Origin of the sequence: Chryseobacterium taichungense, from assembly GCF_900109935.1 — a bacterium.
GTDB lineage: Bacteria > Bacteroidota > Bacteroidia > Flavobacteriales > Weeksellaceae > Chryseobacterium > Chryseobacterium taichungense.
The window spans coordinates 230,685-346,027 of the sequence record NZ_FOBV01000005.1 but is presented as its reverse complement, the minus strand read 5'-3'; the positions used below and the strand labels follow the sequence as shown (position 1 = coordinate 346,027).

Genomic DNA, 115,343 nt, shown 5'->3' with positions numbered 1-115,343 from the left:
AAGAGCTCAAACATACCGCTCAATCAGGGCTAAATAAAATCTATCAAATCCGCTAGATCTCATTAAACTAAAAATCAAAAAGCTCACCAAGCTTTTTCTTCATCTTTTCAGCCCGAAACAACCCCTCATGATAGTCAACCAAATTTCCATTTTTATCTATAATAATCCATAACGGATAAACAGGCTGTTTTTTATTCTTTGATAAAGCCAAAACCAGTTCATGAATCCCGGAACTTCCGTTGGATACATAATTAAATTCCTCTCCCTGAAAACGGATTTTCTCTTTCGTTTTTTCCGCATCAAAATTGACGAAGTAAAAATTTTCATTGATCAATTTTACCAGATCTTTGTCTTTATTCAATTCAAAAGATTCAATCTTACAAACCGGGCACCAGCTTGTATAGATATGAATAATAATAGGCTTTGAGTTTTCCTTCTGAAGAATTTCTAAATCCGCAAAAGTGACTGTCTTTATCTGTGAGAAACAAAAAAAGGGCATACACATTAGAAATAGAAATCGTATTATAATCTTCATTTTACTGTATTTATCTTATTGCCTTAGATTTACGCAAAGTTCTAATTGTATCGTATTTTATTAACGTAAGCAAAGTCTGATCAACAAGTTGATTTGATGAAGCTAACGATTCAAGCTTTGCATGACAATTTATTTACGTTGCTTCTAAAAAATTATTATTAAAAAATAAATTCTTTGCGTCAAAATCTTTGATTACTTAGTCTTTATTTTAAAATGTATCTTATTCCCAAAAAACCTCTGATTTTCTGCATCGGAGCGTATCCGTACGTTGTATCAAAAGTGTAGTGATAAGGATTGCCAACAGGATCATTCAAATATTTATCAAAAGGATCAAACGGTCTCATCAAAGGATCTTTCGGGGTAAAATTGAATACATTTTTGATTCCGCCATACACCTCAAATCCTGATTTAAAAGCCTTCGAAACCTGAATATTGGCCAAAGTGTAAAACGGTGAATATTCCGGGCGGTAATCATCCGGTAAAACCGGAAGTCGCATTGGTCCATAGAATTGTCCTGTAAAGTCAATCGTCAAATTATTTGGAAATTTATAACTTAAATTATACGTCCCACTCCATTTCGGGGCGTGAAGCTGTTGCGACTTCTGCCTTTCATCATCAAACTTCTGATAAACATCAAGATAAGTCACACCCAAACCGACATTTAACGGAAAACTGAAATTGTAATCAACATTTAAAGATAAACCTCTGGAAATACCGTAACCATGAAGATTATCATAAATAATTTTTTCAGGATCTGTATCAAAATCACCGACAATTTTATTACTGAAATACGTATAAAATGCAGACGCATCAAGATTGATCAGATTTTTCCCTGCAGGAATTTTCCAGATGTAATTCAGGTTTCCATTGATTGATTTCTCAGGTTTTAAATTTGTCCGAATAACGACCTCACGTGAGCCCGTCAATGCTGCATGATCTTCCGTAAAAAGATTGACGACCCTAAAACCCGTCCCAAAATTGAATCTGAGCGTATGATAAGGATTCGGAGCAAATTTCCATGCAAAACGCGGAGAATGGATCTCGTGATGAATTTTATCATAATCAAACCTATACCCGACCAGTACTGTATTTTTCTCGTCAATTTCCCATTGATCCTGAATAAATGCTCCTAAAATCGGAGATCTCATTGGCGAATTTGATAACCCATCAGTTGATAATGTTCCGGGAGTATTGTCATCATAAAAAGTCCGCTTGAAAGTAAAACCTGCAATAAGATCATGGTTTCCGAATTTTTTATTCCAATAAGTTTGGGTAAAAAGAACTTTTTGAGTCGCCGTGAAAGGATTGTCTCCATAAAATGAATTCTGATCATGAAAATTATAGGAAAACTGTGTAAAGATATTTTCTTTCAAAGGCCACTGATAAACACCAAAAGCTTCTACCCTGTTTGTATAAATGCTTTCACCATACACTTCATTACTTCCTCTGTACGACTTATTCCTCTGCATTTCTCCTCCGAAACGGTCTTCGTACAGATACCGTAATGCAAAGCTTGCCTGTCGATTTTCCTTACGCCTGAAATTCCATTTATTGAATACGGAAATTCTGTTCTGTAATGCTGCATCCGTAAAATTGTCATTATTTTCATCAAACTTCTTTTCAAAGCTGAAATAATTTAGGCTTAATAAAGAAGCGATATTTTTACCAACGTTAAATTTTGTTGACAAATCGAGATTATTCTCACTCCAGGTGGTTGTCATCACATCAATGCTCAATTTCGTTGCGGTCAGCGCATTTTTGGTGATAATGTTGATCACTCCACCCATCGCTTCAGAACCATAAATAGAAGAAGCCGGGCCTTTCACTACTTCAATTCTGTCTACCAGACTGTTCGGAATTCCGCTCAGTCCGTATACCGTGGAAAGTGAACTAACAATCGGCATTCCATCAATAAGGATCATTGTGTAAGGACCTTCAAGACCATTAATATGAATATCTCCCGTGTTGCAAACTGAGCAGTTCAGCTGCGGCTTTACTCCGTTGACCATTGAAATAGCTTCAAAAATGTTCGGTGTCGGGTTTTTCTGGAAAAATTTCTGACTGTATATTTCTACGGCGACAGGGCTTTTTGATCTGCTCACAGGCTTCAAAGTTCCTGTCATAACTACATCATCAATGTCTTTTGTCTTAATTTCCTTTTTACTTTTAATTGCAATTGAATCTATATTTTGGGAATCATTCATATTCAAACTGTCAGTTTTCTGAGGAAAACAAAACCCGGATAAAAAGACAATAAAAAGCAGTATTCGTTTCATGAAATAAATTTGTTAGACAAAGCTAACAATTATTTTTTAATCACAAAACTAATGCTGGAATATTGTTTAAATTCAATTCATGAAAAAGTATTACATTTGAAAAACTACATATAAAAGTAAAATGCGATATCATCAGTCGGGAAATATTCCCCAAAAAAGACATACGATTTTCAAATCTCCTGAAGATAAATTTTACTATGAACAACTTTTCGGAACGGAAGGTTTTCATGGAATTTCTTCATTATTATACCATATTCACCGTCCGACACAGATCAAATCAATCGGCGAAGCCAAAGATGTAACGCCTAAAATTGCCGTTGACAAAAATGTAACGCCAAGAATGTTTAAGGGAATGAATGTAACTCCTGAAGATGACTTTTTGGACAGCCGAAAGTTTCTGATGGTCAACAATGACCTGAAAATGGGACTTTCCAAACCCCGGAAATCAACGGATTATTTTTATAAAAATGCAGAATGCGACGAGCTTTTATTCGTACACAATGGAAGCGGAACACTTAAAACTTTTGTCGGTGACCTGGATTTTGTTGTTGGCGACTATTTAATCATTCCAAGAGGAACCATTTATCAGGTCGAACTAAAATCGGATGATACTGTTTTCTTCGTACTGGAAAGTCATTCCCCAATCTACACTCCGAAAAGATACAGAAATGAGTTTGGTCAGCTGCTAGAACATTCTCCGTTCTGCGAAAGAGATATTGTCGCTCCCACTTTTGTTGAGCCCAAGGATGAAAAGGGAGAGTTTTTAATTAAAGTAAAAAAGGAAAACCAGATTACCGATTTCATTTATGCAACGCATCCTTTCGACGTTGTTGGCTGGGATGGCTATTTTTATCCTTATAAATTTAATATCAAGAATTTTGAGCCAATTACGGGAAGAATCCACCAACCGCCACCGGTTCACCAGAATTTTGAAGGACACAATTTTGTGGTATGCTCGTTCTGCGCAAGAATGTATGACTATCATCCGATGGCCATCCCCGCACCGTATAACCACTCGAATATTGATTCTGATGAAGTTTTATTCTATACGGAAGGAGATTTCATGAGCCGTAATCACATTGATTTAATGGACTTTACCCTTCATCCGGGAGGAATTGTTCACGGACCGCATCCGGGAGCAATGGAAAGAAGTATCGGAAAAAAATTCACGGAAGAATATGCTGTAATGGTCGACCCTTTCCGTCCATTGAAAATAACGGAAGAAGCACTGAAAGTTGAAGATCCTTCCTATAAAACTTCATGGCTGGAAGAACAGGACAAAACCATGGAAGACCGCTCGCAAGAATAATTTTCAACTAAATATAAAAGAACCGAATCTGACAGATCCGGTTTTTTTTATTGATCATTTCAGCATCAAACATGATAAAAATCTTTGCATATTTGGTCTTAATAAAAACAATATAAACTATCTTTAAGTCAGAGAAAAAATATATAAAAATTTCAGTATGTATAATTATATCAGTGCAGAAGAAGCAATTTATACTATCAAAAGCGGAAACCGCGTTTTTTTTCATGGCAGTGCATGTACGCCCAATCATCTGATCGACGAGCTTGCAAGACAATCTCACCGCCTCGAAAATGTTGAAATGGTTTCCATTACGCAACAGGGAAATGTTGAAATTGCAAAACCTCAGTATAAAGATAAATTTTTCGTCAATTCATTATTTGTTTCTTCTCCTGTAAGAGATGCCGTAAATTCTGACAGAGGAGATTTTGTTCCTGTTTTTTTAAGCGAGATTCCTATTCTCTTCAGGAAAAATATTTTGCCTTTAGATGTAGCTTTAATAACAGTTTCACCTCCAGATAAACATGGTTTCTGTACCTTGGGAACTTCTGTAGATGTTGCGAGAGCTGCTGTAGATACCGCAAAAATCATTGTTGCCATCGTCAATCCTTTAATGCCGAGAACGCATGGAGACGGAATGATTCATATCAGCAAAATTAATAAACTGGTGTGGCATGAAGAAGAGCTTCCAACCGTTGACTACGGCGCAAAAGTAGGCCCTGAAGAAATGGAAGTCGGAAAAAATGTGGCGGAACTGATTGAAGACAGATCTACCTTGCAAATGGGTATCGGAACGATTCCTGATGCCGTGTTAAAATGCTTGGGAAATCATAAAGATCTGGGCGTACACACAGAAATGCTGAGTGACGGTGTTATTGATCTGATTCAAAATGATGTGATCAACAATAAATATAAAGGATACAACGACAATAAGACCATTACCAGCTTCTGCTTCGGCACACGAAGACTTTATGATTATGTAGATGATAATACCGTATTTTCTTTCGATGATGTAGGTACCGTAAACTTTCCTATTAATATTATGCGGAACAAAAAAATGGTAGCAATTAACTCAGCCATTGAAATCGATCTTACCGGACAGGTCTGTGCAGACTCCATCGGAACCATGCAATACAGCGGAATCGGCGGACAAATGGACTTTATGAGAGGAGCAGCACTAAGCGAAGACGGAAAACCGATCATTGCCATCACCTCAAGAACAAAAAAAGGAGTTTCCAGAATCGTACCTTACCTTAAGCCTGGAGCGGGAGTCGTGACAACAAGAGGACATATCCACTGGGTGGTTACGGAGTACGGCACCGCTTATCTGTATGGTAAAAATCTTCGTCAGCGGGCACAGGAACTGATCAGTATCGCTCATCCGGATGATAGGGAAATGCTGGAAAGAGCCGCTTATGAGAGATTTAAACATTAAATGATATTAATTTAAACGCTTTTATAGCTTACCTAACGTTTGTTTGTTAATATTTTTCGTATTTGGGAGAAATTCGTAATTTGCAAGCAATAATATAAAAGTAAAAATTAAAATATGTCAACACTTACATTTGCCGAAAAAATTGCTCAAGCAGAGAATTTCCTGCCGATTAACGGTACCGATTACATTGAGTTTTATGTAGGAAATGCAAAACAGGCTGCCCATTATTATAAGACCGCTTTCGGTTTTCAGTCTGTAGCGTATGCCGGTCCTGAAACCGGAGTGAGAGACCGTGCTTCATACGTTCTTCAGCAGGGAAAAATCAGATTGGTACTTACCACAGGATTAAAATCTGATTCACCGATTAATGAACATGTAAAAAAACATGGAGACGGAGTTAAGATTTTGGCACTTTGGGTTGATGATGCATACAAAGCTTTTGAAGAAACAACCAAAAGAGGTGGAAAGCCCTATCTGGAGCCGGTAACTTTAACTGATGAAAACGGTGAAGTAAGAATGTCCGGAATTTATACCTACGGGGAAACGGTACATATGTTCGTTGAAAGAAAAAATTATACAGGGTCTTTTCTACCAGGTTATGAAAAATGGGAAAGCGACTACAATCCTGAGGAAGCAGGCTTACTTTATGTAGACCACTGTGTGGGAAACGTGGACTGGAACAGAATGATCCCGACTGTAGAATGGTACGAAAAAGTAATGGGATTTGTAAACATCCTTTCTTTTGATGATAAGCAGATCAACACCGAATATTCGGCGCTGATGTCTAAAGTAATGTCAAACGGAAACGGTTATGCAAAATTCCCGATTAATGAGCCGGCAGAAGGTAAAAAGAAATCTCAGGTAGAAGAATATCTTGATTTCTACGAAGGCGAAGGGGTACAGCATATTGCCGTAGCGACAAAAGATATCATCCACACCGTAAGCGAGTTGAAGAAACGTGGTGTTGAATTCTTATCTGCTCCGCCAGAAGCTTATTACGATATGGTTCCGGAGAGAGTGGGACATATTGATGAAGATATTAGAAAACTTCAGGAGTTAGGCATCCTTATTGATCATGATGAAGAAGGGTATTTACTACAGATCTTTACAAAACCTGTGGAAGACCGCCCTACTCTTTTCTTTGAAATTATTGAAAGACACGGTGCACAAAGCTTTGGTGCCGGAAACTTCAAAGCTTTATTTGAAGCATTGGAAAGAGAGCAGGAAAGAAGAGGAAATCTTTAAATTTAATAATAATAGAAAGTTTTGTCAGGATGCACAATCCTGGCAAAACTTTTTTTTAAACACATCGTTATGAGGAAAACATTTTTGGGAATTTTATTTGTCGGAGCAGTATTCGGAGTAAAAGCGCAATATGGAACAATGGACCAGATTCTTACCAGACTGGAAGAGCGATCAGGAGTAAACCAAAACCTTGAATCTGTAAATATTGACAATAAGAAATTTGTTTTCATCAAAGATGAGGCAGACCACACAGAAAGGGATTTTATCGTCATTAAAGGAAACAAGGCTACTTACGTGGAAGTATTTGACGATAAACAAACAGGGCAAAGCAGTTCAAATGTATTCTCAGGAGATATTGTCAGAAAAAAGAATATGATTTCGTTGAGAGCCGATATGCTTGAGAATAAAAAAATTCCAGTCCCTCTTACCAAAAACTTACTTTTAACCAGACAGGACAATATTTTGTACCTGATTGATGTCAATACCAAAGCCAGATGGATTGACGAAGACGCTATCACGAAGGCTAAGGCTAAAGCTAAAAAGTAAATTTTTAGTTTAAATTAAAATCATAAATATTTTCACAATTTAACTGTCCAATATTATATGCTCATCCCATAGATATCGGCTGAATTGTGTTCACATCTTACAAAATTAAATACTAAAATTATGAAATCATTTGTAGAATATTCAGCAGATTCAGATTTTTCTATACATAATATCCCTTTCGGTGTAGCCGTTTTCAACAAAGAATATATCGGTTGTTGTACAAGAATCGGAGACCAGATTGTAGACCTTGCCACACTTTATGACTACGGTTATTTTGAAGAAATCGAAGGTCTTATTGATAATGTGTTTGAAGCGTATACTTTAAACGAATTTATCGAACTGGGAAAACCGGTAACCAATGCTGTCCGATTGAAAATCCAGGAGCTGTTACAGGAGGATTCTATACTTTCCAAAGATGAAAAGACTATTGAAGAAGCCTTTTATGATCTGGATAAAGTAAAAATGATGATGCCGGTACACATCCCGAATTACACAGATTTCTACAGCAGTATTGAACACGCTACCAACGTAGGAAAAATGTTCAGAGATCCTGCCAATGCTTTATTACCAAACTGGAAACATCTTCCTGTCGGCTACCATGGAAGAGCGTCATCGATCGTTGTTTCAGGAACGGAAATCAACCGTCCTAAAGGTCAGATGAAGCCTGCAGATGTAGAAAAACCTGTTTTCGGACCTTGTAAACAACTGGATTTTGAACTGGAAATGGCATTCATCATTAACAAAAATACAGAGATGGGCGAAAGTATTTCCACTAAAGATGCAGAAGATGCCATCTTCGGAATGGTTGTTTTTAATGACTGGTCTGCAAGAGATATCCAATCATGGGAATATGTACCGTTAGGGCCATTTCTCGCTAAAAACTTTGGGTCATCCGTTTCACCATGGGTCGTTACGCTGGAAGCATTAGAGCCGTTCAGAACAGCTTCACCGGCGCAAGATCCTGAAGTGTTGGAATATTTAAAATTCGAAGGGGATAAAAATTATGATATCAACCTCGAAGTTTACATTAAACCTGAAAATGGTGAACAAAACCTTATTTGTGAGAGCAATTACAAGCATATGTATTGGAATATGACCCAACAGCTCGCACATCATACGGTAAACGGATGTAATGTTGAAGTTGGGGATATGTACGCCAGCGGAACCATCTCGGGAAATGATCCTAAGTCTTTTGGCTCTATGCTCGAATTAACCTGGAGAGGCCAAAATCCTATTACCTTAAACAATGGTGAAGAAAGAAAATTCATTGATGACAACGATACCGTAACCATGAAAGCGTGGGCTGAAAAAGACGGAATTCGTGTTGGCTTCGGTGAAGTTTCAGGTAAAATTATTCCAGCAAAATAGTTTAACCACAAAAGTCACAAAAGCTTTAATGATTACACAAGCTTATTTAACCGATTTAACTTACAAGATTAATGGTGCCTGCATAGAAGTTCACAAAATTTTAGGAGCCGGATTATTGGAAAGTGTTTATCATAAATGTCTGGAAGAAGAGCTTAGATTACGAGAAATAAAATTTAAGTCAGAGTTTAAAATTCCTATTATTTATAAAGGTAAAGATCTTGAATGTGACTTCTTTTGTGATTTTTTAATTGAAGATTTAATTGTACTTGAATTAAAAGCAGTTTCAGAGCTGAAAGAAATTCACCGTGCACAAATTTTAAATTATATTAACTTAATGAAAAAACCCAAAGGGATATTGGTAAATTTTAATGTAAAAAATTTATATCATAATGGACATGAAACTTTTGTAAATAAACATTACGATATGCTTTTGTGATCTTGAAAAGATTTAAAATTATTTTCATAAAACTTTTGTGACTTTTGTGGTTGATAGAAAAATGAAAACACTCATCCCATCCGAAATAACTCCCGTCCAGCTGCAGACCGTAATGCAGACCGCGATTTCACCGAGGCCGATTGCATTGGCGTCAACGGTTGATAAAAATGGCAACAGCAATTTATCGCCGTTCAGTTTCTTTAATATGTTCAGCACGGTGCCGCCGATTTTGATTTTTTCACCGTCGAGAAGAGTACGCGACAATACGACAAAACATACCTTAGAAAACATCCTTGAGGTCCCTGAAGTTGTTATAGGAACTGTAAATTTCCCAATTGTACAGCAGATTTCATTAGCTTCTACGGAATATGGCGACGGCGTAAATGAATTCATCAAATCGGGACTGACTATGAAAGAAGCTGATCTGATTCAGCCTAAATTAATTGAAGAATGCCCTGTAAATTTTGAATGTAAAGTTTTAGAAGTAAAACCATTAGGTGATCAGGGCGGTGCAGGAAATCTAGTGATTTGTGAGGTTCAGAAAATTCATATCAGGGAAGAATACCTGAATGAAGAAGGAAATCTTGATCAGGCAAAACTCGATATGGTCGCCCGCCTTGGAAGCAACTGGTATTCAAGAAATAACGAAAACAATCTTTTTGAAGTTCCCAAACCGTTAGTAACCAAGGGCATCGGATTCGATCTTCTTCCTGATCAGATTAAATATAGCAAAGTATTTACAGGAAATGATCTGGGAATGTTGGCCAATATTGAAGTACTGCCTGAAGGAGATTTTTATGCCGACGAAATTGTTCATCAGAGCGCACAAAAATTGCTTCTTGAAAGCAAAATTGATGAAGCCTGGAGGATTTTAATTAAATAAAAGTAAAGGAGCGAAAAATTTCGCTCCTTTTATAATATCAAAGTTTTAATAACAACATTGCCAACGGCCATTAGCATCTTGGCTTTCTGTACCAAAATTAGGTGACGTACATGGAGGTACAATGCATCTGCCTGATCCGTCACTCAGATAATTTCTGTGACAACCAGTTGCACATACTAAAATCAAATCTCCTCCAAGAATTTGTTTTTGAGATTCTCTGCTTAATTTCTGAGCATTTTTTAAATTTGAATTTTTCATAATAATTGATTTTTAGTGGTTTATATTAATCACTAAGTTATGAAAAATATTACAGAAACATCTTTTCTTTAATAAAATCAATACATTTTTCTGTAACCTCTTTAAGATAAATTGGTAATTCGTTGCCTTCCCAAGGTTCTTTTGCGCCAAAAGTATGGTCCGCATTTTCTATTAAATAAAGCTCGGAATTCGGATGCAAAAGATGAAGATGCTCTGCATTTTTCACACTTACGCTTTCATCATGCGTACCATGAATAATGAGAAAATGAGCTTTAGCCATTTCCGTCGCTCTTTCGACATCAAAACGATGAATGTCCTTTTCATAATCTTCATAAAACTGATAGTAGTGGGGCATCTCCTGTTTCGTTCGTCCATTAATAACATAATAGACCCCTTCTCTTTTCCATTGCTCAAAAGCTTCATTTTTAGGAAAACGATCAAGAGAATCAACACTCGCCAGTGTTATCAGGCCATTAATCCTCTCATCTTCGTACGTTTTAATGATAGAAATTCCACCTCCTCTACTGTGTCCGATTACAATGATTTTATGATCATCAACTTTCTCGTGCTGACTAAAATGGTCAATCACTACACCAAGATCAGAAAGCTCTTTTGAATAATTATTGTTTCCAAACGCTTCCAAATCAGCAAAACTATTAGGCTCTGCTATCGTTGTTCCATTGTGTGAAAAATTAAATTTAACAAAGAAGAATCCGGCTTTCGCAATTTTCTCTGCCATAAGATTCCATGCTCCCCAGTCCTTATATCCTTTATAACCGTGAACGAAAATAACAAGCGGCAGTTTTTCTACTTCTTCAGGATAAAAAGCATCGGCAAGAAAATTTTTGGTTTCTGGGTTTGGGATGATAATATTTTGTTTTCTGATGATATTCATATTTACTTTTATTTAAAATCAAATCGATTTTTACTTAAAAATATCAAAAATAGAAATAAACACAAAGTAAAAATCTTATTTTTGCTCTATGTTGGATTTAAGAACGGTAACCGTAATGCGTTACATACTGCCACTTCGTGAGGGAGGTTCTCTTCCTGCGCTGGCAGAGGCTGATGATGATTTTAAATATGTTTTAAAATTCCGTGGTGCCGGTCATGGAGTTAAAATGCTGATTTCAGAACTTTTGGGTGGAAAAATCGCCGAAGCTTTAGGATTAAAAATTCCTGAGCTGGTTTTTGTAAATCTTGATGTTGATTTCGGGAGAACTGAGGCCGACGAAGAAATACAAGACCTGCTGAAATTTTCAGAAGGTTTGAATCTAGGGTTGCATTACCTTTCCGGATCAATTGCTTATGATCCGAGTGTAAAGATTGATCCGCTACTGGCATCAAAAATTGTATGGCTGGATGCGTTTATCACCAATATTGACCGTACTTTTAAAAATACCAATCTTCTCATGTGGCACAAAGAATTGTGGGTCATTGACAATGGAGCTTCCTTCTACTTCCATCATTCGTGGCAAAATTTTTACACTGCTGCAAAAACACCTTTCCAATATGTAAAAGACCATGTTCTTCTTCCACAGGCTGCAAAGTTGGATGAAGCCGATCAATTTGCAAAAGAAGTTTTGAATGAAAATATTTTCAGGGAAATCGTTAACCTGATTCCCGAAGACTGGTTGCACTGGAACGATGCTGATGAAAACCCGGAAGAAATTCGCGACATCTATTTTAATTTCCTGAAAACAAGACTGGAAAATTCTGAAATCTTTTTAAACGAAGCCAAAAATGCAAGAGGATAAAATTTACGAATACGCTGTGATACGCTTGGTACCAAAGGTGGAAAGAGAAGAGTTCTTCAACATCGGGCTGGTGATGTTTTCAAAGAAGGAAAAATTTATCAAAGTAGCTTTTTATTTGTGTCCTGATAAATTTAAGCTCATGAGGAGCAAGCTCGATTACGATGACATCATCCAGAATCTTGAAAGCTTTCAGAAAATTGCAAATGGCGATAAAGATGGTGGTCCCATTGCTCAGCTTGAAATTCCAGAACGTTTCCGTTGGCTTACTGCAGTCAGAAGCTCTGTGGTACAGACTTCCAGACCTCATCCGGGAAAATCGAAAGATCTGGAGAAAACTTTTAATAAGCTCTTTGAAGAGCTTATTCTTTAACCAATATACAATGATCTGGGTTTGGTAAAGTTTTTGAGGGGTTTGAAAATGAAACTCAGCAAAAATTTATTTTATGAAATTTTCTACGAACAATAAATTAATGGACAGGTTTATGATAAACCTGTTTTTTGTTTTCTTTTTAAGCATTTATCATTCTGGATATTCACAGGAATTACCGGAGATGAAACTTCCCGCCAGTACACTGCTTCCAGAAAAAACTGCTTTCTCTGAAAACATCATCTACAAAACAAATTCAGCTGGCAGTCCGGTAAGGCTGGATGTTTATAAACCTAAAAATTCCGTTGACGGAAAACTGCCGGTTGTAATTTATGTACATGGCGGAGCATGGGCTAAAGGTGATAAAACAGTAGGAGCCAATAATTATATTGAAAGTTTCATATTAAAATTAGTTGAAAAAAACTTCGCCGTCATCAGTATTGACTATACATTGGTCAGCGATAAAATTCATTTTCCCTTACCGATTGAAGATACCAAAGATGCCGTACGATGGATACGTAAAAATGCAGAAAAATATAATTTTGATCCCAATAATATTGGATATTTCGGTGTTTCATCGGGTGCCCACCTTTCACTACTTGCTGCCTATACGGGCGATAGCGAATATAAAGGAAGTCAGGAGCTTGCAGCATATTCGGCTAAAGTAAACTATGTGGTAGATAATTTTGGACCGACAGATCTTAATAAACTTCTGCATACCAGACTAGGAAAAGTTCCGGTAGCAGTTGTAGGATTATTTTTTAAGCCTATTGTCGAAATCAGAGAAAAGCTGGTTTTCGGAATTTCAGGCTACAGCATCAAAACAGAGAAAAGAAAAGCGATTAATTATCTTGAAACAGTTTCTCCCATCAATGATGTGGAAAATGGTGTTCCTACTTTTATTCTGCATGGAAATAAGGATAAAGTTGCGCCTTTAAAACATTCAAAAAAACTGGCAAGAAAACTCAAAAAAGAAAATGTAGAAGCAACATTAGTCGTTGTAAAAGACGGCACACATGGCTTCGGCACGACAGATAAGGCTTATCTAGATCAGCTGACTGATGAAATGGTAAATTTCATTATCTCAAAAAAGAAATAATCTATAATTATAAAAGCCGATTCTATAATATAGAATCGGCTTTTATGGTAAATAATTTTTATTAAAATTTATTTTTTTACTCTTTTAATTTCATTGAGCAGCAAAGGAAATGCGGGTTGTGCCATTCCCACATGATCAAATCCCTGAAGTTCATATAAAGTTGTTTCTTTATGACCTTTCAGCTTCATCATTCGGGCCATATAGGCATTTTCTTCGTATCGTCCCAAAAGCTCTTTTTCGCGATCACCGGTAATTAATAACAATGGCGGAGCGTCTGCTCTTATAAAATGAAGAGGTGCCATATCATCGATTCTTGCATCCAGCTCATCAATTCCTTTTTCCTTTCTTGCTGTAAAATGAGAGATCATCTGCCCGCTGAAAGGTACAATACCAGCCAATTGATTGGCATCGATTCCGTATTTTTTAAGGTACATTTTATTCAAACCAACCATAATGGCAAGATAACCTCCCGCAGAATGGCCTGAAATAAAAATCTTATTTTCATCTCCGCCGTATTTTTTAATATTGTTAAAAGCCCAGGCTGTCGCTGCTGCTGCATCTTCAATATATTTCGGGGCGTTTACTTTTGGTGAAAGTCTGTAATTAACGCCAATCACTGCAACACCTTTATTTTTTAGAGCTTCGGGAATTTCTTTTTGTCCACCCGTCAGGCCGCCGCCATGAAACCAGATCACCGTCGGAAAATTCTTACCATTTTTTGGAACATACATATCCAAAACACATCTTTCGTTGATATAAGCATCTGAAGCATTTGTCTTGTTGTCATAATAGTGAATATTTTGGATCGTATTATATTCCTGAGAAAATAATGGTAGTGAAAATACGGTGATAATTAAAAATACGAGAATCTTTTTCATTATAAACTTTTTATGGTTTAAAGATACAAATTGCCAGTCAGTAAAATAAAAAATGAATCCGGAATATCCGGATTCATTATATTGTCAGTATAAAAACAATGCTTAAAAATTGAAATTAAGTCTGGTAAACACAAACCTTCCGTTCTGCCCAAACTGAGAGGTGGAGCGAGAATAAACAAACTGATCATTGTTACTGGATGCAGGAAGATTCTTTGTCGGATAAATATCGAACAGATTATTCACCCCTGCCGTAAGTCCTATATTCTTTGTAAACTGATATGCTAAAGACACATCGGTAATAATTTTAGCTGTAATTTCCTGATGTTCATTTGTTGAAATAACACCGTCTCCATTGGCATCAATGATATCAGGACTTGTTACTTTACCAAAATAGGTATTTCGAAGATAGAAAATTGCTTTCCCCCAGCTAAGCTGATTAGATAAACTTGCTTTTACTCTTGGTACGGCTTCTTCCAGGTAAATTCTCGAAGCTTCAGAAAAATAGATATTCTCTAAACTAGGAGACTGCAATGATCCTGAAGAATGGATATCTCCTACTTTTTTGGTTCTGTTGAGATTAATGGCAAAATTATTATCCAGTTTAGCACCGGAAAATTTTATATTGTGGCTTATGACCACATCCAGTCCTTTAGTTTCGGTATCTATTGCATTGGTAAAAAACTGCGCTGCATTTACATCTGCAGCATCGAAAGCAGCCTGAGCTTGTGGAGAAACGGCAGCTCTTGTGAACTGTCCCGTAAGAAGAATCCTGTTATCGATTCTTGTGAAATATCCGTCTGCCGTAAAACTTAGATTTGCAGCAGGAATTCTATAGGTAAATCCTACACTTGCAGATTTTGAGGTTTCCTGTTTTAGACTTGGTATTCCCAATAAATTGGCGATTCTGGAATCGTTGCTAAAGGTTCCCACTTCCAGGAGCTGTCCGTTGGTAAATAAAGTGGAAGTTACATTATAATAGATCTGATGGATGGAAGGCGCCCTGAATCCGGTAGAACCCGCAAATCTGAAATTAAGGTCTTTGTTTAGTTTAATTCTGGAAGCCAGTTTGTAATTAAATGTAGACCCGAAATCTGAATAATTTTCATACCTCACGGCCGCATCAGCTAAAAGCCAGTCTGTAAAGTTTAACTCAAAATCTGCATATCCTGCAATAGCCTGTCTGTTTTTATTAACAGCATTCTCCGGCTTAAATCCACTGAATACCTGTGAACCTCCAGGAAGAGCAGCACCGAAAAAATCGGTTGGGCGAACCGAATTTCCGTTCCATAGATTTCCGGAAACATCATAGGTAGAATAAGAAGCTTCCTCTCCTGCCGTTATTTTAAAGTTTTCATAACGGTGTTCTGCTCCAAAGGCAATGTTGATACCGCTCCAAACATTATATTTTTTTGAAAAATCCAGGTTGATGGTATTTTGGGAAAACCTTAATCCTCCTGCATCAAATTCATTTGGAGAATTAAATCTTAAAGAAGTATTTCCTGTATTTTTAATGTCGTAATTAAAAGAATTCTGTCCGAATGTATTGCTGAAATCAATATTCCAGCCTTTCCAGTCTCCTTTGATTCCTGCAGAAAGAGAGAGGTCCTGAATATCGGTTCCTATCTGTGGCAAATATCCGCTTGGATATAATCCTGTAAAGGTTCTGCTTTGGTTAGGCCTTCTGTAGAAACCTCCGGAGGTACCGTGTCTGAAGCTGTATCCTCCAAAAGTATATAGCTTCCAGTTGTCATTCAGCGGAACTTCGATATTTGCGAAAAGCTGGTGGTTATTCAGTTTCGAATGTCCGACCTGCATATTAAAATCTTTTCTCGTAAGCCCACGGTACGCAAGTTCCTGATCAGTTACATTGTCACCCAAAATTCCCTGCAAAGCAGATATTGTATTTGCCGACTGGATCTGATCCTGAAAAGTCTGGGAAAAATAGTTTACCTCTTGCGCATATTGATGGATATAATTAATAATCTGCTGTGAGTTTGGTGTAGTATTAATATTGCTGAACAATGAGGAAAGATTGACTCCATTATTTAAAGCACGCTGTTCAATTGCATTGTAAGCATTGAAAATATTTCCGCTCTCAGTGCCCGCTCTGAAAGTAGGATTTCTAAACTGTGACGTCCAGGTTATATTGTAAAATCCTCCTCTTTTTCCGATTTTGTTTCCATAATTTAGATCAACCTGAATATTCTGTCCGTCAAAATCTCCAGTGTGATCATTTGCGGCAGATGTAAGATTTCCGCCATAGCTTAATTGCCCGGTAAGTTTCCCGGTGTCTCTTTTGAGGCCTAAATTAATGACCCCGGCAATGGCATCAGAACCATATTGTGCGGAAGCTCCATCTCTTAATACCTCAATTCTGTTGATCGCAAAAGACGGAATCGCATTTAAGTCTGTTCCTACAGTTCCTCTTCCCGGTGATCCGTTTACATTTACCAGTGCAGATGTATGCCTCCTTTTTCCGTTTACCAAAACCAGTACCTGATCCGGACCAAGCCCTCTCAGCTGCGCAGGATCCAGATGATCGGTCCCGTCTGCATTAGTTTGTATGGTTGAGGTAAATGATGGTGCAATGGCATTGAGGATTTGTGCTACATTGGTCTGTGGTAAGATCACCGAAGATTCTTTAATATTGAAAACATCCACCGGAACCGGGCTGTCTGCTTTTGATCTTGCTCCGCTTCTGGATCCTAAGATGACAACTTCCTCTAAATTATTGGTTTTTACAGTATCTTTTTCCTGTGCGAATGCAAATGTTCCCAGAAAAAACAATACTGAAGTCGAAAAAATAGCTTTTTTGTTTTTCATACATTTCTCTTTTTTAATATTTGAAGGAGCAAATGTAAATCATATTTATTAGTCCACAAAATTTATAGACTAATTAAATACGGAAAATTAAAGACGCTATATATGTTTTTTAAATCTTAGTTAATTTAGCATATTTAAGAATGAGATTCTTCTCCCCTTCATGCTGGAAAACCACTTTCGCTTTGATATTCTGTGGATCGGTACCATCCAGAAAAGTCACTTCACCGACACCGAAACGGTCGTGTCTCACTTTATCACCGACTTCAATATCCTGGGAAGAAGCGCCGCTTGGATTAATAATTTTTGCCGTACTTACCGGTTTTAGCTTTCTCGGTTCGGCAATAGGTTTAGAATCTGAACCTCTTTCAATGGTTTTCTTTTCAACCTTTTTAAAGCTTCTCATTTCAGACGGATGTTCGTCGAAAATATTTGACTTTAATCCTGCATTATTAATAAAACGCTTTTCGATTGCCGGGTTTACAAATTCGATATATTGATCATCGATTTCACTTAAGAATCTTGATGGCTCTGCATCGGTAATTTTCCCCCACTGAAATCGTGAAATCGCATAGGAGAAAAATGCCTGCTTCTCAGCTCTGGTCAGTGCTACATAGAATAATCGTCTTTCTTCTTCAAGATCTTCTCTTGTGGCAGAACTCATAAAACTTGGGAAAAGATTTTCTTCAAGTCCAACAAGATGTACAACCGGAAATTCAAGTCCTTTTGAAAGGTGAATGGTCATCAACGAAACCATATCTTCTTCATTATTCTTGTCCTGTGTATCAGCCGAAAGCGCAATATTTTCCAGGAAGTTCGGTAAACTCGGATCTCCGTCTTCCAGCTGCATTTGTTCTTCGATGAATCCCTGCATCGAGTTCATTAATTCCTGAACATTCTCTACACGGGAAATCCCCTCCGGAGTCTGATCGTCTTTTAAAAATTTAATCAACCCGCTTCTTTTTGCTACTTCCATGGCGACATTATAAGCAGTTTCCGTTTTCAGCAATACCTGGAATGCCTTGATCATCGACCAGAAGTCGTTCAGCTTGTTTAAAACTCCATTGTTAAAGCCTAAATGAGGCGAATACATCGGAAGATTGTCTAATACTTTTGATACAGAAACATTCTGAGCGTCGGCAAATACCACCAGTTTGTTCTGAGTCGTCTCACCGATTCCCCTTGCAGGATAATTGATAATCCGCATCAGAGCCTCCGAATCATTTTCATTCACCAAAAGTCTCAGATAGGCGATCAAATCCTTTACTTCTTTCCTTTGATAGAAAGATAAACCTCCGTAAACTTTATACGGAATATTTTTTCTTCTTAATGCGTCTTCAAAGGCACGTGTCTGCGAGTTAGTTCGGTAAAGAATCGCGAAATCACTGTATTTTCTCTGTTCACGGTTTCTGGTTTCCCAAATATTTCCGGCGACAAAGTTGGCTTCATCTGCATCAGAAAGAGAACGGTAGACTTTAATCTTGTCCCCTTCTTCATTTTCACTGAAAACATTTTTCTTAAACTGCTGAAGGTTTTTTGCGATCACCACATTGGCCGCATTCACGATATTCTGTGTAGAACGGTAGTTTTGTTCCAACGAAACCGTTACTGCATCAGGATAATCTTTTTTGAAATTTAAGATATTATAAATATTTGCGCCACGGAAAGAGTAAATCGATTGTGCATCGTCTCCCACCACACATATATTTTCAAATTTTGAAGCTAAAGCTTTTACAATAAGGTACTGCGAATGGTTGGTATCTTGGTACTCATCCACCAGAATATATCTGAATCGATCCTGATATTTAGCCAGCACTTCAGGAAATCTAGTTAATAATTCATTGGTTTTCAAAAGCAAATCATCGAAATCCATAGATCCGTTTTTGAAACATTGTTCAACATATCGCTGGTAGATCTGCCCGATGAATTTCATATTGGCTTTTTCGTCGGCCTCCATAAGTTCCGGATTGGCATAATATGCCTTTACGGTAATGAGATTATTTTTATAGGTGGAAATTCTTGCCTGAACTTTTTTGGGCTTATAAAGGTCGGCATCGATATTCATATCTTTCAGCACCTTTTTAATAACGTTTAGAGCATCCTGCTGATCGTAAATCGTAAAATTGGAAGGATACCCCAGATAATGGGCCTCGCTTCTGAGAATCCTTGCAAAAACCGAGTGAAAAGTTCCCATCCAAAGGCTTTTTGCATTGCTTTGCCCCACTACTTTAGCGATACGTTCCTTCATTTCTTTTGCCGCCTTGTTGGTAAAGGTTAAAGCTAAAATATTAAAAGGATCCACACCGTTTGTAATGAGGTGCGCGATACGCATGGTAAGTACACGTGTCTTCCCGGAACCCGCTCCTGCAAGAACCATTAATGGCCCCTGTAATGTGGTAACGGCTTCAAATTGTGATTCATTCAGTCCTTTCAAATAATCCTCCATGCTGCAAAAATTTTTGGGAACACAAAATTAGTGTATTATATGGAGAATTCAAACTTTGGTTTTGCGTTGTTTGTTATAAAACAGTTTGTAGCTTTCCAGAAAGCTTCTCGCACCCTTGCAAGGAGTTTTCTGGTAGCACAGAAAAGCCGTCGCACCTCTGCAACAAACTTTCTGGTGTTCCGGAAAGTTGGTTGCACCCTAGTAAATAAGTTTCCGGAAAATATCTTACTATATATTCTTAAAATAAAACAACCGGCAGAAAACTACCGGTTTATGTAAGATTATTTCAAATAATGCCTGATTCGGTCTACCATATGCCCCAGATCAAAGGGTTTGGCAATAAACTCATTTGCTCCGGCATCGAGTGCTGATTGCTCCAGTCCGCGACTCGCCGACATGATCAGTACAGGAATATCCTGAAAGTTTTCGTGCGCTTTGATGAGTTTGCAGAAATCTCTGCCGTCTTCACCGGAAAGCCACATATCCATTAATATAACATCAGGTTTCATATTGGGGTCTAGTGCACTATACATTTCTGAACCTTTATAAAATTTGGCAACTTCAAATCCCTCAAAATCCAACATCATTTCAATAGAATCAACAATCGCGGGACTGTCATCCACTACCATAATTTTTGCAGCATTAGACATGGTAAACTAATTATTTTTTATTCTTGGGGATTCTGAAGCAAAAATCAGACCCTTCTCCTTCTACAGACGTAACAAAAATTTTCCCGCCTGTTCTTTTTATGATTTCGGACGAGATATACAAACCCAGACCGAGTCCCGGAAAAGTATAGTCTCTGGATGCACTGATACGGTAATACTGATCAAAAACTTTCGATTGCTGATCTTCCGGAATTCCAATGCCAAAATCTTTTACATTGAACCGGGCGTCATTCCCATCCAGACAGGTAGAAATATGTACCTGATCTGCTTCCGGTGAATATTTGATCGCATTGCTGATAAGATTTGCCATGACCTGTGAAATCCTGTGACGGTCTGCAAACACTTCTCCTACTTTATTAATTCTGCTTACAAAAAGTTTGTGCCTCGCTGTCATCTGCTGCTCTTCAACCACTTCATCTACCAGCTTATCAAAATCAAAGTACGATTCATTCAGCTGAATCTGGCCTTTCTGTATTTTGGTAACATCCAGCAGCTCGCTGATAAGACCTGTAAGAAGATCAATCTGGTAATCCATTCTTCTGGCAACTTCTGCATTTTTAGGGTCACCTGCCTTCTCAAGATTTGTTTTAATGAACTGTGTATATAACTTAAGGCTGGTTAGTGGTGTTTTTAATTCATGGCTGGCAATTCCAAGGAAATTATCCTTTTGGGCTTCAAGCTGCTTGAATTCGTCGATATCGGTAAAAGTTCCTGTCCATTGTTTCACTTCTCCGTTTTCTGAAAAATTTGGCACGGCTCTTCCGAGAAACCAGCGATAATTTCCTTTGTGATGAGGATCTTCAAGCTCATATTCCATCACAAAAGGATTGTTTGTTCTGATACATTCATTCCACATGCTGTTAACGTTTTCTACAGCTTCCGGTCGCATCATCTTTTTAATAATTTTGGTTTGATTTTCACCTGCTGTTGAGCCTGTGTATCTGTACCAGCTGTCGTTCATATAGGTGATTTCTCCTTTATCATCACAAGTCCAGACAAACTGAGGCATTGAATTTGCGAGGTCACGAAATTTCTTTTCTCTTTCCTGGATTTCTTTCCGTGCGATCACAAGATCTGTAACGTCCACAGCCATATTGAGGATAGCATATACCTGACCATCAGAATTTTTAAGGGGTTTGTATGAAAAATTATAGTAGAAGGTCTGAAGCTTTCCGTCTACAACAAGATCTGCTCTATCTTCTTTTGCAGCATAAGTTTCACCGGTTTTAAAAATATTTTTAAGAATACCTATAAACGGCTGTCCCTCCAACTCAGGAAGCGCATCTTCAAGTTTCATATTGATTACTGAAGCATTTTTCCCCCATGTTTTCAGCATCTTTTCATTGGCAAATTCTATATAAAGATCTTCTGTGCGATATATTGCAATAGAGTAGTCTGATTTTTTAATAAGATCTTCAAAACGGTATTCACTGTCTTTCCATTTTCTTTCAGACAAGACCTGATCTGTGACTTCCGTAGCCACAGCACTTACTCCGATGATCTTTTTATCGTCATTGTAAACAGGGGCATAAATAAAATTAAAGAAGTGCTCTTCATATTTACCATATTTTTCAAGAAATACAGACCATTTATTTCCTTTAAAAATTTCTCCTTCTTGATAAACCTTTTTAAAAATATCTAAAAAACCCTGAGAAGTTATTTCAGGAATCACCTCAAACAGAGGTTTTCCGATAATGGAAGCATCTTTTCCCCAAAGTTCAAGCATTTGTGGATTGGCACTGTGAATGCGGTAATCGTCGCCAATAAGCAAAGAAACAGCTATAGGTGCCTGGCTAAAAAGCGTGATAAGAGAATCGTGGGAAATGTTTTGCTCTAAAAAGCTTTTCATTCTTTATTGTTTTATCATGTAAAAATAATTCATATTTCTAACAGAATAAAATTAAACAATACCACACAAACGACATTTTCAATTAAATGTATGACTTTTCATTTCAAAAAAAATTATGTTGAAGATTGTAACAATTAAAGTAAATTTGGCACTAATTGACAAAACAATTTCTACTTTATGAAAAAGCGACTTCTTTCTGTTGCTGCAGCAGCTTTCTTCGGAATGGCACTGAATGCGCAACAAATTAAATTTGAAGAGTATGACTTACCAAACGGTCTTCACGTAATCCTTCATCAGGATAATTCAGCACCGGTTGTAACGACAGGGGTAATGTACCACGTTGGTGCAAAGGATGAGGTAAAGGGCAGAACAGGTTTCGCCCACTTCTTCGAACACCTTTTATTTGAAGGAACACCGAACATTAAAAGAGGTGATTGGTTCAAGATAGTTTCTTCAAACGGAGGACAAAATAATGCTAACACTACAAACGACAGAACGTATTATTATGAAACTTTCCCTTCTAATAATGAGCAACTGGGACTTTGGATGGAAGCTGAAAGAATGCGTCATGCAGTAATCAATCAAGTTGGGGTTGATACTCAGAGAGAGGTTGTAAAAGAGGAGAAAAGATTAAGAATGGACAACCAGCCTTACGGAAATCTTTTCACTACTATTCAAAAGAATTTATTCACCAATCACCCGTACAACTGGCCTACGATCGGTTCTATGGAAGATCTGAACTCTGCAAAATTAGAAGAGTTTCAAGCTTTTTATAAAAAATATTATGTTCCGAACAACGCTACATTAGTGGTAGCAGGAGACATCAAACCCGAGCAGACTAAGAAATGGATCCAGGAATATTATGGAGGAATTCCAAAAGGAACAGTATATCCTAAAAATTTCCCGAAAGATGCTCCTATCACTCAGGAAAAAGAAGTAACGGCAACAGATCCGAACATCCAGCTTCCTGCTTATGTTTTTGCGTACAGAACTCCGGGTAATAAAGAGAAAGACGCTTATATTTTAGATATGCTTTCTTCTTACCTGAGCAACGGAAAATCTTCTGTTTTATACAAAAAATTAGTAGATCAGGAGAAAAAAGCATTGCAGGTAGCAGCTTTCAACCAAGGTCTTGAAGATTACGGAATTTTTGCATTCTTTGCTATTCCGATGGGACAGACTACAAAAGCAACTCTACAGGCTGACATCGATGCTGAGATCAAGAAACTTCAGACTACTCTGATTTCTGAAGAAGATTATCAGAAACTTCAAAACCAGTTTGAAAATCAGTTTGTAAACTCGAATTCAAGCATCCAGGGAATCGCCGCTTCATTGGCAACTAACCACGTATTGATGGGAAATACAAATCTTATCAACAAGGAAATCGACATTTACAGATCTATCACAAGACAGGATCTTCAGAATGCTGCTAAAAAGTATCTTAATTCCAACCAAAGAATAATCATCAATTACGTACCTGAAAAAAAGTAAATAGCTGATCTTAGGTTATCATATTGATTATTAAAATTAAATTTTTACAAATGAAAAAGCAATTAACATATATAGCTGCAGCGTTTTTATTCGCAGGAACGATTTCAGCACAAAAAATTGACCTTAATGCAATGCCGAAACCGGGACCTACTCCGGCTATCAACATTGCGAAGCCAAAAACTTTCCAACTGAGCAACGGCCTTACCGTAATGGTTGTAGAAAACAACAAATTGCCAAGAGTGAGTGCCAGCCTTACCATGGACAGACCTCCTTACTATGAAGGGCCTGTAGCAGGGGTAAGTGAAATTATGGCAGAACAGTTTGAAAATGGAACGACCACCATGAGCAAAGATGAATTCAACAAAAAAGTGGATTATCTTGGAGCTAATCTTGGTTTCTCTTCAAACGGTGCTTCTGCAAACACCCTTTCGAAATACTTTCCTCAGGTTTTAAATCTAATGGCCGATGCTATTATCAATCCTAAATTTTCCGCTAAAGAAATTGAAGATTCCAAGGAAAGAGCAATCGAAGGTTTAAAGTCTGAAGAAAAAAATGCATCTGCTATCGCATCAAGAGTTTCCAACGCTTTGATGTATGGTAAAAATACATCAAGAGGAGAATTTGAAACGGTGGAATCGATCAGCAAAATCCAATTAGCTGATGTTCAAAATACGTATAAAAAATACTACGCTCCGGACAATGCTTATCTGGTAATCGTAGGAGACGTAAAATTCGATAAGGTAAAACCTATGATCGAAAAAGCATTCGGAGGCTGGAAAAAAGCCAACACACCGATTACTCCTCTTGAGCCTGCTAACAATGTAGCTGCTACAGAAATTGACGTGGTAGACGTGCCTTCAGCTGTACAATCTGTCGTTTCCGTAAACAACCTGAATACTCTGAAAATGAAGGATCCGAACTACTTCCCTGCAACAATTGCCAACTACATCCTTGGAGGTGGAGGTGAAGCCAGACTTTTCATGAATCTTCGTGAGAAAAACGGATTTACCTACGGAGCTTATTCCAGCATGGTAGCAAGCAAATATTCTCCGCAGTTCTCTGCAAGTGCAAGCGTAAGAAATGAGGTAACGGATAAAGCGGTTAAAGAATTTATGAACGAGCTTAACTCCATTTCTACCGTAAAACCTGAAGAACTGGAAAATGCTAAAGCAAAACTGAAAGGATCTTTCATTATGTCTCTTGAGCAGCCTGCAACGATTGCAAGATTTGCATTAAACCAGAAAGTTCAGGATCTTCCGGATGATTTCTATACCAATTATCTTAAATCGATCGATAAAGTAACGGCTGCTGATGTTTCAAGTGCTGTAAGCTCTACCATTTATCCTACCAAGAGCAGAATTTTCATCGCCGGTAAAGCGTCTGACATTTCTGAAGGCTTGGAGAAATTAGGCTATCCTGTAAAATATTACGATAAAGATGCAAATCCGGTAGCAAAACCAACGGCTCAGAAAGTAGATGCCAGTGTAACCGTAGCTTCTATTGCAGATAAATACATCAATGCTATCGGAGGAAAAGCCAATGTTGACAAGATCTCTTCTTACACAATGACAGCTTCAATGTCAATGCAGGGGCAGAATATCGATTTTAAAATCATAAAAGCTCAGGGTGGAAAGGAATTAACTACCGTTACCGCTATGGGACAAGTGGTTCAGAAGCAGGTATTTGATGGAAAAACAGGATATTCTGAACAAATGGGGCAAAAAGTACCTATGAAAGCAGAAGAGATTGCTGAAAAACAAAAAAATACACAGCTTTTTGAAGAATTAGGTTTTGCCAAGTCACCAGAATATAAACTTGCTGGAATTGAAAAAGTAGGTGGTGAAGATTCTTATGTGATAAAAGGAGGAGATACAACCTACTATTACAGTGTAAAAACAGGATTGAAAACCGGAGAAACAGAAACAATTAAGGCTCAGGGACAGGAAATGACGGTTCCTACCATCTACTCTGATTATAAAGATGTGGCAGGTGTGAAAATGCCTTACACCATCTCTGTAAACCAGATGGGAATGGATATGACCATGAAAGTGAAATCTTACGAAGTAAATCAGGCTAAAGATGCTGATTTTAAATAAGAATTTCATGTTTAATAAAAAAAACGGCAACAAATGTTGCCGTTTTTTATTCTTATCAAATATTTGATGATGTCTTTCTTTGCCGTTCGGTAAAAAAAGATTAAATTTGCCCATTCAAAAAGATATCAAATTAATGGATTCTATATTTATACTATTGATGGTTCTTATTATGATCGCCAGTATCCTTCTGGTAATCATCGTTATGGCTCAAAATCCAAAAGGAGGAGGCCTTTCCAGTACATTTGGAGGCGCGTCTTCTGCTCAGTTTGGGGTACAGAGAACCAACGACTTCATGGAAAAAGCAACCTGGACTCTAGGAGCGACGATTATCGTTCTTATTCTGATCAGCGTTGTGATCACAGGTAAACCTTCTGCAGCACCGGTACCGGTTCCTGCATCTAAGGAGGCACCGGCTAAGCAATCTGCAACGCCTGCCAATACAACAGTGCCAGCTACTAATACACCGGTTCAGACTCCTGCGACAACAAAATAAGCAAATAATATTTTTACATAATGAAAGCAGCTCAACATTGAGTTGCTTTTTTATTTTTTCTACTTGTAAATGATGACTTGAATTTTATTGTTATTTTTTTCTGAATGAATTCCAGTACTCATCCTGTGCATCGACGAAAAGACATTCTATAAAAGAATCCAGGGACATTTTATACAAAACATCCTGATCTATTTCCTTAATATCTGTTTTAAAAAAATCAGGATTCAGCTGTATATTTTCCCGGTCGATAACTAAGACATTCTCCGGAGAATAAAAAGGATAATTAATAATATCTGAATTTGTAGTAATAAGCTTCCTTCCTGAAGCCAAAACCTCAAAGGTCCTGATCGTAAGTCCGTTCTGGAAGGGTTTATTGATATCAATAACTGATTTTGTTTTTCTATAAAAATCGATGATCTGCTGATGATTCAGTTTCTCGAAACTTACCTTAGCAAGATCAAACTGTTTCAGATTTTTATCAATAATCTTTTTTAATCTGAAAGCTATTTTACCCATTGCATAATAATAAAAATAGGATCTCAGCGTAAGCTTATCTGCAACAGCACGGATCTTCTCCCCCACGATATACCGATCTGTATGAGCACTTCCGATAAATACCATATCGTAGACCGTTGGTTCTGAGTTGTTATTCAGATTTTTATACTCATCAAGATAAAACAAAGGCCGAAAGCCAATATTATAAGCAACAGAGTCATTATATTCAAAAGTAAATTTTCTGTTAAAATATTTAAGATGCTCTACTAAGCAGGGATATTCCGCCAGAGGATCAAAATTGTAATAGATCATCTCAATTTCCGGATTAGTTTTTCTGATACTTTCCAGAAAAAAAGAAGGAGTAGCCTCACCTTTGATCAGGAAAAAATAATCATATCTTTTATTCCCGATTTCTTGTAAAATACTTTTGTAATAAGTATTTATTTTAAAATGATAAAACTTTTTATTGAGGCGCACGATACCTTTTGAAAGATTGGAATTGGAAGGCCTTTCATCATAAAAATCAACCTCAGCACCGAAATCAGAAAGTCTTTTTGCTATGGCTTTTTCATAATTAAAAAAACTTACTGATAGGAAAAGTATTTTTTTACCATTTAAATCGATCATTTTAAAAGTCCTTTTACTTTCATTTCATCCAGAGATTCTTTGAACTTCACATCCTGAATATTCTGCTGTAGTACCCAATTGGTGAATTTTGACATTCCTTCTTCAAAAGATATCCTCGGTCTGAAGTTCAGTTTTGATTTAATCTTACTGATATCCGCAAAATTATGCCTGATATCTCCCAGACGAAACTGCCCTGAGACATTGATCTCAAAATCTATATTATAAAACTTTTTCAGATTTTCTGCTACCGTAGTTACCGATGTCGAAACACCTGTTCCTACATTGAAAATTTCTCCGTTTGCAGCATCACTTTCAATACACTTCACCGTTGCTTCCACCGCATCATCGACGTGAATAAAATCCCTTGATTCATTTCCGTCCTCGAAAACATTGATATCATTTCCGTTAAGAATCTGCGAGGAAAAAATTGACAAAATACCGGTGTAAGGATTTAATAATGATTGTCCCTCACCGTAGACATTCTGAAATCTCACAGCAACCGGTGCAACGCCCATAGAAGAGCAGGCCGTCATCACCATTTGCTCCTGTGCATATTTTGTAATTCCATAGATTGACGTAGGGTGTATTTTTGATTCTTCATCGGTCGGCAAAGCACGAAGCATCTGCCCGTCGGGATAAATGATCTCGAAAATACCATTGCGCATTTCTTCTACATTTCTTGGTTTAGGATAAATAAGTCCCAATTCCGGATGAAGATATTTCCCTTCACCATACACAGCCCGAGAAGAGGCAATCACCACTTTTTTCACGCTGTGCGGCTTATTTACGAGAAGATCAAGCATCATCGCCGTTCCGGAAACATTCACTTCTGTGTACTTTTCGATTTGGTACATCGATTGTCCGGTTCCCGTTTCGGCAGCAAGATGTACGATCACTTCCTGTCCATCAATCGCTTTTTCCCAATCCTGGAAATTGACAACATCACCTTTGATAAAATTTACCTTACCTAAAATACTTTTGTACAACGGAGAGTCTTCTTCAGGGTTGTCGCCGTGAATCTGGCAAGAGAGATTGTCCATGACCGTAACTTCATATCCTTTTCTTTTCAGTTCCAAAGACAATTTACTGCCGATAAACCCGGCTCCTCCCGTGATAAGTATTTTCATTTGATTTGTGGAAAATTATTTTTTTGTTGTGTACAAATTATGATAAAAAGTTCGGAAAAGCAAAAGTAAATATTTTGCTTTGTAAAAAAGCCTAAATAAAATATATTGGGGTAAATTTATTCTTCCGGCATCATACATTTCTTTGAGACTTTTTTTAAATCCTTTTGCCATTTCAGGAAGGTTGGAAGAAAGGCCTGATACTCCGAAACTTCTTTTGCCCTGTCCCATTATAATAAGACTTTCGTTGAGAATATACATTTTATTTTGCAGTGAGACTTTCATCCAATAATTTACATCTTCTGCATACCGCTGGCTACTATCGAAGTACCCAGTGTTCTCAATTACTTTCCTTCTGAACATTACTGTGGAAGGCTGAGCCTCGTTTCTGATCAACAGCTTGGAAAAGGTAATTTCTGCAAGCCCGTTTTTTATTTTATAAGGATAAAGAATTTTGTTATTATTTCTTGCTGTTGCCAGAAAGTCGATCTGTAGATTTCTGTTTTCAAAATATTGCATTTGCCGTTCGATCTTTTCCTGAGACCATTCATCATCAGCATCAAGGAGAGCAATAAACTCTCCCTTTGCAATTTTCATCCCTGCATTTCGGGCAGCTGAAACGCCACCGTTATTCTGATGGATAAGCGTGATATTCATTTCAGGATTTACCTTTATATAATTTTCCGTAACCTCTGCACTTCTATCCGAAGAACCATCGTTCACGATGATAATTTCAAAATTTTCGAGGGGAAAAGTTTGCAACTTTACAGAGTCTAATGTTGAAACAATAGACTCTTCTGCATTATACATAGGAATAATTACTGAAATCATTGCCTCAAATGATTATTTTTAAAAAAGCCATATCCAATACTTATCAATAAAAAAGGTATGCTCATATTGAAAAAGCTAAGATCAAAAAATGAATTTATAACTGTATTCGTATATCCGTATTTGGCAATGTAAATTAGAAATGCAACAAAAACACAGACAAACAATAACATTCCTGACCAACAGATTACTTCATAAAACGATTTTACCTTAAAGGACAAAAATACAGCAATTACAATATACAAAATACTCAGAAATAAAGGTTGTTTCGCGCCTTGTATCATAAAAGGATTATGTTTTATGAAAGTATTTAAATCCGGAACGTTTTGAAAGAAAATATAAATAACCACACCTGCTGTAAGAATAAATAATAAAGCAAAACGTATTTTCTCTTTTGCATTAAAGTCGTAAAATTTCCTTAACAATGCAATAATAAGCGGAATGACTGATGAAAGACGCGTTAACATCACTAAGGCTGCCAGAAAAGAAACCAAATCCGGTTTACTTATCTTTTTTACGTTAAGCTTTCCCCAGACCAGATAAGTAAAACCTGCTATAATGATAAAATTGGAAAACAGATCGCTTTTTACATACACCTCCCATAAATAAGCAGGCGAAAATAAGAGCAACAGCAATACTGCCAATCGTTCTTTGTAGGTATTAAAAATCTTAAAAACCAAATACGAAAACAATAGAAAACAGAAAGACTGGAGATAGCCGACACTTCCAAAAAGGAGATAAAAAGGCATACCGATGATAATAAGCACCGGAAGATTAGACGACTCTCTCCCCATATGATCCGGAATATTATAAGGATATTCTCCGTTTAAGATTGCTTTGATCCCAACTTCAAGGGCAGACCAGCGGTCCACATTCAGTGAGTTTCCGTCCGTAATATAATTCAGATATATGCTGATAAAGAAAAAACAGAAAATTCCGCTAAAGAATAATGATTTGTAAACAACAGTCCTTAGGTTTATCTTAAAGTAAAGAAGCCCAAATACGGGAAATGCAACCACATAAAAAACCAGAAGCGGAATATTATAGTTTTCACCATACTTTATAATAAATAAAGAATTGATAACGATATATATAAAGAGTACGATGTAGTCTTTGACGCCCTGTATATCTTTATCTGATTTTGTGATTTCCATGCAATTACATTAATGATGAGTTAATTCCCTTCATTATAAGGCAGTCTGTTTACAATTGATCTTCCCAGAGATATTTCGTCCGCATATTCCAGTTCATCTCCTACGGAAATTCCTCTTGCGATGCTGGAAAAGCTGATATCAAAGTTTTTAAATTTCTTGTAAATATAATACGCCGTTGTATCCCCTTCCATTGTAGCACTTAGGGCAAAGATGAATTCCTTCACCCTCCCGTCATTAATCTTCTTTTCAATACTTGGGATATTGAGTTGGGCAGGACCAATACCTTCCATTGGGGAAATTTTACCACCTAAAATCAGGTATTTTCCGGTATATTTTCCGGTATTTTCGATGGCGATCACGTCACGGACATCTTCTACGATACAGATCAGTTCATCATGTCTTTTCGGATTACTGCAGATCTCGCAGACCTCAAAGTCTGAAAAATTATGACATTCTTTACAGTATTTAATATCATTCACGAGGCTGATCAGGGAATTTCCAAGGCTCACAGCTCTGGAGGCCGGCTGCTTCAATAAATGCAATGCTAATCGCAACGCCGTTTTTCTTCCTATTCCCGGCAATCCAGAAATTTCATCTACCGCTTTTGCCAAAACTTTACTTGGGTAATCCATAACACAAAAATAAACAAAAAGATGGGGATTCAGAATATTTTTAAGAAGCTCCCAAAAGTTGAGATACCGATGAATATCTTTTCCGGAAAGTTTGTCGCACGGGTGTGAGAGACTTTCCTGACTCCGGGAAAAGTTGTTACTAGGGTGCATGAAGCTTTCAGGTGACCGGGAAAGCTTGTTGCAAGGGTGCAGGAGACTTTCCCGCTATCGGGAAAACTTGTTGCGGGGGTGTAAGGAACTTTCTCTGTGTTGAAATAATTTAATTCTTAAATGTTCATAAAAACCTTACTTTTAGCTTAAATTGAAGTTAAGACACCCTGCATTTAAAACAAATAATATTATCTTTGAACCACTAAATATTAACTTGAAAATAAACTAAAAATGGTACTTAACAATTTAAATTATCCTCTGGATTTTAAATTTAAGATTACAACATTAGCCAGTGATTTCAATATCACGGACAAAAACGGTAACTATGTGGCGTACGTGCGTCAGAAAATGTTTAAGCTGAAGGAAGACGTTATTGTTTTTAACGATGAGAGCAAATCCAAAGAACTTTTCAGAATCAAAGCCAATCAGTGGATCGATTTCAACGCTTCTTATTCTTTAACCGAGATTGCTACGGGCAGAAATTTCGGAAGGATGGCCAGAAAAGGCATGCGTTCGATCTGGAAGGCCAGTTATGAGGTATTGGATGCCAATGACCAGCCCAAATTCAAAATTCAGGAAGACAGTGCCTGGGTACGATTCTTTGACCATTTAGTAACTGAAATCCCGCTCATCGGAGCATTTACAGGATATTTCCTAAATCCGTCTTACACCGTCACCGGATTAGATGGAAAAGAATATTTTAAACTAAAAAAAATGCCGTCATTCTTCGGAAGAAGATTTCAGCTTGACCGCCTGATCGATATTGATGATGAAGAGGAGAGCCTTGTAATCCTTTCGCTACTAATGATGACGCTTCTTGAAAGAGCAAGAGGATAAACCCTTTAACAAACCATAACCCATGAGATACCTAATCATTTTCTTTTCTGCTTTTCTGTTGGTCGCCTGTAAAAAGGAACAACAGACCGCTCATACTTCTACTCCGGCAGATTCTGTCAAGAATGTTCAGGATACTTTAGCAGCAACCGATAGTCCTTCAGGAAAAATTGCCGTTGATACATTTCCCTTTCCGACAGAAATCAAGGAATGTTCGTGCTATTTTGCCAAAACTAAAGCAGACTTCCTTGCTGAGAAATATATTTATGCTGACGATGCGGGTAAAACTGCTTATATGAAACTCGACGGAAAAAGAATGGCTTTAAACCTGATTTCTTCCAGTGATATGGAAGCCGATGAAGAGCTGAGCAAAGAAATAGAAAATGATAATTATAAAATTTCCGTAAAAGGTAAAAAAATAAAAGGCGAAGAAGCCCTGTTGTTTGAAGGTACTTTAACGATCGAAAAGCCCGACGGAAGTATCGTAAAAATGCCAATCTACGGCGAATGTGGCTGTTAAACGGTTACTGGCTACTGCCAAAATTACTGCTTCCGGATTATCGGAAGCATTTTTTATTTTGTAATTTTGAGAAAAATAAATTTCAATGGAACTATCTAATATAGAACCGCAGATTATCTGGAAGAATTTTTCCAGGCTGAATGCTGTTCCGAGACCATCAAAAAAGGAAGAAAAAGTCATTGCATTCATTAAAGAATTCGGTGAAAATCTAGGATTGGAAACAACGGTTGATGAAGTCGGCAATGTCATCATCAAAAAACCGGCAACACCGGGAATGGAAAACCGTAAATCGGTGGTGCTTCAGTCGCATCTTGATATGGTGTGTCAGAAGAACAACGATGTTAATTTCGATTTTGATACGGAAGGAATCAAAATGGAGGTAGATGGCGAATGGGTAAAGGCGAAAGGCACAACGCTGGGGGCAGACAATGGCCTTGGAGTGGCGACGATCATGTCAATTTTAGAAAGTACAGATATTCCGCATCCTGATCTGGAAGCACTTTTCACCATCGATGAAGAAACGGGAATGACGGGTGCATTAGGTTTAAAACCAGGACAGCTTACAGGCCAGATTCTTCTCAACCTGGATACGGAAGAGGATGATGAAATCGATATCGGTTGTGCCGGCGGGATTGATGTAACCATTTCGCAGGATTATAATACGGAAGTGGCGAAAGGACAGATCATCAGGATTGAAGTTAAAGGCCTGCAGGGTGGTCATTCGGGAATGGATATCCATAAAGGCTTCGGAAATGCCAATGTGATTTTAGGAAGAATCCTTTATAAAGGTTTGGAAAAGGAAAATATTCAGTTGATTTCTATCGATGGTGGCGGATTGAGAAATGCCATTCCAAGAGAAGGAGTTGCTGTAGTTTCTGTACGAAACGCTCAGGAATTCATTGACGAGGTAACAAACGGACTTAAAAAAGATATCCTTGAAGAGTTTGCAACAATAGAGCCTAATCTTCATATCAATATTGAAAGTTCTACCACTTCAGAGAAAGCACTTTCCGAAGAAGATTCAAGAAAAATCATTCTTACACTGAAATCTCTTCATAATGGTGTTTACAGAATGAGTCCTGATGTAAAAGATCTTGTGGAATCTTCCAATAATGTTGCAAGAGTAGAATTAAAAGAGGGGGAATTAAAAATTTTAAATCTTTCAAGATCGTCCGTAGAATCGTCAAAAGATTCTGTAGCAGAGCAATTAAAATCCGTAGCAGAATTAGCAGGAATGAAAACAGTTTTCAGTGGTTCTTACCCTGGCTGGAAACCAAAACCCGGTTCTGAGATTGTAAAGCTGATGGAAAATCTTTATACGGAAAAATTTGGTGATAAGCCTCACGTTGTTGCCTGCCATGCAGGTCTGGAATGCGGAATTATCGGAGCAAACTATCCGGAAATGGAAATGGTTAGCTTTGGACCAACGATCAGAGGAGCGCACTCTCCTGATGAAAAGGCCAATATTCCTTCTACGCAAAAGTTCTGGAGCTTTACGAAGGATATTTTAGCGAATATTCCTTTGAAATAAAATTGTAAAATCAATTAATTGAGTATCCAAAATCGTTTTGATTTTGGATATTTTTTGTTTTTGAATCTTTGCACATTGTTATATAAAATTATAAATTTGAATAAATAATACAAGTTATGAATACACAGACTCTCAATGAAAAACTTGAATTAATTCAATGGTTATCCACATTGGAGGATGCTTCTACTATTAAAAAACTGATCCAATTCAGAAAAGAGGAAACTAAAGACTGGTGGGATTCAATTTCTGAAGAAGAAAAAAAATCGATTGAAAAGGGAATATCACAAGCGGATAATGAAGAACTAAAACCTCATTCCGAAGCCAGGCAGTTATATGGAAAGTGGTTATAAAATTTTTTGGACTCCAAATGCTTTAGAGGAGCTAGAACAGACCATAGACTATCTTCAAAATAATTTTACAGATAAAGAGATCAGAAAACTTGTTCATAAAATTGAAAGTTCAATAGAAATTATTTCTCAAAATCCTTTTATATTTCCTGTATCCGAAAGCAAAGATGTTCACAAGGCAATTATTCTGCAATTTAACACTATGTATTATCGTGTAAATGATTGCAATGTTGAAATTTTATCTTTCTTTTCAAACAGACAATCCCCTCAAAAAAGAAAAATTTAATTCTAATTTAATCGTGAAAAGTATTACCGTATTCTGCGGATCGAGTTTCGGTTCGGAAGACATTTATAAAGAACAGGCAATACTGCTTGGTCAAACATTGGCAAAAAATAATATACAATTGATTTATGGCGGCGCAGATGTTGGTTTAATGGGAGCTGTAGCAGATGGAGCCTTACATGCAGGTGGAAAAGTAATTGGTGTCCTTCCCTACTTTTTACAGTCAAAAGAGATTGCCCATAAGCAACTGACTGAATTAATTCTGGTGGAAACCATGCATGAAAGAAAAACCAAAATGAATGAGCTCTGCGATGGTGTCATCGTACTTCCGGGAGGTTATGGAACACTGGAAGAATTCTTCGAAATGATCACATGGGCTCAACTCGGACTTCATCAAAAACCGATTGGCATTCTGAATATTGACGGATTTTATGATGATTTGATTAAACTGGTTCAAACAATGGTTGACAAAGGCTTTTTAAAACAGATTAACCGTGATATGTTGTTGATAAGTAATGATATTGATGATCTTCTGGAGATGATGAAAAATTATGAAGCTCCGACGGTTGGGAAATGGATTTCGAAGGATAAGACATAGATTGATTATAGATATAAATTCTTTAAATAAAAAACACCCAAAGGAAGTCTTCGGGTGTTTTGTTTTATTATAATTAAAATTTTCTCTAAGGATAAGGAGCAATTTCCACTTCAAGTCCTTCCATTTCAGGGACGATATGCAACTGGCATCCCAATCTGCTGTTATCCTGTACATGGAAAGCTTCTCCAAGCATCGCATCTTCTTCAGCACCCATTTCTTCAAGTCCGGGATCATTAACCACGTAAACCTGACAGGAAGCGCACATTGCCATTCCTCCACAAACCCCGATTGTACCTTCCTCTGCCAGCTCATATGATCTAATGATTTCCATTAAGTTCATAGACATATCCGTTGGTGCTACAACATCATGGGTTACACCTTCTCTGTCGGTGATTTTTATATTTATATCGCTCATTTGCTGATGGTTGATTATTATATGATATGAAAAGTCAGTTATTGCTTGCCTGCAATTTGAAACGTCAGCAAATTTAATCAATTTTTTTCACAACCGCTTTCTCAGCTTCTTTTCTGCTTCCGTCGAATCCGTCTACTCCACTTACTGTTGTGTATTTTAAGACATATTTTTTTCCAGGATTCAATCGGTTGTAAACGCTTTGACACATAAGCGTTGCTTCGTGGAATCCACAAAGGATAAGCTTAAGTTTTCCAGGATATGTATTGATATCTCCGATGGCGTAAATTCCTTCGATATTGGTCTGATAATCCAGCGCGTTGTTTACCACAATTGCATTTTTCTCGATATTCAGTCCCCAGTTTCCAATTTCTCCCAGTTTTGGCGTCAATCCGAATAAAGGAATAAAATAATCTGTTTCAATATCATAAGGATCTTCACCGTCTACAGCTACTGTAATGGCCTCCACCTTTCCGTCACCTTTGATAGCGGTAACTTCAGCAGGGGTAATTAGTTTAATTTTCCCTTCGTTTTTAAGATCCTGAACTTTCTCTACAGAATCCAAAGCGCCACGGAATTCATTTCTTCTGTGGATCAACGTTACCTCACTTGCGACATTAGAAAGAAAAATACTCCAGTCCAGCGCAGAATCTCCACCCCCAGCTATGATCACTTTTTTATTTCTGAAATGCTCAGGCTCTTTTACAAAATACTCAAGACCTTTTTCTTCATAATCAGCAACGTTTTCAATGGTAGGTTTTCTTGGCTCAAAAGTTCCAAGACCTCCCGCAATTGCGATGGCTTTGGCTCTGTGAACAGTTCCTTTATTGGTAATTACCTCAAACCATTCGTCATCAACTTTGGTGTATGAAACGGCGGTTTCTCCCAACGTAAAGCCAGGCTGAAACTGTTTGATCTGCTCCATAAGGTTATCGATAAGCTCTCCGGCATTTACAGACGGATAACCCGGAATATCGAAAATAGGTTTTTTAGGATAAAGCTCAGCCAATTGTCCTCCCGGTTGAGGAAGTGCATCAATAATATGACACTTCATTTTTAATAAACCTGCTTCAAATACAGCAAAAAGCCCGGTTGGCCCGGCTCCTATGATCAATATATCGGTCGTTATCATAATAATAAGATAATTTAATTATACTTGTGGCTGCAAATTTACTAATTTTAATGCGAAGCATATTTAATTCAGTCTAAATAAAAAACTGAGATTTATCAAATATCCCCAAAAAATTGAAGTTATTATATTTGGCAACGTTTTTGTAAAATTTTGATTATGAAGAAATTTTTAAGTTCATTTCTGCTGTTTCTGTTTACGTTAAGTTTCAGTCAGATTACCAATATTTCAGATGGTGAGTCTATTACATTAAGAATTCATTATGGGTTTCTTAATGCCGGGACAGCCAATTTAACAGCAAAAAAAACAACGTACAAAGGCGTTCCTCATTTATATGTAAAAGGAACCGGACAAACTACAGGGGCTGTAAGAGCATTTTTTAAAGTTGATGATCTTTATGAAAGCTATATCAATATGAATACTGAGCTTCCCAGCTTTTATGTAAGGAATGTAAAAGAAGGAAGTTATCGACAGCATCTTGAAACAGTCTTTAATCACGACAATAATACATTAGTTCTGACAGATAAAAAAACTCCTGCTAATGGATCCAAGACAATAAAATCAGTAAAAGGTGTACAGGATATGCTTTCGTGCTTTTATTATTTAAGAAGTAAAAGTCCGGCAGAGCTGCGGATAGGGACTGTGATCAATATGAATGTCTGGATTGATGACGAAATGTTTCCTTTTCAGCTTAAAGTCACCGGAACGGAAAATCTCAAGACAAAATTTGGCACAATAAATTGCCTTAAAATAATTCCATCTGTAAAAAGCGGAAGAGTTTTTAAAGAAAAGGAAGGCGTTACGATGTGGGTATCCAATGATGCCAATCATGTGCCGATGCTTTTGAAAGCAGAACTGGCAGTAGGATCATTAAAAGCCAGTATCGATGGATATCAAAATGTGAAATATCCTTTGAAATTTTCAAAATAAATGTTATTAATAATAGAAAGTCTGTAGGTTTACAGACTTTTTGCTTTTTATGTAATGAAAGGATAACTTTAATTGTCTTTTACATAAATGCTGAAAGAGAACCGTTATAAATTTATATCATCGTTTTTAATTACGTTTTGTTTCTAGGTCAGTAATTAAAAACAAAAAACCTCCGAAAAATTTTCGGAGGTTTAATTTTGCAATCTCAGATCTTTTGTAAGTAGATTCTGCTTCCCCAGTATGCCCCCTTACTTATAATATCGTCGATTGCGTTTTTTTTGATCTTTGACTCTTTTTTTATTCATCATTTGTGTTCTTAGAATCAAAGATCGTTTTTTAATCGGGGCTATAATAACTAATTATTATGATACAAAGATATTATTCTATGGATATAAAATCATCAAGAATATTGTAGATATATATCGACAAAGTTGTAGATATTTATCTACAAGAATTGCGAATTATTTTTAAGTAATTCAACCAATTCTAATAAATTATCAATTTTCAGCTTTTTAAATACTCTTTTTTTTATGGTGCTGATTGTGTTTTGCTTAACATTTAAAACATTGGCAATTTCCAGATTTCCATAACCTTCAGCATACATTTGGGCAATCTCAAGTTCCCTTTCTGTCAAAGAAAACAATGGATTAAGGAGATCTCTGTTTTTCAAAGAATTCATTAATAAACTTTTGGTTACTGAAGAAGTATATTCTCCTTCTTTTATAATGGAATAGAGCGCTTTTTGTATCTCTTCTTCTTCATTAAGTTTGCTTAAGAAACCGTCAGCTCCTGCATTCAGGAACTTTAAAGAATGTATATTTTCATCAATTCCGGAAAAAATAAGAATTTTAATTTCTGGCTGGCAATTTTTGATATCAGGTATAAGCTGCAGGCTGCTTCCATCGGGAAAATAAGCATCTACAATGGCAATATCTATAGGATGGGAATTTATACATTCCATGATCTGCTGAAAATTTGATGCATGAAAAGCTTGATAATTAATTCCCATATCATCCAAGATAAAAATCATTCCCTGACGGATAAGGCTATGATCATCTGCCAATAAAAAATAAAACTGCTCGTCGTCTTTATACTTCATTATTAATTTTTAAGTTAAGATAAAAATTAACTGTTGTTCCTTTTCTTATCTCGCTCTGTACAGATATTTCTCCGTCATATAACGCTATCAGCTCTTTACATAAACTAAGGCCCAACCCTGCACCAATATTTTCTACATCTTCTGATAAAACACCCTGATAATAAGGCTCAAAAATCTTTTTAAGATCTGATTCTTTGATACCAACCCCAGTATCATCGATCTCAGTAATTAACGTAATTGTTTCGGAATCTTTTTTTTCTGTTTTGATTTTGACTGTTATTTGTCCATTTTCCGTGAATTTATTAGCATTCCCCAAAATATTCATAAAAATCTGATTGATTTTTGCATTATCCGAAAAAACTATCAAATCTGAATCTATTTCAATGTCAACAATCAATTTATTATTTCTTGTTTTTATATAAGTTTCAATAGAATTCAGTATGGAATTAATCTGATTATTAAGATTAAAACTGACAGGAATTAATTTATTTTTAACTTTTTGATTTTTGGCATATTCTAATATTTGATTAGACTGTATCAGTAAAGCGTTACTTGTAAAATCAAATGATTTCAGATATTCTTTTATTTCGTCATCATTAGTTTTTTCCTTGATTCTATTAATAAGTATACCCATAATTTTTAATGGAGATCTCATTTCATGGCTTAACATACCTAAAATCCTGTTTTTAAATTCCAGGTTGGCAATAATCTGAGTATTGGCCGTTTTCAGTTTCTTTTCATATAAAAAAGCTATTCTTGTGAGCATCATGATTAATATGGATATAATAAGCATAAGGATCATTGCCCAAAAAATAAGATTCATCCTAATTCTGTTGTTGATTGAATTTTGCTTGTAATACTCTTTTTCAAGATCGGATCGCGATTCTTTGATTGCATATTCATAAATATTCAAAACACTGTTTCCGTACATCAACAGATTACTGAAAATCTTGTAGAATGAAGTTTTGTCATTCTGTCTTTGAGTAACATTAACCTGTATTTTCTTTATTTGTCCGATATAATGATTATTAACAACATTCAAGATACTGTCAAACTCTGCTTTTATAAAAGCTGTATCAGGAATTTTTCCCTGTTTTACAGTAACGATCGTGCTTTCCTTACGTACATTTTCTCTTCCGGATATAGCATCACCCAGACGTCCGAAAAGCCCTTTCTTCTTTATCGTATCAGTGAATGTTTTAGTTTCAATATCAAACTTATTGAAATTATAATCCAGATTGTATTTTTTGAGTTTAGGAAAATCGTTTTTAGTTGTCAAATTCGTTTTTGTAGAATATTCATAGGTAGAATCAATAAGAGATTTCAACTTTCTTACTTCTTTCGGATTATCATTCTCTAAAATTTCAACCTGTTTTAATTTCGGATATTTATTTTCATATTTTCCTATACGAATGAGATTCTTATCAAGTTCACTTAAAGATTCAAAGTATGATTTTAGATATCTTTTATCATGATTTAAAAGATATTTCCTAAAATCAACCTGTGCATTTATCAGACGTTTTTTAGATTCATTTGTAAGATTTTCCAATGAATGAATTTCTTTCAGCTGTCCTTCAATAAACTTTAAATTTTTCTTGGTAACGAACTCGTTGTAAAAAAATCCTGCAATCAGAAATTGTATCAGTAAAATGCATACAATTAATGAATAATGAACAATTCTCCTCGACCTAAAACTTAATTTTTCAAACATTAGTGTAAATTAGAATGTAAAATTAATAAAAAATCCTGTAAAATAATTTACAGGATTTTTCAAATTTTGTTTAATATATTAAATAATTATAGACTTTTGAATTGCTCAAGCGTTCTGATATCATTTTCAAAAAACATTCTGATATCACTCATCTGATAAAGAAGCATTACGATTCTTTCAATTCCCATCCCGAAAGCATACCCTGAATATTTTTCAGCATCAATATTTACATTTTTAAGAACCGCCGGATCAACCATTCCACAGCCCATAATTTCAAGCCATCCGGTACCTTTCGTGATTCTGTAATCCGTTTCGGAATTTAAACCCCAATAGACATCAATTTCTGCACTTGGTTCAGTGAACGGGAAATAAGAAGGTCTTAATCTGATTTTAGACTTTCCGAAAAGTTCCGTAGTGAAAAACTGAATGGTCTGTTTAAGATCTGCAAAACTTACATTTTCATCAATATACAAACCTTCTATCTGGTGGAAAATACAGTGTGAACGTGAAGATACAGCCTCATTTCTAAAAACTCTTCCGGGAGAAAGGATTCTGATAGGTGGTTGATTTTCCTCCATGTAACGGATTTGTACCGAAGAGGTGTGTGTTCTCAACAAAATATCAGGATTCTGCTCAATGAAAAAGGTATCCTGCATGTCTCTTGCCGGGTGGTATTCAGGAAGATTCAATGCAGTGAAGTTGTGCCAGTCGTCCTCGATTTCAGGTCCGTCTGCCACCGCAAAACCAATAGATTTAAAAATCTCGATGATTCTGTTTTTTACCAGATTGATAGGATGTCTTGACCCCAGTTCCAGAGGAAATGCAGGCCTTGTAAGATCTTCTTTTTCCACTATAACAGAAGATGCTGAAGCATTTTTCAAATCCTCCAGTTTTACGTTAACTGCCTGCTTTAGAGTATTGATCTTCTGTCCGAAATCTTTCTTCTGGTCGTTAGGAACTTCTTTAAACTTTTCAAAAAAATCATTCAGAATTCCTTTTTTTCCATTATACTTGATACGGAAGTTTTCAATCTCCTCTTTTGATGTGGCATTGAAGCTGTTTACCTCAACCAGTAACTCTTCTATCTTTTCTATCATTGTTTTACCCTTTCAAAATGTTTTGCAAAAATACGGTTTTTCGGCGAAATATTTTTCCTTAAATTGTTAAAAAAATCTGCCCCGTGCGGAGGCAGACTTCAATCACTTATTTCACTTAAATAAAAAAATTATTTTTTCTCTAAAGCCTTAACGTTGATCTGGAGTGTTATTTCATCCTTGATCACTCCATTTTCGACCGGGCTCTGGAATGTAACGCCGAATTCTTCCCTGCTGATATCTTTAGGCTCTGTAGCAATGCTTACCACGCCATCATTTACAGAAACATTAGCTTTGAACTGCACAGGTTTTGTAATTCCTTTTATCGTCAAATTACCATCCAGAATTGTATTATAATCCCCTTCAGCAGAAGGAGTTACCTTCGTAACCTCAAAAGATGCCGTCGGGAATTTTTCAACTTCAAAAAAATCATTACTTTTCAGATGATTATTAAGTTTTTCCAGCTGAGGAGCATCATTTTTCAGATCTTCAGAAGTAAGGGAAGTCATATCTGCAACAAATTTCCCGCTTTCCAACCTGGAATCTTTCACGGTAACGTCGCCGCTTTCAAATTTAATGGTTCCGAAGTGGCCGGTATTTTCAGATTTAAAAATTTTATATCCCTTCCACTCTACCTTGCTGTTTAAAGTATCTACTGTAAATTGGGCGCCATCTTTAGAAATAACGGCTTCGTCACTTCCGCCGGAAACAGGCTTTTCCTTTTTACAGGAAATCATGACCAATGCCCCCAAAAACATAGAAAAAACTATCGAAAATAGCCTTTTTTTCATAATTTTTAAATTTTTAATACTTCTGCTAAAATAATAAAAAAAACGGTTCTTTCCTAGAAACATTTCAATTCATTACATTTGTAATATGCTATTAGAAATAAACAATTTATACTTTTCATATTCCAGGGAAAAACCTTTATTTGAGAACCTTAACCTAAGGTTTGAAGAAGGTAAGATTATTGCACTTGCCGGAGAAAGCGGCTGCGGGAAGTCGACTTTGTTAAGCCTTATTTACGGGCTTCTCGACTGGCAGAGTGGTGATATTATTTTTGACGGCGAAAAATTGCTTGGTCCGAAAGGAAATCTTGTTCCCGGGGAAGCTAAAATGAAATTCGTCGCTCAGAATTTTGATCTGATGCCTTACGCAACGGTAGCTGAAAATGTAGGTAAATTTATTTCCAATATTAATTTAAGTAAGAAGAAAGAAACTGTTTCTGAATTATTGGAAGTTGTCGGTCTGGAAGAATTTGCCAATGTCCTGCCAAAATACCTGAGTGGCGGCCAGCAGCAGAGGGTTGCTATTGCCAGAGCACTTTCCGTGCTTCCAAAACTCCTGATTCTCGATGAGCCATTCAGCAACCTGGATTTCCCAAGAAAAATTGAACTGCGCGAGAAGTTGTTCAGATATGTTAAGCAGCAGCATATTTCACTAATCATTTCTACTCATGAGCTTCAGGATATTATTCCGTGGCTGGATCAGATCGTCGTGCTGCAGAACGGGAGATTGATTCAGAATGAAAAGCCGGAGGAAACATTCAGAAATCCTTACAATTCTTATGTAGCCAAACTTTTTGGGGAAGTAAATATTTTTAGCGAAACTGAAATGGCGGATTTTGGTATCCGGAAATTTTCATATTATCCCAAGGAAATAAAAGTTTCGGAAAACGGTATTGAAGCAGAAGTTCTGGAAAGCCGGTTCGCCGGAAATCATTATTGGAATAAATTAACGGCTAAAAATAAAGAGCTTTTCATTTACACCGATCATCGAATTGAAAAATCAGTGAATATTACATTTGATTAGTACTTTTCCTTCCATTTCGGAGAACGACAAAAAACCCTAGTCCCGATTGAGCGGCATGTCTGAGCTCTTTCCGGGTTTTGGTTTCTGCGGCGGCGAAGCCGCCGCAGAAACCAAAACCCGGAAAAGCGAGTAGCGAAAGCGGGAAATGACTCCAAAAAAATAATAGAAATAAAATTTGTCATCATCCAAAATGCTTTTACAAAATATTTCATCGAACATTTTGGCCTTGGCTTTCTACAGCTATAAATAACACATTTTCCAATACTTATTGTGAAATTGTGTATAAAAAAATACAAATGCAAGAATCCGGTTTAAAAGTTTTTCTTACATTTGTACTTCCACAGCATAAGGAAATTTTTGGTTAATTCTCTTTCTGCCTCCTAAAACGAAAATTAGCAGTTCTGCAATCTAGTTTTTTGAAAGATTACACTGTCCAATTCTTTCCTTTTTTTATGCCTTTTTCACAAATTCCGATTTCAGAGCCATCGCTCCAAAACCATCAATTTTACAATCGATATTATGATCGCTGCCCGGTCTTAGGCGGATATTTTTAACTTTTGTTCCTGCTTTTACAGGCTTTGGGGCACCTTTTACCGGAAGATCTTTAATGACAACAACAGAATCTCCGTCCTGAAGCTCATTACCATTTGAATCTAAAATTTTCCCGGAATCGGAAGTTTCTGCGGCAGTTTCCTCAGGATTCCATTCATAGAAACATTGGGAACAAACCATCATGTTATCGCTCGGATAGGTAAATTCTGAGCCACATTTCGGACAAAGTACAGTATCACTCATATTTTTTAATTTTTTGCAAAGGTAGGATTAAAATCAGGCATTTAAAAATTGAATGATAGAAAGGATTAAAAGATGACTCAATGAAATACTCCTTGCTTATCAATTAAAAGTCGTATTTTTGCAGATTCAAAATAGCAGAACCAATTTTATGGAACTTATTCACAGAAACTTAGCCATCGGTATTCACGATGCTTTACAGGAAACATTTTTTGAGAAAAATAAATACGCCGATAAAGTAATCGAAAGACTTTTAAAAGCAAACAAGAAATGGGGAAGCCAGGACAGAGCCGTTGTTTCTGAGATTTTCTACAACATCATCCGTTGGAAGAAACGTCTTGAATATTACATGGGGGAAGGCGTAAAACCCAATAATATCTACAAGCTGATCATTGCCTATCTTCTGTGGAGCAAAACCAACTATAAAAAATTTGAAGAATTCGACGGAATAAAAATTGCCGACATTCTTACCAAGCTCAAGAAAGGAACTGTCCCTACAAAGGCTATTGAATATTCTATTCCTGACTGGCTTGCTGAAACGCTGGAAAAGGAACTGGGCGAAAAATGGGAAAAAGAAATGCATGCTTTAAATGAACAGGCACCGACTGTATTGAGAGCCAATTCTTTAAGAACCACTACAAAAGAGCTTATTTCAGATCTTGCTGATGAAAACATTACGTCATATCCAATAAAAAATTATCCAGATGCTGTTCAACTGGAAGAGAAAAAAAATGTTTTCCTAACAACAGCGTTTAAAGAAGGATTATTTGAAGTACAGGACGCTTCTTCACAAAAAATCGGATATTTTCTTGATGTAAAAGAAGGTCAGAGAGTTGTTGATGCCTGTGCTGGTGCTGGTGGAAAAACCCTTCACCTTGCAGCTTTGATGGGAAATAAAGGACAGATCATTGCCCTGGATATTTTCGACTGGAAGCTAGCTGAATTGAAACGCCGCGCCAAAAGAGCCGGAGCCCATAACATTGAAACACGGCTGATCACTGACAATAAAGTAATCAAAAGGCTTCACGACAAGGCTGACAGACTACTAATTGACGCTCCCTGTTCAGGACTCGGTGTTTTAAAGAGAAACCCGGACAGCAAATGGAAAATCGATCAGGATTTTATAGACAGGATTAAAGGAGAGCAGCAACAGATTATTCAGGATTATTCTAAAATGCTTAAAAAAGGGGGAAAAATGGTCTATGCGACTTGTTCTATTTTACCTTCTGAAAATAATGAGCAGGTAGAAGAATTTCTGAAAAACAATCCGAATTTCAAAATGATTAAGGATGAAAAAGTAATGCCTAGCCAAGGATACGACGGATTTTATATGGCTCTTATTGAAAGAATTTCATAAAATTTATAATTCTTATAAACAATATAAACTACTCTGATTTCAGGGTAGTTTTTTTATTAAATCTAAAATCACCTTGTTAATTATTTAAATAAACTAAGAAACTGATATTAAAATATATCTTTGTGAAAACCATCAATCAACATGTATCAGAGAATTTTAGTCATTTTCTTTAGCTTTTTGTCATTATGCATTTTCGCACAAACATATGAAGTTCAGTATGTAAGCTCTTACAACGGAAAAATAACAGCAGATCAGCCGCTCACTTTAGTCTTGGCCAGTGAAAAGGAAAATTTTATCCTGAACACCAAAATCAGGGAACAAAAAGCCGAATTTCCATATGAAATAACTAAAATTGAGAAACCTTCAAACACTGTAATTTCTTACGCCTTTTTAAAAAACAACGAAATAATTTCAACTTCAGATCTGGAAACCGTCGGAAAACAAACTTTTGAATTTACTAACGAAACGAAGAAAATTTTGGGATATACCTGTAAAAAAGCAGTGACCAAAATCAATTCCAATACTATTGAAATCTGGTATACCAATGACCTTAAAATTCATGGCGGACCCTCAGTATTAGGTCAAAGTTTAGGATTTGTTTTAGAAATTGAAAGAAATAAAACATCTTTGATTACCGCCAAATCAATTAAAAAGATAAAGAAAATTGATATTGATAAAATTCTTGACAAAAATATCACTTCTACAGATCAGCTGAGCTATAAAGATAGGGTCTGGAAAAGCAGATTTACTACTTTGAAAGTGTTTGAGAATGAAACCATTAACTTTTCAGATGATTCAAAATCAAATAATGATATTAAAAAATTCGCTAAAGGAACCATTATCCTGAAAAAAATTAAGTTCCCGGAAATTTCGGAAGGTGAAAATATTTTCGTGGAATTAAAACAGGAATCCAATGGCGATGCCTATGACAGAACCGGAACGGTATTTTTTATTCCTCAAGACAAAAAAAAATCTTTCCTGGACGGACTGGAAAATGGGGTAAAAACGCTACCGGTGTATGACAATGGAAATGGAAAGCAATATTTCGGGGTTACCACAACAGAAAATTATAATCCGGCAGTTGAAATGATGCGCTTTTTTACCGCTTTCGGAATCAATAAATTTAACAATCTGCAGTTAAAGGACAAAAGCTGGCAGACAACCAGTCCGTACCGTCAGGATATTACGGAACTGAAACCTTCTTTAAGTGGAAAAGAACTTTGGGTAGGGACATTTATAGGAAATTATGATAAAGGCGGACATAAAGTAAGCCTGGAAATTACGATCCATAAAAGTGATCAGAGCATTCATAAAAACAATACTGTTATTCCATTATTCAATACGCTCAACATTATGGAAATGGCGGACCAAGATTATTCAACGATGTTTAATCAAGATAAAGGTTTATTTGTAGAATTTACCCTGAAAAAAGATCTGAAAGATGCGCAACTCAGATATATTACCACCGGCCATGGTGGCTGGGAAAATGGCGATGAGTTTATACCCAAATTAAACTCAATCTTTTTAGACGGAAAAATGGCTTTTTCATTTATTCCCTGGCGTTCAGACTGTGGTTCGTACCGTCTTTACAATCCTGCTTCGGGAAATTTTGGCGACGGTCTTTCTTCATCAGACCTGAGTCGCTCTAACTGGTGTCCGGGAACAGTGACGAATCCGAACTTTATTCCTCTTGGAGATTTAAAAGCAGGAAAGCATACGATTCAGGTCAAAATTCCCCAAGGGCCAACTGAAGGTACGAGCTTCAGCTCATGGAATGTGTCAGGGGTTTTGCTGGGTACTGAATAAAAAAAACCTTCTCGCAAATTTGATCTGCAAGAAGGTAAAAACACAAATGATGAAAAAAAATTATTTCGAGCCACAAAGTAAGGGCAAAATTTTCTGTAATAAATTATCATAGATTAATGATTTTTTACTTTTTATTTTGTATATGAATTGTCGCCAATGAAAAAAATCAACTAAAATCCTATTAATTTAAACTTATACTTAATTTTTTTCGCTACAATCAATTATTAAGTTAAAAATATTCTCTTATTGATTTTTTTTATTGTTTATTATAAACTACACTTATACATTTGTTTCAAATTAAATGATAAAAAATGTGTGGAATTGTATGTTTGTTTGATGCAAAACAAAAAACCGAAATATTAAGGCCTCAAATTCTGGAAATGTCAAAAAAAATCCGTCACAGAGGTCCGGACTGGAGCGGTGTATTTCAGGATGAAAAAGTGGTTTTCTCCCATGAAAGATTGGCTATTGTAGATCCTACCTCAGGAAAACAGCCTCTTTTCACCAAAGACGGAAAAGTAGTATTGGCTGTAAACGGAGAAATTTATAACCATCGAGAATTAAAGGAAGAATTTCCTGATTATGAATTTCAGACCCAATCAGACTGTGAAGTTATTTTAGCACTTTACAGAAAATATGGTAAAGATTTTATTGAAAAACTGAATGGTATTTTTGCCTTTTCCTTATATGATACAGAAAATGACATTTACCTTATCGCCAGAGATCATATGGGAATTTGCCCGCTGTATCAGGGCTGGGATAAAAACGGAAATTATTACATTGCCTCAGAATTAAAGGCATTAGAGGGAGTATGCAAAAAGATTGAAACATTCCTACCCGGTCATTTTGTGTACAGCAAAGATGGAAGCGATCTTCAGCAATGGTACAAAAGAGACTGGGAAAGTTATGACTCGGTAAAAGATAACGAAACGGATATTGATAAATTAAGAAAAGGGCTGGAAGACGCCGTTCACAGACAGCTGATGAGTGATGTTCCTTACGGAGTCCTGCTTTCGGGAGGCTTGGATTCTTCGGTGATTTCTGCCGTAACAGCAAAATTTGCGAGACAGAGAGTGGAAAGTGGAGATACCCAAGAGGCATGGTATCCAAGGCTTCACAGTTTTGCGGTAGGGCTTGTGGGATCGCCGGATCTTGCAGCGGCCAAGAAAGCAGCAGATTATATAGGATCTGTGCATCATGAAGTTAACTTTACCGTCCAGGAAGGTCTTGACGCCATTCGTGATGTAATTTACCATCTGGAAACTTATGATGTTACCACGGTAAGAGCTTCAACTCCTATGTATCTTCTGGCAAGAGTGATCAAATCGATGGGAATCAAAATGGTGCTTTCAGGTGAAGGTTCTGATGAGTTATTCGGAGGATATTTATACTTCCATAAGGCACCGAATGCAAAAGAATTCCATGATGAAACAGTGAGAAAATTAGGAAAGCTTCACCTTTACGACTGCCTGAGAGCCAATAAAGCGTTAATGAGTTGGGGTATTGAAGGCCGCGTTCCTTTTTTAGACAAAGAATTTATGGATATTGCCATGACTATCAATCCTCAAGATAAAATGGTAAATACAAAAGAAGGAAAAATTGAAAAATGGGTATTGCGAAAAGCTTTTGAAGACCTCCTTCCTGAATCGATCGCATGGAGACAGAAAGAGCAGTTTTCAGATGGTGTCGGTTATTCATGGATTGACACGTTAAAAGCTGTTGCTGAAAAAGAAGTGACTGATGAAATGATGGCCAATGCCAGATTCAGATTTCCTTTAAACACACCACAGAATAAAGAGGAATACCGCTACAGAACCATTTTTGAAGAGCATTTCCCAAGTGAAACAGCCGCTGCTACCGTGCCATCCGTGCCATCCGTTGCCTGCTCTACTCCCATTGCGTTGGAGTGGGATGAAGCATTCAAAAATATGAATGATCCGAGCGGAAGAGCTGTGAAGGTACACGAAACTTCATATAGCGAAAGTGCAGAAACAGCAAAGGTGTAGAAAATGAATTGTCAATAGTCATGCTGAATTTTAAATTGTGAATTGAAATTCGTGAACAATTATTATTTATCATTTAGCAACCAAATAGCCTTTACGGCCAGTTTTGTCTTTTGGCTAGGGCCGGATGTTCAAAATTTATTAATCCTGTAGCGATACAGGATTTTTTTTTGAATTAACCTTAATAATATTGTCAGAATTTAACCGTTAATCAAAAATATTATCTAATAAATAATTATATTTGGAAAACGAAAAATCAATTATAAAAAAAATGAGAAGAAACATTACTCTCTTATTTGCTTTATTATCCATGACTTTGGCTTTCGGGCAGGGAAAATATGGCAAATATCTTAGCTCCAAAAAACTTGCAATGGTGTATAAAAGTGTGAAGGATGCTGATAAAGAAGACTTTTATCAACAGTACTATTGGCTGGTAAAAGCTGAGCAGCTGAAAACATATCCTCACCTTAAAGAAATAAAACCTAAAGTTTTATACGAATTCGTAAAAAAAGTAAATCCTCAGAACCCTACTAAAAAACTGGATGCCCGAGGAAAAGAACTAAGAGAAACAGCAGAATTATCTCTGAACCAATATTTCAAAAATAAAAATCTTGAGAACAATTCTGTTCTGATGTATAATCTTGAAACATATGTTGATCCTTCAAAAGGGCAGTATTATACAAAAGTAGATGCCGAAAAGATCAAAGAACTGGTACCGAAAGAACTTTTCGCTTTCAATTCTACCAACAGAAATACAGGCGAAGACAAAACCTATTATCTTTGGATCGACAAAAAGAAGGATGATTTCAACATTGTAGACATCATCCCTGATGAGAAAGAGAATAAAGCTTTTTATGCAAGAGTAAAGCAGTATCTTCCGAGCTATAAATTCTCTAAATACGTTCCTTCTGTAAAAAAAGGAACTAAAACGGATAGAACCGATGCAGACTATTACTACATCATGCCGTTTGAACAAAATACCGACAACATTGAGTATAAAACAAAAGATTTCAAAACTTTCGAACTGAGCCAGTACAGAAAAGCCGGTGATGAATGGAAAGGTGTTGAAAAACCAAGAAAATAAATCTAAAGGTCCTGCGAAATTCGCGGGACTTTTTTATTAACAAAAATAACATGAGAAGTATAATCACATAATAATCTCACTTAATTTTAAATTAAAAATATCTCTAAAGGAACAAATATTGCTATTACATAACATTATTTATTCTTGAACTAAATAAACCTGGATATTGATTTTCCAGTACTCAGAAAAATGTCAGAAGTAGTCTCACAACCCAATTCGATAAAAAAAATACTGCCCCTCATTTTAGCAACTGCCATATTTATGCAGATGCTGGATTCTACCATTCTTAACACCTCACTTCCTGCAATCGCCCGTGACCTGAAAGAATCACCGCTCAATATGCAGAATGCAATCATAAGTTACGTATTGACATTAGCAGTATTCATGCCCGCCAGCGGATTTCTGGCAGATCGGTTTGGTACGAAAAAAGTTTTTATAGTATCTATTGTATTATTCAGCCTCGGTTCCTTATTCTGTGCCATTTCACAGAATCTTACCCACCTTGTTATTTCGAGGGTTCTTCAGGGTATCGGAGGCAGCCTGATGACCCCTGTCGGTAAATTAGCCCTGATAAAAACATTTGATAAGAACGAATTGCTCAAAGCGATGAACTTTGCCATTATTCCCGCTCTGATCGGCCCTGTATTGGGTCCGTTGGTAGGAGGATATATGGTCGATTACCTTTCCTGGCACTGGATTTTCCTTATCAATATTCCCATCGGACTTCTGGGAATTACATTAGGCCTAAAATTTATGCCTAATTATAAATCTGCAGATGTAGATTTTGACCTCAAAGGATTTTTGATTTTTGCCGCTGCATCCCTTTTGCTTTCAATTTCTCTCGAACTTTTCGGAGATCTTCAGAATACAACGCCGGTTCTCATTGTTTTCATTTTAGGGTTTTTGTTTATGTATTATTATTACCGTCATGCAAAGAGAGATGAAAGTCCTATTTTCCCTTTAAATTTATTTCAGGTGAGAACCTTCCGGGTAGGAATTGTAGGAAACCTGGCGACAAGACTGGGAATCAGTTCCGTTCCGTTATTGCTGCCACTGATGATACAGATCGCTTACAAGCAATCAGCAGTGACTTCCGGGTGGATCATTGCTCCTATGGCCCTTACCGCCATCTTTGGAAAATCGTATGTGATCAAAATTTTAGATAAATTCGGTTACCGCCAGACCCTGATGATTAATACATTTATCATAGGAACCTTAATTTGTTTATTAGCCATTCCTGACATAAATACTTCTTTATATTGGTTTGTGCCGATTATTGCCATATTGGGATTTTTCAATTCTATCCAGTTTACCTCGATGAACACGATTTCTATTGCCGATCTGCGAAATTTCCAGACCAGCAGTGGAAACTCTCTTTTATCAGTCAATCAGCAGCTGGCGATCGGTTTCGGAATTGCTTTTGGACTGATTGTTTTAAAGATTTTTGAAAATACCGATCTTATCCACGGCGAACCTCACAATGCGTTTCGATATACATTTCTGACCATTGGTATTCTCACCATCATTTCAGGTTTCGTTTTCCGAAGACTCCATATCTCGGATGGAAAAAACATGAAATCCAAAGAATCATAGACTGGTATTAACAGAATCCACTAGGTTATTTGGCATAAGTCATTAAAGTTTACGTAGTTTGATTTAAATAAAATATATGTATTGTTAGGGGCTGTTAAATTTGCTTATTAAGCGGGGAAAATTAGAAATCAATTCACTGATCTAGATTTAGTTAATTAAAAAATGAAACCTAAATTCCTTAATGTTAAAATATATTAGAATTTAAACAAGCTCTTAAATTAAAATGATTCATGCCTGAATGAAATCATACACTAACACAATAACTTCCCTTTGCGGAGTTTATTTATGGAGCGGCGTGTTTATTCCTTACATTCCTTTAAAATAAGGAAACACCGGGACTTTTAAAGCATCCATACAGGTTATCGACCTGAATGAGGTATAAAAACAATGGTCTGGCGACGTTCCGGATCAGTCTGTATACGTTCAAGATAGATTCCTATACGTCTTAGACGTATATTTGTATATATTAAATTCATCTTTATTTATATTAAACGGATATGGATTTATTTAAAACATATATAAATCTTATTTAAATGTATATCTATATATTTAAGACGTATAGCGATAGGTCTTAAACGTATACCGACTTCTGTCGGACGTGTCTGTACCTTTAAAGAAGATCTCCTGACACATATTGATAATCATCGGGTTATTCATTTGAAGAATAAATGTGAACTTAGCAGTTCACAGCGGCTTCTTTATGATCATAGCTCCGGAAAATGAACTATTAAAATGCATTTAAGAAGTTAAAGTGAATAAGGCAATTCGTGGTTTACTTCCAATATCTCCAGATATTTTTTCATCTATAGTTTTAACGCATTCAAAAAATCTTAACGGTTAAAATGTTAAAGTATTTTTCGCAGTGAACAACGATAAACCGAAGTATTGTTGTGTCTCAAAGTTTACCCTTTACCGTTTTGCAAATAATCTTTACCCGATATTATCACAGATCAATGCATCCGTTTTTTACTTGTCATACCTTTGCTTTATAATACCAACAATATTATGACAACCAAAACAGTAGAAAAGATCATATCCCCGAAGCCGGCTCACTTTGTGGGTGATGGCTTCAGAGTTCACAATTTTATTCCGGGAATTCAGGGGATGGATATGAAACGTATGGATCCTTTCATCATGCTCGACTACAATCCGAAGTTTCATTTTAATGGGACAGAACAGCCGCGTGGTGTGGGAGTACATCCTCACAGGGGTTTTGAGACCGTTACGATAGCGTATAAAGGAAAAGTTCAGCATCACGACAGCGCAGGAGGCGGTGGAATTATTGGAGAAGGCGATGTGCAATGGATGACTGCCGCAAAAGGAGTACTCCATAAAGAATATCATGAGACAGAATGGGCAAAGACAGGAGGAATTTTTCAGATGGTTCAGTTATGGGTCAATCTTCCGGCAGTATATAAAATGAGCTGTCCGAAATATCAGGCTATTCCGAATGAAGCTATGACAAAAGTTGATCTTGGCAATGATGGTTTTATTGAAATTATTGCCGGAACATACAATGGACAGAAAGGTCCGGCTTTTACCTTCAGTCCTGTTCACGTCATGAATGCAAAACTTAACAAAAGCGGAAAAGCGGAATTTAATTTCCCTTCCGATTTCAATACGGCTGCATTGGTGATCGAAGGAAGTATTCTGGTAAATGACAACGAAAGAGCCTCTGTCAATAAATTAGTTTTGTTTAAAAACGAAGGAGAAGCTTTTACCATCGAAGCTCAGGAAGACAGCATTGTACTTATTATCAGCGGCATGCCATTGAATGAACCGATCTATGCGTATGGACCTTTTGTAATGAATTCAAGGGAAGAAATCATGCAGGCTTTTGAAGATTACAACATCGGAAGATTTGGATATCTGGCGGATTAATTTAACCTTAATTTAAATCCAGTTTATTATTTTTCCTTATTTTTATGGAAAATGTTTATAAAGTTTTATCAGAAAACAGATATCAAAAAATTGTTTTAAATGATGATATTCTTTATAATTAAACAACAAAACTATGAGGCCAGAATTCGAAAATATTCCCTTACAAAATACCGGAGAACGGTTTGAAATAGAATTCAACGGCAGCTCAGCATTCATTGATTACCGCCAGATGGGAAGCCAAATTGCTTTGAATCATACAGAATCCGATCTCCTGATTGCCGGTACCGGTGCTGCCGAAGCAGTTGTAGAAAAAACGCTTCAATACATTGAAGATCATGAAAAGAAAGCACTCCCCTTTTGTCCCTATATACAATCCTACATCAGAAAAAATCCTGAATGGAAACGTGTGGTAGATGAAAGGTTCCACGGATACGACCAGCTATAAAGCAGTTGAAATACAAACATTTAAATCATATCAGCTTAAATAAAAAATTAATTAAATCATGTCAAATATCGGACTTATTATAGAAGAAAAATCTGCCGACATCGGCAACTTTCTGGTGGGAAGACTTTTACCCTTCCGCGAAAAAAGAGCGGTTGGCCCTTTTGTTTTTATCGACCATATGGGACCTGCCGAGCTTAAAGATTATCAGAATCTTGAGGTTCCGCCTCATCCGCATATCGGACTTTCAACTTTAACGTATCTTCTGGAAGGCTCAATTTTTCACAGAGACAGCCTCGGAAGCGCAGTGGAAATTCAGCAGGGAGCTGTTAACTGGATGACCGCCGGAAAAGGAGTTGTGCATTCCGAGAGAACACCCGAGTATCTTAAACATTCTGACAAAAGGCTGCACGGCTTCCAGATCTGGGTAGGTCTTCCGAAACACCTTGAACAGTCGGAGCCTACATTTCATCACACTGAAGCGGATGAAATACCTGTCTGGGAAGAGGATGGAATTCAGTATAAACTTATTGCAGGCGAGGCATTCGGCAGAAAATCACCGGTTCCGGTACACAGCAAATTGTTCTTTATTGAAATTAAAACAAAAGACGCTAAAAAGATCAGCATCGGAAAAGATCTTTATGGTGAAGCCGCCATGTACGTGCTGGATGGAACGGTAACGACAGATGGAAATTCTTACGGATCAAAGCAGCTGATGATCGCCAAAGACACGAAACTTTGTGAATTTGACATGAGCGAAAACGGAACGGTTTATCTTTTCGGAGGCGAGCCTTTCGATGAAGAACGCTTTATATTCTGGAATTTTGTAAATTCAGACAGGGAACTGATTGAGCAGGCCAAAATAAACTGGAACGATCAGAATCATGAAGCTTTTCCTCTTGTTCCGGGGGATGAAGAAGAATATGTACCGCTTCCAAAAGCTATTTTAAACCGAAAACCTTAGGGAGAAATACAATAGACTATGAAAATATTAGCATTTGCAGGAAGCACATCTTCAACTTCCATCAACAGAGAACTGGTAAAGTTTGTTTTAAAAGATTTTCAGAATGAGGAGATTAATTTAATTGATTTAAATGATTTCGACATGCCTGTATTTTCCGTAGACCGCGAAAAGAAAGGATTTCCGGATCAGGCCCATCATTTTTTGAAAGTGATTGATGAATGTGATGTAATCATCTGCTCCCTTGCGGAACACAACAGATCTTACAGTGCAGCATTTAAAAATGTTTTTGACTGGGCTTCAAGAATCAATGTGAAAGTCTTTCAGAATAAACCCATGTTTCTCATGTCAACTTCTCCCGGTGGATATGGTGGCGGAAATGTGATGAATACAGCAAAAACGTTTTTCCCACAATTTGGGGCTGATATAAAAGAAACCTTTTCACTTCCTAAGTTCTATGAGAATTTTGATCTGGAAGCCGGTGTCATTGAGCCTGAAATGCTAAAGGACCTGAAAGATAAAATATTGAATTTTAAAAATCAGATCACAACCTGATTTTCAAGGAAGGTTAAAAGATTTAAGCGATGCCTTATTGGTATCCCTTAAAGAAGAATAAAAAACTTTAAACAAAATTGATATGGAAACACACGAATATGCAGCAGGAGAAATAACAGTCATCTGGCAGCCAAAAAAATGTATTCACGCAGGAGTTTGCGTAAAAACACTTCCTAAAGTGTATAATCCTAAAGAAAGACCCTGGCTGAAACCTGAAAATGCAACAGCAGAAGAACTCAAAAATCAAATTAGCCTTTGCCCCTCCGGAGCATTAAGTTATAAATTCAATACAGCAATATAATGGCTATAACCGTAAAAGCCAGTTTAGGCAAAGAGAAATATTACACTGAAGTTGTCGCCGGTGAAAATACCCTGATCACCGATGAACCTGTAGATAAGGGCGGAGGAAACAAAGGCTTTAACCCTTTTGAAATTCTGGCAACTTCGCTCGCAAGCTGTACGGCTGCAACACTCAGAATGTATGTCGACAGAAAAGAATGGAATATAGATATAATCAATGTGGAAGTGGAACTTGAAAATTTTCCGTTGACCAAAAGGGCTATTTTTAAGAGAAACATTACTTTTGAAGGCACAGTTCTTGACGAAGAACAGATAAAAAGATTGCGAAACATCGCAGACGCATGCCCAATTCATAAAATTCTGACCAACGATATTGAAATACTAACCAAATTTTCATAATATGATTGAAGTAAAACAAAAAAACAACGAAAAAAACGGAGATTTTGAGGCGTTCATAGACGGAAGCCATGCTGGTCTTATGACCTATACCTGGGCAGGGGGCGAGCGGTTCATCATAGATCATACTGAAGTGGAAGAAGCATACAACGGTAAAGGTGTTGGTAAAGAAATGTTTTTGGCTGCGGTAGATTTTGCAAGAAAAAACAGTAAAACAATCATTCCGCTGTGTCCTTTTGCAAAAGCTACTTTCCAGAAACATGAGGAGCTTCAGGATGTACTGGTGAATCAGACACAAGCTTAGGATAAGGTTGAGGTTAAAATAGCTGCGATTTAATTTAATCTCAACCTTGATTTTCAAAAAGACCACCTTTCGGGACAAATCCGGAAGGTTTTTTTTATTTTTTGAGCAGAATATAAAAAACTATATTTGCTAAAATTTTAATTACGTAAAAGATGTCTCCGATTATATTGTTATCCATTATCATTGTCTATTTCGCATTGCTGCTCTGGGTAGCCTACAAAACCGGAAAAGGAAGTGATAATGAAAGTTTCTTTATCGGAAACAGAAAAAGTAACTGGATGCTCGTTGCCTTTGGTATGATCGGAACCTCTTTGTCGGGTGTTACTTTCGTGAGTGTTCCGGGCGCCGTAGGAAATGATAAGTTTTCCTATTTACAGATCACCTTAGGTTATCTGATTGGCTATATTGTGATTGCCTATGTTCTTCTGCCTTTATATTACAGACTTAAACTGACGTCCATTTACGGGTATCTTCAGCAGAGACTGGGGCAGCTTTCCTATAAATCAGGGGCTTGGATTTTTATTGTTTCAAGACTCGTTGGTGCCACTGCAAGATTATACCTTGTTGTCAATATCCTTCAGGTCTCTATTCTGGACAGTCTTGGCGTGCCTTTTATTGTTACGACTTTGATTATTCTGGCAATGATCATTCTTTATACTTACGAAGGAGGTGTAAAAACCATTGTCTGGACAGATACCCTGCAAACCTCATGTATGCTACTTGGACTGATCATTTGCACTGTGTATATGTTAAATCATCTTGGCCTGAACCTGGGAGACAGCCTTACCGCAATGAATGAAAAGGGATACACGAAAATTTTTGATTTCGATCCTAATCAGAAAAGTTTCTTCCTCAAACAAATCCTTGCAGGAGCTTTCATTACCATCACCATGACAGGAATCGACCAGGAAATGATGCAGAAAAGTCTTTCAGTAACAAGATTGAAAGACTCTCAGAAAAACATGGTTACCCTTGGATTTATTCTGTTAGGTGTGATCTCATTGTTCCTTTATATGGGAGGACTTTTACACCTTTACGGTGCACAGGAAAGTGTTTCCAGTGCAGGTGATCAGTTGTTTCCGGATATTGCTTTACATCATATGCCACCGTTTATCTCAATCATTTTTATCATTGCATTGATTTCAGCTTTATTTCCAAGTGCAGACGGTGCGATGACAGCCCTTACCTCATCTCTATGTATTGACATTTTCGGAATGCGAGAAAAAACACATTGGGATGACGGGAAAAAGGAAAAATTCAGAAAAAACATTCACCTTTTGGTTGCGCTGTCTTTCTTAATAATGGTCATTATTTTTAAAGTGATCAATGACAATTCGATGATCGGGTTAATCCTTAAGCTTGCAGGATTTACTTACGGACCACTTTTAGGCTTATTTGCTTTCGGAATTTTCACGAAATATAAAGTTAAGGATAAACTGGTTCCTTTTGTATGTATTGCAGCACCGTTGATCTCTTTCTTTATCGACAAATACCAGGAAACCCTTTTCGGAGAATTTAAAATAGGATTGGAACTGTTAATTATTAATGGTTTACTGACATTTGTCGGACTTTGGCTGATCAGGAGAAAATAATTTACGTTTTATAGATACTTATTGCATTTTACTTATCATTTCCAAATGAAAAATATTGTAATGATAAAAATCTGATTACATTTAAATCTTGCTTCGTCAGATTATTAAATATAAAATCAAATTCCTTAAAATTAAAAATACTTATCATTAAAAATACACCAAAAGATTAAAATCCGGGTACAAATCCGGGTTTTTACATTTCCGTAAGCCGTTAAAAAATTGTAGATTTGTGTGCATATAAATTCTAAGCAATGAGTAAAAGCATCGAAGAGTTAAAATCTCTTACTACGCAAATCAGAAGAGACATTTTAAGAATGGTTCACGCTGTGAATTCCGGTCACCCAGGTGGAAGCTTAGGTTGTACTGAATTCTTTACAGCACTTTACGGGAAGGTAATGAACTATAAACTTCCTTTCTCCATGGAGGGTAAGAATGAAGATCATTTTTATCTTTCAAACGGGCATATTTCTCCGGTATTCTATTCTACTTTAGCCAGATTCGGATTTTTCCCGGTGGATGAACTGAGAACTTTCAGAAAATTAGATTCCAGATTACAAGGACACCCGACAACTCACGAAGGGCTTCCGGGAATCAGAGTGGCTTCTGGATCTTTGGGTCAGGGTCTTTCGGTTGCTTTAGGTGCAGCTCAGGGCAAGAAATTAGACGGAGATACTTCTTTGGTATATACTTTACAGGGAGACGGTGAATTGCAGGAAGGCCAAAACTGGGAGGCTTTCATGTATGCCGCATCTAAAAAAGTTGACAATATTATTTCTACAATCGATTACAATGGACAGCAAATCGACGGAAGTACAGATAATGTACTTTCTTTAGGAAACCTTCATGCGAAGCTTGAGGCTTTCGGATGGACGGTTCTTGAAGAGAAAAACGGGAACGATCTTGAAGCAGTAATTGCAATCCTTGAGAAAGCAAAAACCGAAACCGGAAAAGAAAAGCCGGTAGCGATTATTCTGCATACTCAGATGGGTAATGGTGTTGACTTCATGATGGGATCTCACGCTTGGCATGGTAAGGCTCCTAATGATGAGCAACTGGAAACAGCCTTCAAACAATTGTATTTAGAAGCTCCTGCTGACTATTAATAATAAATGATAAGTGATAATTGATGAATAATTTCCAAATCAATTATCACTCATCATTAATCAATTATAAAATTTAAAATCCTCATGAAATTTACATATACAGAAAAAAAAGATACACGTTCAGGATTCGGAGCCGGACTTGCTGAACTTGCAGATACTCATCCAAATGTTGTAGCACTATGTGCAGACCTTATCGGATCTTTAAAAATGGAGAAATTCATTGAAAAAGCTCCTGAAAGGTTCTTTCAGACGGGTATTGCAGAAGCGAATATGATGGGTCTTGCTGCAGGATTAAGCATTACCGGGAAAATTCCTTTCACAGGAACTTTTGCCAACTTTTCTACATCGAGAGTGTATGATCAGATTCGTCAGTCTATCGCTTATTCCAATAAAAATGTAAAAATATGTGCTTCCCACGCTGGTCTTACTTTAGGGGAAGACGGAGCTACGCACCAGGTATTGGAAGATATCGGTATGATGAAAATGCTTCCGGGAATGACGGTAATCAACCCTTGTGACTACAACCAGACAAAAGCTGCAACATTGGCAATCGCTGATTTTGAAGGTCCTGTTTATTTAAGATTCGGGAGACCGGTAGTTCCTGTTTTTATTCCTGAAGATATGCCTTTTGAGATCGGAAAAGGAATTCTGTTACAGGAAGGAACTGATGTGACAATCGTTGCAACTGGTCATTTGGTTTGGGAATCTTTAGTGGCAGCTGATGAGCTTGAAAAAGAAGGAATTTCTTGTGAGGTGATCAATATCCACACGATTAAGCCTTTGGATGAAGAAATCATCTTAAAATCGGTTGAAAAGACAGGTAAGATCGTAACGGCTGAAGAACATAACTATTTAGGAGGACTTGGAGAATCTATTGCCGGAATGCTGGCAAGAAGAAGACCTACAAGACAGGAATTCGTTGCGGTGAATGATACATTCGGAGAGTCTGCAACGCCTGCTGAATTGATGAAGAAATATAAAATTGATTCAGCTGCGGTAAAAGAAGCAGTAAAAAGAATTTTAGCTTAATTATATAAGATTCAAATATATCTAAGTCTCCATTTTGGAGACTTTTTTTGTTTAGTTTAAAGGACTAAAATTAATTTATAAAGTTTGGCTAATGCCTTAATATATTGAAACAAGAAAGCTAAATCCCGCTACTATTGATATTATTAAAAATTATCTTTTTATCTCTTTATCTTTTAGTATTTACAAAAATCATCTGAAAAACTTCCATTTCGGAATGATCGCCAACATCCCGAAACCTGTAAAAAGGAAAAGATTGGTCACATCTGTGTAAAGGAAGGTAGACAAGTAATAATTGTGCATAAAGAAATGTAAAACCAATAACGTGGGAAAGGCAAATATCCCTATTTTACGGTAGAAAAACATTAAGACGAGACTTATAGCCATTAAGGCATCAACGGCAAAAATTACAAAGAAATACCATCTCGGGATGTGAAGATATTCGTGCTGTAAATATTCGTCAAGATCGATTCCGAACCCCATTAAAGTAAACAGCATCAACGCTGCAAAAGCCAGAATAAATCCCCATCCTTTTTTAGGATCCTCGTCAAAATAGCTGTATTCTTCCATAGGTACAAAAATAAAGAACTTATGAGAGATTTCATAAGTTCTTTTATATAATTCTTTTGAAAATTAGATTATACAGAGATTGCGTTGATCAGTCTGTTTTTATCACTTAGGTATTCTTCCATAGAAATCATACTTTCCGTTCTCATTACATCCTGAATATCATCAATCTGATAGATTATTCTCTTAGCGTCATCTGTATTTTTAGCTCTCACTTTGCAGAAAATATTATATTTCCCGGAAATAACGCTTGCTTCGATCACGTTTGGAATGGTTGACAATTCTTTCAAAACCTCTTGGGTTCTGTTTGATTTTGTTAAAAGAATTCCGATAAAAGCCGTGAAGTGATAGTCCAGCTTTCCGTAATCGATGTTAAGAGATGATCCCAAAATAATACCTGCATCCTCCATCTTTTTCACTCTTACATGAATTGTACCTGCAGAAACATCCATCTGCTTGGCAATTTCTGTAAAAGGCATTCTTGTGTTTTCTACTAAGAAATCAAGAATTTTCTTGTCTATTTCGTCCAGTTGATAGTTCATATTAGTTAAATTACAATTTTCTTAAAAAAACAATGTATTTTTTGCAAATTTATAAAAAATAATTTAACTAAAAAATTTATATCAAATATTAACAATAATTAACACGTATGAGAAAAATCATTATAGAATAAGGATTATTTTGTGGCTGATTTTATGGAATCTGTTTTTATTTCTGTTTTAACCTCAGACGGTTTTTTATCTTTTTTCTTCTTTTTGAAAAAAGAATTAAAGCTCTTACTCCATACAATACCCCCTCCATAGGCCTGATTAGCAGTTCCGTTTGAACCAGCGCCGTTAATAACTCCAATATTTGACGGTTTTGAATAGCCTCTCAAAATAAGACTTCCGTCATTTTTTTTGGAAATATCATATTCAATAGTTCCCTCTCCGGAGAGATAATTGGTCTCGGTATTTTCAGTTTTGGTAAGAGGAATTCCCAATCCGGTCTTTACTTTCACTCTCGGTGAAAGCGCAAAACTTACCCCGGCATTCGCACGGTCACCGGTGTTGGAATATTGATCACCTTTTACATAATTAAGGTCAATCTGAAACTCATTACTCATCGTATTAAGAACAGAACCCAATTGCTTTAAAAGCATATTGTATCCGGAAGATTCGGCAACACCTGCAACATCTACGTCTACTCCACCGGTTTTAGAAACATTAAAACTGTTTAAAAGCAGTATAGACCCGAACTGCAATACTTTTTCACCTTCCTGGCTCATTTTGGCGGCCAGTGTTTCTTTTACCTGGCTGGAAACATCCAACGCTGTCACATTGAGATCAACTTTAGGATCTACAAGAGACTGTGTAATATTAGCCTGAAGCAAAATACTGATTGGCTGCAGACTTCCCATATTCAGGTATTCACCTGCATTGGAAACCATTCTTACATAATTTGCCGTAATATCCAGCGCAGGCTTCATCGCATCACCATCCCATCTGATGCTGCTGCCTTTTTCGATCTGGAAAGTTTTGTTGAGGATGGCCTTAGAGACAAACGTTCCGTTTTCGACTTTATAGGTTCCGTTCATGGCTATATTACCCTGGCGGCTCATCTGGAAACGCAATTTTTCGGCAGCACCTTTTACTGTAATATTTCCAACATCATCACCTATCAATACATTCACTGTAGTTCCTTTATCAACATCAAGGGCAAAATCAATATTCATATTGGCCCCGGATTTTTTCTTTTCTTCTAAAGTTACAAGACCATCTTTACCTTCTTTGAGGAATCTCAGCATTTTAAACTCTTCTACATTGGACGTTGAACCAGAATTGAAAGTGAAAGTACTCCCACTAAGCGCTTTCATATTCGGAGTAGAAAGACTTAAGCCAGAAACCGGGCCGTCGACATACAGATCTCCCTGTCCGTACACTCTTCCCCAGAAAAGATCATAATCTTTCTGAGTTGTATTTAAAACTAATAAATTATCAGCACGCATCACCAGGTTGACCCCCAATGAAGAAAGGGTTTCAAACTGTATCGCTCCTGAAATATTTCCTTTTGAATTGGTTCTTCCGTCGTGAACTTCGATATTATTGAGAATAGCCAGACCTTTAGTTAAAGGAATTACCGTGTCATCAAATGAGTAATCGACACCAGTAAATAGAAGTTTAAGTCCAAAACCTTTCAAGGCAATATCCCCGCTATAATCTAGATCACTGAATTTTCCGCTGATTTTCAAATCTCCGGTCGCTTTACCTCTTAAATTTCCAAAAACGGTAGTAACAAACTGCTGGGCAAAAGCAACGTCAAAATCTCTCATTTCGGCAGTAAGATCAATTGTCGGTGAAGAGGTATTATTATTTACGGTACCCGTCACATGGAGACTGTTATTCCCGATGACACCGGCGGAATTTACTTTAATATCTACATCGTATACATTTAAAGAGAATCCGTTGGTTGCAGAAATCGTGATATCACCCATATCATTTCCGTTCATCATGATATCGTCAATCGTCATATCCACTAACGGTTGAAGCGTATTTTTATCCATCCTGATTTTCACACTTCCGTTGGCCAGACCTTTTATATTCATTGAATTCCCACCAGGCTGCATATCCATGAGCTTTTCAATGGAAAAGTCGTTGACTTCTGCGTCAATATAAAAATCTTTTGCAGATTTGAACTGCGCTTCTTTTACAAATAATGCGCTTTTATCAGAATAGATTCTCAGATTTCTGATATCAAAATCTTTTTCCTTTTTACGGTAAGTGATTGAATGATTAAGCTCGGGACTCGTATCAATAGCCCAGGTCACATCATTGAATTTCACTTCTGTAGGTTCAAAACGGAAAACAAAATCACCGCCTGCATTGGTAGACTGATTGACATTGATGGCATATTCTTTCAGATTATCATCAAGTTCATCGTCAGGACTTCCATGTTTAAATTTCGTTGCCAGGTGGAGAATGGTATTATTTTCATTCCGGCCGCTCAATGTAAGATCTTTGATAATGTTTTTATTGTACTGTACCCTGTTGATCTTAGCAAAGATCTGCTCATCAAGATTTGCCGTATTGATTCTTACCATGACACTGTCTACCATCGCACTGTCTCTGGTGATATTGTCTCTGTCATTGATGGTATATGCAGGATTCGCGGCGGCCAACGCTTTATCAGCCTCGGTAATTTCCTGTTTTTTCGTCATGATATATTTTAATGAGGCAGCATCCAGATTTAGAATAAGATTATTGGAATTTCCATCGTACTGACCTTCAACTTTTGCGCCCTGCGGCAATTTAAGATCCGGAAGGAAATAACTTACCAGACCTTGCTGAACATCAAAGCTCATGGCAAAGCTCTGCCCTCTGTACATTCTTCTAGGAGCCGGCCCTACCAAAATTTTGTTTAATCCGTTCTCTACCATTCCGGCAAGATCGCCAAGATTATATCTCCCTGAAATTTTACCATTGGCAGCTCCCGGTGCATCAACATCGATGACACGACCACCATTCTCAATAAAAGTTTTCAGCTTAGCACTTGGAATTGAATATTTTTGAGTCGCCGTAGCAAAATTTATCCCATTGGCTTCAACATCTAAAGTAAGGTCATTGATTGATGACATTGCCATTTTTCCGTTTACTCTTCCACTTAACACCTGGGTTCCGGGAGTATTGGTAAAATAATTCATGTTGAGATAATTGACATCCGCATTCACATTCATCGAAATTCTTGAAGTGCTGAAATCAATTAATCCTTTAATATTAGCCTTAGCCTGTTCATCATTGACCGTGATTAGTCCGTTATATTTTTTATGATCCAGTAGACCTTCCAAGTACACATTATTGATCTCTTTATTCATGATTTCAATACTGGTAATCCTGGATTTGGTGGTAATCCTCATGGTATTCACATCGAAGCTTTGACCATTGACATCAAATCTTCCCGAGATTAAACCTACTGATTTATTCTTTGTGATAACGGAAGTATTTAAATCTTTAAATTCAGCAATTCCGACATATTTAGGCATTGAGGAACTGTAATCCGTTAAAGAAAACTGGGTGATTTTTGCCTGCCCGATTCCTGTCATCAAATTTCCGCTTGCCACGTACACCCGATTAGGATTCACGCTTGCGGTTCCATTATATTTTAATTTTCCAAAATCATCAGCAAAGTTTTTCATCTTTTGGGAAATGAATGTAGGCATCATTGCTTTCAGATCTTTATAGGTAAAATCTGCAGAAAGATCATTGGTTTCAATTAAAAAATTACCTTTTAACAGCTTGTTGACCTTCATTGATTTTGTCGCGATATTCACATCAGGGTTTCTGATCAGGAAATTATCAAGTTTAAAATCATTCAGAGGACCCGCCATTTTTCCGGAGATGTTAAACGGCTTAAAGTTATCCCAGTTGGTCACAAAATAACTGATGTCGTAACCGCTCAGCTGACTTCCCTGCATTAAATTCATTTGCCACTTCACTCTATCGGCAAAATCAGCCCATGATCCGTCGTCATGAAGATTAAATTTAATATCTCCCTGTAAAAGTGAATGATCTGTATTTAAAGTAAGATCTTTTAAAGCAAGATACTCCGGAGTCATGGAAAGTTCCGTTGAAAAAGTGTCTACGAAATGGGATTTACCCCATCGTGTTGTCGTGAAAGACATATTGTTGATCAGTGCTGAAATATTTCTTCCGTTTACTTTTACGTTAGGCGCTTTCAGATTAAAATTGGTCGCTGTAAGCCATTTTCCTTTTTCACCGGGAGAATTTAAATTGACAATGGAAACTTTAGAATCCAGAATCTGCAGTCTAGAATCCAGCTGAAAAGGAGGTTTGTTGGGATCTCTCTTTTTTCCGCTGTCGAATAATTGTGTGAAACGGATAAAGTTTGAAATACTGTCGCCTTTATACGTAATGACTTTAACGTCAGCATTTTTTAAGGTTAATGAATTAAAACTTAACGAATTATTTTTGGTGATATTTTTAAACAGTGAAAGCCAGTTCGAATTGGCAATAAATTCCTTTGACTGAATAAAATCGTATCCTTTGTAGTCTTTGATTTTTAATCCTTTAACCTTTACATTTCCGAAAAAATTAACCTCAACACTTTCGGTTGACATTTGTGCTTTGAAATCCCGGTTTACAACTTGTAAAGCCTGATCTGCGGCCCATTGTTTGGTGACAGGAAGGTTGATAATGATAAAAATAGAAACGACCAGACCAAGCCCCAACCAGAAAAGAATCAGCAATAAACGAGCCCACCATGAATAGCTGGTAACGTCTTTTACGGCTTGTTTTCCGAATTCCTCAGCAGTTTCAACAGGATGTTTAATGGCATCAGAAGCAAGCTCAGAAGCCTCTTTCACAGTCTCCTTTACTTTGTCTCCGGCATTTTCAACCGCCTTTTGTACCTGATTACCTAAGTTTTCAGCTACCGATTTTTTGTTCTCATTCTCGTTATTATTCTCTAACTTTGCCATTATTATGAGCGACTCTATAATTTTAGGTATTGAATCGTCTTGCGACGACACATCAGCAGCTATCATCAAGGGAAATTCTATTCTGTCGAACATTGCTGCAAATCAGGCAATCCATAAAGAATATGGCGGTGTTGTTCCTGAGCTTGCATCACGTGCTCATCAGCAAAATATCATCCCGGTTGTTGAAAAATCTCTAACTAAAGCAAATATACAACAAAATGCAATTTCCGCGATAGGCTTTACCCGCGGACCCGGACTTTTGGGATCTCTTCTGGTAGGAACTTCCTTTGCTAAGTCTTTGGCAATGAGCTTAGACGTTCCTCTAATTGAAGTAAATCACCTCCAGGCGCATATTTTAGCGCATTTCATTGAGGATGCAAATCCTATGCCGCCAAAATTCCCTTTTTTATGCCTTACGGTAAGCGGCGGACACACGATGATCGTCCTGGTAAAGGATTATTTTGACATGGAAATTATCGGAAAAACAACCGACGATGCCGCCGGAGAAGCTTTCGATAAAATCGGAAAGATCTTTGACCTTGATTATCCTGCCGGACCTATCATTGACAGGCTCGCGAAAGAAGGCAACCCCGATGCTTTTAAATTCAATAAACCTAAGCTTGAGAATTATGATTATTCTTTCAGCGGAATCAAAACCTCTGTATTGTATTTCATACAGAAAGAAGTAAGAAAAGATCCGGACTTTATTAAAAATAATCTGAATGACCTTTGCGCTTCCGTTCAGAAAGCTATCATTGAAATCTTGATGAATAAACTGGAAAAAGCAGCAAAAGATTTAGATATTAGTGAAGTTGCCATTGCCGGTGGGGTTTCGGCTAATTCAGCATTAAGGAAAGCTATGGAAGATAATCATGAAAAACTTGGCTGGAATATTTACATCCCAAAATTTGAATACACCACTGATAATGCTGCAATGATTGCCATGGTGGCTCAACTGAAATTTGAGCGGGGAGAATTTACGGATTTAAGAACCAGTGCAACGGCGAAATACGATTTGTAATGAAATTATTCTACGGAGAGATTGAAGGAAATAAAGTAATGATCAATGATGAAGAACAACAACACATTGTAAAAGTTCTTCGGATGAAGGAAGGTGAAGAAATTCATGTAACCGATGGAAAAGGAAATCTCGCTTCCGGAAAACTGATGATTGAAGGCAAAAAAGCAAATATTGCTGTAGATGATATCAAAAACAATTTGCCAGACTTTTTTCCTGCATTACATATTGCGATTGCCCCTACCAAAAATATCGACCGTATCGAATTTTTTATTGAAAAAGCAGTGGAAATGGGCATTTCAGAAATTACCATTTTACAGACTGAAAAAACAGAGCGCAAAAACCTGAATATCGATAAACTGAGAAAACAGGCAATAGCTGCTTCCAAGCAAAGTTTGAGATTTCATTTTCCGGTCATTAATGACAGCATTAAAATTCAGGATTTCTTAAAAAACATTACTTCCGAAAATACTTTTGTAGCGCATTGTCATGAAAATCTTCATAGAATCACATTAAAGGAAATCCCCACACTCAACCACATCACTTTCCTTATCGGCCCTGAAGGCGATTTTTCCGAAAAGGAAATTATGCTCCTGGCTGACCATCATGTAAAAGCAGTTTCTCTGGGAAATCAAAGATTGAGAACGGAAACCGCGGGCATTTTTGTGGCGGCGTGGAATTATTATAATTTGGAAGGAAATGATTAGTGAGAATATATAGTATTTTATATTTATGATCTATCTTATGTGAAAATAAAATGTTGGGTGAGAATTGGTGTTTGAGACCAGTCGGCTTACCAGTTCCGCTTTCCGATCGATCGGAGCTTTTTGAAATCAATATTTTTTAATCTTCAAAATCAACACTAAATTTCACCTCTTTGTTTAAAAGTAATAGTTTGATCTCTTTTGATTTTTGAGAAGGAGAAATATGAGTGATTTCATTCTTAGAATTAAATGTAATAAGCCAATATTTTGAATCATATTCAATTGGTTTTATTGCTAGGTTTAAATCTTCATATTTTGTTTCTTTAAAAAATTTTTTTAATAGCTCTGATTTATTTCTTAAGTCTTTCGATTCATCTATAATTAATCTATATTCATCTATTTTATAAACTTTACTATAATGGAATCCTGTCAATAATTTTGGGTTTACAAAAGATATTATAATATTATATGAATTCATGTCATTTTCATTAGTGTTAGCTGCCAATATTAATATATTTTGTTTAGGGTCAATTTTTATCTGCGAATTTCTGTCTTCGATAAATGCACTAACAACCTGTTGATAAACATCCTTACTCTGTTGGGAATAAAGATGATTTTTGCAACTAACTCCTAAAATGACTATAAAAACTAGTGAAAAATATTTACTCATGATTTAATTTTTTGTTTTGCTGTTACGAGAGACACCAAACCAGAGGGTCCCCAAGCTCCAATATCTGCTCTATGGTTATATACTCGTATCCACCACACCCATCTTCCAATATCCGGCATATAAAACCTTGCTCCGTAATCATACATTTCGGTCTCCTGGAGTTCCTTTCCGTTGTACTTATACTGATAAGCAGGATTTCCAGCCAAATTATTATACCCTTCATGCTTCAACCCAAATTGTTTTCTTCAAGACTTCTAGGCTGCTACCATTACTGAAATAATTCAAACGTACATATCAATTTTTTAATCTATTAAACCCACCGCAATTGCGGTGGGTTTTGTGTTTTATAGCGGAACACGAGCTACGAGTTCGCGCGGGGAAGAATTACTCATTAGACATTCTTTCAAAGATAACAGGAAACCTTATCAACAATATTTGATATACAAAAATCATAATTGGCACTATCTTCTCAAAAATAACATTCTTTAAACCTATATAATTCTGCTTAAAATTATTATTCTCTCTAAAGACTTTGTTATTTCCAATATTGATAAATCTTTTCATTATATTAAGTAGTATTATTGCTAGTGAAAAGAATAACAAAACTACAAGTAGTTTATTTGAGATAGCATTATACTGAGTATTTAAATAAAATAATCCTGATAAATATAATAGCAAGAAAATAATATAGAATGGCATTACTCTAATTTTTCTATTATAATTAATGAAAATTAGATAATTTATTGCCAAAAAAAATAACGTATGTGATATTTGTATTATTATAATCATTATTTACTATTTTATAAAAGGAACAGGTATTTTAATTTCAACAGTTAGTGAGACACTACCTTTTATTATTATTCTAAAAGACCATTTTTTCGAGATTCTTCGAAAAGATTATTCTCTATTATACTATCTTTTCTGAAAATATATTCTATTGAATCTCCCTTTTTCTTTGATATTGAATCTCCAACTCTATATGGATATTCTAAGATTTTTTGAGAACCATTGGAAAACTTAACATACAGAAAATTATGTTCATGTTTATTATTATAAATATCAATTACTCTCGTATGTCTTTCAATAGATAATAACTTTTGCTTTCTATCAGAATTTGAATTTAAGATTAAATACATTATTGTTAGTAATAAAATGCTTCCAAAAACTATTATAAATATTATAATAGTTTTTTTACTGGATTTATCAACTTCTATATTAAAATTATTTTCCACGTACCCAAGTTTTAGATGCTGTCCACATTACAGGTGAAACTCCCACTCCAGGACCAATACTCGTGCTTATGGTAGAATATCCATTTTTAACAGTTTGAGTGTTTCTGCCAAAATTTGCAGGATCGAACTGATCCGTATTTTTGTAGCCATCATAAGAACGAGTAAAAGTTCCACCAACAGTTGAAGAAAGATGTCCCGCTCCACCAGAAATTGCGCGACCTTCTCCTGCAAAATCACTATTTACGAACTATGCCCAGGATCAGTAGGTGTAATTAAACCTTTTTCAAATCCAGCACTTGCACTTAATCCTAAATTCCCATTCAGAGAAAAGAACCAGTCTGTTTCTTTATTGGTATCTGTAACCTGTCCAATAGAAAAACCTGCTCCTCCTCCAAATGCAAAATTTGCACTAAAACTCCAATAAGAACCTGTATTATCACCTCCTGTAATAATTGTATTTGGACCTACATTAAATGATTCTCCGTTACTATATGATTTTCCATTAAATGTAGCTGAACCATCGCTATTTAGCTCTGCTGAAGCCGTGTCAGATCCTTTTACATATACAGTAGGATTAGTGCCCACATTAGTATATCCTTCTCTTTCTCCGCTTCCTTCGAAATATTGTAATTGCATGGTACCATCTTTCTGATACCAGTCTTTATTTTCCCTTCCATCCGGATCAATAAAACGTATCGGATTGTTGAACGCATAATTATAAGGACTATGACGTGTCATTTTTTCCGCCAGCGGGTCAACAACACCCCATCTTCCAATATCCGGCATGTAAAATCTCGCACCGTAGTCATACATCCCGGTCTCCTGTAATTCTTTTCCGTTATACTTGTAATTATAGCTGTAATTTGGATTTCCAGTCATCTGATTATAAACCTCATACTTTAGTCCAAAAGGAGGTTTTGTGTTTTATCTCCCACGAAGTTGAAAACTTCGAAGAGTGGGAGGTTGGTTTATTTTTTTGGTAAATGCCTTGTTTTAGCTAATAATATTGAAGAAACAACCGACGCTAATAATGATATTATATAACCCTTATTAATATACCTTATAAAATTATCTCTACTATTTAGATTAGTTAAAAAATTACTTCCTGTTATTATATAAATGGATAAACCATAAAATATGATAAAAATAAATTGGAACAAGTTAAAAGAAAAATATAATTTCATTTTATCAAACAAATAATAAAAAACTATTTGAAATATAAAATTAAGCACTAAAATTTGCAACATAACAATTGGTTCCCAAGCAACACTTCCTCCTCCATAATTTCCAATCCTTAAATACAGCAAGAACATTAAAAAGGCAACAACGGATTGATAAAAAAATATTTTCTTCATTTTTAATGACTACAAGTTTGACAAATCCAATTTTTACCATCCCACGTATATGTCCCTTCCTGAAGATTTTGGAGATTTTGAAAGAAATAAAAAATTGAATGTCCAGTATGATTGGAATTTTCTTTATAATGGTCATCATCCACACCATTTTCTCTTTCATTTGCCATTCCACTTAAAGATTCTTTTTTTCTACCATCTGCCATTTTGTTAACAAATTGCCTAGTATCAATATTAGGATCAGCCCAAATTTCACTCGCTTGAAAAGGATCAAAATCTGCAACTAAAGTTATTCTAACTTGCTTTTCAAGTCCATTATCTTTAGCATATTTTTTTAGTGCAGCAACATAGCCCTTTCCATAAGCTCCTCCCATACTGTGAGTAATGATTTTAATTGTTTCAATTATTTCTCCTGTAGTTTTATCTCTTTCTAACCCAGCAATTATATTTTCTGCCTCTCTCATACCCTGCTCATAACCAGCAGTAATTCTATCTGAAGAAACCAAATTCCACCCTCTGTAATTACTTTCTCCTTGAATTGTATTAAACCAACCTCCCAAAGCACCATCTACATACATACGATTATTATCATTAAGATATCTACTAGCTGTAACATCAAATCTATTATACATAGCAACTGGTTGTCCTCCTCCAACAGACATATAACCTCTAAATTGTCCTTTCCAATATTCGGCAGAACCTCCAGAACCTCCGTGTTGTCCATTAATAAAAATGATTAAATTTCCATCAGGATCAATTGCATTGATAGGTGTATTTCCAGCATAAACATAACTTGATTTATCAAAATATAATTCTGCTTTCCTATCAGTTACGCCCCATCTTCCAATATCTGACATATAAAATCTTGCCCCATAATCATACATTCCTGTTTCCTGAAGCTCCTTCCCGTTGTACTTGTAGTTATACATACTGCTTTTCCCAAAGACCGCTTTTTCTTCCCTTGGGATATTCATCCCGAAAGGATAATAATCATTCTGATCCGTAATTTCAATGCCGTTGTTTCCTTTTTTATAGCTTACCCGTACGTTTCCTAAATGGCAGTATAATTGTAAATATACTGATTTTCAAATTCTATTAACCGAACACTTCAATGTGTCTAATTTTATCGAGCGATACGAGCGATAAATTGACAGTATAGAAATGGCATATTCGCATTAAATAGGATTTTTATTGAACCAGTTCTAACTTTCCATTAATTATAGTATAAAAAAAATATTTTCCTTTAATTCTCTTAATAATATAATAATCGTTTCTTGAGTAACGAGCTATATTATCATCCATTTTCTCCCCATTTAAAGTACCTTGAATAAACTGAAGCTCATTTTTAAATTTTCCTTCTTTATCTTCATAAACCTTTTTTCTCATAGTAATGTCATAAGTGTTTCTTACTTCATCATAATAAGTAAATTCTACAACTTGTGTCTTATTGGTTTGGAGTAAACTAACCGTAGGAGCAGGAATATAACTATCATATTTTTTCCAATTGAAAATTATACAATCATTTTCTTTATTGGGTAATGAAGTCAATAAAGTGCTTGTTCCGTCTATGAAGTTATCGAATATAATTACTCTATCCTTACATCCATTAATCATCAACTCTATAACCTCCTTGTTTTCATCTTTTTTCTTTATTTTATCAATTTCTGACTCTTTAATACAATCATTGTATAAGATTTTCTTTTTATCATTGAAAAATTTTGTAATCTTTTGTTCTTGAGCATTACATGACTGCATACATAGCATAATACTAAGGATAGTTATAGAAAATTTATTTTTTATTTGTCCGTTTAATATTATCATAATAATTATATCTTCTTTTTAAAATTGATGAATCCGTCGTACCATATACTGATCTAGCAGCATTTGATCTATCATCTATAGAAACATTCTCTAAAGCTTTTCCAAATTGGTTATAATAAAGACTATTTCCAGCACAATCAATCAAAACTGTTTGTAGGTCCAAACCTCCAAAAATTTTCGGATTTGTTGTATATGATGACCTTAAAAGCAAACCATTTTCTGCACGTATCATATTCTCTATATGCGAAGCAAAAATTTCACCCCTACTTACCCCAAACCAATTTCCACTAAGAAGATAGTTATTTTCGTCTCTTTTATGACCTAATTCATGTCCCAGACTTACGAAAAATGGAGATTCTTTAAGATCAAATGCGGTTGGTGTCTTGGTTCTTTCTTTAGGATCTATTTTAATTGGATCAGATTGCTTATATCCTGCTTCCCCGGTATTTCCTTTATCATACATAATGTTGACATCATGCTTATCATTATCAAAATAAGAAACCAAATCTCTTCCCGCATCTCCACCATTTTCTAAAGCTTGTAAACCTGCAACAATTGCAACAACGTTATCAGATAACTGGACATTTTTATCAATTGCTTGCCATTTTCCATCTATTTGTTGTTGTGTCTGTCCATTAGAATAACGATATCGATTACCCTCGTCTATAATACCTATCCATAAACCGTCGGGATCAATAAATCTAATAGGATTATTTATGGCATAATTGTATGGAGAAAAATTATGTCCCTTTTCGCTCAGCGGATCCACGACTCCCCATCTTCCAATATCCGGCATATAGAATCTTGCGCCATAATCATACATTCCCGTCTCTTGAAGTTCCTTACCATTGTACTTGTACTGATAAGCAGAATTCCCTGCCAACGCATTATACCCTTCGTGCTTCAACCCAAACGGATAATAATTGTTTTCTTCAAGAACTTCTATGCTGCTGCCATTATTGAAATAACTCAACCTTGTATTTCCTAAATGGTCTACATTGTTGTAGATATACTTATTGTTTTCGAAGTTTAGTAACCCACCGCAATTGCGGTGGGTTCTTATTTATCTGTCACACAATAAATCGCGTGGGAACGAAGACATTTATAACAGCATACATCCATTACTTGAAGGATCAAAACCTTCAGGCCAAATAGTTTCAGTATTATATACAGTATCTTTAAATATCGCTTTTTCAATATCAATACAAAGCATATTTGCACTAGATAAGTTTGCACCTGTAAAGTTTGCAAAGTCAATTTTAGCCCCTCCTAAATTAGCTCCTTGCAATTTTGCATGACTAAAATCACAGTATGAAGCTATACTTTCAGATAAATTGGAGCCTAATAGCAAGGTATCTCTTAAATCTGAGGTTATTAATTTAGTTAAAGAAAGATTTGAATTTATCAAATTTGAGTTGAATAAAAATGCTCCTCTAAGGTTTGACTTAAAAAAACTTGTATTACTTAAATTCATATTCTCAAGCTTTGCTCTATGTAATTCTAAATTCTCTATAAGGACTCCATCTAATTTATCATATGGTATTCTTATTTCATTATCATTTTCACAGTATATAATCATAATAAATTAATTTTAATGTCCACCCCAATCATTCGGATCAACTTTTGTATTTTGGACGGGTTGAACTTTAGATTGTTGGCTTGGAGATAAAGTTCCTGGAACTTGGGCTGGTTCATTACCTGTTAATTTCCCGGCTACATATCTGTGATTTCCATCTACAATTACACCATCGCTTGTAACCTTTATTGGAGGTGCAGTATTTCCATCTTGTGCCATTTGAACATATCTTTCAACCATAGGTCCGGAAACAACACCTTGAGCAGTTTGTAAATTTGAATCCTGTAATGCTTGCGTAACAGATTCCTGTGTAACAGTTACTGTTTTTGACACTGAAGCTGTCTCTGCTTCAGTAGCAGTTGCTACTTTCCCTCCTGCTGCTTTATGAGTAACAACTGCAGCAACTACAGTAACAACTGCAGATCCTATAGATTCTGCATCTCCTTTTGCTACGCCTTTTGCAGTTTCCACAATAGCCTTGGCTCCGCTGGTTTCATAAACGGAATTCACATACTGTTTCGCCGCCGCTTTCGCACCTCCCGTTTGATATGCATTATAAACCTTTTTAGCTTCTCTGAATCCTCCCGTAATACCTGTATATGTACTTGTTGCAACTCCTTTTACCATATTTCCCGCAGTCGACCAAGCTCCTTTAGCATATCCACTTGCAAATTTTTTAACCTGGTTCCAAGTTGGCCAAGGCCACATTCCATCAGGGTCAACAAACATTATTGGGTTATCAAAGGCATAATTATAGGGTGAAAATCTTCTTCCTAATTCAGCGGCAGGATCAACGACACCCCATCTTCCAATATCCGGCATATAAAATCTTGCTCCATAATCGTACATTCCGGTCTCTTGCAGCTCTTTCCCACTGTACTTGTAATTATACAAACTACTTTTCCCAAAGACCGCTTTTTCTTCCCTTGGGATATTCATCCCGAAAGGATAATAATCATTCTGATCCGTAATCTCAATGCCGCCCGCTATTTTTTTATAGCTTACCCGTACGTTTCCTAAATGATCTTTATACTGGTAAATGTACTCCTTTTTTTCATAATCATAAAACCCTTCAGCAGTTGGGAAAAAATTAAGGGTAGGGGTAGGATTTTTCACCGCTGCTTCCTTTATAAAAGATTCTTGTTCGTAGGCGTATTCTATAGGATCAAGCTCATTCGGGGGATTTCCTGCTGTGCTCAGATACTGGAATCCGTCCAGGTAATCGGTAATGGTAGTGTAGACAGAGCCATCCTGTTTCAGGAAGTTAAATGTCTTTCTCAGCTTGGTTCCGTCGGCACGGTACAGATAGATCATTTTCTTTTTATTTTCCTCTATCTTAAGCGCATTGGGAAGGTTAAGATGATTATATCCAATAGTATGAATCTGCTTATCCGGCATCGTTTTCATATTCCCGTTGGCATCATATTCCATCGGGTTTCCGCCTCCTTCATAGCCTGTAGGGTTGTCAGTTTTGTCATTAACACTCATTAGCTGGTTGCCGGAATATTCGTACACCAGATCATCAATAAGCTCTGCATTGCCATTGTAAAAACTTTTAGCATTTCTTCTGAGACGAGTTATATTCCCGTTGATATCGTAATTTACCGTCTCATTATTCCATTTGCTTTCAGGTTCCGCATTATCCGGATTTAAAAAGGTTCCCTTCGTAAGACGGTTCAGCCCATCATATTGGTAAGCATATCTTTTCAGGATTCCGTTTGCAGTTGTCCTCCAGTTCACTTCGGATATATTACCATTATACCTTGCGGGGGACAGCTGAGTATTTGTAGGATTCTGGTACCGGATATCGTAACCGAAAAGCTTGTTTTCCATGGATGCTATTACCGCCGGATTGATGCCGGTCATCCAGCCACGGATATTGTAGGCGTAATCGATGCTCTGAAGATTATTCCCAACTTTTTTGTTGATCAACTGACTTTTCTCATTATAGCTGTTTTCGGTTAAGAGTTCCTCTGCATTATTATCTACCTGATGATAGTGCTTCAAAAGCATATTCTGTGCATTATATACAAATCTTTCCTTCACCTGAACTTCTACCATATTTCCATCCCTTTTGTGATAGGTATTGGTCTTTTGTGGAATTCCTGCAAAATCCAGCAGGGTTTCTGTTTTGGTATATCCTCCAAGATAATTTACCGAATGGACTCCGATTACCCTGCCTTTGGTATCATACCAAGTATAATTCCTGGTCCAGCCATCATTTTCAATATTTTTTACATAATTAGCTACAGGAAGTCCTTTGGTGGAAATTCCGTTTGCTGCATTATCTGTTAAAAGGGACTGTGCAAAAACATTGGTGGCAGCAGGTGATCCTGACGGATAAGTATCATAGTAATTAATGCTTAAAAGCTTGGTAATGGTGTTGGGATAACTGCTGGAAGCTGAATTATCATAATACACATTCATGTTGCTGTTGTTAAAGCCTATTGCAGCAGACCGCGTTACATTATTGCTGCCCCTGGAGTCAACATTCGCCTGTTCCGAAGCCCTTCCCTGACCATCATAATTTGCAGAACTTGTATAAATACCTGTGTAGGCCACCCTGCCATACTGATCATATTTGGTGAAAAGCCACTGCTTGGTGCTTCCCATATTAGCATCCTGGGTCATCACCAGCCTATCTTGCTTATCATATACCATGTATTCCCAGCCTTTGCCCGGAAGCTTCTTTTCTACCAGACGGTTTCTTCCGTCGTATTTGTACTGATAACAAAGGTTATTTAAGGTTGTCTCATCGGTATCCCCTGAAATATCAGCAAGAGGAGGAATAACAAAAGTCAACTGATTGTATTCATTGTACACATAATACGTATCGGCTTTTTCTGTGGCATTAAGCATTTTTCTGACCAACAACACCTGTCCCTCTCCATTCTTGAATTCAATGGTCTGGTTGCCGTCTTCATCCGCTACCGTGTTTTTATACAATTGAGCATCACCATAAACAGTACTTTGGGTGATGGTACTTTTTGTGGCTCCGTTTTCCCAGGTGGTCACCGTGGTGTATTTTTTCACCTCATCCGCTGTTGTGTTGGCATCATAACCAAACTGGACCGGCTTCGTATCCCAGGCAGTACCTACCTGTTTCTGTTGTAGGATCCTATCCAAGGGTGAGTTTTCCAGGATTTTCTCTGAAAAGATCTTCTCGGAACCGTAAAGGTTAGGTTGGGTAGCATTGCTCAATGGAGACGTATAAATTCCTCCGTTTTGTGTTCCCTGCTGGGGTACCGGAAGGTAGTCTTTTACCTGTCTTCCGAAGCCGTCGTATTCGATATGGGTTACCACATCTTTGCCTTGCGGAGAGGCTTTGACATTCACTACCTGCTTGGGTCTTCCTAAGCCATCAAAATACTGTACGGTTTCCGAGGTTTTCGTAGCGGTAGTTCCATTATAATCTAAATAAGTCTTTGTGTAAACAAAATTCTCTGTTGTACTGGATTGATTCTGGGCATTCGCCAGTCCGGACAACAGCAAAGCACCTACAGGGATTAATATTTTTTTCATCGGTTATTGTTTTTGATATTGGAAAGAGTTAATTGTTATATCTGTGGTACCGGTAAGTGGCGTACCATTGTAAGATGCACTCAAAACGCCTGTAGTTTTAAATGTGAAAGTCCACTGTCTGTTAATCCCCACAGCTGAGTTTATTTCAGAATAATTTACTGTTCTGTCTGTTAGAGGAATTTTATCTGAAGGAATAAGAGCAATATCTTTTGTCCCCGTAAAAATCCCGGGTCTGAATACAAAATATCCGGATACACTGTTTCCATTGAGATATAAACCACTCGTTTGAAAAACTGTAGGATCTATTGCATTCAAGGTAGAACCATTGTATGGTGGAGATGGAGAACTCATATTTACATTTATAATTTTTGATACACTAATTGATTGTCCCGATGAAGCTTTATAAGCAACGAGTTTAATAGTATACACACCAGAATTTGTAAAAGTAGTACTCACAGTGGGACTATCATAAGGCATTGGATAGCTGGCACCTACACTCGGGTTGATAGACCAGTAATAATGTAAGTCAGTAGGCATATTAGGCATTGTAAATGTATACGTAGCCGTTGCATTTGTATTTCCTATAATATTTGGTCCAACAATATTTAATATTGTTGGATTATCTACCATGATATTAGAATAGTTATATTTGTTTTCTTTCAAAATATTTCCATTCATATCAACTACCTGCTTCAAACGGTTATTATCATCATATACATACATTTCGCGAATCCCGCTTGGTGGTGTTACACTTGTAATACCAATTAAGGGTTTATAAGTATAGGTAGTGATTTGATAATTGGAAAGATTTGAATTGTTGCGGAAAGCATCTAGTTTCTGAATTAAAAGATTTTCAGAATTTACATCAGTATCTTGATTTGATTTAGCAATCAGATCATCAACTAAGGTGCTAATCCCGGAAATCCCCATTAATACATCATAGCCCATACCTTCAATTTTTATAATAGGAAGAGTTTTATTATATCCCCAGATAAATGATACTGGGCTAATACCTTTTTCTGAATATTGAAGGATATTCCCGTTAGAATCATATTTATCATATGTTACAAAATTATTTGGAGAAGCAAGGTTATCTAATGCATATATTTTTGTAGATAACGGCAGCAAAAGTCCATTGGTCGAGGAAGTCTCTGCCGAAGTTTTCGGGAAATAAGTTTCTACTTTTTGCAAAGTTTTTGTTGTTCCGTCAATTGTTTTTTGGGTTGAACTAACCAATGGAATACCAATCATGTTTTTTGATTTCATTAATTGATTATCCATCTCATCTGCATATTGATAAGTCTTCTTAGCAGTTGACCCATCTGGAAAAATAGTTTCTTCCTTTGTTATTTGTTTATGATTGGTGTTATCGTAAGAGAAATTTTTTGTAGTAATAACAGGTGTACCTCCGACAGAGGGATAATTTTTTTCTATAATTTTATTCGGATACCACCAGTTAATCTTTTCCTCATAAAATCGATCAAAAATAACACCTTTCACCATTTCATCACAAGGAGGAGACATTGAGCCATTATTTGCACCAAAGGGATTGATAAAGCAATAAGGGGATGAACTTCTCATAATTCTTAGTCCCGGTATATTAAAAGATTCTCCAAGATTGTACGTATATTCTTTTTCAGATAGTAAATTATCCGTACTATCATAATGGTATTCATTTATTAATTGTCCGTTTTCATCATATTGTCTATCTTTTTTTACGTAAGGTACAAAGGTGCCAAATAGAACATCTGGAAAATTATTATATCTATATACTGATTTTCCTATATTTTTTTGAAATGAGAATGGAACAGCATTAACATTACTTACAGTTACCTGGCTATATCCGATTGATTGGCCTGCTGCTGAATTTCCTAATGGCAGAAAACTGCTTCCAGAAGCTTCGATAAAGTTAGCAATAGGTTGATTTCTCTTATAAATAGGAGTCTTTAAAGAATTTATAAAAGCAGATTCCATATCTGCAAAATAAGGTAAAGAAGGAGGATCTGACATGTATCCTTCCATATAGCTAGTTGCATTATAGAAATTAAATAATGGACTCATAATTTTTCCAGAACTATTACCATCTGTGATGTTATATGAAAACAATTTTTCTTGTAAATTTCCTGTTCCATCTATATTTTTGATCGACTTAATTCTTAAACCAGCTCCTATTTGATTTACAGAAGTATACTTATTCTGTACTGTTGCTTTCAAACTAAGATCAAAATAGATAAATCCTCCATTATTTGTCTTTATTTTGTATGTTCCAGGATCCAAAAGCACCGCAATAGATGTTTTAGTCTGTCTTGAAAAATATTCCAAATTATTTGGTCCTGATAGGGTTTTGGAAGGTAGAAACCGGATTTTACCGACGGCTCCACCTTGTCTTTCCAGTGAAACGTCTGTTGCTAATACCTTAGGATATATTTGAGTATCACTATATTCATAAGGCGAAGAATTATTTTTAAAATTATATTCTACCTTTACAAATGATTTTTCAGAAATAGTAAAAGTTTTTTCAGTTGTGCCTAAAGCCGCTACATCATAAGTTACTTCAGATATATTTTTACCATCAGATTTATAGTAAGTGTTAGGCTCATATTCAAAGTTTGTTCTGCCTCCTGTAGGGTAATAAATAGTTTTTAAAATACCTGTCTCTATGAAATCTGCATTGGGATTACGATTTGCTCCGTCTAATCTTACTACAAGATCATTATCAATATAATCATAATAAGGAATAAGTGTTGACAAGCTTTTATTAAAATACTCAGAAATTTCTAAAAAAAATGTAGAAGAAGAAATTGGTTGAAATTTATATCTTTGAATATTATTATTTGCTGCACCATTGTAATATCCCCATTAATCTACAGAATAGCTGTCTTTTGGAGGCAGTGGAATATCATTATATTGAAATCTATACCATTGTGGATTATTGCTAGTTGAATGCAAAACAACAGCATCTAATTTTAAACGTAAATAATCTTGTTTATTTGTTAGGTTTATTTTATCCTGATTAAAATAGCTTGTTATAAATCCAACTCTTTCAATCATATTATTATCCTTGTCATACACTGTGAAATTATTCAATGAACCTATTGAAATACCACTTGAAGATGGCTTACGATCATCTCTGTTGTTTGAATTCATTGCAAAATCTATGTAGCCTTCTTTAAAATTAATTCTTTTCAAATATTTTTCATAACTTTCCGTATAGTTTTTGATAGTTCTATTATATATCTGACTCTCTGGTAAGCAAAGACCCGCTGTATTAGTTGTAAAATAGCTTTTAGTGTCTCCTGCTTCTATCGATTTTTTCCACTGAATATTTCCTTGCTCCTCAATCCCATTTGGACTTACAATATTTACACCTCCAATCGATGAAGGATTATCATATAAATATTCAAATGTAACCTCTTCGCCAGTAGGTGATTTTATCTTATTAATATACCATCCTGTTATATTGGTTTCGCTTACATACTCTTCTGATTGATTACAGGTCTTTTGTCTTGATCTTGAATATTCTAGTACGCCAAATTCATATTCCATACCATGGATATCTTTTACCGTCCATTTTTTAGTATCTATATTATAGCTAAAGCTTAATTGTCCATCTTCTGTTGACACAATTTTCAATCCACCGGTTGAATTCTTTTTGACTAAAAGTTTACCTGAAAATCCCAAAAAGTTAAAATGATATATATCAGGTTCTCCATCTTGAGGTCCTACTAAAGGATCCATATCCGAAAGATAACCATAAGAATCTAATCCATTTGATCCAAATACTTGTGATGATATATACCCCCCTAAATATGCTTTCATTGCAGGTGTCATAATTTCGTGAACACTTGGAGGATAATTTGTACTATAAGGATAAAGACTATATTTTATCCTTTGATAGGTATTCATAATAGTAAAAGTATTTGACTGTGGAGGGAAAGTATACATTCCATACCGGAGATATCCGCCAGAGCCAAAGTCGTCCATTCCACGTACTTGTCTAGTTATTACTCCGCCTGCATTTAATGACCAGCCTAATCCAACCCAACTTGCTTCATCAGTAACTTTAATACCCGACGAATGATACGATACTGAAATTGGAATTTTAATATTTCCTGATTTTACTGTATATAAAGGTATAATGTTACTTGGTACTCCAGTATAGTTATTTACAGGGATTTCACCATATTTTCTGAGCGAACTTACATTAGGTGATGGCGAAATAACTTTTGGCAATTCAGTTCCCTGTGATAATAAAAAATTATAAATTAAAGCTATAAATAGCAAATATATTTTTTTCATATTAGTATTATTTCTTAATAATTTTAGCGCTCGCTGTTTTATTCTCATTTGTTTTCACGCTCACCAGGTACGCTCCCTGCACTAGCGCCTGCGTATTGATCTTCGTTACCTTATTCTTCGTTTTTACACTCTGCAGCTGTCTTCCGCCCATATCATACACCGTAATCTCCGCTTCAGTCTTCCCATCTCCCAGCATCCCGCTTCCAGCATCCATATTGATTTCCACATATGCATAATCACTCACCGGATTCGGATAAATCTTAATATCCTGCTTTTCGATCAGCTGATCAATCTGCTTGTCTCCCAATTTTACAATCTTCCAGTTCTCTTTTCCCAGTTCTTCTGCACTTGTTCCGGCCAACACAATTGAACCGTCTCTGTTTAATTTAATATCTGAAAGCCTCTCTTCTTTTTTCTTTGATTCTCCCTTCACATGTTTTCTCCACTGCTCATTTCCATTTTGGTCCAGGTACAGCATCCAAAACGTTTCATCATCACTTTCGATCCGTCCTTCCGCCTGAGTATAACCACCCAGCAAAATACCTTTAGACTTCCCGCTTCCATCTTCCATCTTCCCGCTGATCACACTCATCCCCATCAGTACATCCCTATTCTTGAAGTTGTAAGATTTCTGCCAGATTTCTTCCCCTCTTTCATCGAGTGAAATCAGCCAAAGGTCAGTTCCTTCTTCAATACCGACTGTTTTATTTCCCGATCTTTCCGATCTTGATTCGCCACCGATTAAGTATCCGGTAGAAGTCAACGCCAAGGTTCTTAAATGATCATCACCTTTTCCGCCAAAGTTCTTTTCCCATTCCACTTTTCCGTCTTTCGAAAGCTTAATGATCCAGTAATCACCTTCACCATAGTTGCCGCTGGCTTTAGCATGATTGATGATTGATAATTGATGATTGATTCCCGAATTAGAATTTGTGTTCTGAGAATCATCATTCATCATTGATTGCTTATCATTCATTGTTACCGCACTACTTCTTGAATACACGCCCAACAAAGCCCCGCCATCCTTCGTTGGAATCATCTTCTCAACTTCATCCAAACCTTTTCCGCCCAACACCAATTGTGATAATTGCTTTCCGTTTTTATCCAGCCGTACTACCAGAACATCTTTAGAACCATAGCCTGCTGTTCCCTTCGAGAGCCTCAGGGAACGCTGATCCGTTGATTGTCCCGTTGCCTGAGCGGAGCCGAAGGCAACATTCCCCGCCACAAAAAATCCCATATCCGTCGTCTGGATCACCGCTCTGGCTTCTTCATCCGAAGCGCCACCAATGGTTTTCTGCCACAATTCATCTCCGAATTCATTGATCCGGATCAACCAGATATCAGATCCACCTTTGGAATCCTCTTTTTTATCAAAACCTTTCCCGCTGAAACTCGTGCCTGCCAGCAAAAACCCACCTTCCTGAGTGTTCACCGTAGCGGATAGAAAATCATGGTTCTGTCCCGAGAAATATTTTTCCCAGACTTCTTCCCCTTGTTGGTTGAGCTTGATTAAATGGAAATCGTAGCCATTATTCTGCTTCTGGCTGTTGGCGTCTGGCATCTGGCTTTTACTTCCCGCTTCCATCATCCCGCTTCCAGCCCTAATGGAACTTCCGGTTATCAAATACTGCTGGTCAATAGTTGTGGTAATCTGCGAAAGAAAATCCTGTGTCGAAGATTGGATGTCTTTCTGCCAGATGACTTCCTGGGCGGAAACGCTCAGGAATGTGCATAAAGTTAATGCACTGAAATAGAGTCTTTTCATACGTAGTGTTTGAAAGAGTTAATATTATTGTTTGTGATGAAGTTAATTTTAAGAAACTAAAGATTTGTTTGTCTTTAAAAAAGTGGAGCAATTACAAGAAATTGCCTGGATAGAAGTTGTTGTTATCATGGTTTTTTGTTTTATTAATTTTAAATTTTGGATTGAAATATAAACCTGTTATACAAAACTAATGCTCACCGACGACAAAAGGTGCCGCATTATGATGGCAGATGCAGTTTTTGCTTTTAAGGTTGGATCATATTCTTTACATCCGGAGCGAAATTATAAAAAAATAGGAAACTAAAATCATAGATTACAAAGAATTTACAGTAACAAAAAAATGCCAAGAAAGAGCTCTGGTGAATAATATTTACAGCTTAGTAACAGCAGATTATTTTTATTCTTATTCAAGTGACTTTTAACAAAAATTAATCTCTCATAAAGGCATTTTAATAAAAACACGCTAACGAAAAAAATTACAAAAATCCTCAAAAGATGATCAGATTTATTCGACAATCCTTCGGGTGTTCTTCGGAAGCTCTTCGGAAAAAGTACCATTTTTCCGAAGCCGACCCGAAGGTGATCCGAAGAAGACCCGAAGAAAGTACCTACGAAATACGTCAAATCCCGTCAAAAGCCGTCAAATCGCGTCATAGTTTTCACAAGTGATTGAAAATAAGAAATTCATCCTATCTTAGCTCAGTAATCTTAAAAAATGCAATAAGAATGAAAAGAACAATACAACGAGAATCTCAGAGAGTTTTAGAGAAAAACAAGAAAAAGTTATTCAAAAATTTCAGAAAGCTGATGATCCTTCAGATACTTCTCAAAGATCTCCTGCCCGCTTCGAATAGAATTGACAGCCCATCGAATCTTCATTTTCATCAGTTTCTCTTCGTTCAGTTTATAATCGAGATCAGATTTTATAAGCTTTTGTTTCAGCTCATACATACAGATGGACGCTGCTACCGAAACATTAAAACTTCTGGTAAAACCATACATCGGAATAGCCAGCGTTTCATCTGCAAAATCAAGAATTTCCTGGGAGACGCCTTCCATTTCGGTTCCGAAAACCAAGGCGACAGGCTCAGTGATTTGATAATCGGGAAGCATGGTGGCGTTATTCTCCAGTGAAACAGCCAATATTTTATAGCCTCTATCCTTAATTTTCTGAAAAGACTCCATATTTCGGGGAAGCTTTTCCACTTCAACCCAGGTATCGGCACCTTTTGTGACACGAAGATTCGGTTCAAAACTATATTCTTCCTGCAAAGCTACCACTTTATGAAAACCGCACGCCTCTACAGAACGCACAATAGCGGCTGCATTTCGGAACTGATAAATATCTTCTACCACAGGCAGCACAAAATCTGAGCTTTCACGGGAAAAATGTTCAATCTTTCTCAATCTTTCTTCCGTTAAAAACTGTTTTAAATATTCAAAAGTTTTTGCTAAATCTTCCATTCATTTTCAAATCTTTGCAAATTAACGTAATTTTGAGGAATCATCCTGAAAGAGGTATGAAATTCTAATAAAATTCATCTATGAAACGAAAAGTCCTTTTGATCTATACCGGCGGCACCATCGGTATGGAGAAAGATTATGAAACCGGAAGCCTGCGCGCATTTGATTTTGGAAATATCTTTGAAAAAATGCCTGAAATGACGCTGATGGAATGTGAAGTTTTCGTTCATCCTTTTTCAAAACCGTTGGATTCATCCGATATGGGCCCGGAGGAATGGAAGATTATCGCCCACTATATTTATAAAAATTACAATAATTATGATGGCTTTCTGATACTTCACGGAACAGACACTATGTCTTACACCGCTTCAGCATTAAGCTTTATGTTGAAAGGACTTAAAAAACCGGTTATCCTTACGGGATCACAGCTCCCGATCGGAGATCTTCGTACCGATGCCAAAGAAAACCTTTTGACAAGCCTATATTATGCCAGCCTATATGAAAACGATGAAGCCGTAATCCAGGAAGTTGCGATTTATTTTGAATATAAATTATTGAGAGGAAACCGCACCCTGAAATATTCTGCAGAGTATTTCGATGCGTATGCAAGTCCGAATTATCCTATTCTTGGACAATCAGGGGTACATTTAAATATTATAAAAGATAATCTTCACCGCGCTGATCCTGCAATTGATTTCCATGTTGACGATCATATTTCGGAAGATATTATTTTCTGGAGAATTTTTCCTGGAATGAATCTGAGCCATTTTAAAGAAATTTCAACAATGAAAGTTCTGATTCTACAGGTGTTTGGATCGGGAACTATTTTCAGCAGTGAAAAAACAGTGGAAACTCTTCAACAGATCAGGAATAGCGGAACAGAAATCGTCGTCGTAAGCCAGTGTATTTCAGGAGGTATATCATTCGGAAAGTATGAAAACAGCAATATTTTTTCAAGAATCGGCGCCATCAGCGGAAGAGATATGACGGCTGAAAGTGCTATTACCAAAGCCATGCACCTCATCGATAACCCGAACTATAAAGGGAATTTCGCGGATAATTTCAGCAGAAGCCTTTGCGGAGAAATTTCATACTAATTTCATTATTAATTTGGAAATTCAATAAATTCCGTTATTTTTGCAGTCTCAAATAGAGAGGTGTCCGAGTGGTTGAAGGAGCTACCCTGGAAAGGTAGTATACGGGTAACTGTATCGAGGGTTCGAATCCCTTCCTCTCTACATTCAAGGAGAAATGATCATTTTGATCATTTCTCTTTTTTTTTACACCATCTAACTCATTGTTTATCTGAAATATATAGTGTGCTATGGAGTTAATTCGGGCGGTTCGATAATGTTTTCCGTCAAATTCCAATTTTTCAGGAAATATCGAACCAATAATTGCACGCTTTACCTCAATTTCTCCTTCTTGATAGTGTTTTCCGATATTTTGAAGCGTCTCTAAGGCTTGTTCGAGCAGTTTATCTATATTGCTAATTTGAGGGATTGAACTTTTATTCAGTTCTTCTTCCAACCTTGAAATCAGGTCTTTACATTCTCTTTTAATCTCCAGATATTCATCATCATCAATTATCTCACTAAGAAACTTGTTTCGAGCAAAAGATAATTTGTTATTTAAAGTATCAATTTCGTCAGATATTTTCTTTTTTTCTTTTAATGGATCGTTAATGAAGTTCTTATAATTTTCAGTCAAAAGTTTTTTAAGATATTTTTTAACTGGTGCATTTATTTCTAATGCCATTAGTCCATCTTCAAAAACTTTATTGACGATTTCGGCTCTTTCTCTGAATCCGCATGTAGAATTACAATGGTAATAATAGTATCTATTATTTCGACCTTTTGAAGCACTGGCAGTAATTGTTTTACCGCAGTTAGGGCAGGTCAGAAATCCTCTAAGAGGAAAGTTTTCCTGAACAGTGATTTTTGTGTTCGGTCTCCGAGGTCGTTTTTTACCATCTAGTATTTCTTGTACCTTGTCAAAAAGCTCTTCACTAATCAATGGTTCATGTTGACCTTCAACAAAACAGGCTTCCTCATCCTTATGTTTTGGAACAAATACTTTACCGCAATAAATCGGATTACGAATGGCTATATGAAAAGATGTTCTACTTACACCTTTTCTCAAAGACTCATTAATTTTTGTTCTTATAGAATTGCTTGCATAGATGCCCTTAGCCAATTCATTGAATGCCCACTTCATTTTTGTTGCTTCCGGTTCTTTGATTGCAATATACTTCTTGCCATTCTCGGTTATCTTATTTGCATAACCAAATGGGGCTTTTCCCATAACACGCCCTTCTTTGACAGCTCTTCTCATTCCATAAAATACGTTGAGTGCTCTTCTGTCATTTTCAACCTCGGGCGCAGCCAAATAGATAGCCAACATCATTTTGTTTTCCGGGATGGAAAGATCAAGCGGTTGTTCAACGGCTTGTAAATCCACACCCAACTTTGAAAGGATGCTTATCATCTGATAGGCATCGCCTGCGTTTCTACTAAAACGATCCCATTTCGTAAACAAAATAACATTGGTTTTAGAACCTTTTTTCTTAAGTTCAATCAGAAGCTTCTTCCATTCAGGACGGTTAAAAGATTTTGCAGAATGGTCTTCATAAATAACATTTCCTACAGTTAAATTATTTTGTGAACAATAACGTCTGAGACGTTCTTCCTGATCTCTTTGGGAATAACCTTTATCCGCCTGTTCATCTGTCGATACACGTATATATAAATCTGCTGTTTTCATAATTATAAAATTTAGTTATGTAGAATAATAGTAAGTATGGTCAAATAAGAAAATTTCAGGTTTATCAGTCGGATATTCTAGTAAGGAATATCATTTCTGATCAATATCGAAATACTTTTTAATGACCATCAATGTAAGGTTGTAAAGAAACTCCATTATCAATTCAGCTTCTTCTTTCGAAAGCTCCATACCTTCAGAGCGGAAATATTCAATAACTTCCTCTATTGGTATTTTTTTGATCACTTTTTCCTTAGACATAAATGCAGAATTTCCCTAAAAATAATTCAGAGAAATTCCATTTATTACGAGATATGCATCTTACCGCATAGTTAGGCACAGAAAGTCTTCAATTAGATAATTTTTTTTTTAAGTTTAATTATTTTCTGCAAGTAGTGGATTTTCGGTTTTATCTCATATTAAGTTCATCTCAAAATTATCTAGTAATTTACCGTCGACCACAGTTACCTTGAGTTCATTCATCAACTTTTCTACAATCATTTTCATACAATTTACTTTCTCTGTGTCAACTTTTCCTATACTGTGATGCACACTCATATTGTAGTCCGTGAAAGAAAATATATTGTTAGAAAACTGCTCAAATAGATAGTTGTATTTGTATATTTCCTTATCAGCGTAGATGCATAATTTCCATAGGGCTTCGCTGGTCATATAGTTGGGGAGATAAAACGTTTTTACATAGATGAAAGTTCTGCAAAAGGACAAGAGGAATAATGCGAAAATATTATCTACTCCCAGATAATTTTCTTGCTCTCCATCAATCAATTTGTAAAACTGCAATGAACTTTGTAATGTACTCTTATAATGGAAGTAAAGATCACTGTGTTGTGGATGATAAGGCATCTCCCAATGTGGCTCGGGATGATATTTATCCGAGGAATACACCAAATTTTTGCCTTGTATAATGGATACAAAAAAGCTTTGATATTGATATAGATTCTTCTGAATCCAATACCGATCGTGACCGACCAATAAAAATTTGTACTCTTTTCCAAATATACTCGTCAAAGAGTGAGTAATGGCTTTTATTTTTTCATTATTTACATTCAAACCAATCAAAAGTAAATAGTAGGTTGTCACTTCTCCATATGTTGTTTTATGAAAGAAATAGATCTGTTCCAGTTCGGTAAAGGTCAGGATTCTGTCAATTGCCTTATCAAGTATTTCATCTGTTCGATACTCGTCTATTGGAATTATATCCTGACCAACCGTATAAATTTTTTCATATTGCTTTTTGATCAGATGTTTCAATTCGTAGAATCGAGCTTCAATAATTGTAAAAAGCGAATCCTCGATGATTCGTAATGATTCAAACATTTCTATATTGTAAATAATATCATCTTCATCAATCGCTTTCTTTACTTTTGCAAAAAGTTCAGTTATAAAATATTCACTTGGATTCTTTTTTACAAAATAGGATTGTAGTTCTGGAAGATAAATCAGCAACTGATTTATTCTTTGGTTCAGATCGATGTCACTTGCCCTGTCTCCGCTGTATAGTTCCTGTAAATACTCTAAGTCATATTGGATCAATTCTTCGAAAGAGGTAAAAACACTGTTATATGAATCCTCAGCAATAAGTCTTTCAATTTTTACCCTACGAATTTCGTGATCGTGATGGAAAGTATCTTCATATCGGTTGAATTTCTTCTTGTATTTTTTCCAAATCCTATCTTTCAAAATTGATGATCTTGAATCTTTATTTTGATAGATTATTGAAGATCGTTGGCAATGGTACTCTATGAAAGGATGACCTTTTGACAATTGATATTCCAATCTTGAATAATCAATGAAATAAAAGTAAAATTCATACTGATCTCTAAATTCTTTCACCCATCTTTTAGAACGCAATTTCGCTACATCAGCAAATTTATTGAGCTGAACCAAAATGTGTGATCGAGTTGAATTCTTTTCTTTCTTAAAGAATACCTGACCGATGGAATAATCCCTAATAATTTGCTCTAGTGTATTTTCAATAAACTCATTGGCGAGAATTGAATATTGAGATTTATTTAGTGTTTTCATAACTGAGTATTTTTAGATTCAAAACCACTATCATAGTATATAAAGATAGCTTCAATAAATAAACGAATCAAGGCAAACCACACCATCATATCAATATACTTATCCATTTCGGGGTCGTTGTCAAATCCTACGGTCTGTTTCAAAACAAAATCAGGGTCTTTCATCTTTTCCTGATATTTCTTAAAGTAATCTATCCCTACTAATGATAATATTAGTTGGAATAGTTCATTAATACATTCCTCGGAAGTGATTGCATTAATTATATAATTTATGCTATCAAATTGAGTCACATCATCGACATTGCATTTATTCAAATTATCCTTATTCTTATCAAAGTAAAAGTGAATGAGTAATAACAGGCAGGACAACAGTCCTGCCGTCTTGACATCCCGCCTGCTTGCATCTTTGATCTCAATCTTTCCTGATAACAATTTCTCCAATTCGTATTCTTGAATCAAATCAGGATAGCTGTCGAGCAGTTCCGTAAGTCTGGGATTATTAAGTTGGTCACGCAGGCGGAATAAACCTAATTCAAGATCTTCTCCTTGAGAATTCTGAACCAGAATATTTAATGCGATCTTAGCTTGTTCTTTTGTGTGTACAAGCTGTTTTTCTTTACTAAAGGATGTGTTATTTTTCATATCAATAATTTTATCTTTAGTAAAGTTGAAAAAGGGATAAGAGATATTCTATTCAGGTAAGGGATATTTTATACACGATTTTTATTTACTTGTTCTTGATTTTTTTAATACCTCTTTCGTTAATTATCTGTGCTGCATCTAACATCTTAACTAAGTGGATATGTGGATTGATGAGGTCATAATCAAATTGTTCCTTATAAGGAGATAGCGATACGTGAACAATTTCGTTAAGAAAAAATTCGTACTCTTCTAAAGTCTTACATTCAAATGCTTTTTCAAATACAAGAAATGGATTTTGATATTCTTGTTTGTTTAATGATCCCTGACTAATGATTAGCCAATCTTTGGGAGCTTTTTTCACTTCCCATCTTTTAGCTTTGAAGTTTAGCAGATACGCACCTCTTATAAATGATCTGACAGCAGTATGAAAATCAAAAAGGTCTCCCGGACGTTCTTTATTACAGACCTCAGCTTTATTTACATACAACATAATCTCGCTGAGTGTATTTTTATAAATATCTATAGTACAATAATTAAAGAAAACATTGATTAGCTTAAATGGATCTACAATTTCATCGATTGCCCAGAAACTCGTTTCCAAAGATAATTTTATCTTTTTCATAAGAATAAGTTTTAAAATGTGAGAACTAAATTCTATTGTTGCCATTGAATAATCTATTCCTTTAGTGAATAAAATATCCGTTGGAAGGGATATTTTACAGGATAATTTTTTAACTTTACAATTCAGACGAATTAATAGAAATGGCTTTATCTTTAAGCCTTTAAAAATTTTGATAACCGCTATGGAACAAAAAATACATCAGGGAAGAAACGTGAAACGCTTTAGAGAAATGCTTGGTATTAAGCAGGAAGCTTTAGCATTTGATTTAGGCGAGGACTGGAATCAAAAGAAAATTTCTATGTTGGAGCAGAAAGATGTCATTGAAGATGATCTGTTGAAAGCAATTTCAAATGCGCTTAAAATTCCTGTAGAGGCTTTTCAAAATTTTGATGAAGAGCAAGCAGTTAATATTATTTCAAACACATTTGGAGAACACGCTTTCAGTAACTCGTTCAATTACGGAACTATAAACTTTCATCCAATTGAAAAGTTACTTGCACTACACGAAGAAAAGATTGCCTTGTATGAAAGAATGTTAAGAGAGAAAGACGAAATGATGGATAGGCTTGAGAAGCTAATCAATAAATAAAAATATAAGTAATTCGGGATAATTACTTTTTCATAAGAAGGCTCAACATATAGTTGAGCCTTTTTTTTCTTTGATTATTATCAGTGTGTAGTTTTCATTAGGAAAACCTAAATTCTATTTTTAGAAAAATATGAGAATTTATGATAGATTTTTAATAATTGTTATCAATATAGCCCGTAGGTATTTCCTTAAAATTTACGAAACTACCAGTTAGTAATTTCGTGAGTCAAGCTCATATGGAATTTATCTTCCCAATATTTGTCACTAAACTTAGGACCTACTTTAAATTCTTTTGTTGGATATGGCTTATTAGTTAAATGATTGTCATCCAGTGTAGTAGTTGCATAATATTCTTTAATGAAACTTTGCTTGCCACTATTTGATAATTCATAAACCCGATAAACAGTATTAAAATAAATCGTACGATAATTTACTATAAAATAGAAAATATAAGTCTTTCTAGTTGTTTTAAATTCAGCAACATAGTGATGTGTATCTCCAAAAAAATATTTGTGATCGATTAAACTTTCTTTGTATGGAGATATAGTTCCAATATTATAGTCCGAAATATATGGATCGTAACAAACTTTAAAAAAAATAAATTTATTTCCTTTTATTTGATGAGGACATCTTTCTAAAATTAAATCAAAATCCTTCACTACAGCTTTTGCGTTATAAATTGGATAATCGGATGAATTTTTGAAAAATATTGAGAAGAGATTATTACTACGAAAAACAAAACCAAGTTCTGGAAGATCAGATCCGTTAGTGTATTTTATGTATTCGCTTTGGGACTTTAAAGCTTTATCACTAACCTCTAACAAATCTTCAGTCTTATTGTCAAGTTTATTATTTAAAGAAATGATGACATTATCCAAAGAATCAGATTCCTTTTTATTTTTTATTTGCAATTCTATCAAATCTTTTTGCGATTTTACAAATGCACTATCTTTCTTCTCCGATTCTCTTTTATCCTTCTCTGAAGCTCTAAATTGAAAAATTGATGATATAATAGTACCAACAAGAAATATTCCTATCAGAATATTCTTAATCTTATAATTTTTAGATTTTTTTTCGATATCTAAAAATGAGGATAATGCTGCGACTATAGCTAGAGTGATTGTAAATAATAATAGGTTCACTAGTTTTTTATACGAATATAAAAATTTTGTTTATAAGTTTTTAGCTTAATAATTCAGAATATTTTTTTTTCGTGAAGGCAAAATATTAGATTGTGGCTTTCATAAAAGCCTTTAATGTTATTTCCAAAAGAAAAAAGGAAAAAAAAGAAAGCCATTTCATCATCGTTACAGATTTTAATAAGCAAGTTTATCAATAAAAATACGACCTGAAAGGTGGAGATTTTTATTGATGCAGTCAGGCTTGAACTTGTGTTTAATAATCTGAAACTATTACTTTGTTTTCTTTTTATTAATTTTTAGTTGTCTATAATCTCCTTTGTTTTTTCTTCTTTTGCTGTAAAGGAATTTTCTCAGAATTATAATTGATCTCAGAATTGCCAAAATTTAAGAGAGATATTATTTGAGAAACACTTTCTGAATCTTTAAAAACTTCTTCAAATGCAGAGAAAGGTATCTTGTTCTCCTGTGAAACCTTCTTACAAACATTTTTGATTTCCGCGATTAACTTTTCTTTAGAGCCATTAAAAAGCTGAGGTAATTTTGTTTTCTCAAATTGTAATGTTTTGATTAAAGTATACTTTACAGAATCTAAATATTTTATTTTTTCATTCGAATAAATATTCCCGTTGGATAAAACGATGGATAATTTATTTTTCAGAATTGAAATTTCTTTTTTAAGATCAAAATTTTTACTTTGGAGTTCTGTAATCAGTTTGTTTTTGAGTTCTAATTTCTGTTTGTTTTTGCTAAGCTGTATATTATACGTTTTAAATACTTTTTCGTAGTTGTCAAGAGTTTGATCGGTTTTAATCTTTTTAAAGCCTAAGAAATCACTTTCTTTCACGATCAAATCTTCAAACTTTTTGGAACTGAGCTCAGATTTGACACCATTTATCTTTTCATCCAGTGCTAAAAGCTCTTGTTCTTTTTTCCGGATCTTAAATTCTATTGCCTCTAATCTACCTTTTGAGCCTTCAATCCCTCTCTCCATTCCCAAACATTCCGCTGTGATATCCTGCATTTTTGAATAGTGGAAAGATTGATGTTTTAAAGTTTTTCCGGTTTGCAGATCTTGCCAATCCGCAACAAGATGAGCGTGATAATTGGGTTTCCATTCTTTGGACTCTTTATCAAAATGTCCTTCATCTTTATGGATAGCAATCTGGAAAATTCTGATTTGTAATTCTTCTTCAAGTCGTTTTGAAAGCTGATGCAAATCCTGCAATGTTGTATTTTCTTTAATCACTACAACCGCTTCTCGAATAGGTATTGCATTTTTTTGCAATTTTCTTCCAGATTTTTCTTTGCAGTAAGATTCAATCTTGTGTAGTCTATCTGAAAGTTTTTCTACTGACCAATATTCGTTTTTAGCTGTTAAGTCTTTTCGGATATAATCGAAAGTTTTCTTTCTGAAGTTATGGGCTTCGGAATCTGACTTAACTGCCTTAAAATTGATAGAGGTTTTCATTTCGAAATGTAAATCAGTAAATAAAAAATTTTTCTATTTTAAATATCTACAAATGATATAGTTTGGTAATATTTGGCTTTTTAATGTTATTCCAATTTTGATAAAATCTTCGGAATTTGTCAAAGATTATTATGTTTAAGTTTTTTGACTAATTTAGTTATCTTATAAATGAAATGTATGATTAATAGAATTGTATTAATTGGTAATGGTTTTGACATAGCCAATGGTCTACCCACAACTTACAAAAATTTTATTGACGATTACTGGGCAAGATTTTGCACCAATTATATTAAGTTTACAGAACAGGAAATGTTTGAATGCGATGAATTTGTAACAACGTCAGTAAAAAATTTTTATTCTGTTCCAGAGATTGAAAATTATAGAGATTTCTTTCAACATAAGGAAAATTCCAGACTTAGCTTTACATCTAAAAATGATTTTTTTTTAAATATGTGCCATTCTTTCCATAACAAAGATTGGTGGGATGTTGAGAGATATTTTTATGAGCACCTAAAAGAAATTGCTCAATCTAAAAATAGGATTCCGCTCATTAAAAAACTTAATACAGATTTCGATCGAGTAAAAAAACTGTTACAAGAATACCTAATCACAGCTAAAGCAAATACACCTATCAATTACAACATTTTTAACGAAATTAAAATACGAATTTTTGAAGATCTTGACTTTAATGACGTGTCAGAATATGGCATCACTAAAATAGTTGACGATCTCTGGGAAACTATAGGATCATTTGTTGAAGATCCTAATGATCGCTATGGGCAAGATGGAAGCTTAGATCATTTAAATAAATTTGAATTTAAAATTGTGAAAAATCTTTGGAATGGATCATTTAATAAGAATTTTTTGCAAAGTTATCTACGAAGAGAGACTAGCCAATTTAAAGGATTAGTTGATACTAAAGTAACTTTTTTAAATTTTAATTACACAGATACAGAAAAACAGTATGTTACTGATGATGATGAAGTAATTAAGATTCACGGAGAACTTAATAGTGAAAATAATCCAATTATATTTGGTTATGGGGACGAGTTGGATGATTTCTATAGTGTAATTGAAAAACTGAATGATAATGATTTCTTGGAAAATGTTAAGTCAATAAATTATTCTAAAACTGAAAACTATAAAAAATTGTTACAAACAATTGATAGTGGTATGTACCAGATATACGTTATGGGACATTCATGTGGAAATTCAGATCGTACACTATTAAATACTTTATTTGAACATGATAATTGTATTTCAATTAAAATATTTTATCACCAAAAAGAACAAGGTAAAGACAATTACCTCGATATCTATAAAAATATCTCACGCAATTTTAATAATAAAGCCAAATTAAGAGATAGGGTAGTCAATAAAAATTATAGTCATCCGCTTGTTCCAATAAAACTACAGAATAAATCTAAATCTTAATTCAATACATAATTAGATTTTTAGCCTCGCAGAGCGAAGCAGAAACTTTGTTAGGACGTTAGGACTCTCAAAGTTGCGAATGAGCTCCTAACTTCTTTGGTAGTTGTCTGAATTATTGTGATCCCAAATCTTTCGTGAGAAATGATTTAGGATATAATTTCTGGCTACACCAGCTTTAATTAATTGTTCGGGTTTTCTATTATTTTTACCATAATGAAAATTTAGAATTTAGAGCAAAAATATTACGGTTTCAAATTGATGGTAAGTTCAATTCAATCTTTTTACTTGTGAAAAAGTATTGGTATATGCTTCTATTAACTGATAAGATTCTTTTTAAGTAATACTTTCATGAGAAAGTATATTTTATAGATTAATTTAAAAAAAATATTATTGAAACATAATAAGTTGATTCTATATGGAAAACCGTAAAAATTTTCATGAAATTTTATTTTTCTTTGTAAATTACCATCTGAGCTTTAATCAATAGAAACTTCAGATATTATATAATCATATGTAAATTAAGGCCTATATAAACTGCTAATTATGAAACCAAATATCTATGATTTCTGTCCTTGTGGAAGTGGAAAGAAAATTAAATTTTGCTGTGGAATAAAAAATGTAACTGAGGGCTTTGCTAAATATCAAAATTACTTTACGAAGTTTCTCGCAGAAAACTCTTCTCAAGAACTTTTAAAAACAGTCGCATTACTACAGTTAATTCCTGAAAATGCTACGAAATTAGTTCGATTAGAAGAAATTACACATTCAATCATTTCCAACTTTAACAAACTGGATAATAGAATTCACTACAAAACATTTAATAATATTCTGGATGTTGAATTTTCTGAAGACTATAGAGAAGACCCAGCAGAAGGCTGTTTTTCAGAGCTAATAATGTTTAAAAATGGCAATAGCGTTGTTTTTCCTGGTCTTTGTAATAATAGTACTGAAACAAATCAAATACTAATAGAAGCTTTATATAAAAATGAAAATAATATATCCAAGGAATGTTTGAATGAAATAGAAAATGGAATTCTTTTTAATTTAACTATTCATAATTATATAGCAAAAAGGCTAAAAATTTCAAGATATGAGCATAAAGATGATTATAAGGGAAAAATACATTTTCCTGATTATTTGACTAATGAAAAACTCGACATATTCGTATTTCCTGAAAGTGGAATAAAGCGAATATGTGAATCATTGAAATTACCAAGCAACACAATTGATAGCTTCTCGGTTTTACTTAAAGATATTCCAAAAGTTAAAAACCCAGATGATTCTATTTTATTAAAGAAGCCTTTTGTAAAGATTGATGATGAATATATTTTGGTACTTCCATCTTCGCAAATGTATTCTTTAAATTATTTTATAAACAATAAAATAACAATACATAATCAAAATGATGGACTCAAAAAAGCTTTTGAAAATATCATTAAATATAAGACAAGTCTTTTTTTCTATGCAATGGGTTGGAAGAATTTGGATTTGGAAGATGATTCTGATGAATTTCAGATTTGGCAATTTGACTCCAATAAAATTGCAATTGTAAATTTTAGTATTAATAAAGAAAATGCTGACAATACAAAAAAATTAAAAGAAATTTTGAAAGAAAGAGATGGATTTTATACAATGTATATAACAGTAGTAGCAAGTCTTTCTGTAGTAACTTCATCTTATTCTTATCAAAAAAACATGAATTTCTTAGATTATCAATTAATGCTTTCGTTTCATGATTTAGAAAGGTTAATGAATTTGTACAATCTAAAAAATTTAGACTTATGGAATTATCTTTTTGCACAAAAAAGGGCAATAAAGAAAGGACTTCAAATCTTACCACATTATTCTATATTGTCATATTATTCATGGTATGAAAAAAATGGAAAATCTTTCTTTCCAAGTGATGACCACCCAGTACAAATTCTTGCTTTTGGATTAGATATACAGGGAAATAAAGTAATTGAATCATTACAAAAAAACGATAGACATTTAGTTTTAGATAAAATTAATAATAGTTGGGTTTATTCACCAGTTACTAAAACTCGAAAACTATTCCCTATCTATACCTCTGATAGAATTTTCAATGGAATTTTAGAGCAAGTTTTAGAAAGATATGAAGTTCCATTGTGGGTAAAAGCCGTGAAAGCAGATTCCTATGGAAATTCATTTACAGACTGCATAATGTATTGGTTAAACGAATTTTTCCCTACTTTAAAAGACTTCTTAAAAAGTAATATTTCTTTTCCTATTACATTCATTATAGATTTTGATACAGATTTTTTTGATTTAACAGAGAATGAACTAAACAATGAATATGCTAATCCTGATGATGTTATTATTAAATCAGAAATAGATTTTAAAAGCAATATTGTGGAAATAGTAATCCCAAAAATTCTTTTTTTCTACTTAAATCAAAATAATAATATAGGTGAAATTATTCTTATGAAAAAGATATTGAATTGTCTGTCAGAGATTCTTAATATCTCAGGAATATCCCTTTCATTAGAAAATATTAGTCTCATTATATCTACTTATATGCCAATTGGAATGAAAAAAATGATAGTTACAGGAAATTCTATTCATGATATATCGAAAGACAATAGATACATCGATAAACCAATAAAATTGGATAAAGCCAGTACATCGATAGTATTGGAAGATATGGTTAGTTGGATGAAAATTAAGATCCCAGTAAATGTTACCAATGATGAAAAAAAGAAAGAAATATGTAGAAGTGGTATAAATAATCTGATCGACAAAATTAGAACTGAATTGAAAAACTATAATTCAATTGAGTTATTAAAGTTTCTAATGGAAAGACATGAATCAATTATAAATAGTAATTCTTTTTATAGGTTAAGATTGGTAACATACCATGAATGTTATGGGAAATATGAAGATGTATTCCAAGAGTTTATGGATGAAGATTCTTCTATTATTAGAACGGGATTATGTTTAAGGTCTTTAATAGAGTTTGCAACTGCAGAAGTTTATTATGGTAATAAAACTATAAATAATTCGGACATAAATTTTTTAATTGCATTGATAGATGAAGTCTTATTTTTAGGAGCAACTGTTGATTTAATAGAATCAAAAATTGGTAACCCTAAAATTGGTTTGCTGCCATCGGGTAGGTTAGGCGTTTCTAAAGAATCATTTGATAAAATGAATGAATTTTCCTTAGAATTTAAAAAAGATGAACTAACAGAGTATTCAGAAATATATAATAATCCAAACCAATCATCAGATAATTTAACTGATGCATATTTTGATCGAATTGACAATATATTTAAAGAAGAGTATGGTATAGAATTTTACCTTGCATTAAGATTATTCAATGAACTCGCACATATTTGTATCGAAGATTATAAAACATCATGTCTTATTCTATCTAAAAAAACTTTTATTCGGTTATTAGGAGAGAAAACAAATTTGTCACTTTCTGAAATAGACAGTTTCTTAAATCATTTCGCACTTACATCAAGAGGAAATATTGGTAAACCACCTAAAGGATATAATTATTCAGATATTTTTCCATGGCGTTATAATAGAAAATTATCATATTTACTTAGACCTATTATATTAATAAAAAATGAAAATGAGGAAGACACAATAATTTTCTCACCAAGGCATCTTAATTCTGCATATGGTAACTTACATTATGCATTATTAAATGGAATCTTGAAAGTAGATTCAAAGTATAAAAAAATAAATTCATTCCTTGCCGATAGGAATAATATTAAAGGAAAAGAATTTAGAAATGAAGTTGCTAATTGGCTTAAAGAAAACCCTAATTTGGAAGTTATTCCATACGAATATAAAATTCCTCGCAAAGGACAAATTAAAGATTATGGTGACATTGATGTTTTGGTATTTGACAAAAAGAAAAAAATCATTTATTGTATAGAATGTAAAAATACAAAACAAACTAAAATTATCTATGAATTTTCAGTAAGTATTCAGAATTACATTGAAAAACAACTACCAAAACATTTGAATAGAATACAATGGGTAAAAGAAAATAAACATATTCTATCACAAAGATTCAATTATGATTTCACAGTTTTTAGTGTTAAATCATTTTTAATATCATCATTTCAGCTTCCATTGAAACTAATTGAAAATGTTAAAAATGTAGAAATATATTCATTAAATGAATTAAAAAGAAAACCAAATATCTTTTAATTTTTATATAATAAAATTAACTAAACTAAATGGAAACAAAAAAAGTATTTATTTCTTATAGCTGGGGATTACAAGAACACCAGGAAAAAGTAAGGGAAATTGGAACAAGATTAATGAGTGACGGGATTGATGTAATCTTAGATCAATGGAGTTTAAAAGACGGACATGATCTAAATTTTTTCATGGAATCAATTGTCAACGATAATACAATAAATAAAGTATTAATTATTTCGGATAAAAATTATTCCTTAAAAGCGGATGGAAGAAAAGGTGGTGTTGGTACTGAAGCACAGATACTGACACCTGAAATATATGGTAATACCCAACAGGAAAAATTTATTCCGATAGTCTTTGAAAGAGATGAAGAAAACAAACCATATTTACCAACATTCTTAAAATCAAGAAAGTATATTGATTTATCTACAGAAGAATACTATGAAGAAGAGTATGAAAATTTAGTTAGAAACATATTGGATGCTCCTCAGATTCGTAAACCAAAACTTGGAACTATTCCAAGTTTTATCACAGAGGAAAAGCAACATGATAGCAAAACATACTTTCAATTAAAAAGTTTAGATAACCAGTTAAATAAGAATCCATTAAAGGTGGATTCTTTAACAAATGATTTTTTATCCATTTTTTTAGATAATTTATGGAATTTTCAATTAGTCAATACACCTCGTTCTATTGGGGAATTTGGGGAATTATTAATTAACAATTTATCCTCTTATAGAGAAATGCGGAATGATTATATAGAATTCCTATTAAAAGTTACAAAAAATGAATATAATCTTGATGTAGAAAGGCTGATTAGTTTTTTTGAAAAATCATCCTTGTATAAAAAGCCAAGAGATTTTGGTGAAAATATTAGAAGTTACTATGAAGCAGATTTCGAAAATTTTAAAATAATTTTCCAAGAACTTTTTCTTTATACAATAGCAATTGCTTATAAAAACAACAACTACAATTTGGTTTCTGACTTATTAAATTCAGGTTATTACTTTAGCGACGTAACCGGTAGAAATACAGAGCTTGAAAAGTTTTACCAACTATACTCTCATAATCAAAATTTAGAAAATTATTACAAGGAGTTGGAAAATAAAATTACTGGTTTTGGGCATTATGTAATTACTAATCTAAATAGTAATATTAGTAAAATGGAGATAATTTTTGCTGACACATTAAATCATTATATCTCAGAATTACAATCTAAGAACTACAAAAAGTGGTTTCCAACTACTTATTTATATAAGGATGAATATAGAGATTTTGATTTCTTCATTAAATTAACTTCTAAAAGATTTTTCGATAAAGTTAAGGGCATATTTAATGTCGAAGATGTTGAAAGCTTTAAAGCTCTGATCTCAAATTATCAACAAGTTGTAGAAAAAGAAAATAGAAGTAGACCTACCTACGGAAATTGGCACTCTATTCCATTTATTTTTGAAGCAGTAAAAATTAATAAAGTAGCAACTGAAAGATAATATTTATGAAACTCTACATTGATTGGAATGTTCTAAATGGAATTAAAAATGGAAGATTTCAAGAATTCGAAGAAATAATTAGACAATCTGAAAAGTTTGTCATTGTCTACTCAACATCTCATATTTCTGATATAGCTTCAAGTTATTCAGATGAAAAGGAAAATCCAAACATTCAATCAGATTTAGAATTTCTTGCTGAAATAACAGACTGCATGTGTGTTTTCAATAATGGAAAAGATATAGTTTTACAACAAAATGAGCCTTTTCACATATTCGAAAATGAAATTGAAAGTAAAAATTTAACTGAAGATTTTTCTTTCAATAATATTTTTAGCGTTTTGGATGACAATGGGGAAAATGCAGAAATGATCGCACCATTAAAGACTATGATGCAATCTTTTCCTTTAGATAACATATTTAAAGAAGCATTTGAAAATCCTCAAAGTGCTGAAATAATGGATTCTATGTTCCCTGGTTTAAAAGATAATCCTACATTTGAAGGACTCTTTAATGCAATGGGCAAAATGTTAGAAAACCTCAATGAAAAAGAAGGATATAAAGATTTAAAAACTCCATTTAAACATTTAAATGTTAATCAAGGAAAATTAACCAATCCTAATAACAATCCTTTTGATGTTTTGAATGATGCTTACAAAAAATTAGGTATTAAGGAAAGTCCACTACAAAAAGACTATTATGAGAAGGGTAAAAATGCTCCAATATGGTTTGATGATATAACCTCTGCATATATTAGTTTAGATATGCATGGTTTCCATTCTGATGAAGTTAAAGTCACAGAAACAAAAAAGAAAACATTTAAAAACACTACCCAAGATTCTTTCCACACTGCATTTGCAAGTACTTGTGATTTTTATATTACAAATGACAAAAAGAACTATCAAAAAGCAAAGGCAATTTTTAAAGATAAAAATATTTTCACTCATGTTTTAAAAGCAGATGAGTTTATCAATTTTTATAAGGAAAATCTTGAAAAGGTTGATTTTATTGCAAGTTGGAACAAATTTGAACAAATAGCAAAGTCAGGAAAATTCTACGATATTTCAGATAAAAATAATCCTGATGATTTAAACCAAGTCCATTTTTCTACTTTCAACTATTTTGGATATTTTAATAGAATATATCTTTTCAATTCTGATGAAGATAAAAATTCAATCAGTTTTATGTTTGGTAAAGAGTTACCGACAAATTGTTTGGGTGTTTTTTACAAGGAAATTAAAGAGATGGTTAAAATTATAGTTGATTATTTAGGAACTGATAGTAATGATAAAGGATATTTTGATGAATCAGAAATTGATGAAAATAATCATTGGAATGGTAGAATTTGGGATTTTGAAAAAATTCAATATAGATTAGTCCAAGATAAAAGATACTTTCAATTTTACTATGAACTTAATATAAATAACCAGAACAATTAAATACTTATGCACTACTATAATAAAAAGTAGTGGAATAATTTTTAAACTAATAACCATAAAAATTTTTATAAACATGTCATTTAAATTACTTGCAATTCGCCCTACTGACGGATGTGGCTCAAAATTTTTAAAAAATCTTCAACCGAATAGAATTTATAAGTTTTATAATGAATATATATTTAGCTCAGATAATAAAAGGATAGATTCTTATGATAAAGACATAATCATTTATTCTGAAATAGATGAAATTGAAAATCCAAATTCAGCACTAAATGATTTTTTTGGGAAAAATATAAATGTATCAGCAATTGTTGGAAAAAATGGTAGTGGGAAAAGTACATTAATCAATTTAATAGTTTCATCACTTAATCAATTTGCATTGCAATTACAATATGATAATAAAATAAAAACCACTGCCAGTTTAAAAACAACCGGTGAGTTAGAAGCTGAAAAAGTATTTTGTGAGTTATTTTACGAAATTGATTCTATTTTTTATGTTCTCCAAGTGAAAGATAGAGAGTGTATCATTAAAGGGGTTGGTGGAGATGAAAAACAGGATTTTGATAATTTTTTCTATACAAATATTATTAACTACTCTATTTATGCATTTAATTCTTGGGAATTGGGAGATTGGATAGATGGACTTTTCCATAAAAATGATTCATACCAAATTCCGATTGTGATAAATCCTAAAAGAGAAAGTAAAGATGATGGTATGGCAGGAATCATTGACGTGAATAATGAAAATTATTTATTACAGCAAAGATTATTAGCTACAATCATTTTGAATCCAGATTATACAATAACCAATAATTTAAGAGTACATAACATAAAATTAATAACTAAAGATAATCGTTATTTCCATGCTTTTGTTCCAGGAGATAGCAGTAATTTAATAAAATTTAATGATAACGATAAAATTGAAGCATCTTATTTAGAAATATTAAAAGACAATTATGGTTTTACTTTTTCAGTTAATAATGCAACTACACCACCTTTTCTATACAGCAATTTATATGAACTTTTGAGCGAATTTAAAAATCACTTCAAAATTTCTGATATAGAAATACCTTTTTTACAAAGTAGATTAGACTTATATATACTTTATAAGATAACAAGTATTTGCGATAAATATATTTTATATAAAGATTTTATTGATGAGGGAGAAAAATATGGTAGTTTAAAAAGCTATAATATTTCATTCAATAATTTTTTAGAAAAATTTTCTGGTAGTAAAAGCCATATTGTAGTAAAATTGAAACAAGTTGTGAATTTCATAAAGAATTATGATACCATATGGCGACATTTGATTGATGAAACCAATGAAAATTCAGTTCCTATTTTTGATCTATCAAACTTTCTAATAGAAAAAACGGAAGAAGGTATTCCTTTGTTAGAGTTACTACCTCCTCCAATATTTCAAACTAAAATTATGTCTGGAAAGTCCATTGACATTCTCGAAACTATTAGTTCAGGAGAGATGCAACTTATTACTTCTATCTCTTCAATTTTATATCATCTAAGTAACCTTAACTCTGTTGAAGAAGAAAAAGGTATATTGGTAAAATACAATTACGCTAATATTATTTTAGATGAAATTGAATTATATTTTCATCCAGAATACCAGAGAAATTATATCCACCGTTTATTAAAAGATTTAAAAAGCTTTAAGTTTCCAGAAATACATGGTATTAATATTCTTATAATATCCCATTCTCCGTTTATTCTTTCAGATATACCCAAACAAAATACTTTGTTTTTAGAAGTAGATAATAATTTTAGTGTATCTAAGGAATACCCATCTGATAATACTTTTGGTGAAAATATACACGAGATTCTATCTAACGGCTTTTTCTTAGAAGAAACCATGGGAGCATTTGCAAAAAGTAAGGTCACAGATTTTTTGGAATTTGAAAAATATAACGAAGACAATAAAACTCAATATAAAGAACGTCGAGAAGAGTTTGCAAACTTGATTGATCTAATAGGCGAAAACGTAATTCGCCAAATTCTAAAAAATCATTTAGAGGATTTAGACAATAAATATTTCGATAAAAAAGATGATCTTGAACAAATTAGTAAAGAAATTACAAGATTAGAAATACTCAAGAAAAAAATAGAAGATGCATAAATTAACTTATCCTACCAATGTCACAAAATTAGAAAATTTTAAAAAAGAGTTTCAGAATCTCATTTTGAAAAGTAGCAAAATTGATATTCCTAAAATCCAAAATTTTCTTAATTCCATCGGAGTAAGAATTGTTTTCGAAGAGCTTTTAATAACGCCTCTTGAAGATTTAATTCAGTTAATCCCATTATCAGAAACCAATATATTTGATGGCTTGTCAGATGGGGAAAAAAAAGCAAAAAAGGAAGAGCTCAGATCGTATTTCAATTACTCAAAATTTCAGCAAGATGAACTCTCAAAATTTTTCAATAATTATTCGATATCATTAAATATTACTGGTTGTAACTATTGTGGAATTGATTTTATAAATGCCTATATCCCATTAGATAATGACTATAGAGATTTTGAACATTTTATGAATGAATGTACTAAAGAAGATTTAATGAAAATTCATGGCATAGGAGACGTAAATTCAGATGACATTATTAATGACTATAAAGGGAAAATTTTAAAATATTCCGATATAAATACTGGTAGTAGTAAATACATCAATAAGATATTACTTCAGCTTACAGATGCGTCAGGTATACTAAAATTTGATTTGTTCAAAAATGAAAAGAAAAATCATCTTACTTTAGATCATTTATTGCCACAAAGTGAATATCCATACTTGAGCCTAAGTTTATTCAATCTTGTGCCAAGTTGTTACAGTTGTAATTCCAAGCTTAAAAATGATAAAAAAATTTATTCGAATTTAGATGAATTATTATTCACTTCACCGACAGGCTTAAAAACAATCAGTGATATAATATTCAAGATTTACTTTAAGACAGGATTTGATAATAAAAATTTACCCAAAGAACTAAATGAATATTCTATAAAAATTGAATCTCCTTATACAGAATATTTTAAAGTTTTTAATTTACAAGGTAGATATAATTTTCATAAAAATATATCTCATGAGCTTATTTCTAAGAGACGAATCTATTCTGATTCTCAAATCAAGGAAATTTTTGATTTATTTAATGATAAAGGAAAACCTATTTCCAAGAATGAAATTAAGACCCAAATATTTGGATCTGATATTTTTACAGTAGATAGTAATAAACCATTTCAAAAGTATAAAAAAGACATTGCTAAGCAGTTAGAAATAATTCCTCTTTAGTCATGATAGCTCACTGTTATTTTTGAATCTTTATCTCTTAAATATGTTCTTTTAATATAGCCCATTTGCTGAAGGTTTCTTAATGCTTCAGCATTTTCTTCTGTATTTGGAAGCTCAAATTTTTCCTTATTCAGAACTTTAGAATAAGGATTGCCAATTAATTTAATTGATTCATTCATTAATTGATCTGATATATATTCTTTATCAAAATTAAGGTATCGAATTTTAGCATATTGCTTTAACGTAGATTTCACAATACAATTTAAAAAATACTCAGAAAAGGAATGAAACTTTTGCTCATAAAAATTTATTAAAACCTTAATCAAAAACATTTCGTCTTCTGAACTATAACTTTTATCTTGCGTTAAATGATCAAAGATTTGTTTCTTTAAAAACCCCGAAATATTGGATGTCAAAATAGTAATCCAAGTGTAAATCAATAATACCAATGAATCATATGAGTTCTTAAGTTCTTCTTCATTCTTTTCAACAAATAATTCTAAATCTTTACCATGTAACTCAGATAAATTTTTATTATTAAAAACAATTAAATCATTATCAATTAAAATATTTATTCTACTGGATTTTTCAATTACAGAAGCATCATCAAAATTCTTCGTCATGGAATGAACCAAGTTATTAAATGACTCTTCTGATATCGCAGAATTTACAAGTGAAATATTAAATCTTTCGATAGTATCAGATACAATCTCCTCCTCTTCATTTAAAAAATGATCAATACATTTATCACTTAGTATTTCAAAATTAGGTTTGAAATTTAAAAACTCAATAAGAACATCATCGATTTCTTCAGATTTAGATTTATAGTATAGTAAAACATTTTTCCAACTTGGTTCTATCTTTTTCTCAATCATTAAAGTAGACCAAAATGTACTATTTTCTATTTCTGAGATATTTGAGAGTTTAAAGTTTAATTTTTCTATCAATAAATCAACATTTTCAGGTTTAACATTAGAATTGTTAATTAAACTTACAACGACATTAATTTCTTCTTCAGTATTATTTTCAAGTTTCAATAAAACCTGCTCGACATATTCATTTATATTATTATTAATATTTTGTTTTAAGTATGTAACGCTTGATTGTAATAGATAAGAATAGTTTGCTGTTTTATAATCCAAATCAATATTTTGAGAATTTACTTTTTCTAAGAAGAGGTTTATATTACTTATATTTATTTTATAAAGGTTATATTCAATTACTTTTATGACTATTTCGAAAATAATATCTCCATATTTTATTTTATTGAATTTGACACCTAAGACTTTTAATTTGTCAATTAATTTTTCCTTAGTTTCTTTTTCAAAATTATTCAGTAAAAAATCATCATAGTTATTCAGAAAGGCGTTTATTTTCTTCTCCTTATTAAGAAGTTTGATTGTTTCAATATCAAGATATTTCATTATAATATCTAAAACTCTTCTTTTCTTTTCAATAGTGAATTCTTCTCTACTATATATTAAATTCCAAAATCCTTCCCATATTGATATTTTTCTTACAAATTCTATAATTGTTCCATTTAAATCGGAAAACTCAATATATTTTTCGATAAATTGAACAGATTTATCTTTTTCACTACTTAATACAACAATAAACTCATCAAGCTTGCTTGAGATATTTTCATTGTCTCTATAATTAATAAGTAGGTAATCAAGAATATAGAAATTTAGTACGGATTCCTTTTTAAAATTGTTACTACCTAATTCAGAAATAAAATTCTTTGTTTTATCAATGCTTTCATTAAAGTCTGTTATTCCATCCTGAATAATTCTTAATTTTAAGTTATTGTCTTTTTCACTTATTGATTCAGGATAAAACAACGAAACATAAGTCGAGTAATTTTCATCAACATATTTATTCGTTATTAAAACCTTTAGAAGGCTATAATGCAGGTTAGTTTCTTCATCACTAATTTCATTTAATGCCATTTTTTTAACTTCAATTTCATTTGAAAATTCTTCTTCTACAGAATCAGTTTCTAATGATGGCTTCTGTTCAATATTCAACTTTTTATAACTATTAAAGATATCATCAAAATAATTATCAATTTTAGCTCTCTCAGATTTTTGAAACAGTTGGTAGATAGACGAGTTTTTTAAATTATTAATTTCAGCTTGAATCTTATCTATAGTAATTTCGTTATTTTTTAATTTATTATTAGATTTATGTATTATTAATTGTTTCCTTTCTTTATAAGGTTTTGGTGACACTTTTGCTTCTATATCACTGAATCTTAGAAATTCTTTCCTTATGTGATAATGCGATATCGCATTCAGCTCAACCATTCTTTCAAAACTCTCAGTAGTAAGCAAATCTTTAAATTCAATCTGAGAGTCGCCCAAATAATAAATATTTGCATTCTTGCTTAAAAGTAATATCTCATATAAATATAGCTTCCGTAATTCTTGGATATTATCTTGTTGTTCGTTAAGTATTGCTTTATTTTCAATTTTTAGGTCACTGATTTTATTTTCTAAAATCGCTTTCAGCTCAGAATAAAAATGAATTTTATTCTGAAAAATTGAATAAATTACTCCTTGTTTGTTTTGCAAACATTTAAATTCATTTGGATATATATTTTTCAAGACTACTAATGAAAATAAGCTATTCCCATTGATATCAGAATTCTCGTTAAATTTAATTTTATAGTAAGTTCTGAACTCATTTATAATATTGATAAGACTTCTCATATCATTTATATATGGAGCTATATCATAGATAATATCTTCAGAAATAATGTTATTTTCGATAAAATCCTTCTTGAGTCTTTTAATAAATTGTGTACTTGAATTACTATAATCAATAATTGGTATAATTGGAATTATTAAATCGAAAAATTTTGTTTTTTCATCATTCCTACTAAATAACTCGTCTTTAACCGCATAAACAAAAGTTACTTTTTGAAGAATATCCTTTGAATTATTTATAAGTATATTTAACTCTCTTAATTTTATAAAAGTTTCTGCAGCTGATTCAAATCTATCAATATCTTCTATAAAAACGACTTGTGTTTTAGTCTTTTCAAAAAAATATATTAATTCATCGATATGTTTATTAATTATCGAAATATCATTATGTTCTTTCGGTACAAATTCTGCGTCACTAAAACTTATTTTATTGATTTTTAGTTTAAAAATTTGTCTAAACAACTTCTTCAGTATGAGAAAGAAGCCTGTCAAAAAGATAAATTTTATTAATAGATGATAATATGAAAATTCTATCTTATCAGTTAAAATTAATTTATTATATATTTTATCGAAGAATATATATAATATTGAATATATCCAAATAATGAATAAAGTAGCTTTTAATAAAATAAATCTATCATTATTAATACGTTCAAATCTTGAATCCTTCAAATTACTCTTCTTCTCAAAATACAAAATTTGTTGAACAATACTTGTTTCAATATCAATCTCCTTTTGTTCATTTTTTTCAAACTTTCCAAGACTAATATCTAATGTTTTAAACTCTGGATTATTTTTTTTAAATAGGTTAAGAATTGTACTTTTTCCTGTACCAAAGGAACCAGAAATTGCAATGTTTTTCACATTTTGATTTAAGATTCCCCATCTTATAGACTCTAAATAAGTTTTTAGGTTATAGTTGTCTTCATCTTCTTTTACAATGAATGGTGTAAGGTCTTCTAAATGATTGTAATTAGGATTATTTTTAGTTAGAATTTTGTTTTTTCTTTTACCCAAAGTAAAAATTGCTTTTGACAGAGCATTAAGATAAATTTCTGTCATCTGATTTCTAAGGGAAACGTAATTCTCATTTATTTTGTTTAAAATTACTTTTATCACAAGTTATAGTTTTTTGCAAATTACAAATTATTAGGAAATTTTGAGCTAAATTTCTGTAGGACAGTTCCTCTAATTCAAAAACCAATAATAATCTGAATAACTATTGACACCTTGTTGAATAACTTTAAATGTTCACGTCCTTCAAATTTATTGTTGGCAGGTCATATAATAATCATTTTATTTTATTTGAAAAGCTCTAAAAGTAATAAATCATCGACAAAATGTTTCGAAAATTGTTCATCTTTGACTGCAAAGAAAAGCGTTGATTATTTCAATGCTTTTTTTATTTATCTAGATTATAATCGTAATGATTCAATGAAAAAAGCTGTCCAAAAAGTTTTGGATAGTCTCTTTATTAAGACTTTCCAGTTTTTGTAATAATTTTATAGCATACCGCGTGACGTAATACCAGAAATCCTTTTGGAATTCTATCTTAACATAGCACACCTACGGCGTGCTTACGATATTGTATTATTTTTTTGCTACACAGATATTGCTCCTCCGGAGCATAAAAATTACTTGTTCATTTTGTTGACGAAAAAAGAGGCTACCCAAACATTTAGGTCAGCCTCTTGCGTTTGAAAAGTCTCAACCCCTTTTCAAACTATAATTTAGCTATATGATGTTGGTGTATTAGTTCAATTGCAAATGGTAAGGAACTGATGGTTCATCTGTATCTTGAATTTAGCATCAGATTTCAGCTTTGAATAGATTGTGCTGTCGAAAGCGTACACTTCTTTTAATTTATGATCGATATATTCTGCGATCTGAACGATTGAGAATAGAAAATCTCTGTAAACAGCCATATTAACTGTTTGCCCGTAAACAGGAAGATAGGCTTTCAGGAAGGGCAGCGTCGACTGGTGCTGGCTGTAATTCACGCAATATCCGGCACCATCTCTGGAAGTAATGATATCATAATTGTTGATGAAACTCATGATATCTTTATCTTTTTTATCCTTGTTCGCGGAAATATGTCTGTTGATTTTGTCTAAAATATGCTGGGCATATTCCATCATGGTAATGGTTTTCCATTCAAAAACATGATTCATATTTTTAGAAGTCTTCGGAGATTTACTATTGTCACAACCTGTGCAGAAAGAAAGTCCGATCTTGTCATATAAAGGAAAGACGCAGTCTTTGATCTGAATGGAAGCGTCTGCCTGAAGTCTGTCGTTCGCAAAATTATAATACAGATACGGGCTATACAATGCTGCAAGTGCTTTCAGGTAATCCGTTTCGGATGTATTATGATATTCTTCAAACCATTTTTCAAGGTTGTCATAATAGTGTTTTTCAAATTCATTAAAACTTAAATATAATGGCAGTTCCATAGCTTCGTTGTTTTGATATGACAAAGCTAATTGGGTAATGCGTCAAAACTTGACGTATTATTTTTTATTGAAAAACTCTTTTTTAAGTGGTTTGTTTTGAACGCAAAGGAGCGCTAAGCTTTTCTTTTAAATGATTGAGGATATTTTCGTTCGCAAAGGCGTTTCACTCAGCAAAGGCAGTGAAAATACTTTTGTCGCACTCAGACAGTGGGATTTTCTTTACGTTCATAAAATTATTTTTCTTAACGCTTCAACTTCCTATGTCGGTTTAGAGTGCTTTAACATTGGGAGATTCTTCGACTGCTGCGCGCTCAGGATGACAAAGAGCTGTCATTCTGAAAGAATCTTTATAATTTTCTTTTGTCTTAAAACAAAAGAAACAAAAATTCAAGACCTGGAAACTGAAGGCTAAAAATTAATGAACTCTCTAAAAATTCTAAAACTCGAGCGAATCTGACTGTTGTTTTTTCGGGTTAAAATCTGACCGCGCTCAAACAGTAGAATTTTCTTTACGTTCGTATCATTAATTTTCTTAACGCTTCAGATTCCTATGTCGGTTTAGAGTGCTTTAATGTTGGGAGATCCTTCGACTGCTGCACACTCAGGAAGACAAAGAGATATCATTCTGAAAGAATCTTTATAATTTTCTTTTGTCTTGAAACAAAAGAAACAAAAATTCAAGACCTGGAAACTGAAGGCTAAAAATTAATGAACTCTCTAAAAATTCTAAAACTCGAGCGAATCTGACTGTTGTTTTTCGGGTTAAAATCTGACCGCGCTCAAACAGTAGAATTTTCTTTACGTTCGTATCATTAATTTTCTTAACGCTTCAGATTCCTATGTCGGTTTTAGAGTGTTTAATGTTGGGAGATCCTTCGACTGCTACGCGCTCAGGATGACATATTGCTAATACTATCTGTGTTATTTATTATTTATCATTCACTACTTATTGCTTATTGCTCATTACTTATTGCTCATTGCTCATTGCTTATTATCCATCATCTATTGTTTATCATAGTTTCTCATGATGTGTTCAAAGTAGTGGATCATCTTCATGTAGTTTTCGATGCTGAGATATTCGTTGGTGCTGTGGATGGATTGTTTTTCGGCGTTGTTTATTTTGATGGGCATGAACCGGTAGATATTTTTGCTGACAATCTGATATTTGTACGCATCTGTTGCACCAACGGTAAGGTAAGGGGTAGCAATCGCCGATGGATAAATTTCTTTAATGGCAGATTCTATTAATCTAAAGCCCTTTGTATTGGTTGAGGAAACGGCAGAAGCTTCTTTGACAGTATCAATTTCTTCTATTTCGACATCAAATCCTTTGGTGGCTTCGGCAATATGCTGTTTGACGTCTTTTACGGTATTCCCGGGAAGCAGCCTGAAATTAACTACAAATTCCACTTCGGGAGAAAGGACGTTGGGAGCATCACTGCCTTTCATCATGGTGAGGGCGGTCGTGGTACGTACCAACGCATTGGTGGAATTATTTTTGGTGAGCTGGGAAAGAAGGACGGGCTTCAATAGCCATTGGTTAGCGATAGCCATCCTGTTAACGAAAGACATTGATCCGCCAACGTTGGTGAAGAACTGATTGATTAGTGGCGTAATTACTGGCTTCATCTGGTCTTTTTCAAGACGCTGCATGATGATCGCCGCTTTTCCGATGGCGCTTTCTGTGGGAGGCATTGAGGAATGTCCACCGAGACCTTTGACTTTTATTTTAACAGAAAGGAAACCTTTTTCTGCACACCCGATCACGGCGACATCTGAGTTGATTCCATTGACACTCCCCTTTTCAAGAATTAAACCACCTTCGTCATATACTGCATCAAACTCAATATTTTTATTTTTAAAGTACTCAGCTATTTTCACAGCGCCTTGTTGTCCGCTCACTTCCTCGTCAAATCCGAAGGCGAGGTAGATATCTCTCTGAGGGGTATGTTTTGTTTTAATTAAGTTATTCATCGATTCCAGAAGAGAGAAGAGCATTCCTTTCATATCGGTGGAGCCTCTTCCATAGATCCTTCCATTGGCTACTGCGCCAGAGAAGGGCCCGAAATCCCATTCTTCGGAGACTTCTGATACGGTAGGCAAAGGCTTATCATCAGGTCTGAAAATATTTTCACTTTTATCTTTCACCTCAGCATCTCCGGGAGGAACGACATCGGTGTGGGAAAGGAACAAGATGGGATTAAGGGAAGGATTGCTGCCTTTCAGTCGGAATACCAAACCGTAAGTATTTACTTCGACAAATTCTGTATTCTGATAAATGAGGGGATAAGAAGCTTTTAAATATTCTTTAATGGTATCGAAGGGTGAGTAATTAAATTCTCCCAGTTCACCAGATGAAACCGACGGGATTTTCAGTCCGCCTGACAGCCTTTGAATGGCTGAGTCATCTTTTACCATTTTCCATCCGCTGGAAGTATTGGCATTAACTTTTTTAAAGGGATAAGTAAATGTTTTGATTAAAACAATAATAATGAGGAGAATAATAATTCCTACTATGATGAAGATGAGTTTTTTCATGGAAATTCCGGATTTGGTTATTTTTTAATTTGATTATTTGTTATTAATCATAATATTTCATTAACGCAAAGATCGCTAAGTATTTTTTTTAATGCTAACCGCTTTTAAGTTCGCAAAGGCGTTTTACTCAGCAAAGAATACAACAACTTTTTTAATTATAACACATTGCGGACAATCACTTTTAATTGTATAAGATATTGTTTAACAACTTTAAATAGCTTTCACGATGGTCTTGTTTTGAATTTCTAAGGTATTGAAATAATCGACAGCCTGAGAAAAAATTTAATTTACAATCTAAAATTCATAAATATTATTGAAAGA

General features: G+C 34.7%; 92 protein-coding genes, 1 tRNA gene and 3 pseudogenes. 48 read left to right on the top strand and 48 right to left on the bottom strand.

From position 1 onward, the window contains the following. Positions 1-67: 67 nt before the first annotated feature. Together BMW64_RS13195 and BMW64_RS13190 are read right to left on the bottom strand one after the other, a co-directional pair. Positions 68-535, bottom strand: coding sequence for a thioredoxin family protein (locus tag BMW64_RS13195; RefSeq protein WP_090000418.1), 468 nt, complete (start codon positions 533-535; stop codon positions 68-70). A 203-nt stretch (positions 536-738) separates the two neighbouring features. Then, complete coding sequence (locus BMW64_RS13190) at positions 739-2,811, bottom strand: TonB-dependent receptor plug domain-containing protein (protein ID WP_090000417.1); 2,073 nt, start codon at positions 2,809-2,811, stop codon at positions 739-741. 121 nt (positions 2,812-2,932) lie between these two features. Here BMW64_RS13190 and BMW64_RS13185 point away from each other — a divergent pair, with 121 nt between their 5' ends. From BMW64_RS13185 to BMW64_RS13155, 7 genes are all read left to right on the top strand, one after another. Then, positions 2,933-4,120, top strand: a complete 1,188-nt coding sequence (locus tag BMW64_RS13185; RefSeq protein WP_090000416.1) for a homogentisate 1,2-dioxygenase — start codon at positions 2,933-2,935, stop codon at positions 4,118-4,120. A 157-nt stretch (positions 4,121-4,277) separates the two neighbouring features. Further along, positions 4,278-5,552 (top strand): acetyl-CoA hydrolase/transferase family protein, encoded by a 1,275-nt coding sequence (locus tag BMW64_RS13180; RefSeq protein ID WP_090000415.1) that lies wholly within the window; start codon positions 4,278-4,280, stop codon positions 5,550-5,552. Between the two features lie 114 nt (positions 5,553-5,666). Continuing rightward, positions 5,667-6,797 carry a 4-hydroxyphenylpyruvate dioxygenase gene (gene hppD / locus BMW64_RS13175; RefSeq protein ID WP_090000414.1) on the top strand — a complete coding sequence of 377 codons (1,131 nt, stop codon included), beginning with the start codon at positions 5,667-5,669 and terminating at the stop codon, positions 6,795-6,797. Positions 6,798-6,866: 69 nt separating this feature from the next. Further along, a complete protein-coding gene (locus BMW64_RS13170) occupies positions 6,867-7,343 on the top strand; it encodes a hypothetical protein (protein WP_090000413.1) in 477 nt (158 codons plus the stop codon). 120 nt (positions 7,344-7,463) lie between these two features. Continuing rightward, positions 7,464-8,711 (top strand): fumarylacetoacetase, encoded by a 1,248-nt coding sequence (fahA, locus tag BMW64_RS13165; protein ID WP_090000412.1) that lies wholly within the window; start codon positions 7,464-7,466, stop codon positions 8,709-8,711. Between the two features lie 28 nt (positions 8,712-8,739). Continuing rightward, on the top strand, positions 8,740-9,147 hold the full coding sequence (locus tag BMW64_RS13160) for a GxxExxY protein (protein ID WP_090000411.1): 408 nt from the start codon (positions 8,740-8,742) through the stop codon (positions 9,145-9,147). A 61-nt stretch (positions 9,148-9,208) separates the two neighbouring features. Next, positions 9,209-10,030, top strand: a complete 822-nt coding sequence (locus BMW64_RS13155; RefSeq protein ID WP_090000410.1) for a flavin reductase family protein — start codon at positions 9,209-9,211, stop codon at positions 10,028-10,030. Positions 10,031-10,075: 45 nt separating this feature from the next. Here BMW64_RS13155 and BMW64_RS20490 read toward each other — a convergent pair whose 3' ends face one another. Together BMW64_RS20490 and BMW64_RS13150 are read right to left on the bottom strand one after the other, a co-directional pair. After that, complete coding sequence (locus BMW64_RS20490) at positions 10,076-10,288, bottom strand: hypothetical protein (RefSeq protein WP_143052701.1); 213 nt, start codon at positions 10,286-10,288, stop codon at positions 10,076-10,078. Between the two features lie 49 nt (positions 10,289-10,337). Then, on the bottom strand, positions 10,338-11,183 hold the full coding sequence (locus BMW64_RS13150) for an alpha/beta hydrolase family protein (RefSeq protein WP_090000409.1): 846 nt from the start codon (positions 11,181-11,183) through the stop codon (positions 10,338-10,340). 88 nt (positions 11,184-11,271) lie between these two features. Between BMW64_RS13150 and BMW64_RS13145 the strand changes: the two genes are divergently transcribed. From BMW64_RS13145 to BMW64_RS13135, 3 genes are all read left to right on the top strand, one after another. Beyond that, positions 11,272-12,045 carry a HipA family kinase gene (locus BMW64_RS13145; RefSeq protein ID WP_090000408.1) on the top strand — a complete coding sequence of 258 codons (774 nt, stop codon included), beginning with the start codon at positions 11,272-11,274 and terminating at the stop codon, positions 12,043-12,045. Next, positions 12,032-12,415 (top strand): DUF3037 domain-containing protein, encoded by a 384-nt coding sequence (locus BMW64_RS13140; RefSeq protein WP_090000407.1) that lies wholly within the window; start codon positions 12,032-12,034, stop codon positions 12,413-12,415. The genes BMW64_RS13145 and BMW64_RS13140 overlap by 14 nt, the downstream gene beginning before the upstream one ends. A gap of 73 nt (positions 12,416-12,488) precedes the next feature. Further along, positions 12,489-13,511: an alpha/beta hydrolase gene (locus BMW64_RS13135; RefSeq protein WP_090000406.1), complete on the top strand. Its 1,023-nt coding sequence runs from the start codon at positions 12,489-12,491 to the stop codon at positions 13,509-13,511. Between the two features lie 68 nt (positions 13,512-13,579). Here BMW64_RS13135 and BMW64_RS13130 read toward each other — a convergent pair whose 3' ends face one another. The 3 genes from BMW64_RS13130 to BMW64_RS13120 all read right to left on the bottom strand — a co-directional run bounded on the left by BMW64_RS13130 (position 13,580) and on the right by BMW64_RS13120 (position 19,655). After that, positions 13,580-14,389, bottom strand: a complete 810-nt coding sequence (locus tag BMW64_RS13130) for an alpha/beta hydrolase (protein ID WP_090000405.1) — start codon at positions 14,387-14,389, stop codon at positions 13,580-13,582. 102 nt (positions 14,390-14,491) lie between these two features. Further along, complete coding sequence (locus tag BMW64_RS13125; RefSeq protein WP_090000404.1) at positions 14,492-17,212, bottom strand: TonB-dependent receptor plug domain-containing protein; 2,721 nt, start codon at positions 17,210-17,212, stop codon at positions 14,492-14,494. Positions 17,213-17,321: 109 nt separating this feature from the next. Continuing rightward, on the bottom strand, positions 17,322-19,655 hold the full coding sequence (locus BMW64_RS13120) for an ATP-dependent helicase (protein WP_090000403.1): 2,334 nt from the start codon (positions 19,653-19,655) through the stop codon (positions 17,322-17,324). 39 nt (positions 19,656-19,694) lie between these two features. Here BMW64_RS13120 and BMW64_RS20710 point away from each other — a divergent pair, with 39 nt between their 5' ends. Further along, the gene (locus BMW64_RS20710; RefSeq protein ID WP_177175291.1) at positions 19,695-19,934 is read left to right on the top strand and encodes a hypothetical protein; all 240 of its coding nucleotides are present in this window, start codon (positions 19,695-19,697) and stop codon (positions 19,932-19,934) included. Between the two features lie 2 nt (positions 19,935-19,936). On the opposite strand, the gene BMW64_RS13115 is transcribed toward BMW64_RS20710, so the two are convergent. Both BMW64_RS13115 and BMW64_RS13110 read right to left on the bottom strand, forming a co-directional pair. Further along, the gene (locus tag BMW64_RS13115) at positions 19,937-20,305 is read right to left on the bottom strand and encodes a response regulator transcription factor (protein WP_090000402.1); all 369 of its coding nucleotides are present in this window, start codon (positions 20,303-20,305) and stop codon (positions 19,937-19,939) included. Between the two features lie 10 nt (positions 20,306-20,315). Then, positions 20,316-22,172, bottom strand: a complete 1,857-nt coding sequence (locus BMW64_RS13110; protein WP_090000401.1) for a PAS domain-containing protein — start codon at positions 22,170-22,172, stop codon at positions 20,316-20,318. A 177-nt stretch (positions 22,173-22,349) separates the two neighbouring features. Between BMW64_RS13110 and BMW64_RS13105 the strand changes: the two genes are divergently transcribed. From BMW64_RS13105 to secG, 3 genes are all read left to right on the top strand, one after another. Then, positions 22,350-23,663 carry a M16 family metallopeptidase gene (locus tag BMW64_RS13105; RefSeq protein WP_090000400.1) on the top strand — a complete coding sequence of 438 codons (1,314 nt, stop codon included), beginning with the start codon at positions 22,350-22,352 and terminating at the stop codon, positions 23,661-23,663. 50 nt (positions 23,664-23,713) lie between these two features. Next, positions 23,714-25,759, top strand: a complete 2,046-nt coding sequence (locus BMW64_RS13100; RefSeq protein WP_090000399.1) for a M16 family metallopeptidase — start codon at positions 23,714-23,716, stop codon at positions 25,757-25,759. A 133-nt stretch (positions 25,760-25,892) separates the two neighbouring features. Next, entirely contained in the window at positions 25,893-26,252 is a 360-nt protein-coding gene (gene secG, locus BMW64_RS13095; protein ID WP_090000446.1) for a preprotein translocase subunit SecG, read from the top strand. 90 nt (positions 26,253-26,342) lie between these two features. On the opposite strand, the gene BMW64_RS13090 is transcribed toward secG, so the two are convergent. From BMW64_RS13090 to recR, 5 genes are read right to left on the bottom strand one after another with little or no spacing between them, the layout of a single operon-like run. After that, positions 26,343-27,374 carry a WaaS/CpsH family glycosyltransferase gene (locus BMW64_RS13090; protein WP_090000398.1) on the bottom strand — a complete coding sequence of 344 codons (1,032 nt, stop codon included), beginning with the start codon at positions 27,372-27,374 and terminating at the stop codon, positions 26,343-26,345. Beyond that, positions 27,371-28,501 (bottom strand): NAD-dependent epimerase/dehydratase family protein, encoded by a 1,131-nt coding sequence (locus BMW64_RS13085; protein WP_090000397.1) that lies wholly within the window; start codon positions 28,499-28,501, stop codon positions 27,371-27,373. Before BMW64_RS13085 ends, BMW64_RS13090 begins: the two co-directional genes overlap by 4 nt. A 15-nt stretch (positions 28,502-28,516) precedes the next feature. Next, the gene (locus BMW64_RS13080) at positions 28,517-29,329 is read right to left on the bottom strand and encodes a glycosyltransferase family 2 protein (RefSeq protein WP_090000396.1); all 813 of its coding nucleotides are present in this window, start codon (positions 29,327-29,329) and stop codon (positions 28,517-28,519) included. After that, a complete protein-coding gene (locus tag BMW64_RS13075; RefSeq protein WP_090000395.1) occupies positions 29,326-30,480 on the bottom strand; it encodes a hypothetical protein in 1,155 nt (384 codons plus the stop codon). Before BMW64_RS13075 ends, BMW64_RS13080 begins: the two co-directional genes overlap by 4 nt. 20 nt (positions 30,481-30,500) lie before the next feature. Next, on the bottom strand, positions 30,501-31,112 hold the full coding sequence (recR, locus tag BMW64_RS13070) for a recombination mediator RecR (RefSeq protein ID WP_090000394.1): 612 nt from the start codon (positions 31,110-31,112) through the stop codon (positions 30,501-30,503). Between the two features lie 381 nt (positions 31,113-31,493). On the opposite strand from recR, the gene BMW64_RS13065 reads away from it, so the two are divergent. The 6 genes from BMW64_RS13065 (at position 31,494) to BMW64_RS13040 (ending at position 35,375) form a co-directional block, all read left to right on the top strand. Next, positions 31,494-32,099, top strand: a complete 606-nt coding sequence (locus tag BMW64_RS13065) for an LURP-one-related/scramblase family protein (protein ID WP_090000393.1) — start codon at positions 31,494-31,496, stop codon at positions 32,097-32,099. Between the two features lie 22 nt (positions 32,100-32,121). Further along, positions 32,122-32,616, top strand: coding sequence for a hypothetical protein (locus BMW64_RS13060; RefSeq protein WP_090000392.1), 495 nt, complete (start codon positions 32,122-32,124; stop codon positions 32,614-32,616). Between the two features lie 85 nt (positions 32,617-32,701). Then, positions 32,702-34,147, top strand: coding sequence for an aminoacyl-histidine dipeptidase (locus BMW64_RS13055; protein WP_090000391.1), 1,446 nt, complete (start codon positions 32,702-32,704; stop codon positions 34,145-34,147). Between the two features lie 116 nt (positions 34,148-34,263). After that, entirely contained in the window at positions 34,264-34,497 is a 234-nt protein-coding gene (locus tag BMW64_RS13050; protein WP_090000390.1) for a hypothetical protein, read from the top strand. Then, positions 34,481-34,780 carry a type II toxin-antitoxin system RelE/ParE family toxin gene (locus BMW64_RS13045; RefSeq protein WP_090000389.1) on the top strand — a complete coding sequence of 100 codons (300 nt, stop codon included), beginning with the start codon at positions 34,481-34,483 and terminating at the stop codon, positions 34,778-34,780. The genes BMW64_RS13050 and BMW64_RS13045 overlap by 17 nt, the downstream gene beginning before the upstream one ends. 13 nt (positions 34,781-34,793) lie before the next feature. Then, the gene (locus tag BMW64_RS13040) at positions 34,794-35,375 is read left to right on the top strand and encodes an LOG family protein (protein ID WP_177175290.1); all 582 of its coding nucleotides are present in this window, start codon (positions 34,794-34,796) and stop codon (positions 35,373-35,375) included. A gap of 85 nt (positions 35,376-35,460) precedes the next feature. On the opposite strand, the gene BMW64_RS13035 is transcribed toward BMW64_RS13040, so the two are convergent. Next, the gene (locus tag BMW64_RS13035) at positions 35,461-35,790 is read right to left on the bottom strand and encodes a 2Fe-2S iron-sulfur cluster-binding family protein (RefSeq protein ID WP_072886009.1); all 330 of its coding nucleotides are present in this window, start codon (positions 35,788-35,790) and stop codon (positions 35,461-35,463) included. A 73-nt stretch (positions 35,791-35,863) separates the two neighbouring features. After that, on the bottom strand, positions 35,864-36,919 hold the full coding sequence (locus BMW64_RS13030) for an NAD(P)/FAD-dependent oxidoreductase (RefSeq protein WP_090000387.1): 1,056 nt from the start codon (positions 36,917-36,919) through the stop codon (positions 35,864-35,866). Between the two features lie 156 nt (positions 36,920-37,075). Here BMW64_RS13030 and BMW64_RS13025 point away from each other — a divergent pair, with 156 nt between their 5' ends. Further along, complete coding sequence (locus BMW64_RS13025) at positions 37,076-37,846, top strand: DUF3108 domain-containing protein (RefSeq protein ID WP_090000386.1); 771 nt, start codon at positions 37,076-37,078, stop codon at positions 37,844-37,846. 445 nt (positions 37,847-38,291) lie between these two features. Here BMW64_RS13025 and BMW64_RS13020 read toward each other — a convergent pair whose 3' ends face one another. The 4 genes from BMW64_RS13020 to BMW64_RS13005 all read right to left on the bottom strand — a co-directional run bounded on the left by BMW64_RS13020 (position 38,292) and on the right by BMW64_RS13005 (position 42,541). Continuing rightward, positions 38,292-38,945, bottom strand: a complete 654-nt coding sequence (locus BMW64_RS13020; RefSeq protein ID WP_090000385.1) for a response regulator — start codon at positions 38,943-38,945, stop codon at positions 38,292-38,294. Next, entirely contained in the window at positions 38,935-40,656 is a 1,722-nt protein-coding gene (locus BMW64_RS13015) for a sensor histidine kinase (RefSeq protein WP_090000384.1), read from the bottom strand. The genes BMW64_RS13020 and BMW64_RS13015 overlap by 11 nt, the downstream gene beginning before the upstream one ends. Positions 40,657-40,742: 86 nt before the next feature. Then, positions 40,743-41,753 (bottom strand): phenylalanine--tRNA ligase subunit alpha, encoded by a 1,011-nt coding sequence (pheS, locus tag BMW64_RS13010; RefSeq protein ID WP_090000383.1) that lies wholly within the window; start codon positions 41,751-41,753, stop codon positions 40,743-40,745. 128 nt (positions 41,754-41,881) lie between these two features. Further along, complete coding sequence (locus BMW64_RS13005) at positions 41,882-42,541, bottom strand: YceI family protein (protein WP_090000445.1); 660 nt, start codon at positions 42,539-42,541, stop codon at positions 41,882-41,884. Between the two features lie 85 nt (positions 42,542-42,626). Between BMW64_RS13005 and BMW64_RS13000 the strand changes: the two genes are divergently transcribed. Beyond that, positions 42,627-43,562, top strand: coding sequence for a sulfate/molybdate ABC transporter ATP-binding protein (locus tag BMW64_RS13000; RefSeq protein ID WP_090000382.1), 936 nt, complete (start codon positions 42,627-42,629; stop codon positions 43,560-43,562). Between the two features lie 450 nt (positions 43,563-44,012). Here BMW64_RS13000 and BMW64_RS12990 read toward each other — a convergent pair whose 3' ends face one another. Then, on the bottom strand, positions 44,013-44,357 hold the full coding sequence (locus BMW64_RS12990; RefSeq protein WP_090000380.1) for a zinc ribbon domain-containing protein YjdM: 345 nt from the start codon (positions 44,355-44,357) through the stop codon (positions 44,013-44,015). Positions 44,358-44,505: 148 nt separating this feature from the next. Between BMW64_RS12990 and BMW64_RS12985 the strand changes: the two genes are divergently transcribed. The 15 genes from BMW64_RS12985 to BMW64_RS12915 all read left to right on the top strand — a co-directional run bounded on the left by BMW64_RS12985 (position 44,506) and on the right by BMW64_RS12915 (position 60,760). Beyond that, the gene (locus BMW64_RS12985) at positions 44,506-45,711 is read left to right on the top strand and encodes an RsmB/NOP family class I SAM-dependent RNA methyltransferase (protein WP_090000379.1); all 1,206 of its coding nucleotides are present in this window, start codon (positions 44,506-44,508) and stop codon (positions 45,709-45,711) included. 141 nt (positions 45,712-45,852) lie between these two features. After that, on the top strand, positions 45,853-47,517 hold the full coding sequence (locus BMW64_RS12980) for a GLPGLI family protein (RefSeq protein WP_090000378.1): 1,665 nt from the start codon (positions 45,853-45,855) through the stop codon (positions 47,515-47,517). Between the two features lie 311 nt (positions 47,518-47,828). Continuing rightward, a complete protein-coding gene (gene asnB / locus BMW64_RS12975) occupies positions 47,829-49,523 on the top strand; it encodes an asparagine synthase B (RefSeq protein WP_090000377.1) in 1,695 nt (564 codons plus the stop codon). A 268-nt stretch (positions 49,524-49,791) separates the two neighbouring features. Next, complete coding sequence (locus tag BMW64_RS12970) at positions 49,792-50,604, top strand: hypothetical protein (RefSeq protein ID WP_090000376.1); 813 nt, start codon at positions 49,792-49,794, stop codon at positions 50,602-50,604. A gap of 189 nt (positions 50,605-50,793) precedes the next feature. Next, positions 50,794-52,197, top strand: a complete 1,404-nt coding sequence (locus BMW64_RS12965; protein ID WP_090000375.1) for an MFS transporter — start codon at positions 50,794-50,796, stop codon at positions 52,195-52,197. Positions 52,198-53,202: 1,005 nt separating this feature from the next. Further along, the gene (locus BMW64_RS12960) at positions 53,203-54,078 is read left to right on the top strand and encodes a pirin family protein (RefSeq protein WP_090000374.1); all 876 of its coding nucleotides are present in this window, start codon (positions 53,203-53,205) and stop codon (positions 54,076-54,078) included. Between the two features lie 133 nt (positions 54,079-54,211). Next, entirely contained in the window at positions 54,212-54,523 is a 312-nt protein-coding gene (locus BMW64_RS12955) for a GNAT family N-acetyltransferase (protein WP_090000373.1), read from the top strand. A gap of 58 nt (positions 54,524-54,581) precedes the next feature. After that, positions 54,582-55,484: a pirin family protein gene (locus tag BMW64_RS12950; RefSeq protein WP_090000372.1), complete on the top strand. Its 903-nt coding sequence runs from the start codon at positions 54,582-54,584 to the stop codon at positions 55,482-55,484. 18 nt (positions 55,485-55,502) lie between these two features. Further along, positions 55,503-56,036 carry an NADPH-dependent FMN reductase gene (locus tag BMW64_RS12945; protein ID WP_090000371.1) on the top strand — a complete coding sequence of 178 codons (534 nt, stop codon included), beginning with the start codon at positions 55,503-55,505 and terminating at the stop codon, positions 56,034-56,036. An 82-nt stretch (positions 56,037-56,118) separates the two neighbouring features. Beyond that, positions 56,119-56,337 carry a (4Fe-4S)-binding protein gene (locus BMW64_RS12940; RefSeq protein WP_090000370.1) on the top strand — a complete coding sequence of 73 codons (219 nt, stop codon included), beginning with the start codon at positions 56,119-56,121 and terminating at the stop codon, positions 56,335-56,337. Then, positions 56,337-56,735 carry an OsmC family protein gene (locus BMW64_RS12935; RefSeq protein WP_090000369.1) on the top strand — a complete coding sequence of 133 codons (399 nt, stop codon included), beginning with the start codon at positions 56,337-56,339 and terminating at the stop codon, positions 56,733-56,735. Before BMW64_RS12940 ends, BMW64_RS12935 begins: the two co-directional genes overlap by 1 nt. 1 nt (position 56,736) lies before the next feature. Beyond that, on the top strand, positions 56,737-57,036 hold the full coding sequence (locus BMW64_RS12930) for a GNAT family N-acetyltransferase (protein ID WP_177175289.1): 300 nt from the start codon (positions 56,737-56,739) through the stop codon (positions 57,034-57,036). A gap of 152 nt (positions 57,037-57,188) precedes the next feature. Next, on the top strand, positions 57,189-58,628 hold the full coding sequence (locus BMW64_RS12925; RefSeq protein WP_090000368.1) for a sodium:solute symporter: 1,440 nt from the start codon (positions 57,189-57,191) through the stop codon (positions 58,626-58,628). A gap of 251 nt (positions 58,629-58,879) precedes the next feature. Beyond that, the gene (locus BMW64_RS12920; protein WP_090000367.1) at positions 58,880-59,731 is read left to right on the top strand and encodes a transketolase; all 852 of its coding nucleotides are present in this window, start codon (positions 58,880-58,882) and stop codon (positions 59,729-59,731) included. 84 nt (positions 59,732-59,815) lie between these two features. Next, positions 59,816-60,760 carry a transketolase family protein gene (locus BMW64_RS12915; RefSeq protein ID WP_090000366.1) on the top strand — a complete coding sequence of 315 codons (945 nt, stop codon included), beginning with the start codon at positions 59,816-59,818 and terminating at the stop codon, positions 60,758-60,760. Between the two features lie 189 nt (positions 60,761-60,949). Here BMW64_RS12915 and BMW64_RS12910 read toward each other — a convergent pair whose 3' ends face one another. The 3 genes from BMW64_RS12910 to BMW64_RS12900 all read right to left on the bottom strand — a co-directional run bounded on the left by BMW64_RS12910 (position 60,950) and on the right by BMW64_RS12900 (position 66,797). Beyond that, complete coding sequence (locus BMW64_RS12910) at positions 60,950-61,327, bottom strand: hypothetical protein (protein ID WP_090000365.1); 378 nt, start codon at positions 61,325-61,327, stop codon at positions 60,950-60,952. Positions 61,328-61,395: 68 nt separating this feature from the next. Then, positions 61,396-61,866, bottom strand: a complete 471-nt coding sequence (locus BMW64_RS12905) for an Lrp/AsnC family transcriptional regulator (protein WP_029298841.1) — start codon at positions 61,864-61,866, stop codon at positions 61,396-61,398. Between the two features lie 134 nt (positions 61,867-62,000). Further along, positions 62,001-66,797 carry a translocation/assembly module TamB domain-containing protein gene (locus tag BMW64_RS12900; RefSeq protein ID WP_090000364.1) on the bottom strand — a complete coding sequence of 1,599 codons (4,797 nt, stop codon included), beginning with the start codon at positions 66,795-66,797 and terminating at the stop codon, positions 62,001-62,003. 4 nt (positions 66,798-66,801) lie between these two features. Here BMW64_RS12900 and tsaD point away from each other — a divergent pair, with 4 nt between their 5' ends. Together tsaD and BMW64_RS12890 are read left to right on the top strand one after the other, a co-directional pair. After that, on the top strand, positions 66,802-67,818 hold the full coding sequence (gene tsaD / locus BMW64_RS12895) for a tRNA (adenosine(37)-N6)-threonylcarbamoyltransferase complex transferase subunit TsaD (RefSeq protein WP_090000363.1): 1,017 nt from the start codon (positions 66,802-66,804) through the stop codon (positions 67,816-67,818). Then, complete coding sequence (locus BMW64_RS12890; protein ID WP_090000362.1) at positions 67,818-68,522, top strand: RsmE family RNA methyltransferase; 705 nt, start codon at positions 67,818-67,820, stop codon at positions 68,520-68,522. The genes tsaD and BMW64_RS12890 overlap by 1 nt, the downstream gene beginning before the upstream one ends. Positions 68,523-68,658: 136 nt before the next feature. On the opposite strand, the gene BMW64_RS12885 is transcribed toward BMW64_RS12890, so the two are convergent. From BMW64_RS12885 to BMW64_RS12815, 14 genes and pseudogenes are all read right to left on the bottom strand, one after another. Beyond that, positions 68,659-69,189 carry a hypothetical protein gene (locus BMW64_RS12885; RefSeq protein ID WP_090000361.1) on the bottom strand — a complete coding sequence of 177 codons (531 nt, stop codon included), beginning with the start codon at positions 69,187-69,189 and terminating at the stop codon, positions 68,659-68,661. Continuing rightward, positions 69,186-69,419, bottom strand: coding sequence for an RHS repeat-associated core domain-containing protein (locus tag BMW64_RS12880; RefSeq protein WP_143052700.1), 234 nt, complete (start codon positions 69,417-69,419; stop codon positions 69,186-69,188). Before BMW64_RS12880 ends, BMW64_RS12885 begins: the two co-directional genes overlap by 4 nt. Before the next feature lie 627 nt (positions 69,420-70,046). After that, positions 70,047-70,421 carry a hypothetical protein gene (locus BMW64_RS12870; RefSeq protein WP_143052699.1) on the bottom strand — a complete coding sequence of 125 codons (375 nt, stop codon included), beginning with the start codon at positions 70,419-70,421 and terminating at the stop codon, positions 70,047-70,049. Between the two features lie 240 nt (positions 70,422-70,661). Beyond that, positions 70,662-71,306 (bottom strand): annotated as a pseudogene (locus tag BMW64_RS12865) (RHS repeat-associated core domain-containing protein); the annotation flags it as partial. A gap of 83 nt (positions 71,307-71,389) precedes the next feature. Continuing rightward, a complete protein-coding gene (locus BMW64_RS12860) occupies positions 71,390-71,776 on the bottom strand; it encodes a hypothetical protein (RefSeq protein WP_090000356.1) in 387 nt (128 codons plus the stop codon). A 2-nt stretch (positions 71,777-71,778) separates the two neighbouring features. Next, a complete protein-coding gene (locus BMW64_RS12855) occupies positions 71,779-72,747 on the bottom strand; it encodes an RHS repeat-associated core domain-containing protein (RefSeq protein WP_090000355.1) in 969 nt (322 codons plus the stop codon). A 214-nt stretch (positions 72,748-72,961) separates the two neighbouring features. Next, positions 72,962-73,594 (bottom strand): hypothetical protein, encoded by a 633-nt coding sequence (locus BMW64_RS12850; protein ID WP_090000354.1) that lies wholly within the window; start codon positions 73,592-73,594, stop codon positions 72,962-72,964. Positions 73,595-74,273: 679 nt separating this feature from the next. After that, positions 74,274-74,615: pseudogene (locus BMW64_RS20930) on the bottom strand (RHS repeat domain-containing protein); the annotation flags it as partial. Positions 74,616-74,696: 81 nt separating this feature from the next. Continuing rightward, a complete protein-coding gene (locus BMW64_RS12840; RefSeq protein WP_090000352.1) occupies positions 74,697-75,173 on the bottom strand; it encodes a pentapeptide repeat-containing protein in 477 nt (158 codons plus the stop codon). Positions 75,174-75,185: 12 nt separating this feature from the next. After that, complete coding sequence (locus BMW64_RS12835) at positions 75,186-78,692, bottom strand: DUF6443 domain-containing protein (protein ID WP_090000351.1); 3,507 nt, start codon at positions 78,690-78,692, stop codon at positions 75,186-75,188. Positions 78,693-78,695: 3 nt separating this feature from the next. After that, on the bottom strand, positions 78,696-81,443 hold the full coding sequence (locus tag BMW64_RS12830) for a PKD domain-containing protein (RefSeq protein WP_090000350.1): 2,748 nt from the start codon (positions 81,441-81,443) through the stop codon (positions 78,696-78,698). A 108-nt stretch (positions 81,444-81,551) separates the two neighbouring features. Then, complete coding sequence (locus tag BMW64_RS12825; RefSeq protein ID WP_143052698.1) at positions 81,552-82,991, bottom strand: hypothetical protein; 1,440 nt, start codon at positions 82,989-82,991, stop codon at positions 81,552-81,554. A gap of 7 nt (positions 82,992-82,998) precedes the next feature. Further along, complete coding sequence (locus tag BMW64_RS12820) at positions 82,999-84,759, bottom strand: T9SS type A sorting domain-containing protein (protein ID WP_090000348.1); 1,761 nt, start codon at positions 84,757-84,759, stop codon at positions 82,999-83,001. Positions 84,760-85,542: 783 nt separating this feature from the next. Continuing rightward, positions 85,543-86,223: a TrmH family RNA methyltransferase gene (locus BMW64_RS12815; RefSeq protein ID WP_090000347.1), complete on the bottom strand. Its 681-nt coding sequence runs from the start codon at positions 86,221-86,223 to the stop codon at positions 85,543-85,545. 80 nt (positions 86,224-86,303) lie between these two features. Between BMW64_RS12815 and BMW64_RS12810 the strand changes: the two genes are divergently transcribed. Together BMW64_RS12810 and BMW64_RS12805 are read left to right on the top strand one after the other, a co-directional pair. After that, positions 86,304-87,320 carry an asparaginase gene (locus tag BMW64_RS12810; RefSeq protein ID WP_090000346.1) on the top strand — a complete coding sequence of 339 codons (1,017 nt, stop codon included), beginning with the start codon at positions 86,304-86,306 and terminating at the stop codon, positions 87,318-87,320. 54 nt (positions 87,321-87,374) lie between these two features. Further along, positions 87,375-87,461: transfer RNA gene (locus tag BMW64_RS12805), tRNA-Ser, on the top strand. Between the two features lie 589 nt (positions 87,462-88,050). On the opposite strand, the pseudogene BMW64_RS20925 reads toward BMW64_RS12805, so the two are convergent. From BMW64_RS20925 to BMW64_RS12785, 5 genes and pseudogenes are all read right to left on the bottom strand, one after another. Next, a pseudogene (locus tag BMW64_RS20925) lies at positions 88,051-88,986 on the bottom strand (recombinase family protein); the annotation flags it as partial. 90 nt (positions 88,987-89,076) lie between these two features. Continuing rightward, positions 89,077-89,244 carry a hypothetical protein gene (locus tag BMW64_RS20705; RefSeq protein ID WP_177175288.1) on the bottom strand — a complete coding sequence of 56 codons (168 nt, stop codon included), beginning with the start codon at positions 89,242-89,244 and terminating at the stop codon, positions 89,077-89,079. A 153-nt stretch (positions 89,245-89,397) separates the two neighbouring features. Further along, entirely contained in the window at positions 89,398-91,029 is a 1,632-nt protein-coding gene (locus BMW64_RS12795; RefSeq protein ID WP_090000345.1) for a hypothetical protein, read from the bottom strand. Further along, the gene (locus tag BMW64_RS12790; RefSeq protein WP_090000344.1) at positions 91,026-91,670 is read right to left on the bottom strand and encodes a hypothetical protein; all 645 of its coding nucleotides are present in this window, start codon (positions 91,668-91,670) and stop codon (positions 91,026-91,028) included. The genes BMW64_RS12795 and BMW64_RS12790 overlap by 4 nt, the downstream gene beginning before the upstream one ends. An 85-nt stretch (positions 91,671-91,755) precedes the next feature. Continuing rightward, on the bottom strand, positions 91,756-92,292 hold the full coding sequence (locus BMW64_RS12785; RefSeq protein WP_143052697.1) for a hypothetical protein: 537 nt from the start codon (positions 92,290-92,292) through the stop codon (positions 91,756-91,758). Positions 92,293-92,473: 181 nt separating this feature from the next. On the opposite strand from BMW64_RS12785, the gene BMW64_RS12780 reads away from it, so the two are divergent. Next, positions 92,474-92,881 (top strand): helix-turn-helix domain-containing protein, encoded by a 408-nt coding sequence (locus tag BMW64_RS12780; protein ID WP_090000443.1) that lies wholly within the window; start codon positions 92,474-92,476, stop codon positions 92,879-92,881. A gap of 203 nt (positions 92,882-93,084) precedes the next feature. On the opposite strand, the gene BMW64_RS12775 is transcribed toward BMW64_RS12780, so the two are convergent. Continuing rightward, on the bottom strand, positions 93,085-94,023 hold the full coding sequence (locus BMW64_RS12775) for a hypothetical protein (RefSeq protein ID WP_090000342.1): 939 nt from the start codon (positions 94,021-94,023) through the stop codon (positions 93,085-93,087). A 304-nt stretch (positions 94,024-94,327) separates the two neighbouring features. Next, on the bottom strand, positions 94,328-95,491 hold the full coding sequence (locus tag BMW64_RS12770; RefSeq protein WP_090000341.1) for a hypothetical protein: 1,164 nt from the start codon (positions 95,489-95,491) through the stop codon (positions 94,328-94,330). 177 nt (positions 95,492-95,668) lie between these two features. Between BMW64_RS12770 and BMW64_RS12765 the strand changes: the two genes are divergently transcribed. From BMW64_RS12765 to BMW64_RS12740, 6 genes are all read left to right on the top strand, one after another. Next, positions 95,669-96,925, top strand: a complete 1,257-nt coding sequence (locus BMW64_RS12765) for an AbiH family protein (protein ID WP_090000442.1) — start codon at positions 95,669-95,671, stop codon at positions 96,923-96,925. A gap of 543 nt (positions 96,926-97,468) precedes the next feature. Then, positions 97,469-101,110, top strand: coding sequence for a YecA family protein (locus BMW64_RS12760; RefSeq protein ID WP_090000340.1), 3,642 nt, complete (start codon positions 97,469-97,471; stop codon positions 101,108-101,110). 29 nt (positions 101,111-101,139) lie between these two features. Then, positions 101,140-102,594 (top strand): toll/interleukin-1 receptor domain-containing protein, encoded by a 1,455-nt coding sequence (locus BMW64_RS12755; protein ID WP_090000339.1) that lies wholly within the window; start codon positions 101,140-101,142, stop codon positions 102,592-102,594. A 5-nt stretch (positions 102,595-102,599) separates the two neighbouring features. After that, complete coding sequence (locus tag BMW64_RS12750) at positions 102,600-104,030, top strand: hypothetical protein (protein ID WP_090000338.1); 1,431 nt, start codon at positions 102,600-102,602, stop codon at positions 104,028-104,030. 73 nt (positions 104,031-104,103) lie between these two features. Beyond that, the gene (locus BMW64_RS12745; protein WP_090000337.1) at positions 104,104-106,161 is read left to right on the top strand and encodes an AAA family ATPase; all 2,058 of its coding nucleotides are present in this window, start codon (positions 104,104-104,106) and stop codon (positions 106,159-106,161) included. Further along, the gene (locus BMW64_RS12740) at positions 106,154-107,323 is read left to right on the top strand and encodes an HNH endonuclease (protein WP_090000336.1); all 1,170 of its coding nucleotides are present in this window, start codon (positions 106,154-106,156) and stop codon (positions 107,321-107,323) included. Before BMW64_RS12745 ends, BMW64_RS12740 begins: the two co-directional genes overlap by 8 nt. On the opposite strand, the gene BMW64_RS12735 is transcribed toward BMW64_RS12740, so the two are convergent. From BMW64_RS12735 to BMW64_RS12720, 3 genes are all read right to left on the bottom strand, one after another. Beyond that, on the bottom strand, positions 107,320-111,150 hold the full coding sequence (locus BMW64_RS12735; RefSeq protein ID WP_090000335.1) for a YobI family P-loop NTPase: 3,831 nt from the start codon (positions 111,148-111,150) through the stop codon (positions 107,320-107,322). The genes BMW64_RS12740 and BMW64_RS12735 overlap by 4 nt on opposite strands. A gap of 638 nt (positions 111,151-111,788) precedes the next feature. Next, positions 111,789-112,484, bottom strand: coding sequence for a hypothetical protein (locus BMW64_RS12730; protein ID WP_090000334.1), 696 nt, complete (start codon positions 112,482-112,484; stop codon positions 111,789-111,791). Between the two features lie 1,002 nt (positions 112,485-113,486). Continuing rightward, positions 113,487-115,022, bottom strand: a complete 1,536-nt coding sequence (locus BMW64_RS12720) for a M20/M25/M40 family metallo-hydrolase (RefSeq protein WP_090000332.1) — start codon at positions 115,020-115,022, stop codon at positions 113,487-113,489. Positions 115,023-115,343: the final 321 nt, after the last annotated feature.

Bases quoted from the DNA above. Each gene is read 5' to 3' on its own strand.
- BMW64_RS13195 (WP_090000418.1), bottom strand. From the start codon at position 535: ATGAAGATTATAATACGATTTCTATTTCTAATGTGTATGCCCTTTTTT.
- BMW64_RS13190 (WP_090000417.1), bottom strand. From the start codon at position 2,811: ATGAAACGAATACTGCTTTTTATTGTCTTTTTATCCGGGTTTTGTTTT.
- BMW64_RS13185 (WP_090000416.1), top strand. From the start codon at position 2,933: ATGCGATATCATCAGTCGGGAAATATTCCCCAAAAAAGACATACGATT.
- BMW64_RS13180 (WP_090000415.1), top strand. From the start codon at position 4,278: ATGTATAATTATATCAGTGCAGAAGAAGCAATTTATACTATCAAAAGC.
- hppD (WP_090000414.1), top strand. From the start codon at position 5,667: ATGTCAACACTTACATTTGCCGAAAAAATTGCTCAAGCAGAGAATTTC.
- BMW64_RS13170 (WP_090000413.1), top strand. From the start codon at position 6,867: ATGAGGAAAACATTTTTGGGAATTTTATTTGTCGGAGCAGTATTCGGA.
- fahA (WP_090000412.1), top strand. From the start codon at position 7,464: ATGAAATCATTTGTAGAATATTCAGCAGATTCAGATTTTTCTATACAT.
- BMW64_RS13160 (WP_090000411.1), top strand. From the start codon at position 8,740: ATGATTACACAAGCTTATTTAACCGATTTAACTTACAAGATTAATGGT.
- BMW64_RS13155 (WP_090000410.1), top strand. From the start codon at position 9,209: ATGAAAACACTCATCCCATCCGAAATAACTCCCGTCCAGCTGCAGACC.
- BMW64_RS20490 (WP_143052701.1), bottom strand. From the start codon at position 10,288: ATGAAAAATTCAAATTTAAAAAATGCTCAGAAATTAAGCAGAGAATCT.
- BMW64_RS13150 (WP_090000409.1), bottom strand. From the start codon at position 11,183: ATGAATATCATCAGAAAACAAAATATTATCATCCCAAACCCAGAAACC.
- BMW64_RS13145 (WP_090000408.1), top strand. From the start codon at position 11,272: ATGTTGGATTTAAGAACGGTAACCGTAATGCGTTACATACTGCCACTT.
- BMW64_RS13140 (WP_090000407.1), top strand. From the start codon at position 12,032: ATGCAAGAGGATAAAATTTACGAATACGCTGTGATACGCTTGGTACCA.
- BMW64_RS13135 (WP_090000406.1), top strand. From the start codon at position 12,489: ATGAAATTTTCTACGAACAATAAATTAATGGACAGGTTTATGATAAAC.
- BMW64_RS13130 (WP_090000405.1), bottom strand. From the start codon at position 14,389: ATGAAAAAGATTCTCGTATTTTTAATTATCACCGTATTTTCACTACCA.
- BMW64_RS13125 (WP_090000404.1), bottom strand. From the start codon at position 17,212: ATGAAAAACAAAAAAGCTATTTTTTCGACTTCAGTATTGTTTTTTCTG.
- BMW64_RS13120 (WP_090000403.1), bottom strand. From the start codon at position 19,655: ATGGAGGATTATTTGAAAGGACTGAATGAATCACAATTTGAAGCCGTT.
- BMW64_RS20710 (WP_177175291.1), top strand. From the start codon at position 19,695: ATGGAGAATTCAAACTTTGGTTTTGCGTTGTTTGTTATAAAACAGTTT.
- BMW64_RS13115 (WP_090000402.1), bottom strand. From the start codon at position 20,305: ATGTCTAATGCTGCAAAAATTATGGTAGTGGATGACAGTCCCGCGATT.
- BMW64_RS13110 (WP_090000401.1), bottom strand. From the start codon at position 22,172: ATGAAAAGCTTTTTAGAGCAAAACATTTCCCACGATTCTCTTATCACG.
- BMW64_RS13105 (WP_090000400.1), top strand. From the start codon at position 22,350: ATGAAAAAGCGACTTCTTTCTGTTGCTGCAGCAGCTTTCTTCGGAATG.
- BMW64_RS13100 (WP_090000399.1), top strand. From the start codon at position 23,714: ATGAAAAAGCAATTAACATATATAGCTGCAGCGTTTTTATTCGCAGGA.
- secG (WP_090000446.1), top strand. From the start codon at position 25,893: ATGGATTCTATATTTATACTATTGATGGTTCTTATTATGATCGCCAGT.
- BMW64_RS13090 (WP_090000398.1), bottom strand. From the start codon at position 27,374: ATGATCGATTTAAATGGTAAAAAAATACTTTTCCTATCAGTAAGTTTT.
- BMW64_RS13085 (WP_090000397.1), bottom strand. From the start codon at position 28,501: ATGAAAATACTTATCACGGGAGGAGCCGGGTTTATCGGCAGTAAATTG.
- BMW64_RS13080 (WP_090000396.1), bottom strand. From the start codon at position 29,329: ATGATTTCAGTAATTATTCCTATGTATAATGCAGAAGAGTCTATTGTT.
- BMW64_RS13075 (WP_090000395.1), bottom strand. From the start codon at position 30,480: ATGGAAATCACAAAATCAGATAAAGATATACAGGGCGTCAAAGACTAC.
- recR (WP_090000394.1), bottom strand. From the start codon at position 31,112: ATGGATTACCCAAGTAAAGTTTTGGCAAAAGCGGTAGATGAAATTTCT.
- BMW64_RS13065 (WP_090000393.1), top strand. From the start codon at position 31,494: ATGGTACTTAACAATTTAAATTATCCTCTGGATTTTAAATTTAAGATT.
- BMW64_RS13060 (WP_090000392.1), top strand. From the start codon at position 32,122: ATGAGATACCTAATCATTTTCTTTTCTGCTTTTCTGTTGGTCGCCTGT.
- BMW64_RS13055 (WP_090000391.1), top strand. From the start codon at position 32,702: ATGGAACTATCTAATATAGAACCGCAGATTATCTGGAAGAATTTTTCC.
- BMW64_RS13050 (WP_090000390.1), top strand. From the start codon at position 34,264: ATGAATACACAGACTCTCAATGAAAAACTTGAATTAATTCAATGGTTA.
- BMW64_RS13045 (WP_090000389.1), top strand. From the start codon at position 34,481: ATGGAAAGTGGTTATAAAATTTTTTGGACTCCAAATGCTTTAGAGGAG.
- BMW64_RS13035 (WP_072886009.1), bottom strand. From the start codon at position 35,790: ATGAGCGATATAAATATAAAAATCACCGACAGAGAAGGTGTAACCCAT.
- BMW64_RS13030 (WP_090000387.1), bottom strand. From the start codon at position 36,919: ATGATAACGACCGATATATTGATCATAGGAGCCGGGCCAACCGGGCTT.
- BMW64_RS13025 (WP_090000386.1), top strand. From the start codon at position 37,076: ATGAAGAAATTTTTAAGTTCATTTCTGCTGTTTCTGTTTACGTTAAGT.
- BMW64_RS13020 (WP_090000385.1), bottom strand. From the start codon at position 38,945: ATGAAGTATAAAGACGACGAGCAGTTTTATTTTTTATTGGCAGATGAT.
- BMW64_RS13015 (WP_090000384.1), bottom strand. From the start codon at position 40,656: ATGTTTGAAAAATTAAGTTTTAGGTCGAGGAGAATTGTTCATTATTCA.
- pheS (WP_090000383.1), bottom strand. From the start codon at position 41,753: ATGATAGAAAAGATAGAAGAGTTACTGGTTGAGGTAAACAGCTTCAAT.
- BMW64_RS13005 (WP_090000445.1), bottom strand. From the start codon at position 42,541: ATGAAAAAAAGGCTATTTTCGATAGTTTTTTCTATGTTTTTGGGGGCA.
- BMW64_RS13000 (WP_090000382.1), top strand. From the start codon at position 42,627: ATGCTATTAGAAATAAACAATTTATACTTTTCATATTCCAGGGAAAAA.
- BMW64_RS12990 (WP_090000380.1), bottom strand. From the start codon at position 44,357: ATGAGTGATACTGTACTTTGTCCGAAATGTGGCTCAGAATTTACCTAT.
- BMW64_RS12985 (WP_090000379.1), top strand. From the start codon at position 44,506: ATGGAACTTATTCACAGAAACTTAGCCATCGGTATTCACGATGCTTTA.
- BMW64_RS12980 (WP_090000378.1), top strand. From the start codon at position 45,853: ATGTATCAGAGAATTTTAGTCATTTTCTTTAGCTTTTTGTCATTATGC.
- asnB (WP_090000377.1), top strand. From the start codon at position 47,829: ATGTGTGGAATTGTATGTTTGTTTGATGCAAAACAAAAAACCGAAATA.
- BMW64_RS12970 (WP_090000376.1), top strand. From the start codon at position 49,792: ATGAGAAGAAACATTACTCTCTTATTTGCTTTATTATCCATGACTTTG.
- BMW64_RS12965 (WP_090000375.1), top strand. From the start codon at position 50,794: ATGTCAGAAGTAGTCTCACAACCCAATTCGATAAAAAAAATACTGCCC.
- BMW64_RS12960 (WP_090000374.1), top strand. From the start codon at position 53,203: ATGACAACCAAAACAGTAGAAAAGATCATATCCCCGAAGCCGGCTCAC.
- BMW64_RS12955 (WP_090000373.1), top strand. From the start codon at position 54,212: ATGAGGCCAGAATTCGAAAATATTCCCTTACAAAATACCGGAGAACGG.
- BMW64_RS12950 (WP_090000372.1), top strand. From the start codon at position 54,582: ATGTCAAATATCGGACTTATTATAGAAGAAAAATCTGCCGACATCGGC.
- BMW64_RS12945 (WP_090000371.1), top strand. From the start codon at position 55,503: ATGAAAATATTAGCATTTGCAGGAAGCACATCTTCAACTTCCATCAAC.
- BMW64_RS12940 (WP_090000370.1), top strand. From the start codon at position 56,119: ATGGAAACACACGAATATGCAGCAGGAGAAATAACAGTCATCTGGCAG.
- BMW64_RS12935 (WP_090000369.1), top strand. From the start codon at position 56,337: ATGGCTATAACCGTAAAAGCCAGTTTAGGCAAAGAGAAATATTACACT.
- BMW64_RS12930 (WP_177175289.1), top strand. From the start codon at position 56,737: ATGATTGAAGTAAAACAAAAAAACAACGAAAAAAACGGAGATTTTGAG.
- BMW64_RS12925 (WP_090000368.1), top strand. From the start codon at position 57,189: ATGTCTCCGATTATATTGTTATCCATTATCATTGTCTATTTCGCATTG.
- BMW64_RS12920 (WP_090000367.1), top strand. From the start codon at position 58,880: ATGAGTAAAAGCATCGAAGAGTTAAAATCTCTTACTACGCAAATCAGA.
- BMW64_RS12915 (WP_090000366.1), top strand. From the start codon at position 59,816: ATGAAATTTACATATACAGAAAAAAAAGATACACGTTCAGGATTCGGA.
- BMW64_RS12910 (WP_090000365.1), bottom strand. From the start codon at position 61,327: ATGGAAGAATACAGCTATTTTGACGAGGATCCTAAAAAAGGATGGGGA.
- BMW64_RS12905 (WP_029298841.1), bottom strand. From the start codon at position 61,866: ATGAACTATCAACTGGACGAAATAGACAAGAAAATTCTTGATTTCTTA.
- BMW64_RS12900 (WP_090000364.1), bottom strand. From the start codon at position 66,797: ATGGCAAAGTTAGAGAATAATAACGAGAATGAGAACAAAAAATCGGTA.
- tsaD (WP_090000363.1), top strand. From the start codon at position 66,802: ATGAGCGACTCTATAATTTTAGGTATTGAATCGTCTTGCGACGACACA.
- BMW64_RS12890 (WP_090000362.1), top strand. From the start codon at position 67,818: ATGAAATTATTCTACGGAGAGATTGAAGGAAATAAAGTAATGATCAAT.
- BMW64_RS12885 (WP_090000361.1), bottom strand. From the start codon at position 69,189: ATGAGTAAATATTTTTCACTAGTTTTTATAGTCATTTTAGGAGTTAGT.
- BMW64_RS12860 (WP_090000356.1), bottom strand. From the start codon at position 71,776: ATGAAGAAAATATTTTTTTATCAATCCGTTGTTGCCTTTTTAATGTTC.
- BMW64_RS12855 (WP_090000355.1), bottom strand. From the start codon at position 72,747: ATGAATATCCCAAGGGAAGAAAAAGCGGTCTTTGGGAAAAGCAGTATG.
- BMW64_RS12850 (WP_090000354.1), bottom strand. From the start codon at position 73,594: ATGATAATATTAAACGGACAAATAAAAAATAAATTTTCTATAACTATC.
- BMW64_RS12840 (WP_090000352.1), bottom strand. From the start codon at position 75,173: ATGATTATATACTGTGAAAATGATAATGAAATAAGAATACCATATGAT.
- BMW64_RS12835 (WP_090000351.1), bottom strand. From the start codon at position 78,692: ATGAAAAAAATATTAATCCCTGTAGGTGCTTTGCTGTTGTCCGGACTG.
- BMW64_RS12825 (WP_143052698.1), bottom strand. From the start codon at position 82,991: ATGAAAAAAATATATTTGCTATTTATAGCTTTAATTTATAATTTTTTA.
- BMW64_RS12820 (WP_090000348.1), bottom strand. From the start codon at position 84,759: ATGAAAAGACTCTATTTCAGTGCATTAACTTTATGCACATTCCTGAGC.
- BMW64_RS12815 (WP_090000347.1), bottom strand. From the start codon at position 86,223: ATGGAAGATTTAGCAAAAACTTTTGAATATTTAAAACAGTTTTTAACG.
- BMW64_RS12810 (WP_090000346.1), top strand. From the start codon at position 86,304: ATGAAACGAAAAGTCCTTTTGATCTATACCGGCGGCACCATCGGTATG.
- BMW64_RS20705 (WP_177175288.1), bottom strand. From the start codon at position 89,244: ATGTCTAAGGAAAAAGTGATCAAAAAAATACCAATAGAGGAAGTTATT.
- BMW64_RS12795 (WP_090000345.1), bottom strand. From the start codon at position 91,029: ATGAAAACACTAAATAAATCTCAATATTCAATTCTCGCCAATGAGTTT.
- BMW64_RS12790 (WP_090000344.1), bottom strand. From the start codon at position 91,670: ATGAAAAATAACACATCCTTTAGTAAAGAAAAACAGCTTGTACACACA.
- BMW64_RS12785 (WP_143052697.1), bottom strand. From the start codon at position 92,292: ATGAAAAAGATAAAATTATCTTTGGAAACGAGTTTCTGGGCAATCGAT.
- BMW64_RS12780 (WP_090000443.1), top strand. From the start codon at position 92,474: ATGGAACAAAAAATACATCAGGGAAGAAACGTGAAACGCTTTAGAGAA.
- BMW64_RS12770 (WP_090000341.1), bottom strand. From the start codon at position 95,491: ATGAAAACCTCTATCAATTTTAAGGCAGTTAAGTCAGATTCCGAAGCC.
- BMW64_RS12765 (WP_090000442.1), top strand. From the start codon at position 95,669: ATGATTAATAGAATTGTATTAATTGGTAATGGTTTTGACATAGCCAAT.
- BMW64_RS12760 (WP_090000340.1), top strand. From the start codon at position 97,469: ATGAAACCAAATATCTATGATTTCTGTCCTTGTGGAAGTGGAAAGAAA.
- BMW64_RS12755 (WP_090000339.1), top strand. From the start codon at position 101,140: ATGGAAACAAAAAAAGTATTTATTTCTTATAGCTGGGGATTACAAGAA.
- BMW64_RS12750 (WP_090000338.1), top strand. From the start codon at position 102,600: ATGAAACTCTACATTGATTGGAATGTTCTAAATGGAATTAAAAATGGA.
- BMW64_RS12745 (WP_090000337.1), top strand. From the start codon at position 104,104: ATGTCATTTAAATTACTTGCAATTCGCCCTACTGACGGATGTGGCTCA.
- BMW64_RS12740 (WP_090000336.1), top strand. From the start codon at position 106,154: ATGCATAAATTAACTTATCCTACCAATGTCACAAAATTAGAAAATTTT.
- BMW64_RS12730 (WP_090000334.1), bottom strand. From the start codon at position 112,484: ATGGAACTGCCATTATATTTAAGTTTTAATGAATTTGAAAAACACTAT.
- BMW64_RS12720 (WP_090000332.1), bottom strand. From the start codon at position 115,022: ATGAAAAAACTCATCTTCATCATAGTAGGAATTATTATTCTCCTCATT.